Annotated in this window: 76 protein-coding genes, 2 tRNA genes and 2 pseudogenes (1 of these 80 running past the window's edge); 50 read left to right on the forward strand and 30 right to left on the reverse strand. The window is 41.4% G+C overall.

Annotated features, from left to right (window positions below; genetic code table 11):
- Positions 1 to 233: 233 nt before the first annotated feature.
- A complete protein-coding gene (locus tag AB5217_RS14765) occupies positions 234 to 1,094 on the forward strand; it encodes a TonB family protein (RefSeq protein ID WP_368112767.1) in 861 nt (286 codons plus the stop codon).
- A gap of 804 nt (positions 1,095 to 1,898) precedes the next feature.
- Here the strand turns inward: AB5217_RS14765 and AB5217_RS14770 are convergent.
- The gene (locus AB5217_RS14770) at positions 1,899 to 4,379 is read right to left on the reverse strand and encodes a glycoside hydrolase family 31 protein (protein WP_139147455.1); all 2,481 of its coding nucleotides are present in this window, start codon (positions 4,377 to 4,379) and stop codon (positions 1,899 to 1,901) included.
- Between the two features lie 82 nt (positions 4,380 to 4,461).
- Positions 4,462 to 7,053, reverse strand: coding sequence for a helix-turn-helix domain-containing protein (locus AB5217_RS14775; protein WP_032845957.1), 2,592 nt, complete (start codon positions 7,051 to 7,053; stop codon positions 4,462 to 4,464).
- 206 nt (positions 7,054 to 7,259) lie between these two features.
- Here AB5217_RS14775 and AB5217_RS14780 point away from each other — a divergent pair, with 206 nt between their 5' ends.
- From AB5217_RS14780 to AB5217_RS14800, 5 genes are all read left to right on the forward strand, one after another.
- Positions 7,260 to 9,260: a DUF2264 domain-containing protein gene (locus tag AB5217_RS14780; protein WP_032845955.1), complete on the forward strand. Its 2,001-nt coding sequence runs from the start codon at positions 7,260 to 7,262 to the stop codon at positions 9,258 to 9,260.
- Between the two features lie 49 nt (positions 9,261 to 9,309).
- Positions 9,310 to 11,043 (forward strand): BNR repeat-containing protein, encoded by a 1,734-nt coding sequence (locus tag AB5217_RS14785; protein ID WP_032845953.1) that lies wholly within the window; start codon positions 9,310 to 9,312, stop codon positions 11,041 to 11,043.
- 222 nt (positions 11,044 to 11,265) lie between these two features.
- Positions 11,266 to 12,306, forward strand: a complete 1,041-nt coding sequence (locus AB5217_RS14790; RefSeq protein WP_004305062.1) for a glycoside hydrolase family 43 protein — start codon at positions 11,266 to 11,268, stop codon at positions 12,304 to 12,306.
- Between the two features lie 9 nt (positions 12,307 to 12,315).
- Positions 12,316 to 13,611: a BNR repeat-containing protein gene (locus tag AB5217_RS14795; protein WP_032842929.1), complete on the forward strand. Its 1,296-nt coding sequence runs from the start codon at positions 12,316 to 12,318 to the stop codon at positions 13,609 to 13,611.
- Between the two features lie 4 nt (positions 13,612 to 13,615).
- Positions 13,616 to 14,749: a glycoside hydrolase family 88 protein gene (locus AB5217_RS14800; RefSeq protein WP_032842954.1), complete on the forward strand. Its 1,134-nt coding sequence runs from the start codon at positions 13,616 to 13,618 to the stop codon at positions 14,747 to 14,749.
- Positions 14,750 to 14,840: 91 nt separating this feature from the next.
- Here AB5217_RS14800 and AB5217_RS14805 read toward each other — a convergent pair whose 3' ends face one another.
- Genes AB5217_RS14805 through AB5217_RS14820 form a run of 4 tightly spaced genes read right to left on the reverse strand, consistent with a single transcriptional unit; the run spans position 14,841 to position 17,980 of the window.
- A complete protein-coding gene (locus AB5217_RS14805; protein ID WP_032842931.1) occupies positions 14,841 to 15,857 on the reverse strand; it encodes a GNAT family N-acetyltransferase in 1,017 nt (338 codons plus the stop codon).
- A 13-nt stretch (positions 15,858 to 15,870) separates the two neighbouring features.
- Positions 15,871 to 16,788 carry a DUF2156 domain-containing protein gene (locus AB5217_RS14810; RefSeq protein ID WP_032842932.1) on the reverse strand — a complete coding sequence of 306 codons (918 nt, stop codon included), beginning with the start codon at positions 16,786 to 16,788 and terminating at the stop codon, positions 15,871 to 15,873.
- A 56-nt stretch (positions 16,789 to 16,844) separates the two neighbouring features.
- On the reverse strand, positions 16,845 to 17,540 hold the full coding sequence (locus tag AB5217_RS14815; protein WP_004299735.1) for an LrgB family protein: 696 nt from the start codon (positions 17,538 to 17,540) through the stop codon (positions 16,845 to 16,847).
- A complete protein-coding gene (locus tag AB5217_RS14820) occupies positions 17,537 to 17,980 on the reverse strand; it encodes a CidA/LrgA family protein (RefSeq protein ID WP_032842934.1) in 444 nt (147 codons plus the stop codon). The genes AB5217_RS14815 and AB5217_RS14820 overlap by 4 nt, the downstream gene beginning before the upstream one ends.
- Positions 17,981 to 18,176: 196 nt before the next feature.
- Between AB5217_RS14820 and pta the strand changes: the two genes are divergently transcribed.
- The 3 genes from pta to AB5217_RS14835 all read left to right on the forward strand — a co-directional run bounded on the left by pta (position 18,177) and on the right by AB5217_RS14835 (position 21,526).
- The gene (gene pta / locus AB5217_RS14825) at positions 18,177 to 19,196 is read left to right on the forward strand and encodes a phosphate acetyltransferase (RefSeq protein ID WP_004305055.1); all 1,020 of its coding nucleotides are present in this window, start codon (positions 18,177 to 18,179) and stop codon (positions 19,194 to 19,196) included.
- A gap of 39 nt (positions 19,197 to 19,235) precedes the next feature.
- The gene (locus AB5217_RS14830) at positions 19,236 to 20,435 is read left to right on the forward strand and encodes an acetate kinase (protein ID WP_032842936.1); all 1,200 of its coding nucleotides are present in this window, start codon (positions 19,236 to 19,238) and stop codon (positions 20,433 to 20,435) included.
- 101 nt (positions 20,436 to 20,536) lie between these two features.
- Complete coding sequence (locus tag AB5217_RS14835; protein WP_004305053.1) at positions 20,537 to 21,526, forward strand: glycosyltransferase; 990 nt, start codon at positions 20,537 to 20,539, stop codon at positions 21,524 to 21,526.
- Between the two features lie 146 nt (positions 21,527 to 21,672).
- Here AB5217_RS14835 and AB5217_RS14840 read toward each other — a convergent pair whose 3' ends face one another.
- On the reverse strand, positions 21,673 to 23,688 hold the full coding sequence (locus tag AB5217_RS14840; RefSeq protein ID WP_004324571.1) for a family 20 glycosylhydrolase: 2,016 nt from the start codon (positions 23,686 to 23,688) through the stop codon (positions 21,673 to 21,675).
- A gap of 144 nt (positions 23,689 to 23,832) precedes the next feature.
- Here AB5217_RS14840 and radC point away from each other — a divergent pair, with 144 nt between their 5' ends.
- Complete coding sequence (radC, locus tag AB5217_RS14845; RefSeq protein WP_004299741.1) at positions 23,833 to 24,528, forward strand: RadC family protein; 696 nt, start codon at positions 23,833 to 23,835, stop codon at positions 24,526 to 24,528.
- 33 nt (positions 24,529 to 24,561) lie between these two features.
- Here the strand turns inward: radC and AB5217_RS14850 are convergent, their stop codons facing one another.
- Positions 24,562 to 28,497: a response regulator gene (locus AB5217_RS14850; protein WP_004305050.1), complete on the reverse strand. Its 3,936-nt coding sequence runs from the start codon at positions 28,495 to 28,497 to the stop codon at positions 24,562 to 24,564.
- Between the two features lie 257 nt (positions 28,498 to 28,754).
- Here AB5217_RS14850 and AB5217_RS14855 point away from each other — a divergent pair.
- The 8 genes and pseudogenes from AB5217_RS14855 (at position 28,755) to AB5217_RS14890 (ending at position 44,286) form a co-directional block, all read left to right on the forward strand.
- A pseudogene (locus AB5217_RS14855) lies at positions 28,755 to 32,081 on the forward strand (SusC/RagA family TonB-linked outer membrane protein).
- A gap of 10 nt (positions 32,082 to 32,091) precedes the next feature.
- Positions 32,092 to 33,879 (forward strand): RagB/SusD family nutrient uptake outer membrane protein, encoded by a 1,788-nt coding sequence (locus AB5217_RS14860; protein ID WP_004324572.1) that lies wholly within the window; start codon positions 32,092 to 32,094, stop codon positions 33,877 to 33,879.
- A 29-nt stretch (positions 33,880 to 33,908) separates the two neighbouring features.
- A complete protein-coding gene (locus AB5217_RS14865; protein ID WP_004299746.1) occupies positions 33,909 to 35,861 on the forward strand; it encodes a DUF5006 domain-containing protein in 1,953 nt (650 codons plus the stop codon).
- A 47-nt stretch (positions 35,862 to 35,908) separates the two neighbouring features.
- The gene (locus AB5217_RS14870) at positions 35,909 to 38,104 is read left to right on the forward strand and encodes a peptidase M26 (protein ID WP_229115810.1); all 2,196 of its coding nucleotides are present in this window, start codon (positions 35,909 to 35,911) and stop codon (positions 38,102 to 38,104) included.
- A gap of 27 nt (positions 38,105 to 38,131) precedes the next feature.
- The gene (locus tag AB5217_RS14875; RefSeq protein WP_195647161.1) at positions 38,132 to 40,171 is read left to right on the forward strand and encodes a GLUG motif-containing protein; all 2,040 of its coding nucleotides are present in this window, start codon (positions 38,132 to 38,134) and stop codon (positions 40,169 to 40,171) included.
- Between the two features lie 165 nt (positions 40,172 to 40,336).
- Positions 40,337 to 42,976 (forward strand): glycoside hydrolase family 2 protein, encoded by a 2,640-nt coding sequence (locus AB5217_RS14880; protein ID WP_195647162.1) that lies wholly within the window; start codon positions 40,337 to 40,339, stop codon positions 42,974 to 42,976.
- A gap of 161 nt (positions 42,977 to 43,137) precedes the next feature.
- On the forward strand, positions 43,138 to 43,449 hold the full coding sequence (locus tag AB5217_RS14885; protein WP_004299750.1) for an iron-sulfur cluster assembly protein: 312 nt from the start codon (positions 43,138 to 43,140) through the stop codon (positions 43,447 to 43,449).
- A 72-nt stretch (positions 43,450 to 43,521) separates the two neighbouring features.
- Positions 43,522 to 44,286 carry a UDP-2,3-diacylglucosamine diphosphatase gene (locus tag AB5217_RS14890; protein ID WP_004299751.1) on the forward strand — a complete coding sequence of 255 codons (765 nt, stop codon included), beginning with the start codon at positions 43,522 to 43,524 and terminating at the stop codon, positions 44,284 to 44,286.
- 165 nt (positions 44,287 to 44,451) lie between these two features.
- On the opposite strand, the gene AB5217_RS14895 is transcribed toward AB5217_RS14890, so the two are convergent.
- From AB5217_RS14895 to AB5217_RS14925, 7 genes are all read right to left on the reverse strand, one after another.
- The gene (locus AB5217_RS14895) at positions 44,452 to 46,728 is read right to left on the reverse strand and encodes an alpha-amylase family glycosyl hydrolase (protein WP_004305044.1); all 2,277 of its coding nucleotides are present in this window, start codon (positions 46,726 to 46,728) and stop codon (positions 44,452 to 44,454) included.
- Between the two features lie 163 nt (positions 46,729 to 46,891).
- Positions 46,892 to 48,373: a DUF5115 domain-containing protein gene (locus tag AB5217_RS14900; protein ID WP_004305043.1), complete on the reverse strand. Its 1,482-nt coding sequence runs from the start codon at positions 48,371 to 48,373 to the stop codon at positions 46,892 to 46,894.
- A gap of 25 nt (positions 48,374 to 48,398) precedes the next feature.
- Entirely contained in the window at positions 48,399 to 49,571 is a 1,173-nt protein-coding gene (locus tag AB5217_RS14905) for a SusF/SusE family outer membrane protein (RefSeq protein WP_195647163.1), read from the reverse strand.
- Positions 49,572 to 49,606: 35 nt separating this feature from the next.
- A complete protein-coding gene (susD, locus tag AB5217_RS14910; protein WP_195647164.1) occupies positions 49,607 to 51,217 on the reverse strand; it encodes a starch-binding outer membrane lipoprotein SusD in 1,611 nt (536 codons plus the stop codon).
- 29 nt (positions 51,218 to 51,246) lie between these two features.
- Positions 51,247 to 54,294 carry a SusC/RagA family TonB-linked outer membrane protein gene (locus AB5217_RS14915; RefSeq protein ID WP_211480745.1) on the reverse strand — a complete coding sequence of 1,016 codons (3,048 nt, stop codon included), beginning with the start codon at positions 54,292 to 54,294 and terminating at the stop codon, positions 51,247 to 51,249.
- A 105-nt stretch (positions 54,295 to 54,399) separates the two neighbouring features.
- A complete protein-coding gene (locus tag AB5217_RS14920; protein WP_195647167.1) occupies positions 54,400 to 56,616 on the reverse strand; it encodes a glycoside hydrolase family 97 protein in 2,217 nt (738 codons plus the stop codon).
- A gap of 197 nt (positions 56,617 to 56,813) precedes the next feature.
- A complete protein-coding gene (locus tag AB5217_RS14925) occupies positions 56,814 to 58,667 on the reverse strand; it encodes a glycoside hydrolase family 13 protein (protein WP_195647168.1) in 1,854 nt (617 codons plus the stop codon).
- A gap of 244 nt (positions 58,668 to 58,911) precedes the next feature.
- Here AB5217_RS14925 and AB5217_RS14930 point away from each other — a divergent pair, with 244 nt between their 5' ends.
- On the forward strand, positions 58,912 to 60,507 hold the full coding sequence (locus AB5217_RS14930; RefSeq protein WP_004305037.1) for a DUF6377 domain-containing protein: 1,596 nt from the start codon (positions 58,912 to 58,914) through the stop codon (positions 60,505 to 60,507).
- 161 nt (positions 60,508 to 60,668) lie between these two features.
- The gene (locus AB5217_RS14935) at positions 60,669 to 62,069 is read left to right on the forward strand and encodes an alkaline phosphatase (protein ID WP_004299760.1); all 1,401 of its coding nucleotides are present in this window, start codon (positions 60,669 to 60,671) and stop codon (positions 62,067 to 62,069) included.
- Between the two features lie 70 nt (positions 62,070 to 62,139).
- On the opposite strand, the gene efp is transcribed toward AB5217_RS14935, so the two are convergent.
- Positions 62,140 to 62,706: an elongation factor P gene (gene efp / locus AB5217_RS14940; protein ID WP_004299761.1), complete on the reverse strand. Its 567-nt coding sequence runs from the start codon at positions 62,704 to 62,706 to the stop codon at positions 62,140 to 62,142.
- Between the two features lie 192 nt (positions 62,707 to 62,898).
- Here efp and rpmH point away from each other — a divergent pair, with 192 nt between their 5' ends.
- The 7 genes and pseudogenes from rpmH to AB5217_RS14975 all read left to right on the forward strand — a co-directional run bounded on the left by rpmH (position 62,899) and on the right by AB5217_RS14975 (position 68,506).
- The gene (gene rpmH / locus AB5217_RS14945; RefSeq protein WP_004299762.1) at positions 62,899 to 63,057 is read left to right on the forward strand and encodes a 50S ribosomal protein L34; all 159 of its coding nucleotides are present in this window, start codon (positions 62,899 to 62,901) and stop codon (positions 63,055 to 63,057) included.
- Between the two features lie 370 nt (positions 63,058 to 63,427).
- Positions 63,428 to 64,081 (forward strand): PASTA domain-containing protein, encoded by a 654-nt coding sequence (locus AB5217_RS14950; protein WP_008776429.1) that lies wholly within the window; start codon positions 63,428 to 63,430, stop codon positions 64,079 to 64,081.
- Between the two features lie 26 nt (positions 64,082 to 64,107).
- Positions 64,108 to 65,181, forward strand: a complete 1,074-nt coding sequence (locus AB5217_RS14955; RefSeq protein WP_004299766.1) for an RluA family pseudouridine synthase — start codon at positions 64,108 to 64,110, stop codon at positions 65,179 to 65,181.
- Complete coding sequence (locus tag AB5217_RS14960; RefSeq protein ID WP_004299767.1) at positions 65,178 to 66,152, forward strand: D-alanine--D-alanine ligase; 975 nt, start codon at positions 65,178 to 65,180, stop codon at positions 66,150 to 66,152. Before AB5217_RS14955 ends, AB5217_RS14960 begins: the two co-directional genes overlap by 4 nt.
- A gap of 100 nt (positions 66,153 to 66,252) precedes the next feature.
- Entirely contained in the window at positions 66,253 to 67,401 is a 1,149-nt protein-coding gene (locus tag AB5217_RS14965; RefSeq protein ID WP_004299768.1) for a 1-acyl-sn-glycerol-3-phosphate acyltransferase, read from the forward strand.
- On the forward strand, positions 67,398 to 68,099 hold the full coding sequence (locus AB5217_RS14970) for a hypothetical protein (protein ID WP_004299769.1): 702 nt from the start codon (positions 67,398 to 67,400) through the stop codon (positions 68,097 to 68,099). Before AB5217_RS14965 ends, AB5217_RS14970 begins: the two co-directional genes overlap by 4 nt.
- Positions 68,100 to 68,113: 14 nt before the next feature.
- Positions 68,114 to 68,506: pseudogene (locus AB5217_RS14975) on the forward strand (rhodanese-like domain-containing protein).
- Positions 68,507 to 68,539: 33 nt separating this feature from the next.
- Here AB5217_RS14975 and AB5217_RS14980 read toward each other — a convergent pair.
- From AB5217_RS14980 to proB, 5 genes are all read right to left on the reverse strand, one after another.
- Entirely contained in the window at positions 68,540 to 69,496 is a 957-nt protein-coding gene (locus AB5217_RS14980; RefSeq protein WP_032842949.1) for an acetylornithine carbamoyltransferase, read from the reverse strand.
- 71 nt (positions 69,497 to 69,567) lie between these two features.
- Positions 69,568 to 70,824, reverse strand: coding sequence for a glutamate-5-semialdehyde dehydrogenase (locus AB5217_RS14985; RefSeq protein WP_032842952.1), 1,257 nt, complete (start codon positions 70,822 to 70,824; stop codon positions 69,568 to 69,570).
- A 225-nt stretch (positions 70,825 to 71,049) separates the two neighbouring features.
- A complete protein-coding gene (locus AB5217_RS14990; protein ID WP_032842953.1) occupies positions 71,050 to 72,096 on the reverse strand; it encodes a hypothetical protein in 1,047 nt (348 codons plus the stop codon).
- A gap of 34 nt (positions 72,097 to 72,130) precedes the next feature.
- A complete protein-coding gene (locus tag AB5217_RS14995) occupies positions 72,131 to 73,156 on the reverse strand; it encodes a hypothetical protein (RefSeq protein ID WP_004299774.1) in 1,026 nt (341 codons plus the stop codon).
- 470 nt (positions 73,157 to 73,626) lie between these two features.
- Positions 73,627 to 74,709 (reverse strand): glutamate 5-kinase, encoded by a 1,083-nt coding sequence (gene proB, locus AB5217_RS15000; protein ID WP_004305033.1) that lies wholly within the window; start codon positions 74,707 to 74,709, stop codon positions 73,627 to 73,629.
- Positions 74,710 to 74,814: 105 nt separating this feature from the next.
- Between proB and AB5217_RS15005 the strand changes: the two genes are divergently transcribed.
- The gene (locus tag AB5217_RS15005; RefSeq protein ID WP_032844822.1) at positions 74,815 to 75,963 is read left to right on the forward strand and encodes a pyridoxal phosphate-dependent aminotransferase; all 1,149 of its coding nucleotides are present in this window, start codon (positions 74,815 to 74,817) and stop codon (positions 75,961 to 75,963) included.
- Here the strand turns inward: AB5217_RS15005 and AB5217_RS15010 are convergent.
- From AB5217_RS15010 to ribD, 8 genes are all read right to left on the reverse strand, one after another.
- Positions 75,932 to 76,165 carry a DUF2007-related protein gene (locus tag AB5217_RS15010; protein ID WP_004299777.1) on the reverse strand — a complete coding sequence of 78 codons (234 nt, stop codon included), beginning with the start codon at positions 76,163 to 76,165 and terminating at the stop codon, positions 75,932 to 75,934. The two genes, AB5217_RS15005 and AB5217_RS15010, sit on opposite strands and share 32 nt — an antisense overlap.
- Before the next feature lie 76 nt (positions 76,166 to 76,241).
- Positions 76,242 to 77,084, reverse strand: coding sequence for a glutamate racemase (murI, locus tag AB5217_RS15015; protein WP_004310502.1), 843 nt, complete (start codon positions 77,082 to 77,084; stop codon positions 76,242 to 76,244).
- Positions 77,085 to 77,192: 108 nt separating this feature from the next.
- Positions 77,193 to 77,708 (reverse strand): OmpH family outer membrane protein, encoded by a 516-nt coding sequence (locus tag AB5217_RS15020; protein ID WP_004299779.1) that lies wholly within the window; start codon positions 77,706 to 77,708, stop codon positions 77,193 to 77,195.
- Between the two features lie 56 nt (positions 77,709 to 77,764).
- The gene (locus AB5217_RS15025) at positions 77,765 to 78,280 is read right to left on the reverse strand and encodes an OmpH family outer membrane protein (RefSeq protein ID WP_004305030.1); all 516 of its coding nucleotides are present in this window, start codon (positions 78,278 to 78,280) and stop codon (positions 77,765 to 77,767) included.
- Positions 78,281 to 78,303: 23 nt separating this feature from the next.
- On the reverse strand, positions 78,304 to 80,958 hold the full coding sequence (bamA, locus tag AB5217_RS15030; RefSeq protein WP_004324593.1) for an outer membrane protein assembly factor BamA: 2,655 nt from the start codon (positions 80,956 to 80,958) through the stop codon (positions 78,304 to 78,306).
- 30 nt (positions 80,959 to 80,988) lie between these two features.
- Positions 80,989 to 81,723 (reverse strand): isoprenyl transferase, encoded by a 735-nt coding sequence (locus AB5217_RS15035; protein ID WP_004324594.1) that lies wholly within the window; start codon positions 81,721 to 81,723, stop codon positions 80,989 to 80,991.
- A 25-nt stretch (positions 81,724 to 81,748) separates the two neighbouring features.
- Entirely contained in the window at positions 81,749 to 83,407 is a 1,659-nt protein-coding gene (locus AB5217_RS15040; protein ID WP_032842969.1) for a DUF6242 domain-containing protein, read from the reverse strand.
- 142 nt (positions 83,408 to 83,549) lie between these two features.
- Positions 83,550 to 84,605, reverse strand: a complete 1,056-nt coding sequence (ribD, locus tag AB5217_RS15045; protein WP_004324596.1) for a bifunctional diaminohydroxyphosphoribosylaminopyrimidine deaminase/5-amino-6-(5-phosphoribosylamino)uracil reductase RibD — start codon at positions 84,603 to 84,605, stop codon at positions 83,550 to 83,552.
- A gap of 36 nt (positions 84,606 to 84,641) precedes the next feature.
- Here ribD and prmC point away from each other — a divergent pair, with 36 nt between their 5' ends.
- From prmC to AB5217_RS15115, 14 genes are all read left to right on the forward strand, one after another.
- On the forward strand, positions 84,642 to 85,478 hold the full coding sequence (gene prmC / locus AB5217_RS15050; RefSeq protein WP_004324597.1) for a peptide chain release factor N(5)-glutamine methyltransferase: 837 nt from the start codon (positions 84,642 to 84,644) through the stop codon (positions 85,476 to 85,478).
- Positions 85,475 to 85,957, forward strand: coding sequence for a regulatory protein RecX (locus AB5217_RS15055; RefSeq protein WP_004299786.1), 483 nt, complete (start codon positions 85,475 to 85,477; stop codon positions 85,955 to 85,957). The genes prmC and AB5217_RS15055 overlap by 4 nt, the downstream gene beginning before the upstream one ends.
- A 78-nt stretch (positions 85,958 to 86,035) precedes the next feature.
- Entirely contained in the window at positions 86,036 to 86,674 is a 639-nt protein-coding gene (gene pyrE / locus AB5217_RS15060) for an orotate phosphoribosyltransferase (protein ID WP_004299787.1), read from the forward strand.
- 95 nt (positions 86,675 to 86,769) lie between these two features.
- A complete protein-coding gene (locus AB5217_RS15065; RefSeq protein ID WP_004299788.1) occupies positions 86,770 to 87,180 on the forward strand; it encodes an SRPBCC family protein in 411 nt (136 codons plus the stop codon).
- A gap of 10 nt (positions 87,181 to 87,190) precedes the next feature.
- Complete coding sequence (gene argH, locus AB5217_RS15070; protein WP_004324598.1) at positions 87,191 to 88,531, forward strand: argininosuccinate lyase; 1,341 nt, start codon at positions 87,191 to 87,193, stop codon at positions 88,529 to 88,531.
- Positions 88,532 to 88,624: 93 nt separating this feature from the next.
- Positions 88,625 to 88,697: transfer RNA gene (locus AB5217_RS15075), tRNA-Gly, on the forward strand.
- Positions 88,698 to 88,713: 16 nt separating this feature from the next.
- Positions 88,714 to 88,797 (forward strand) — tRNA-Leu (locus AB5217_RS15080).
- A 275-nt stretch (positions 88,798 to 89,072) separates the two neighbouring features.
- On the forward strand, positions 89,073 to 89,615 hold the full coding sequence (locus AB5217_RS15085; protein WP_004324601.1) for an RNA polymerase sigma-70 factor: 543 nt from the start codon (positions 89,073 to 89,075) through the stop codon (positions 89,613 to 89,615).
- A gap of 69 nt (positions 89,616 to 89,684) precedes the next feature.
- A complete protein-coding gene (locus tag AB5217_RS15090) occupies positions 89,685 to 90,671 on the forward strand; it encodes a FecR family protein (protein ID WP_004305023.1) in 987 nt (328 codons plus the stop codon).
- Between the two features lie 161 nt (positions 90,672 to 90,832).
- A complete protein-coding gene (locus tag AB5217_RS15095; RefSeq protein WP_004299792.1) occupies positions 90,833 to 94,156 on the forward strand; it encodes a TonB-dependent receptor in 3,324 nt (1,107 codons plus the stop codon).
- A 15-nt stretch (positions 94,157 to 94,171) separates the two neighbouring features.
- The gene (locus AB5217_RS15100) at positions 94,172 to 95,812 is read left to right on the forward strand and encodes a SusD/RagB family nutrient-binding outer membrane lipoprotein (RefSeq protein WP_004305022.1); all 1,641 of its coding nucleotides are present in this window, start codon (positions 94,172 to 94,174) and stop codon (positions 95,810 to 95,812) included.
- A 33-nt stretch (positions 95,813 to 95,845) separates the two neighbouring features.
- A complete protein-coding gene (locus tag AB5217_RS15105; protein WP_004305021.1) occupies positions 95,846 to 96,967 on the forward strand; it encodes a glycoside hydrolase family 18 in 1,122 nt (373 codons plus the stop codon).
- Positions 96,968 to 96,999: 32 nt separating this feature from the next.
- Positions 97,000 to 98,142, forward strand: a complete 1,143-nt coding sequence (locus AB5217_RS15110) for a DUF1735 and LamG domain-containing protein (protein WP_004305020.1) — start codon at positions 97,000 to 97,002, stop codon at positions 98,140 to 98,142.
- 164 nt (positions 98,143 to 98,306) lie between these two features.
- Complete coding sequence (locus AB5217_RS15115) at positions 98,307 to 98,477, forward strand: fibronectin type III-like domain-contianing protein (protein WP_004299796.1); 171 nt, start codon at positions 98,307 to 98,309, stop codon at positions 98,475 to 98,477.
- A gap of 226 nt (positions 98,478 to 98,703) precedes the next feature.
- Here the strand turns inward: AB5217_RS15115 and AB5217_RS15120 are convergent, their stop codons facing one another.
- Positions 98,704 to 100,971, reverse strand: a complete 2,268-nt coding sequence (locus AB5217_RS15120; RefSeq protein WP_032845425.1) for a heparinase II/III family protein — start codon at positions 100,969 to 100,971, stop codon at positions 98,704 to 98,706.
- 154 nt (positions 100,972 to 101,125) lie between these two features.
- Here AB5217_RS15120 and AB5217_RS15125 point away from each other — a divergent pair, with 154 nt between their 5' ends.
- The 8 genes from AB5217_RS15125 to AB5217_RS15160 form a co-directional block, all read left to right on the forward strand.
- A complete protein-coding gene (locus AB5217_RS15125; protein WP_032845424.1) occupies positions 101,126 to 105,187 on the forward strand; it encodes a two-component regulator propeller domain-containing protein in 4,062 nt (1,353 codons plus the stop codon).
- 163 nt (positions 105,188 to 105,350) lie between these two features.
- Entirely contained in the window at positions 105,351 to 106,664 is a 1,314-nt protein-coding gene (locus AB5217_RS15130) for a hypothetical protein (RefSeq protein WP_229090487.1), read from the forward strand.
- A gap of 1 nt (position 106,665) precedes the next feature.
- Complete coding sequence (locus AB5217_RS15135; RefSeq protein ID WP_371260257.1) at positions 106,666 to 107,181, forward strand: sigma-70 family RNA polymerase sigma factor; 516 nt, start codon at positions 106,666 to 106,668, stop codon at positions 107,179 to 107,181.
- 134 nt (positions 107,182 to 107,315) lie between these two features.
- Positions 107,316 to 110,552 (forward strand): SusC/RagA family TonB-linked outer membrane protein, encoded by a 3,237-nt coding sequence (locus AB5217_RS15140; protein ID WP_004299801.1) that lies wholly within the window; start codon positions 107,316 to 107,318, stop codon positions 110,550 to 110,552.
- 12 nt (positions 110,553 to 110,564) lie between these two features.
- Entirely contained in the window at positions 110,565 to 112,301 is a 1,737-nt protein-coding gene (locus tag AB5217_RS15145; protein ID WP_004299802.1) for a RagB/SusD family nutrient uptake outer membrane protein, read from the forward strand.
- Between the two features lie 27 nt (positions 112,302 to 112,328).
- The gene (locus tag AB5217_RS15150; protein ID WP_004305014.1) at positions 112,329 to 113,726 is read left to right on the forward strand and encodes an Ig-like domain-containing protein; all 1,398 of its coding nucleotides are present in this window, start codon (positions 112,329 to 112,331) and stop codon (positions 113,724 to 113,726) included.
- Positions 113,727 to 113,760: 34 nt separating this feature from the next.
- Complete coding sequence (locus AB5217_RS15155) at positions 113,761 to 115,050, forward strand: alginate lyase family protein (RefSeq protein WP_004305013.1); 1,290 nt, start codon at positions 113,761 to 113,763, stop codon at positions 115,048 to 115,050.
- Positions 115,051 to 115,092: 42 nt separating this feature from the next.
- Positions 115,093 to 115,343: the beginning of an acetylxylan esterase gene (locus AB5217_RS15160; protein WP_080706898.1), read on the forward strand. Its footprint extends 1,003 nt past the window's final position; the window shows 251 of its 1,254 coding nt (coding positions 1–251); it begins with the start codon at positions 115,093 to 115,095; the stop codon falls past the right edge of the window.

Consider the following 115,343-nt stretch of genomic DNA (forward strand, 5'->3'; position numbering starts at 1 on the left):
AGCAGCATAGCCAAAAGAAAATATAGCAGAACTGTAAAATATAAAAGAGGTTGTGCCAACGTTTTGACACAACCTCCACATTTTTATTTGTTATTTACTTGTGGCTTGGTGGCAACAGTATTTATTGTGCAATAAATAACTGCTGTGTATGAGGAAAATAAACGATTTTTTTGTTGCTCTTTTAGCGTAAAGATGTTATCTTCGTTTATTGTTCAACCTTAAAACGGAAAACCATGCATACAAAACTAGTAAGTCTTTTCATAGCGTTGTTTCTGTGTTTGCCATTGTTTGCACAGAAAGAGTCAGTCCCCAGAATAGATAGTGAGGGAGTTTATTTAATTCCCGATGAGATGCCGAAGTTTCCGGGAGGCATGCAAGCCATGATGAAATACTTGGCAACTAACGTAAAATACCCTGTCGAAGCCCAGAAGAAAGGAGTTTCCGGTCGGGTGATTATCCAGTTCGTAGTGATGGAAGATGGAACACCGGGACAGGGAAAGGTAGTGAGAGGAGTTGATCCCCTGTTGGATGAAGAGGCTTTGCGCGTGGTGAAAACAATGCCTAAATGGTCATCCGGAATGGCGGATGGCAAGGCTGTCAAAGTGCGTTTCACTATTCCTGTAATGTTCAGCCTGTCGAAAAAGCAAAATGGCAATACTCCGAATATGAATATTCCTGAACTTACTGTCCCTAGCGGTCAGGAAGTCACTAATAAGAGTCTGGAGGGAGTATGGCAAAGCTGTCTTGTGCAGCCCGGTGCACATGATTTTCGGATTGCATTATTACCGGTCTTAAAAGTAATTTCTGCCGATAAAACATTTATAAACATCATGACACGTGGCAGGGATGCGAAATCGAATGCCATTATATTTTCCCAGGGAGAGTATCGTTTGCCTTCAGACAGCGTGTATGTCGAGATATTGGGAAAATCGTCCGATCCTGTTTTCGTTCCGGGAACAGAGAATGAAATTAGTGTTGAACGTCTCCACGACAATCTGATTAAGTTATCGTTCTCAATGCCCGATAAAGAAAAACGATGGGTGGAGTATTGGTTCCGTGTTCCGTCGCCTGATGTGAAGATAATGGCTGATTGATAATTTCTCTCTGTATAGATTTGCCATTGTTGAAGGAAGAGTACATTCGTTTTAGAAGACTTATTTGAAACGATAGTTCCCGGAAAGTTCCGTTTTGAATCGTTGCGGGATCTTATGGAAATTCAAGAAAATACCCTTCACCTTTCACAATGCCCTATTCATCGGCATTAGCGGGTGAAGGGCAGGCTTTCACTTTCCTTTCACCTTTCTACCCTGGTTTTCACAGATTGTCTAGTCTGCTAAATCTTTTATCTATAGTTGGCAGAAGAAGTGTTAGCAGATAGCTTCCAGACTATTATAGGAAAACTTCTTTTCTATAAGGGATAAACTTCCTTTGTATAGGAACCAAACTTTCTTTGCATCATAAGAAAACTATAAATGCAAGCTTTGATTATATAAATGAAACTTGCATTTTTATAATCAAAGCTTTTGTTTTTATAAACGCAACTTGCAATTATAGATTGCATTTAATGAAAAACAAGTTTACATACTGGTAATAAGAAGTTTACCAGTAATCAAAAGAAAGTTTGTTATTAATGAAAAAGAAGTTAGTTAGTAATGAGTGGGAAACAGGTTAGATATGTTTTTAGAAGTAACAGGTGGAGAAGAATTATACAGGGTTAAGAAAACGGAGGGTGAAAGGCGGATGAAAGAGCAGCCTTCACCCGCTAATGCCGATGAATAAGGCATTGTGAAGGGTGAAGGCTGTGTTTGTAAAATTGGAAAACAGGTGTTAGAGGGAAATTTACCGATTGGTTACTGTTTATTTCCCCAGTGTGAGATGGTGGGAATAAAGTTGAAACTTTATAATTTTAAGTCTACTCTCTTTCCCCTATAAGAAACAGATTGATCGAATGTCGTAGCATCACCGTCACCACAACCTTTTCCCGGTTCTACAATGATAATGTTGAATTTACGATTTTTCAGCATTCCTTTGTAGTTACCTTGCCGGTCGTTAATCGTCAGGGTACAGTCTTTATCATTCCATTTCATGGCAATGGTAGTGTATGCTCCCTTTTCGTAATTGTAGTTGTCGAACTCATCTTCGTAAAGAGTAAATTCAGCGTCGGCGCCCGGATAAATGCGAAGTGTCAGATTATCCCATTTCTTTTCGGTGGAATATTGTACAGCCGGTCCCCAGGGTAGGATAGAACCAGCACGGACATAGACAGGCATGATGTCGATAGGCACTTCACGCTGGATGGTTTGTCCGCCTTTCAGGCTTTTCCCGGTCCAGAAATCAATCCATTGGGCACCTGCGGGTAGATAAACATCTGTCTTTCCTATCTTATTCATATTCTTCTGATAGCCGTTCTGTTTGTCGTCCTGCCATGTATAAAGCGAATCAGTTACGGGGCGGACAAGGAAATTACGGCCAAACATATACTCTGTATCCATCTCGAGTACTTTCTTATCTTTAGGAAAATCCATCATGAGTGGTCGGATGATACTGCCCGCTTTGTTGGTAACTTCCCATGAAGTGCTGTAGAGATAGGGCAAAAGGCGATAGCGCAGGTGAGTATATTTTTCGAGTGCGTCATAAGCCCAGTCTCCTTTCTTGCCGAACTGGTATATTTCCACAGCTACCGGACTGGAATTGTGTGAACGCATGATCGGCTGGAATGCTCCCCACTGATACCAGCGCACGTGCAATTCATGATAAGCGATATTGTGTACATTATTGTTATATTTCCGTGCGAAGAAGCCGCCTAGGTCGGTATTCCAGTATGGTATGCCGCATAGTGAGTAATTTAGTCCTGCCGCCAGTTGTTTCTTCATCACTTCCCAGGTAGAGACTACATCACCGCTCCATGAATGTGACGCATAACGTTGCTGTCCTAGGAAAGACGAACGTGTGAGCAGGAATACCCGCTTGTCGGAAGTGGTAGCACGTTGATGTTCGTATACACCCTTGTTGGACATCAAAGGGAAAGCGTTGTGCACTCTGCGGAATGAACCTAGATAAGTGGGGGTGTCGAAATCTTTGTCCTTGATTTCCAGATGATCCGGCTCGGTAGAGTCGAGCCACCAACCATCCATACCGAGATCGAAGATGTTCTTTTTCATTTCTGCCCAATACATATCGCGTGCTGTCGGATTGAACGGGTCGTAAGGTTTTACTCCGGCTTTGGGAGGCCATGTCTCGAAGTGAAGCAATGCTTTCAGGCTATCCATTTTCTGGTACATCTCTGTCCACGGACCGAACGAGGCCCATACTGAAATCATGATATGTGCATTCTGTTTATGTACATAGTCGATCATTTCTTTCGGACTTTTGATGCGTAGCGTTCCATAATTAGCATTTCTGTCTTCTCCGTTCGGGAGGAATTTCATGTATTCCGGATCACCCATTTTGTTGATATAGCGTGGGTTTTGGAATTTCATCGAGTTCCAGTTTTCGTTGCATCCCCAATATTGCCAGTCTTGGATGATACCGTCCAAAGGTACTTTCAGTTCACGGTACTTATCTACTACTTCGCAGAGTTCGTCCGGACTTTTATAGCGTTCGCGGCATTGCCAGAATCCCAGTGTCCAGAGCGGATAGAGCGGGGCCTGACCGGTCAGCTCGCGCACTCCGGCTATTACACCGTCCGCATTGCCGCCGTAAATGAAATAATAATCAGCGCAATCGCCTACTTCCGAGTCGAACGACATCTCTTGCGGATTGTCGAGGAAAGTAGTAGGAGAGTAATTATCCCAATAAAGGGCATATCCCTTGACGGAATGAATGAATGGAATGCAGATACTCATATTTTGATTGCGGAGAAACAGTTTCTGATTGCGTTGGTTCACTTTACCCGTCTGCTGCTGTCCCAAACCGTAGATTACTTCGTCTTTATCCAGCAAAAAGGCCTGGCGGACATTGAAAGACGGAACACCTGCATCATTGAAAGGAGTGAATTGTGTTCCGTAATCCTTGTCCGTCAACAGACGTTGCCCGGACGAATCGAAAAAATGGATACCACCAGTCTCCGGGTTCACTTCCACTTGGATAAGACGGCTGCTTAATGTCACATTTTTCCCCTTTTCACCGAAAGAAACAGGAGTTGTCTCGGGCGTTTTGACAATGACCAGACTTTCTTTATTGCAAGATTTCTGACTGGGCGTCTTATAAACCCTGACAATGGAGGGTGAATAAAACTCTACGTTGACATCCATCCCCTGTGTGGCACACTTGATGCCTTGTGAGGTACGCTGTACATTTTGTGCTGTACCATTGCCTGCTGCAACCATTGTTGCACATACAAGCAAGAAACCGGCTTTTCTAATAAGATTCATTTTCATGGTTTTTAAGTACTTTATGATGCAGCAAAAGTAGGGCAGAGGCAAGCAAAACGGACAACAATCAGGTTGAAACAAACAGTAATCACGTTGATTTCTTCGCTTTTTCGGCATATTCTGACGGGCGGCATCCATACATTTCCTGAAAACATTTGCTTAAATAACTGGAACTGCTAAAACCTGTGTGTTCCGCAATTTCTGTAATACTTAGCTTGCCCTCTGTTATCAGTTGTGCTGCCCGTTGCAGACGAATGTTACGGATAAAGAGGCTGGGAGACTGATCGAGCATAGTCACCAGTTTGCGGTATAATCCCGTTCGCTCCATACAGAGGTCGCGGCTTAGTTGCTCCACCGAATAGCCATTGACGTGCAGATTCTGTTCCACCAGTTTGATGGCTTGTGCCAGAAATGCAGATTCTTCTGTGTCCTGTTGCTGATGGTCGGGAGACGTTTCTTCTATGTCACAGGTTAGAGAATTATTTTGTTCGATCAGGTTGCGGATACGGAGTAATAGAATCTCTTCTTTATGCTTGCGTTCCATTTCCTTTCTGCTCCAATAGATATACAATCGGCTACCGGTGAAAGCAATCAGTAATAAAATGACTGCATACAGGATATAAGCCGTGGTTGTTTTCCACCACGGTGCATGGATGGTTAATTTTATTGCTGTCACTTTGCCGTTCCACTGAAGAGGATTGTCCGAGGCCATGACTTTGAATGTATAATCTCCCGGTGGTAAATTGGTGTAAACAGCTTGAAGAAGACCTTTCCCTACAGTCGCATTTCCCTGTCTTCCTGCAAATGTACTCATCCATTGCGGGTCGATACCTTCCAGTTGATAACGGTAGTATGTGCGTTCATGATTGATATAATTCAATGCCGAAAATTCGAAAGTCAGGAAGTTTTGGTTATAGTCCAGTTCGATTTCGGTTGCATAAGGAGCAGCCTTGGACAGGATGATGCGGTTGCCATATTCTTTTCCAGTATTCACTTTCTCTCCATACAAGCGTAAGGCTGTGAAAACCGGCGGATCAGGAAGCATCGGATGAATGGAGTCCTTGTCGGGATGGAATATGCTAAAGCCATCAATACCACCCAGATAGAGAGTACCGTCGGAAGAACTGAATACGGCATCTTTTATGTATTCGCCGTCCAAAGCACCGTCCAACTGATTGAACCGGGTGAAACTGATGTTCTTATTCTCCGGATTTATGTGGATGCGTGTGACACCGTTACTGGTCGTTACCCAGATGTCTCGATATTTGTCCTCAATAATGCCCTGGATAAAGTTATTGCTCAATCCGTTTTCACGATAGAAGATACGTGGGGCAGAGTCGTTTTCGCTGGTAAAAAGTTCCAGTCCGTCAGGAGTTCCTGCCCATGTCCATCCGCGTGTGTCGGTATATAATGTATTGTATACTTTATTTTTGAAATGATGGTTCTTGTTGGGGTTCAACCGATTCAGTATTTCAGGAGAGACAGACGGGATAGCTGCTGACTTTAATACATAGGATTTTTGTTCATTAGCTGTCAGTCGATAAATTCGGGAATGAGCTTTCAGATAGATATTTCCATCTTTATCTTCGGCGAAAGATTCAATATTGATTTCTTCTTCCGGGGAGACGGGAAATGCATTGCGACCTATATGAGTCAGTTTATGCATGGACGGGTGATGATATAATAATCCCCGATTGAAAGTTCCGAGCCATAACCCTCCTTGTCGGTCTTGAAAGACAGTGCTGATTTCGGTAGAGACAATCTGTCCGTTTCCGGTTTCCAATAGGGGGATGTATTTTTGTGTTCCTGTGTGGAGGTCAATCATCCAAAACCCGTGAACGCAACTGATATAGGCTTTCTCACCATTAGGGGTAATGATAAGGGTGTTGAGAGTATAGTTCTGTTCGAAGAGTTTTTTCCATGTGCGCTTGTGGCTATTGAAATAGAATAAACCGCCTTTACGCCCGTTGCGTAGTTGATAGAAGCCGTCTGCGCTTTTGACGACGAGAGAAGTATTTTGATATTCAGCCTGTTCGGATGCAGGATAAGCGGCTATGTTGTATACGGTTTTTTGGTCGGCTATGTGGTAACAGGACACTTCGCCTGTGTCATAGAATAAATATAGGGAGGTACTGTCGGCATTCAGGTCCTGCAATTTCCCGGAATACTTGCCGGGCAAGGTTATACGGGTCTTGTTGTTTAATTCCAGTAATTCGTTAGCTATGAGTAGCCAGATGTGTCCTGAATCGTCTACAAAAAGGTCTTCTACGGGGGCTTGTATCTCTCTGTTCTTAAAGTAAGCATCTAAATCAGGAATGTATTCCTCTCTGTACAGGTCAATGCACATCAGTTTGTGAGTATCTTTAATCCATAACAGAGAATCCCCACTCTGGTAAATGTGGTAATGCCCGTTATATTGGTTTAATGGATATACGTATTCCGTGGTGCGGTGAAGATAGCTGAAATGTACACCGTCGTATAGATTTACATTACCGCTGGTGGTGAATACCATTCTTCCGTCGGGCAACTGGAGGATATAACGTATTTGGTTATCACTCAATCCTTGCGACGCATTGATGGTGGTGAACAGGAATTCACCGGCATATATGAACGGTGTCATCCTGAAACAGAAAAATAAGCAGAGCAGAATCCGTATGTTTCTCAAACTATTGGTAGTCATGGCTATGTTTCAAGATTACAAAGATAAAAAAAGTCGGCTTATGAAGCACGACTTTTCTATCTGTTAAAGGCAGTTATTTATCATTCAGCTGATAAAAAGTGGCATCTTGACTTAATTTTGGGCTTTTATGAATGATATTCAGACGAATGTTTGTATATAAAGCTTTACTTTTGCGATGAATCTGACATTATAAACATATCATTACCATGAAAGCAATATTTGCATTATTTTTATTGTTTGCTATTTTATCATTAAAACTCTCTGTGGTCTTTGCGCAGGAAAACATATTCACCGTCTGGCAGCCGGATTATCAGAAAAGCCCTTATACGGGAATGACTCGTCAGCACTGGATACAGGCAGGCGAGTATTTATTAAAAGGTGCATTTAACTATATACATACATTAGACGATCAAATGTATTTTCCGAAACAGCTGGATAAAACATATCCGAGAAATACGGGAGAAATTCCGGTAGCAAAGCTGGAAGGTCTGGCACGGACTCTATTTGTAGCTGCTCCTCTTTTGAAAGATAATCCAGAACTGGAGATGAACGGGATAAAAGTGGCAGACTATTATCGTTATCAACTGATAAATATCTCTAACCCTGAAAGTAGGAGCTATATTCCGCATCGTACGGGAGGTCCCAGTCAGACATTGTTGGAACTGGGCTCTTTGGCAATCTCGATGAAAGCTGCACAGGAAGTGTTATGGAATCCTCTCACTAAGAAACAGAAAGATTCACTGGCTGCTACCATGTTGAGTTATGGAGAGGGACCGACTATTGGTTCCAACTGGATGTTTTTCAATGTCTTTATCTTGAGTTTTCTGAAAGATCAGGGATATGCCGTGAATGAAAGCTATCTGGAGTCGAACCTGCAAAAACTTCTCGCACGCTATCGGGGCGAAGGCTGGTACAATGACGCTCCGGCTTATGACTATTATAGTGCGTGGGCTTATCAGACTTACGGACCTATTTGGGCGGAAATGTTCGGGAAGAAACAATACCCTCAATATGCAAGGCTGTTTATGGAAAATCAGCATGACATGGTTGATAATTATCCATTTCTGTTCAGCCGTGATGGCAGGATGAATATGTGGGGACGGAGTATTTGTTATCGTTTTGCCGTTACTGCTCCTTTGTCTTTGTATGAATATGACAAAAGTGGTAATGTGAATTATGGATGGATGAGAAGGATAGCTTCTTCTACGTTGTTGCAATTTTTAGAACGTCCGGAATTTCTGGAAGATGGTGTTCCGACAATGGGTTTCTACGGACCTTTTGCTCCTGCTGTTCAGATTTATAGTTGCCGGGGTAGTGTTTATTGGTGCGGAAAAGCTTTTCTTAGTTTGTTGTTGCCGGAAAACTCTAACTATTGGTCGGCTACAGAAAATAACGGTCCTTGGGAGAAAGAACTGAAAAAAGGGGAAGTGTATAATAAGTTCCAGCAGGGAACTAATCTATTGATAACCAATTACCCGAATTGTGGCGGATCTGAAATGCGTTCATGGTGTCATGAGACTGTGGCAAAAGATTGGCAGAAATTCCGGAGTACCGAAAATTATAATAAACTGGCTTACCATACAGAGTTCCCCTGGATGGCAGATGGGAAGAATGGGGAGATTTCCATGAATTATGGAACAAGGAATAAAAAAGGGGAATGGGAAGTGTTGCGGTTGTATACGTTCAAAAGTTTCGAAAATGGAATTTATCGTCGTGACGCTGTGCTCGAAACGGATAGCACTGTGAAGTATCAGTTGGCGGATATTCCTCTGCCGGATGGAATTCTGCGGGTAGATAAGGTGACTGTTTCAGAACCGGCGGAGATTTGTTTGGGACATTATTCCCTGCCTCGTCTGGATTCCGATATAAAGGAAACAGGTTGTAAGGTGGGTAAACAGAATATTCCGGTACTCTCTAACGGAAAATATGAATTGGCAATGATACCATTGACAGGTTGGGAGAAAACATATACGGTATATCCGGAGGGAGTGCATCCTGTAAGTGAGAAATGTGCATTAAATATGGTTTCCGATCAGTTATCCGGTGAAAAAATATATGTGACACTTCAATTATGGAAGAAGAATGAGAAAAGAGGTTTTACTTCAAAAGAGCTGACACCGGTGAAATCTGTCCATGTGTCAGAGGATAAGAAACAGGTGACGGTTTGTTTATCAAACGGTGAAATAAAAACTATTTCGTTTGAGTAATGAATCCCATTCAAGTAACTGATATTTAATTAAGAAACATATTGCTATCATGAAAGAGAAGATTGTTTGGATTTTTGTCGTTTTATATCTGTGTAGCTTTCATTTGAATGCCCAAAATGTAGAAAATAATCCTACTGGCGGCGGGTATCAAGTTGCAGCTGAAGGAGCTTGGTGTTGGTTTGCCGATCCGAGAGCCTTGCATTATGAAAACAAGGAGGGAACTATAAATAAGACATATATCGGTTACATCGATATTCATGGTAATATAAAGGCGATGCAGTATGACTTTCAAAAGAAGGAACAGGAAGAAGTATTGATCCGTTCGTATTTTCAGCCGGACGATCATAACAATCCCACTTTTCTTGTATTGCCCGATGAAAGAATCATGATTTTCTATTCAAGACATACGGATGAACCTTGTTTTTATTACAGAGTCTCCCGAATACCGGGGGATATTACTACTTTAGGTGAAGAAAAGAGGATTGAAACAAAAAATAATACGACTTATCCTTCTCCGTTTATTCTGTCGGATGATCCTGAACATATTTATTTATGCTGGCGTGGAATCGGTTGGCATCCGACTATTGCCAAGCTTTCATTACCGGACGACAAAGATGAGGTGGATGTAGTATGGGGACCGTATCAAATCGTACAATCTACCGGCGCCCGTCCGTATGCGAAATACATGTCTAACGGGAAAGATAAGATTTATTTGACTTACACCACGGGACATCCGGATAATGAACTTCCCAACTTCCTTTATTTTAATTATATCGATATCAAAACATTGCAGTTGACTGATGTCAGGGGAACCGTACTTTCTACTATTGCCGACGGCACATTTAAGGTGAACAAGACAGGTGATTATGCGAAACAATACCCGTCTACGGTAGTGGATAATCCTTCTGAACGTGACTGGGTATGGCAAATAGCTTCGGACAGGAACGGAAATCCGGTGATAGCAATGGTACGTATCAGCGATAATAAAGAATCTCATGATTATTACTATGCAAAATGGAACGGACACGAGTGGAAAAAGACTTTTCTTATTAATGCCGGTGGACATTTTCATCAGACGCCGAATTTAGAAAAGTGTTATAGTGCCGGTATGGCTATCGATCCGTCGAATGTTAATGAGGTATATTGCTCATTACCGGTAGAGGGAAAATATGGTAAGGTGTATGAGATTGTAAGATTTATCATGAGTGAAGATGGAGAGGTTATTTCTAAGGAGGCAGTCACAAAAGACTCGCAACTGAATAATGTCCGTCCTTATATGATACCGGCTTCAGAGGGTACCCCATTGCGGCTGACTTGGATGTATGGCAACTATTATGATTGGATTGTCAGTTTACAACATCCACAAGGCTATTCTACAGGAATAGCCTGCGACTTCAAAGGATTCCCCGATAGAAAAAAGAAGAAGATGATAGCGGCATCCGGCAAAGAAATACGATTTGATCCTGAAAAACCTTTTGTGCTGGAACAGACGATTACTCTTGGCGCAGATAATTATCAAGGTTGCTTGTTGCAACTCGGTGATCTGGAATATTATCTAAACGGAGAAACGATGAAACCTGAAATCAGATATAAAGGGAAGGTATATACCAGCACAAATGTATTGGGAACATCGGATTGTTGGAAAACACAGGCTCGTGGAACCGGTGGCAAGTGGTATACTCCGCAGAAATATGGGGAGGTTCGTTTGAGGATGGAATATAAGAAAGGTGTTTTATGTGTATATATAAATGACTTGCTCGATCAGAGAATTGACTTTGATTGAAAGCGAGCGAACTCTTTTATGGAGTGGGCTAATAAGTGGAATCCTCGTTTATATCGTATTATATAATAAATGAGGACTAAGTTCGAAGTACAAATTCTCCATAATATCATACATTTAATAGAGAATGATTGTTTTTAGCCCTTTTTTGACATATAAGTAGACCTTTATATTTTATGTATCATCTATCTTTGTAGACAAGAAATCTTATTTAATATCATGAATATGAATAGACATTGTGGAATAATTAAGTTTATATTATTAGGGGTGGTTTGTATATCATTACTGCCTGTATCAGTGCATGCACAGAAGTATACGGAGTTTATCCCCGGTGAAGTTTGGAAAGATACGGACGGGAATCCGATCAATGCCCATGGTGGTGGACTTTTATATCATAACGGCACTTACTATTGGTATGGCGAATACAAGAAAGGGAAAACCATTTTGCCTGACTGGGCTACGTGGGAGTGTTATCGTACGGATGTGACCGGAGTAGGTTGTTACTCTTCTAAAGACTTGCTGAATTGGAAATTTGAGGGTATTGTACTTCCGGCAGTTAAAGACGATCCGAATCATGACCTGCATCCCTCCAAAGTATTGGAACGTCCGAAAGTGGTTTATAATAAGAAAACGGGCAAATTTGTAATGTGGGCCCATGTGGAAAGTGCTGATTACAGTAAGGCTTGTGCCGGAGTGGCAGTTTCCGATTCTCCTGTCGGTCCGTTCGTTTATCAGGGAAGTTTTCGTCCGAACAATGCGATGAGCCGCGATCAGACTGTTTTTGTGGATGATGATGGACGTGCTTATCAGTTTTATTCTTCAGAAAATAATGAAACGATGTATATCAGCCTTCTGACTGATGATTATCTGAAACCGAGCGGACGTTTTACACGCAATTTCGTAAAAGAATCGAGAGAGGCTCCGGCAGTATTTAAATATAATGGTAAATATTATATGTTGAGTTCCGGTTGTACTGGCTGGGATCCTAATATAGCCGAGATCGCAGTAGCCGATTCTATTATGGGAACATGGAAGACAATCGGAAATCCTTGTACGGGACCGGATGCGGATAAAACGTTTTATGCCCAGAGTACTTATGTCCAGCCTGTTGTCGGAAAGAAGAATGCATATATTGCCATGTTCGACCGTTGGAAGAAGAAGGATTTGGAAGATTCCCGTTATGTATGGCTGCCTGTGTTGGTAAAAGATGGGAAAATAACTATCCCTTGGCATGAAAAATGGAACCTTTCTATCTTTGACAAATAAAAAATAAATATGAAACGGATACTGCTACTACTTTGCGGAATAATGCTCGTTCCCGTTATTGCCTGTTCCCAGCATTTGGTTGAAGTGGGAAAGGGGTATAGCTGTACTTCGGTCAATACGACGGTCTTTCGGAATAATTCGCTGGTTACACACGGTGATGAACAATATATCAGTTATTACGATAACGATGGCTATCTGGTACTTGGAAAGCGGAAACTGGATTCGGAACAATGGACATTACATCGCACCCAATATCAGGGAAATGTGAAGGATGCTCATAATATAATTAGTATGATGATAGATGGAGAAGGATACATGCACGTATCTTTTGACCATCACGGACATCCATTGAATTACTGCCGGAGCATTGCTCCCGGTTCTTTGGAACTGGGGGATAAAATGCCCATGACCGGAGTTGACGAAGGAAATGTCACCTATCCGGAGTTCTATCCTTTATCCGGAGGAGATTTATTGTTTGTTTACCGCTCCGGTTCTTCGGGTCGTGGAAATCTGGTAATGAACCGTTATTCGCTGAAAGAACACAAATGGACTCGTGTGCAGGATATACTGATCGACGGAGAAAATAAACGGAATGCCTATTGGCAGTTATATGTTGATGAGAAAGGGACGATTCATCTTTCATGGGTATGGCGCGAGACCTGGCATGTGGAAACAAACCATGATATTTGTTATGCCCGTTCTTTTGATAATGGGGTAACTTGGTATAAGACGAGTGGAGAACGATATGAACTCCCGATCAAATTGTCCAATGCGGAGTATGCCTGTCGTTTACCTCAAAACTGTGAGTTGATTAATCAGACGAGCATGAGTGCTGATGCAGGAGGAAATCCGTATATAGCTACTTATTGGCGGGAACCCGATAGTGATGTTCCTCAATACCGCATCGTCTGGAATGACGGGAAGATGTGGCATCAACGGCAGATAACCGATCGCCAGACACCTTTTACCTTGAAGGGTGGAGGTACGAAAATGATCCCTATTGCCCGTCCGCGTATTGTGGTAGAAGGTGGAGAAGTCTTTTATATTTTCCGTGACGAAGAACGGGGAAGCCGTGTGTCGATGGCACATGCGACTGATGTGGGTACGAGTAAGTGGACGATAACGGATCTGACGGATTTTTCGGTGGATGCCTGGGAACCCTCTCATGATACGGAACTTTGGAAAAAGCAGCGGAAACTGCATCTCTTTGTACAACACACCCGTCAGGGAAACGGTGAACGCACAGCGGAAATTGAGCCTCAAATGATATATGTATTGGAAACGGATATGGATACAAATAAATAAAGATATGAAGAAACTATATGCAACTCTTTTTTCTGCACTCTTTCTAGGCGGTGCAATCTGTGCAAGTTGTACGGATAAGAAGGATGCTTCTGCTGAAGAAGTGATAAACACTATTCATAAAGTGAATAATTATTGGCAGACGAATCATCCGGAACACGGACGTTCTTTTTGGGATAATGCCGCCTATCACACCGGAAATATGGAAGCTTATTTTTTGATTAAGCAGCCGGAGTATTTGGAATACTCGAAAGCCTGGGCGGAACATAATGAATGGAAAGGGGCAAAATCAGATCATAAGGAAAACTGGAAGTACAGTTACGGTGAAAGTGATGATTATGTGCTTTTCGGTGACTATCAGATTTGTTTTCAGACGTATGCCGATCTCTATAATATGGAACCGGATACACAGAAAATTGCCCGTGCCCGCGAAGTGATGGAATATCAGATGAGTACCCCCAATCATGATTATTGGTGGTGGGCAGATGGCTTATATATGGTCATGCCGGTCATGACAAAGATGTATAACATTACTAAGAATCCGCTCTATTTGGAGAAACTGCATGAATACCTCGCCTATGCTGATAGTATTATGTATGATGAAGAGGCCGGACTTTATTACCGGGATGGAAAATACGTGTATCCTAAACACAAAAGTGTGAACGGCAAAAAGGATTTTTGGGCACGTGGAGACGGCTGGGTATTGGCCGGATTGGCAAAAGTCTTGAAAGAACTTCCTGAAACAGATAAGTATCGTCCGGAATATATAGATCGTTTCCGTACCCTGGCTAAGTCGGTTGCTGCTTGTCAACAGCCGGAAGGTTACTGGACACGCAGTATGCTCGATCCATTGCATGCACCGGGACCGGAAACCAGTGGAACGGCTTTCTTTACCTATGGTTTACAATGGGGAATCAATAACGGTTTTCTGGATGCTGCAGAATATCAGCCGGTGGTTGAAAAAGCATGGAAATATCTCTCAACAGTTGCTTTGCAGCCTGATGGCAAGATTGGTTATGTGCAACCGATTGGTGAGAAAGCGATACCCGGTCAGGTGGTAGACGCAAACTCAACTTCGAATTTTGGAGTAGGTGCGTTTCTATTGGCAGCCTGTGAACGGGTTCGTTATTTGAATAAATAAATACAGGCACGGATTATACGGGTTTCACAGCTCTTAGAGGCATGCCTTAATATAAGTCAACAGCGTAATCCGTGTAATCCGTGCCTAAAATTTAATTCAGCATCAAGCTCATATATGGCTTTAACGGCTGAAGTATTCTATTGGTTAATTCGCTAATATTCATTTGTATATGTGCACCGGGCAGTCGCTCGGTATTATACATACACTTTCCTTTGCACAGGTAATAATAGCCGTTGTTTACAGACAATTGTTTGTCCGATAATTCCAGCTGCATTTCATCTTCAGGAAAAGCCGCGGCATAGATTTGCAGCACTTCTTTGGCATTGATGATACGTGCCATGCCTAGCGGATGTTGAGACTGTTTATCTTCAGGAGGCAGTAGTTGAACCATGCGCTTGCAGCCGGTGTGCTGCCTGATCGCATACAATAAACTATATTCCACATCTTTATCATCAGCGCAAAGCTCATTGATAATGATATGTTTGTCTCCTTTATATATAATGGTTATTCCTTTGATTTCGTTTTCCTGTCTGGCTACAAATAAATAACCTCCACTAATGGCAAGATCGGTCATAATAACCTGAAAGTCTTCCGATGTGTGCTGAATACAGCAAGCCCGTTCGGAAAGTTTCTTATTCAAATAGGAATAGACCTCCTCCTGAAATTCTGAAACAACACTGACCGCTATCTCTTTAGAAGGGATAAACTCGGGCAAAACGATCTCTTTAGTTGAATACTTGAATACCGAAGCATATCCCATACGGGCATAATAATCAAACAACCAGGGTTCTGCCGGTATTAATGTGCTGAAGTGTACTCCATTCCGTAACATCCGGGCGAAAGACTGTGATAAAAGCTCGCGCATGACTCCTTTGCTTCGAAAATCGGGATGCGTACAGGCTCCTGAAATATAGGAGGTCTGTACAGTCTCTCCACCAAAAGTCATCGGATAAGGAAGCATTTGAAGGGCAGAGATTACCTCATCACCACTTTTGATGGCAACGTTCACCTCTGTCTTATAGCGTAGTCTGAAGTACATCTCGACGAATTCTTCACTATCGTCAAAACAGACTTTCCACAATGCTTTTACTTGCTCCTTTATCATCATATTTATAAAGAGTTTACCATTTAACCATATTCATGGGATGCTCTTTGAGACAAGCCATGTATTTTTCCAGAATCGTCACCGGTTGGTAAGACAATTTGGCTTTGCGCAAACCTTCGAGACCTAAATCCTCTTCCCGGTTGATATAGATATATTGTTCGGGAATCCGGTTGGCAAATTCATAATTAATCATGGCATACGCACCTTCAATATTGGTATCCGCTTTCTCTACATGCACGCCGAACGTTTCATGATTGATAGGCATACCGAATGTGAATGCGACGATTTTACTGTTCACATGAAGAATACCTCCCGTCAGTCCGAGTGCATCGAAGTTGTGGAGGGCATAAATCAGGGCGCGACGTTCATTGCCCGTCCCTTCCTGCTGGTCGCAGTGATTCACTTTACACCATTCTGCTTCCAGATCCAGACATTCCTGAATGCGGTCCGGAGTGATCGGTGTATATTCATAATCCGGATAAGTGTTGCGGAACCGGTTGATATGATTTCTTTTCGCTTGGAATTTCTTACCCTTCAGTGTTGAAAGATCACTTCTCAAATAGATATAATCCGCATAGTCGCGGTCTTCTGTAAATGTGAACTGTCCCGGAAGGATAGCTTCGAGATCAGCACGCATATTACTGCACACTCCCAACATACAGAAATGCTGGTTCTCTTTGCGGGCATCTTCTATCAGTTCCCACAATACTGCTTTCAAATCTCCTGTGCCTACGGGCATCATATAAGCGAGTTGTTCTCCCGCCCAGAACTTGAACACCAGAAAGTTGTCGACCACTGCAAATTGGGTATCATATAAGAACCTCCAACTACAAAGATTGGAGAATGAAAGATCGCAATTGCGGCGATCACTTTTCATCGTGAATGAGGTGATTGTGTCTCTGTCTGCTAACGTGACATCTTTAAATGGAATCATAAGATTGCTTTTTGCGTTTAACTCTTTATATAACGGAAAATCAAGAGATTTTGTTTTTACAAAATACCTAATAATCGAAGGATAGTAGGTGTTAGCAGTGCAGTGAATATTCCATTTAGCGTCAGTCCCAGGCTGGCGTATGCTCCATATTTGCTGCTGATATCCATTGCAGTGGAGGTTCCGACGGCATGAGCGGCTGTTCCCATCGAAAGCCCTTGGGCGATCGGACTGCCTACACGCATGATTTTCATTGTCTTAAAGCCACAGATAGCCCCTAATAAACCTACTGCTACAACAACTGCCGCCGTTAGTGACGGAATACCGCCGATAGCTTTGGTTACTTCCATCGCAATCGGGGTCGTAACCGATTTCGGAGCCAGTGACAGGATTACCTCTTGTGAGGCTCCCATGAATTTCGCAATCAGTACTACTGAAATAACTCCGACGATGCAGCCTGCCAGTTGAGACAGTAGAATAGGCAATAACTGCTTTTTTATCATTTCCAGTTGGAGATATAAAGGTACGCCTAAAGCCACAACGGCCGGGCGTAGCCAGAATTCGATCAGATGTCCTCCTTTATTATATGTCTCATAAGAGATATTGGTCATTTTAAGGAAGATGATTAATAGTGCGATGGTCAGCAATATAGGATTTAATAATACCAGTCCTGTTTTCTTCTGAAGTAGTTTGGCAAAGAAGAAAATCCCGAAGGTAATGGCCAGCAGGAAGAAATTATTTTCTAAGAAGCTCATTTGTCTTTATTCGTTAAGTTGATTTTATCTTTAAGGTGTAGTTTCTCCGGCAGATGGAAATCTGACAGATGAAGTTTGCGTGCCAGTTTGATCTGACGTGCCAGCCTGAACTTGCGGACGATTTGGTGCACCCATCCCGTAACGACAAGTACAAGCGCGGTGCTGACAATGGTCGCTGTCACTATCGGCCAGAACTCTGCCGCAATGACGTCAAAGTACAGCATAAGAGCCACACCGGGCGGAACGAAAAAGAATCCTAAGTTGGCAACCAGAAAGTCGGACAATCCCTGTACCCAGTGTAATTTAATCCAACCTAATTTTAAAAAGAGGGTGAGCAGCAGCATACCGATGATGCTGGAGGGGAGCTTGATACCCGTAAGATAAACTATTAATTCACCCAAAGCCAAACAGCCAAATAAAATGGCGCACTGACGTATCATAACTAATAACCTATTGATTTTGTTTGAAAACGCTGCAAAGGTATGAAAAATAGGAGTACAGTGTTAAATATTACAATATTTTAGACTTGGAAGAGAAAAATAGGCGAAATTGTAATGTGGATATTGCAAAATTGAGTACTTTTGCACCGCAAATTACAAATTGTAAGGACGTTTTATAATAATATTCAATATATCTATGCTCAATTTAATCAACCAAATCGTGGCGCGTGCGAAAGCAAATCGCCAACGTATTGTTCTTCCGGAAGGAACTGAAGAACGCACATTGAAAGCTGCCAATATGATTTTGACAGACGAAGTAGCCGATCTAATTTTACTGGGTAAACCGGCAGAAATTAATGAACTTGCTGCAAAATGGGGATTGGGAAACATCGGTAAAGCTACTATCATTGATCCTGAAACTTCTCCGAAACACGAAGAATATGCGCAGTTGTTGTGTGAACTTCGTAAAAAGAAGGGGATGACTATTGAAGAAGCCCGCAAGTTAACGAATGATCCTTTATTCTTTGGTTGTTTAATGATTAAGAGCGGTGATGCTGACGGTCAGTTGGCTGGTGCCCGTAACACTACTGGTAATGTATTGCGTCCTGCTTTGCAGATTATCAAGACTGCGCCGGGAATCACTTGCGTGTCTGGTGCTATGTTGCTTTTGACTCATGCTCCTGAATACGGAAAGAATGGCATTTTGGTCATGGGTGACGTTGCTGTAACTCCGGTTCCGGACGCTAATCAGCTGGCACAGATTGCTATTTGTACTGCGCAGACTGCGAAAGCCGTTGCCGGTATTGAAAATCCGAAAGTAGCTCTGTTGAGCTTTTCAACCAAGGGTTCCGCTAAACACGAAGTAGTGGATAAAGTGGTAGAAGCTACTAAGATTGCAAAAGAGATGGCTCCTACTCTTGATTTGGATGGTGAAATGCAGGCTGACGCTGCTCTTGTACCGGAAGTGGGTGCTAGCAAAGCGCCGGGTTCTCCAGTAGCCGGAGAAGCAAATGTGCTGATCGTTCCAAGTTTGGAAGTTGGTAATATTTCTTATAAATTAGTTCAACGTCTGGGACATGCTGACGCTGTTGGTCCGATTCTTCAGGGTATTGCCTGTCCGGTAAACGACTTGTCTCGTGGTTGTTCTATCGAAGATGTATATCGCATGATTGCTATCACAGCTAATCAGGCCATTGCAGCAAAAGCGAATAAATAAGTATTAGATATAAACTATTAAGTATAAATCGACAACGACATGAAGATTCTGGTATTGAACTGCGGAAGTTCATCTATTAAATATAAATTGTTCGATATGACCACCAAAGAGGTGATTGCACAAGGTGGTATCGAAAAAATCGGTCTGAAAGGATCATTCTTGAAACTTACTTTGCCGAATGGTGAAAAGAAAATATTGGAGAAAGATATTCCTGAACATACAGTAGGAGTAGAGTTTATCCTGAACACGCTGATTAATCCTGAATACGGCGCTATTGAATCTTTGGATGAGATCAATGCAGTAGGTCACCGTATGGTACACGGAGGCGAGCGTTTCAGCGAATCTGTATTGCTGAACAAGGAAGTGCTGGAAGCTTTCGCTGCTTGCAATGACTTGGCTCCGCTTCACAATCCTGCTAACTTGAAAGGGGTAAATGCAGTTTCTGCTATTCTTCCTAACATTCCGCAGGTAGGTGTATTCGATACGGCTTTCCATCAGACAATGCCGGATTATGCTTACATGTATGCTATTCCTCACGAACTGTATGAAAAGTATGGTGTACGTCGTTATGGCTTCCACGGAACTTCTCATCGTTATGTGTCAAAACGTGTATGTGAATTCTTGGGTGTAAATCCGGTAGGACAGAAAATTATCACTTGCCACATTGGTAACGGTGGTTCTATCGCTGCTATCAAAGATGGTAAATGTATGGATACTACTATGGGCTTGACTCCATTGGAAGGCTTGATGATGGGTACTCGTAGCGGTGATATTGATGCCGGTGCAGTAACATTTATCATGGAAAAAGAAGGCTTGAACACAACCGGTGTTTCCAATCTGTTGAACAAGAAGAGCGGTGTACTGGGCATTTCGGGTGTATCAAGCGATATGCGTGAACTCTTGGCTGCTTGTGCGGCTGGCAATGAGAAAGCTATCCTTGCAGAGAAGATGTACTATTACCGTATTAAGAAATATATCGGTGCTTATGCTGCTGCATTGGGCGGTGTGGATATTATCCTGTTTACTGGTGGTGTAGGTGAGAACCAGATGGAATGTCGTCGTGAAGTTTGTAAGGATATGGAATTCATGGGTATCGAACTTGATAACGAAGTAAATGCTAAGGTTCGCGGTGAAGAAGCAATCATTTCTACTCCTGCTTCTAAAGTGAAAGTAGTAGTGATCCCAACAGATGAAGAACTGTTGATCGCATCGGATACAATGGATATCCTGAATAAGTAATAATTTTATTGCTGATATACAAAAAAAAGATGGACTCGATTTCGAGTCCATCTTTTTTTTGTCTTACTTTGCATATCAAATAGTTATATCCCGTTTTTGATATGCGTTACTCCGTCATAATTCCCGTTTATAATCGTCCCGATGAAGTGGATGAATTATTGCAAAGTCTTACTGTACAACACTTTAAGGGTTTTGAGGTTGTTGTTGTTGAAGATGGTTCTTCCATTCCCTGTAAAGGAGTAGTAGACCGGTATGCAGATCGGTTGAATATAAAATATTTCTCTAAACCCAATTCCGGTCCGGGACAAACCCGTAATTACGGAGCAGAACGTAGCGAAGGCGAATACCTTATTATATTGGATTCTGATGTCATCCTTCCCGAAGGCTACTTCGATGCGGTAGAGAAGGAGCTCACCACTTCTCCTGCCGATGCTTTTGGTGGCCCCGACCGTGCACACGATTCTTTCACTGATATTCAGAAGGCAATTAACTATTCCATGACCTCTTTCTTCACGACCGGAGGTATCCGTGGCGGAAAAAAGAAGATGGACAAATTCTATCCCCGTAGTTTTAATATGGGAGTTCGCCGGGCAGTGTACGAGGCTTTGGGAGGTTTTTCAAAGATGCGTTTTGGGGAGGATATTGATTTCAGTATCCGTATCTTTAAGAATGGGTACACTTGTCGTCTTTTTCCTGATGCCTGGGTATATCATAAACGTCGGACTGACTTGAAAAAATTCTTCAAGCAGGTGCATAACTCCGGCATTGCCCGTATTAATCTTTATAAGAAATATCCGGATTCTCTGAAACTGGTGCATTTGCTTCCAGCCGTATTTACATTGGGAGTGGCGCTTCTATTATTAGGAACCCCCTTCTGCCTCTTCAGTTTCACGCCTATCATTCTCTATGCATTACTCGTATGCATTGATTCTACTATTCAGAATAAAAGTCTGTCTATTGGCGTTTATTCCATTGCCGCCGCATTTATACAGCTTATCGGCTATGGTACAGGCTTTTGGCGCGCATGGTGGCAGCGTTGTATCAGAGGGAAGGATGAGTTTGAGGCTTTCCAAAAGAATTTTTATAAGTAATCCATTTTTTATTTGCCTATTACCATTCCTATTTTTGTTTAAAAGGAATGTTGTCTGACACCCGGGTCTCAATACGTCTGACACTCGGGTGTCAGACAAGTTATACTTTCATGGAAAAAAAGTAATGGATGCAATCGAAGAAATTTTTATAGGCTATATCTTTTTTCATTTAGTGGAGTGCAAATCACATTTCTTATTCTTCCCTTAAACCCCAGCAATTTGTCGCCTATCTGTTTCAATGGGAAGATAAGTGTTTCCTGATACCAAATGCTGTCTTTACGCAGGCTTTTCTGATTGTAAACTACACCGATTCGTCCTTCCAAACGTTCTTGTAGCTCTCCGTTTATGTAAAGTGAGGTCCCTTTGGCATCTCCCTCTACACGAACCTTTGTCCATTTTTCCACAGGCAAACGATAGGAATGGAAGATGAATTCATAGCCGTCGCGCGAGAATGCGAATTTACCCGTATTTTGCCAGTTCGCGGTGAAAACAGAATGGGGACCTTTGAATAAGACCGCATCGATATTGGGCTTTGGATCTGCGTAGATTTCAAATTCCACACTATATGGATAACCGATTTCGGGTATAGAGGTAAGAACCGAGTCGTTACCTTGCAGGATAATTTCCTGGCCGGAAAGCGTTAGGTCTTTTCTGTCATCTATGCTGGCCTGTAGATTTACGCCCGGTGCTTCCGGTGTTGTCCTGCACCACGTTTCGAAGGTTTCAAACGGTATGTTTCTTGTGTTTTCTCCTTTCCAAAGTTTCTCGCTCATAACCTGCATGGCAGGAAAGGTGCGTATATGTACATCCTGTTGGCTGATTCCATTTCCGACACGGTCGTTCCATACAGCAAACATGGCTCCTAATAAATTAGTAGACTGCTCTATCATTTCTCCCTCTTGCATCATTCGTGGTGACCAACTCTCATATATCCATTGATGATCCAGAAAGTTATGGTAGTAATTCACGGCTGGTACGATATATAGAAATGCATCGCATGTATTAATCGCTTTGGCTCCTTCCTGCAGTGCGGTTTCTAAGTCTAGCCAGCTATAATTCCATGCATTGACCGTTTTTCCTTTCAGATTTACGGGGGTATTTCCTTTCATGTGTTTCAGACTTCCCCATAATCGCGGATTTTTTCCATATTTGGTGATATACTTCAGATAGTATTCAGTGAAATAGCGGAATTGTTCCGCTTCTTTGAGGTTGTACTCATCAGTGCCGATATGTACGTCCGGTCCGACAAATACCGGGTGATCTCCCGAGAGATATTCGTCAAACAAAGTATCAAGGAAATCATATACCTCTTTTTTATAGAGGTCGAGATGATCCATACCATATTCTTTTTTGTCGGCTGCCAGTATCGGATTGTAATGAGTGAAAGCGAGTGAGTGTGCCGGAACATCAATTTCTGGGATGATATTGATTCCATATCGTGCGGCCATTTGCTGGAAGTTGCGGAATTCTTCTTTGGTGTAGGAACCATCTTTGGATGTGAGTCCCGGAAAACGGTCGCTTTCCAATCTGAAGGCGGCGTATGTTTTGTTCCAGTCATTATCGAAAAACTCAACGAAACCATTATCATTCAGATGTATTTGCAGTTCATTCATTTTATAGAACGAGAGAATTTTTACGTAATCCTGCAAATAGTCCATTGTGAAAAATTTCCTGGCTACGTCAATCATCAGTCCGCGGTGAGCATACTGCGGATAATCCAATGCTTTTCCTTTCATGAGTCCAAAAGGCTGGTTATGGATCATTTGCAACAGTGTGCGAGTTCCCCAGAATACTCCTTTTACGGTGGAGGCTTCGATGGTTACATGGTTGCGTATATCCAGTTCATAGCTTTCTTCTCCCAATGATGAAGGCGATTTTTTCACTGACAGATAGATAGAATGATTTTTCGGTTTTCCGGAGGTTACCTGATAATTCCAGCCGAACATATCTTTTAAGTCTTTTGCCATTATTTCCGCAGTTTCTTTCAACAGGCTTTCTGCTTCCGGAGCGATTATAATCTTTCCTGTTTCCGGTAGTGTCAGTTTGCCTTTTGCCCCATTCCAATGTTGTAAGGAGGGAATCACCTGCGGGATATCCGTTTGAGCGTATACTGTCATTCCTAATAGTAGTAAGATGGATAAGATGCTTATTCTCTTTTTCATATTTATTAGATGTTTATATATTAATCTTGATAGCGCAAAACTACGATATTTGGAAGTAAAGGGATTCTAAAAATAGACTTATAGCTTCCAAAATTCATTTTTTCAGTTATATAGGAGTATCTTTGTGACTTAATTTGATTAATAATGGAAAGTAAACACAAACTATCCATCAACCAGTGGGCACTGGAAGACCGCCCACGGGAAAAAATGATGGAGAAGGGAGCAGCCGCATTGAGTGATGCCGAACTACTCGCTATATTGATTGGCTCCGGAAATACGGAAGAAAGTGCTGTCGAATTGATGAGACGCCTGCTCCTGTCTTGTGATAACAATCTGAATTCATTGGCAAAATGGGAAGTGTGTGACTATTCCTCTTTCAAAGGTATGGGACCCGCAAAGAGCATTACAGTGATGGCAGCCTTGGAATTAGGCAAACGAAGAAAGCTGCAAGAAACCAAAGAGAGACTTCGAATCACTTGCTCAAAAGATATCTATGATATTTTCCAACCGATCATGTGTGACTTGGAACAGGAAGAATTCTGGGTGCTCCTATTGAACCAGGCAACCAAACTAATTGATAAGGTACGTATAAGTACTGGTGGCATAGACGGAACTTATACCGATGTGCGCACCATTCTCCGGGAAGCATTGCTGCAAAGAGCTACACAAATCGCGGTGGTGCATAACCATCCTTCGGGAAATATTCATCCCAGCCAACCGGACAGGAGTTTGACAGAGCATATCCATAAAGCGGCGGAAACGATGAATATCCGTCTGATAGATCACGTCATCGTTTGTGAAGACGGATTTTTCAGCTTTGCAGATGAGGGCCTACTCTAATTAGTAATACTACCTTATTTAAGTGAGAATATCTTATTTATTCTCACTCCTGCATTCATTTTTATACTGCGTGGGCGTCAAGCCTGTGTACTGTTTGAATGCAGTACTGAAATAACGTAAAGTAGTGAAACCTATCTGATCTGATATTTCAGTAAATGTCAGATCGGTGGTTTTTATCAGAGTAATGGCTTGCTCCAACCTGAATTTGTTGATATAGTCATTTGCCCCCATATCGGTGATAGCCTTCAACTTGTTGTAAAGAGATGTTTTACTCATTCCGATCTCTCTGCAGATAAAAGGAATATCTAAAGACGGATTGCTGATATTCTCGGAAATGAGCTTGTTAAACTTTAACAAGAACGTTTCATCCGCCTGGCTGAAAGTACTCTCCAGCGGTTGAGGGAAGTTGCCTATATGTTGATAGTGCTCTTTCGTTTGCTCCCGGTTGTATAGCCGGTTCTGTATAATCTTAACAAGAGTGTCTATCTCAAAAGGTTTTCCCAGATAAGCGTCCGCCCCGATTTTATACCCATACAGTCGGCTCTGTTCATCATTGCGTGCCGTGAGCAGAATCACAGGAATATGACTGATGCCGATATTCTCTTTTACCGCTTTGCACAGTTCGTATCCATTCATAACCGGCATCATCACATCGCTCACTATAATATCCGGAACTTGCTTTTGCGCTATTTCGAAAGCTTCCCGGCCATCATGTGCTATATAAATTGCTTTGAATAAGGACTTCAATTCTTTGGAGAGGAAATCTGTCAGGTTATGATTGTCGTCTACCAATAGCACTGTGTAATTCTGCGTAGAGAAGTCGAGTGTCTCGGGAGCGTTGATCTCATGATCTACGTCCGGTGTAATCAATTCATTGATGTAAGGTTTCGGCTGGCAGATGACTTCGCCCGACTCCAATCCCAAAGGCAAGTCGAAGAAGAAAGTGGCTCCTCCCGCTTCGTTGTTCATGGCTCCGATTTTACCTTTATGCAATTCCACCAGCATCTTGGCGTATGAAAGTCCGACTCCGCTACCGCCAATTTCCTGCTTGCCTTGATAGAAACGGATGAATACCTTCTCCATGTCTTCCTCTTGCATACCTTCTCCCTGATCCAAAACGGAAACACGGACGTATGAGTCATTTTTGCTGGTACGGATAGTGACGGTTGTGTTTTTAGGACTGTGTTTCAGTGCGTTCGTCAATAAGTTTGTGACTACGATTGTACACATACCCTTGTCAAATACCACCTCTTTTATGCTGTCGTCGAGCTGATAATCTATTTGCACTTCCTGGGCAGCTCCCTCGTCCGTAAAATCGGCACCAATCTCCTTTATCCATGAGTTAAATGGATAGGCTTGGAGTTTCAACTTGGTTTCTCCTACTTCCATCTTACGTACGTCCAGCACCATGTTGATAAGATCTTTCATCCGTTGAGCCTGTTTATGTATATTCTTCAACGGTGGATAAATGGCATCTGTAGAAGGAAGTGTCTTTAATATGCGGCTTAGCGGGGCATATATGAGTGTGAGCGGAGTTCGCAGTTCATGGCTGATATTAATCAGAAAACGAACTTTTTCTTCATACACATTCTGCTCGTGTTCTTTCATCATCCATTTCATCTTGTTTTCTTTGCGTCGAAGCAGAACGAAAACAATTTGTACCACAATGCCTATGCAAGCAATGATGCAGAGAGAAACGAACCACCAGCTTCTGTACCAGGGTGGCAGTACGTTTAATGTGAAAAGAAACTGGGGAGTTGTTTCATTTCCTTCCTGTGTGTTACAGCTCACCATGATGGGATAACTTCCCGGAGCAAGAGATGGGATCATCAATTCAGGGTTGTAGCCTTCGGTTTTAAGGTCTCCCATTTGGAAATGATAGACTTTGAGCCGGAGAATGTCCGCACCATAAGTCATGACACGGATCTTAATGTTTTTACTGTTCCAGGGGATGGATATCTTGTCTTGATTGAGCTGATACATCCTGTTCTCTCCGTTTATGGTCAGTTCGGCAAGGCGTATTTCCGGAGAGTCACTACTCTTTTCTATTTGAGTGTCTGCATTGATACATAGTAAGCCTTTTACACCTCCCATATAGATGTTGCCTTTGGGGGAAATGAGACGGGGCTCGGCCAAGTATTCATTGGGGGAAATTCCATCCGCTTCTCCGAACCATACAAAACGTTTGGTATCGGTGAGCCATATAAAGAGTTTCTGTTCAGCTCCTATCCACACTTTTCCTTTATTGTCGCATAACACGGTATTTACTTCATTAAATAAGGTGGTAGGAATTCTTTCGAATTTGCGGGTATCAGGGTGATAGGTGTACAGGCCACGGGTGCCTGCAATCCAGAATACGCCCTTGTCATCCCTGGATACAGCATTGAAGAATCCCTGTGGAGCACTTGCAAATATCTCCACTGTGTCTTTTTTACGATCCAGTCTATATATATTATAAGGATCGTTCAGGTAAATGGCAGTGGAATCATATCCAATGGAACTCAACAAGCCTTTTATTTTCACTTCTTTGGCACAAGGGACAGGAGTGAGTTGCCGGGTGGAAGTATGGTAGCGGTAAGGAGGCGAACTTAATATTAAGATCGAATTGGGAGTATCCCGGTATAAGTTGATTGGCTGTCCGCTATAGCGGATGTGATGCTCTAATGAAGGGCTCATAATAGCGAAAGGACGCTTCTTTCCTGTCTTTTTATCGAATATGAAGATACCTTTGGAAAAGGCAGATACTAACAATTCGTTGGGTGTGAAGCCGGTGATGGAGACCATCTTGTCTCCCCAAGTGTCGGGATAGTGCACAAATGTTTCTGTAGAAGGAATGAATTTATTGATACCTCCTCCGTCCGTAGCGATCCAGAGTTCTTCGGAAGCCGGTTCCTGATATAGTTGTAATACCGTACTTTGACTTAATCCTTTGTTGTGCCCTAACACAACATTAGTGTAAGTTCTCATGGATACTTCACGAATGTTGATAACCCCTTCACGTTTACTTCCCGCCCATATATTTCCGGCAGAGTCGCTATGCAGGCAGAGTATTGTATTTGTGGGAAGGGAATGATTATCTCCGGAGATATGTTCGAGTACGGTAATATTGCCGGTTGTGGGATCGAGGATATTGATACCTCCCCCGTCTGTTCCCATCCATATTTTTTGTTTGAATTCGGTCATGCACAATACGATGTCACTGCTCAAACGGGAGTTTTGAGTGGTATAACTGGCTATCAATTTTCCCTGGGCGGAGAAACACTTGACGCCATTGTTGTAGGTTGACAGCCATATTCTTTGTTGGGAGTCTATGATGATTCCTACGTTGTCGTTCCCGTATTGGAAAGGAAATGGGGTTATCTCGAAATTCTTGAGGTTCATTTGCAGTATTCCCTGTTGCCAGCTTAGACACAATATGGTATCGGGTTTCCACATTTGTATGGATCGTATAATGAACGGCTCGTCGGTCTTGAATTCCCGTATGAGAGAAATCGTGTTGGTGGCATAAGAATATTTATATATCTTGTTGATCCCTCCGAACAGAAGTCCGTCTGCTATTTTGCAGATCGATTTGGCAATGATGGGCTGATTATTTAGTTTGGGGATAAAGAAGTTGTCGTGAATAAGAGAATAACGGGCGATTCCTGTGGTGGTCAGTATCCAGGTTGTCTGCTGATTATCTTCAATAATTTGCAGGATACTGTCGTTAGGCAGGGAATTTTCATTATCAGGTTGTGCGGTGTACTTTTTGAGTTCCGTTCCATCAAATCTGATTAGTCCTGTCGGAGTACCGATCCAGATGAATCCCTTTTGTTCGGTATAGATACAGCTGATGATAGACGGCATTCCGTTTTGGGAACCAATCAGTTTAAAGTCGTAATGGTTACCTATACTTATTGCTGGAAATGTGCCTACGATAAGAAAAGCCAGTAAGCAGAAAAAGTGTTTTATCCAAATACTTTTTTTCATCAGTCAAGATTATTAAGGGGAGATTAGTGAAACAAAAGTATGATTAATTCCGCTAAAACAAAAGAAATATTTCCAAAAACCGCCACAAAGACGTTCAAAAACGGAATATGGATGTTTTTGGAAACATTTTGGCGATTTTATGAACTCGCCATTCTGTCAATCAATCTATTTTTGTGGTGTATTTCAATGCCGGATAGTGTGGGCTATTGGCAAATGGAACTCAAAAAAACTTTTAGTATTAACTTTAATATAATGTTATGAAGAAAATGCAGATTAGGATGCAACTGGTGTGTCTCTTTTCAATGCTTTTACTGTTCTTCCCTGTGGAGCTCTTTGCTCAACAGGGCACTATCACTGGTAAGGTGGTAGACGAACGTGGCGAGTCCGTAATCGGAGCAACCGTTATGGTGAAAGGTTCTACTGATGGTACCATTACCGATTTGGATGGAAACTTTAAAATTAACGGTAAAGTAGGTACAACGATAACTGTCAGCTATGTGGGCTATGCTCCTTTGGAAGTGAAAATCACTAAGCTAACAGGAAATCGGTTCGTGATGAAGGAAGACTCCAAAACTTTGGATGAAGTGGTGGTAGTCGGTATGGGAACACAGAAACGTAATACTATTACAGCGGCTGTAGCTACAGTTAATGCGGATGCAATCGCTACCCGTCCTGTGACGGATGTAACCAGCGCCTTACAAGGTAATGTGGCTGGTTTGAACTTTGCTTCGGATGCTTCTGAAAGCGGTACCGGTGGTGAAGTTGGCGGAGAAATCAAATTTAATATTCGCGGTATCGGTTCTATTAATGGTGGAGAGCCTTATGTATTGGTGGATGGTGTGGAACAGAGCTTGCAGAATGTAAATCCTGCCGATATAGAAAGTATCAGTGTATTGAAAGATGCTTCTGCAGCAGCCGTGTATGGTGCTCGTGCTGCGTATGGTGTGGTGTTAGTAACGACCAAGAGCGGTAAACAGGATAAAGCCCGGGTGACTTATCGCGGTTCTGTGGGTATGAGTGCACCTATCAACATGCCCGAGATGATGAACTCTGTAGAGTTTGCCAATTATAAAAATGCGTACCGTTCGGCAATTGGTGAGTCTCCATACTTCTCACAGGAGACTATTGATTTGATGAATCAGTTTTTGCAGAACCCCTATGGTGAAGGTCTGCCCGGTATTACCGCCAATCAGGAGAATACCGGTTGGCGTGGCGGTGAATCGCAGTATGCCAATACCGACTGGTTTGATTATTTCTATAAAAACAAATCTTTGCGTCATTCACACAATCTAAGTATCTCCGGTGGATCGGACAAAGTGACTTATTATGTCGGTCTGGGTTATACTTACCAGGGTGGTTTGCTGGATCGTGTAGAAGACTCTCTGGATAAATACAACGTGAATACCAAATTTCAGATCAAGCCGAATGACTGGTTGAAGTTTAACTTCAATAACAATATCACGTTGAATCTGATTTCCCGCCCGCTCCCCGATATGTCTATTCTTTATCATCAGATAGCTCGTTCGCAGCCTAATATGGTGACTGAAGTTCCTATTTCCGGGCTTTATAATCTTCCTTCATGGAATGAAGCTTTGTATCTGGACAATGTGGGCTATTCGCAGAACCGCATTTCTGATGCCATGACTTTTGCAGCTACTGTTACGCCTCTGAAAGGCTGGGACATTATCGGAGAGATGAAAGTTCGTTTTGATGTGCAGAATGATGAATTCTTGCAGAAGCAGCCCCGTACCACACGGCCCGACGGAACCATAGAGAATGTTACCGCTCCCCGGCAGGGATATTCTTATCCCGGTATCGAATATTCGAATTCTTTGTGGGGATCAATGACTCGTGGAAATCAATTCAACTATTATTTGTCTCCCAGTGTGTCGTCTTCATATACGAATCAATGGGGTGACCATTTCTTTAAGGCAATGGCCGGTTTCCAGATGGAAGTGCAGCAAAACTCAAGCATGTATGCATATAAAGACGGAGTGATGAGCGATGATACATTCTCTTTTGACAATGCAAACGGAAAAGCCTATAATAGTGAAGCGCGTGACCATTGGGCAACCATGGGATTCTATACCCGTTTGAACTGGAACTACCAGAATGTCTATTTTCTGGAATTTAGCGGACGTTATGATGGTTCGTCACGTTTCGCTTCCGGCAATCGTTGGGGATTTTTCCCTTCTTTCTCTGCCGGTTATGACATTGCCCGTACCGACTACTTCAAGCAATGGAGCTTGCCTGTTTCACAGTTGAAAGTGCGTTTGTCTTACGGACGTTTAGGCAATCAGAATGGAGCCGGACTATATGATTATCTGAACTTCATGACATTGAGACCGGACTATTCAAATGCATGGTTGCTTTCCGGCGTCACTTCGGCTACTCCGGTACGTGGTACAGTCGCTTTAACGCCTTCTATGGTAAGCCCGTATATTACATGGGAAAAAGTGGATAATGCCAACTTAGGTTTCGACCTGACTCTGCTTAACAATCGTTTGACGATTACGGCGGATATTTACCAACGTACGACCAAAGACATGATTGGCCCGGCTGAAGCAATTCCTGATATTGGCGGTATTGCTGTTGACCAACGTGCTAAAGTAAATAATGCAACGCTACGTAACCGTGGATGGGAATTGTCGGTTAACTGGTCTGACCAGCTGAAGAATGGTTTCAGTTATGGAATCGGTTTCAATATCTTTGACTACAAAGCAGTGGTAACCAAATACAATAATCCGGAAGGATTGATTTATAACAACCACACCGGTCTGGTTCGTAACAAAGGTTATTACCAGGGAATGGATTTAGGTGAAATCTGGGGATATGAAGCAAATGATCTGTTTCTCACCAACCAGGAAGTGGATGAATATCTGAGAGGAGTAGACATGTCTTTCTTCAAACCGAATAAGGATTGGCAACGTGGTGATTTGAAATATATCGATTCGAACGGTGATGGTAAAATTGATCCGGGTTCGGGTACATTGAAAGATCACGGTGATTTGAAAATTATCGGTAATACGACTCCTCGTTACTCCTTCGGTCTGAACTTACATGCCGGTTATAAAGGTTTTGAAGTTTCCGCATTGTTCTAGGGAGTCATGAAACGTGATTTCCCGATGGCTGCAAGTACTTATCTGTTTAGCGGTGATTCCAACTTCTTTAAAGAACATTTGGATTATTATAATGTGTACAACCCGGGGGCTTACCTGCCGCGTCTGACAAAACCCGACAGTCCTGAATATAATGCGAACGTAGGTTACAACACTTCACGTTATTTATTGAACGCAGCTTATATGCGACTCAAAAACTTGATGATTTCTTATAACTTCCAGCCTAAACTGGTTAAGAAGATGGGATTGGAGAACTTGAAAGTGTATTTCACTTGTGATAATCTCTTCACGATTGACAATTTGCCGGACGTATTCGATCCTGAAACCTTGAATCAGGTAAATACATGGGCTGGGGGTAGTAACGAAACTGCTCCGGGATTGACTTCCCCAATGAAGCAAAATGGTAACGGAAAGGTATATCCGTTGAATAAAAACTACGTATTTGGTATTGAATTTACCTTTTAAACCATAAGATATGAAAAGAATATATATAATGGCTTTTGTAGCCGCTTCAATATTACCATTTTCATCCTGTTCAGATTTTCTGGATAGAGAACCGATAACCAAGCCGGAAGCCGGTAATTTTCTGACAGGTGCCATACAGGTTGAAAACTATATTAACGGACTATATATGACGTTGCCGTCTTTTAGTAAGTTCGGTTTGGGAGTTCGCAGTGAAGAAAAGAATAGTGACAATATTATTGCAGAAAAGTATGATGCCCGTTTGCATGGACAGAATAACCAGTTTAGCGGAGCTTCCGATTGGCAGACTGGTTATCAGAACCTGCGTAAAGTGAACTATTTTTTCCATAATTATAAAGTACCCGAAGCACAGGAAAACGAAGATGTACTGTCGTTGAAAGGGGAGGCTTACTTTTTACGTGCCTATTGGCATTTCGATTTATTGAAGAAATTCGGTTCTATTCCGGTAATGGATGCTTTTTGGGATGAGAATGCGACAATCGCAGGATTACAGATTCCCGCAAAGACACGTAATGAGGTAGCCCGATTTATTTTGAGTGATTTGGTTGAGGCGAAGAATCTGTTGCATTCGCGCGGTAAATATTCCGGAATTCGTATCAATAAAGAAGCTGCCATGGTTTTGGCAATGAATGTGGCGTTGTATGAAGGAACTTGGGAAAAGTATCACAGCAGCGATGATTTTGCATCTTCCACTAACGAATCAAATTATTTCTTGGGTGAAGTTATTAACTGGGGAAATGAACTGTTCGGTTGTGGCATTGATCTGTATAAAACCGGGCAAAATCCGGGAGATGCTTTTGCGGCATTGTTCAATAGCAAAGATTTGTCAGGAATGGGCGAAGTGCTATTGTGGAGGAAATATTCGAGTGATGAAGGAGTCTTTCATGATGTCAACGGTAATCTGAAGGCAGGTGTTGTCGACTCGGAAGGAGCTGCCGGAATTACTCAAAGCCTGGTGGATAATTATCTGAATGCCGATGGAACATTTATTGATCCGACAAATGAGAAATTTAAGGATTTTAAGGAAACATTTGAAGGCCGTGACCCTAGATTGATTCAAACGGTGATGAATGAAGGTGCCAAATTTGCTTCTGCCATTACTGCGACCCCAATGCATCTGGAAGAATATACGGATGAGAAGAAGAATACTATTAGTCCTCCTAAATTGGCAGGAGATGGAAACACACGTTCTTTGACGGGTTATCACATCCGTTTGGGAATAGATACCACCTTTGTAAGTGGTAATGGTGAGACTGCTTTACCTATTATTCGTTATGCCGAAGGTCTTTTGGCTTATGCAGAAGCTGCTGCTGAACTGGAAATGTGGAGCGATGATATAGCGAATAAGACATTGAAAGCGCTTCGTGAACGTGCAGGAGTGAAATATCTGGCACCGGCAAAGGATGCTAATTTCACCGATTTCGGTTATACATTGACTCCTGTTTTACAGGAAATCCGTCGTGAACGCCGTTCTGAACTTGCTTTGCAAGGTTTCCGGCTGGATGATCTCATGCGTTGGAAAGCCGATAAACTGATTGTTGGAAAGCGTGGTAAAGGTGCTTATGTAGGTGATGAATCTATTTTATTCAAATCTTACAGTCCGGATAATCAGAAAAGAATCAGAGAGCGTCTGACCCTTGATGATAACAAATGGGCGGATCCGATGGCCGGGACTCTGCCAAGCGGATATCAATTCCATGCAGATAGGGATTATCTGTTACCGATCCCTCCTTCAGAATTGGAATTGAACAAAAAGTTGAAACAAAACCCGAAATGGTAATCATTAATAATGATATAATAGGATAGATTATGAAGAAATATTTCTATAGATTATTACCAATTTGCCTGTTTATCCTTGTAATGACAGGCTGTAATGACACCGAGACGGTTATCTCTATCGGAGAAGCCCGGAATCTGGTGGCCGAAATCAGTACTCAAAGTGCTGCTATCGGAGATAATGTGACCTTTACTGTGAAGGTAGATCAGCAAGACAATCAGTTGGCACTCGAAGAAGATATAGACGTTGTTCTGACTTTTGCAGGTAAGAATGTAGAAGGAAAGGATGTCCCTGTATCTGATGTCTTTGAAGGCTTTGCCGGTCATCTTTTTATGAAGAAAGGTGAGAAACAGGGATTTACCGAATTTAAGGTAAAGAACGATCTGGCTAAATATCCTATATCGGGTACTATCACCGCTTATGTCAGAGGATACAAGATCAATGCGGCTGAACGTCCGATTGTGGTATCTGATAAACACTACACCATCTTGTCATTGAAGAACAATTCGGACAATACGGTGAAAGAGTATGGCTCATTTATTCTGGTCGCTACGGTAGGAGCGTCAGCTAAGGAAGATGTAGTCGTTCATATTGATGCGGGTGAAGATGCGGATAAATATGAGAATCTGCCGAGCGAATTGGTGGTGAAAGCCGGGTATAAAACAGCTGAATCTGAACTTATATGGGTGAAAGGAGAGAAAGGACCGAATACTTTCACTTCTGTGTCTATGTCTTTTGCTACCGATTCTGAAATTCATCCGGTATATGGGGACGAGTTGGAAATTAAGGTTACTGATACGGATGCAGGTTTGACTCCGGGCACCGAGTTAACCAATGAGCAATGGGTTTATACAGATCCGGATCAGATATTTGTATCAGCCAGCAATAAAAAGGCTGTAGAAAAATGGGATGAGGTCAGAGCTGCGTCAGCACTATTGATAAAGGAGGGTGATCCGCATCCGAATGAAGCGTTAGCTGCTGAAGGATGGACATTCCTGAATTCTTATGAGTTCCATCCGATTGATGCTTTGACAGAAGGTACCGGACTCCCCAATCAGTATGGTAATCGTCCTCCACGTTTTATGGCGGCACAGAATGTGGCTAACACACAGAAAGTACAAGCGGTTGTAAATGAGAAATATGCAACGATGACTCAAGATGGATATTTGAAAATGTGGTGTGCGTATGATCCGGGAATCAGTGTGACAGGGGAAATTACGGGAACAAGAGATTTTGGAGTTTCCTCCCTCTATGCAAGTAAGTTTGATGGTGTGCCTACGGGTGCTGATTCTTGGGAATCCAGCAATGTACGCATTTTGCCGGGCACTCGTGTGGAAGTTAGAATCCGTGTGCGTGGAAAGAAACACTCTTTCAACTCGGCAGTCTGGTTCCAAGGAAATATCAGAGGTGTGCAATGGTCTACCTATGGTGAGGTTGATCTTCTGGAAAATCCGGCTACCAATGCGAATCCGAATGGCGCTTGGCAGACTTTCCACTGGAATGATATATCCACTTCATCCGGTGATAAGTATAAACCGTCTTCAGGACAGTTGATAATATCGGATATGGATGAATTCGATATCTATTGGATGGAATGGAGAGATAATAACGAGATTGCTTTAGGTATTAATGGTAAAGAGAATGTACGCATGAGGACTGACGGCAGCTATACCGGAATAGCTAATGGAACGGCTTCATGGAACTCGTCTACACATTGGCCGTTTACGGACAAATACAATACGGAAGGGTTACATTTACTATTGACATTTGCCGGATGTAATGAATGGGCGCTTGGTGACGCTGCGGCAGAACAGGCTGCTAAAGATGGTAGTTGGGCAAACGACTTTAAGCATATTTCTTATCAGGAAAGTAAGTCTAGCAATGATACGCCACGTATGGAAATCGACTGGATACGTTTCTATAAGAAGCCAACCTACGACTATTTTGGAAGTGGTACTCCAACGCGTAACAAACCAATGTATTAATGGTTGTTGAAATAAAGATATTTAATCGAACAAACTTTTATATAGTTATGAAAAAGGTTTATCACTTATTGAGCGTTGCACTGCTGGGCGCAATGGCACTAACCTCTTGCGAAGAGGACAAGATAGTGAATGAAAATAACGGTGAAGGGAACGAAACCGACAAGAATCTGACTGATTATTCATTTATAGCTTCTATTAAACAGTCCGCCCCTTTGGGTCGCAGCAATTTGCAGAATGGAGTGTATACATGGAATAAAGGAGATGCTGTTACATTATGGAATCGCAACTTCGGAGCCGGCTATGATTTCTCTATCACCCCGGGGTATAATGACAACCAACCTGACAAATCTGCTGAATTCACAGGAAAAGCTGCTGTAGAAAATGGCCATAAGCTGATTGCGGTATTTCCACGGAAAGAAGCAAAAACATTTAATGACTTGGCTACCTTTTCTATGCCGGAGACATTTACTCAGACTGGAAAAACAGCAGAACTGGCAGCCACTACCTATATGGTTGCCACCGGGGATGTGACTGATAATAAGATTCCTGCATTAACGTTTTCACCATTGACTGCATTGATACAGTTTGGTTTGAAAAACACGTCGGACCGGGAACTGAAGATTCGCTATATTACGCTGGAGAGTGATGATGATGTATTTCCCGCAGAGTTGAAGATCGACGAAGACGGAGTGGTACAGAGTCTTTCAGGTATGCGTAACAAACTGACACTTGACATGAGTGGACAAGCATTGGCGCAGAATGAAACATTAAACGGGTATTTGAATATATTACCTACAACCTATGGTGATACCCGGTTGATGAAAAGTACGACCGAACTGAATATTACAGTAAGCGTTTTGAATAATGAAGTGGAACAGGATATTATCCTGCTGAAAAAAGTAAAAGTCAAAGATTTGGAGGATAACATCGGACTTGATATGGATGCTACTGCCAATCAGTTTGCAGCCGGCAAGCATTATAAAATGGATTTTGAGGTAGATTATCGTTTCAGAATTCCTGATGAGGGCTATATGATCGATGATGATGGAAATATTCATATCTATAATAAGACTGGATTATTCGGATGGAATAAAATTGCGGATGAATACCGTAAGGCAACTGTTACTTTAGAAAAAGAATATATCGATGAACCGGCAGGGGATGGAATAAAAGTGATTGATATGGGTAATGAACTTTGGGAACCTATTAGTGCGTTTGGAGGTGTATTTGAAGGTTATGGTGTTACCATCCGCAATTTGCAAATAGCTAATAAAGGTTTTATTGCTACCAATACGGGAACTATCCGGAATTTGACTTTGGAAAATGTAAGTTTCTCTGCTGATATCACAGAGGGAGCAGGAGCATTGGCTGCCGAAAGTTCAACGAGTGTCATTCAGAATTGTACAGTCAAGGGAGTGACTGCAACCGTTATAAAACCGGTAGTTTTTGGTGGTTTGATCGGTCGAAACTCCGAAGGAAGAATAGAAGGTTGTCAAGTTATCAGTGGAACTATTAACCTTAATTTGAGTGGTGCTGGTAATTCTAATTATGGTGGCTTGGTTGGTGAGCATTTTAATGGAACGGCTCTTATTATAAATTCGTATGTCGGTGCAGATGTAACAATCAAGCATCCTAGTAACTCTAGTGGTGCATCCTGTGTCGGCGGACTTGTTGGCTGGAACAACTCCGGTAAAGTCAAAGGTTGTTACTCATTAGCCAAACTTGAGGTTTCTTGTTCCGGACAAGTAGGAGGACTTATAGGGGCTAATAGTAACGGTACGGTTCTGGCCTGTTATGTAGCCGGTTCAATTAGTGGAACTATCTATAATAATACTGGCGGTTTCATTGCACAGAATACCATTAATAATGCTGATGCTACTGTGACGGCTTGCTACTCGACCACGCAGATAAATGTGACTAATAATGCTGGAAGTAATAAATTGGGAGCTTTCGTCGCTTCGAATTCAACAGGAATCAACCAGTGTTATTTCGTAGGCGAGACGGTGACTAATCCTGTAGGAAGCGGATCTGTAAATGGAATTAGTAAGGTAACAGCGACTCAACTCAAGGATAAGAAACGTCAGATGAATCTGGCAATAGAAGCCAAGGATCCAGAATTTGGTTTTAGCTTTAAAGTGAATGAGGATGCCGGAACTAATATATACTGTCCGTTGATTCTACAGGGGGCTGTGAAAGAACCTGGCTTCAGTGGATCAGATTTTGGAGATGGTGGTGATATTTAAATAACTGATAACAGAAAAAAATAAATCATGAATAAAATCTATTCTTTATTAGGGATCGGGCTGCTAAGTGCAGCCACCCTAAGCTCTTGTAAAGAAGATGTTTTCATTGAAGGTGGGGATGAACTGCAACGGGGAGAATCACAGACTTATGTGGCTGTTGCTTCTATCCGGGGGTATGAAAATACGGACAAAGAATCGTCTACACGTGCCAACGTACAAGATGACGGTAGTTCCTTTATGTGGAATGCCGATGATAAGGTTACACTTTGGAATGGAACAAATGGCTATGATTTCACAACCATAAATTATGATGAGAGTGAACCGTCTGGGAATGTGGAATTTGCAGGGAATGGTAACTTTGAAGAGGGAGCTACTGTTTGGGGAATCTATCCGAAAAAAGATGTTCCGACTTCAGGGAATGTTTTCACTTTTACGTTGGGAGATGCTACGCAAAGTGCCCAAAAAGCAGAGCTGCAGAATACGATGCACATGCTTGCTAAAGGCACGGTGAATGGGACTACCGTCACCAATCTTAAGTTTGAACATTTGACAGCTCTTTATCAGTTTAAATTCACCAATCGAAGACCGGATGCCTATAAAGTGACAAAGGTGGTTGTTTCGGCTGATGCTGCTATTTTCCCAAAAACGTTGACAGTTTCGGGAGAAGAGAAAACGTATGGTGATAAAAGTAATAGTCTGACTTTGTCTATGACAAGTTTGGAAATGGCAAAGAATGAAGTTGCATACGGTTATTTGAGTTTCTTTCCGATAGCAGACATGACAAAGGATACAGAATTAACTTTTACTGCTACGATAGAAAAAGTGGGAGATTCTTCCTCTACGGAAACAATAGAGAAAAAAGGAAAGATCAGTGAACTTTATAATGCCGAATCGGTGGTAGCAGGAGATGAATATAAATATGTGGCTGGAAAGCGATATGGTATATCATTTATGCTGGTGGCAGACTTGGGATATGAGGAGACTGAAGCGGGTAAGTATTTAGTCAAGAAAGAAGACGGGTTGATAAATTTGGCAAGTGAACCGACTGTTATGACGAATGCTGCTACGGTAATTACATTAGATGCTGATCTTGATATGTCGACTAAAGAGGCATGGGTACCGGTTACGGAGTTTAAAGGTATATTGGACGGCAATGGCAAGACTATTTCCGGTCTTACAATTGAAGCAACAGGAAACGATGCCGGTTTGTTTATAACTAATAATGGTATCATTAAAAATTTAACCCTTAAAGATGTAACGGTGAAACAAGTGTCAGGCGCAGCTGGAGCATTTGCAGCAATAAATACCGGAACGATTCAGAATTGCGTCATTGATGGAGGAGCGTTGACTGTCAATGGAACAGATGCTAAGTTGGGGGCTATTACCGGACATAATCAGACTGGTGCGTCAATGATAAAGGATTGTAAGGTAAAAGGTAATGTGGTACTGACTGTTGCCGGTGGTAAAGTAAATGCTGGTGGATTGGCAGGTGTGAACGGATGGTGGTCTAAGGCACAAATACAAGGTTCTTCGATTGACAAGGAGGTATCCTTTGTATATAGAGGTAATGGTGAAGGTGCCATCGGAGGACTTGTGGGTTGGAATGTTCAGGGAACCATAACTGGTTGTTATTCTTTGATGACTATCACTGCATTTACAGCAGTGAATGCCGGTGGTCTGGTGGGAGGAAACGATGGACCTGTAACCGCTTCGTTTGCTGCTGGTGAAATAGTGCCCAAAGCGTCCGGAAATATTGGCGGTTTGGTGAAAAATGGTGGAACTTTGACAGGATGTTATTCAACTTCTGTGTTTTCTGGCACTGCTTCTGTTACCATTTGTGGAATATCAACGGGATCAGTGACAGCAAACGAATGTTATTTTATATCCGACGGAGTTTCGAATCCGGGTGGAAACTTACCAACTTCAACTAAGGTAAGTGATGCTGCTGCCCTGATTGATAAAATTGCATCCATGAATCAAGCGATAGCTGGCTCTGGTTACAAGTATGTTGAAAATACAGGAACCGACAGTGCCAGAGTACCTTTACTCATTCAACCGGATGAATAATAACTGACAGGTATTAGTTTGAATCCCCTTATTTATCCTTGTTTTGTATATGAAGAGGACAAATAGGGGGATTCGTATCTGGAATATACTATCTTTGTGTGTCGAAGACATCTTTGGGTTGATTGCGGCATACAACATGACATTCATTGTAAAATAAAACTTTATATGAGACGAATCTTTGTTAGCTTACTGCTTTTATCTCTGTTTTTTATGGGCTATGCCCATGAGCCGGAATTTTCAACAGCCGGTTTCTTCCGGTTGCCGAATACCGGGCGTGATGTGTATTCGATGAATCCTGCCTGGCGTTTTTATAAAGGAAGTGCGGTGGGTGCCGAAGCAAAAGAATTTGACGACAAAACCTGGCAGGTGGTGTCTTTGCCTAATGGTATCGAGTATCTTCCTACTGAAGCCAGCGGTTGTATCAATTATCAGGGGGAAGTGTGGTATCGTAAACATTTTACTCCATCAGAGGTATTGAAAGGAAAGAAACTGTTTCTCCACTTTGAAGCCATTATGGGTAAAAGTAAGATTTATGTAAACGGTAAATTATTGGCGGAGCACTTTGGAGGTTATCTTCCCGTATCGGTAGATGTGACTGATGCATTGAAGTGGGGAGAGGACAATGTGATTGCGGTGTGGGCTGATAATAGTGACGATCCGACCTATGCGCCTGGAAAACCACAAGATGTGTTAGATTATGCCTACTTGGGAGGTATTTATCGGGATTGCTGGCTGATTGCACATAATTATGTGTTTATCACGGATCCGAATTACGAGAACGAAATAGCAGGAGGCGGACTGTTTATTGCCACAGATCGTGTATCGGAGCAATCGGCAGATATTCTCTTGAAAGCGCATATACGTAATGAAGACAAACAGGGCTTTGCAGGAAAAATTTCCTATTCTTTAGTAGACCGTGCAGGAAAAGAAGTGGCATCGTCAGATGTGAAACTGAATATCCGTAAAGGGACTGCGACAAGTCATAATGGAAAAATGAAAGTGAAGCAGCCGCATTTATGGACTCCTGAATCACCTTATCTGTATAATCTGTGTGTGCATATTTATGATAAGAATGGAAATGTAGTAGACGGTTATCGTCGTCGTGTCGGTATCCGTAGTATCGAATTTAAGGGAAAAGATGGCTTCTGGCTGAATGGAAAACCTTATGGTAAACCTTTGATGGGAGCTAATCGGCATCAGGATTTTGCAGTTGTAGGAAATGCGGTTGCCAATAGTATTCACTGGCGTGACGCCAAGAAACTGAAAGATTTGGGGCTGGAAGTAATCCGTAATGCACATTGTCCGCAAGATCCTGCTTTTATGGATGCTTGTGATGAACTTGGTCTGTTTGTTATCGTGAATACTCCGGGATGGCAATTCTGGAATGACGAACCCATTTTTGCCAAACGGGTTTATAATGATATACGTAATATGGTTCGTCGTGACCGTAACCATCCTTGTGTATGGCTGTGGGAACCGATCTTGAATGAAACATGGTATCCGGAAGATTTTGCCGGGCGTGTGAAAGGGATTGTTGATGAGGAATATCCTTATCCGTCTTGCTATTCCGGTTGTGATGTGCAAGCCAAGGGCTCGCAATATTTTCCGGTACAGTTTGCCCATCCGATGGATCTTTCAAAACGTGATCCTAAAATTACATATTTTACACGCGAGTGGGGAGATAATGTCGATGATTGGAGTTCGCACAATTCTCCAAGTCGCACAGCCCGTAACTGGGGAGAACAGCCTATGCTTATACAGGCTGCTCATTACGCTTCTCCTTATTATAATTACATTTGCTATGATGGTTTGTATAAAGAGTCTCCCTGGCATGTGGGCGGATGCTTGTGGCATTCGTTCGATCATCAGCGGGGATACCATCCGGACCCGTTCTATGGTGGATTGATGGATGTATTCCGTCAGCCTAAGTATTCCTATTATATGTTTAAGGCGCAACGTCCGGCTGTCGTTTCCGAGAGTTTGGCAGAAAGCGGACCGATGGTTTATATTGCTCACGAGATGACACCGTTCTCAAGCAGAGATGTAACGGTGTATTCCAACTGCGATGAAGTTCGTTTGACTGTGAATAAAGATGGGCAAACTTATACCTATAAAAAAGACAAGACACGAAAAGGAATGCCTTCTCCGGTAATAACTTTCCCCGGGATATTTGACTTTATGGTTGATAAGAAGATGACTCGTGAAAAGCATGATGCGGACGTCTATTTCCTGGCAGAGGGACTGATGGATGGCAAGGTGGTGGCTACACATAAAGTAATGCCCGCCCGCCGTGCAGAACAGATTCGTTTGAGAGTAGACAACGAAGGAATCGGACTGCGTGCTGATGGATCTGATTTTGTTACTGTTGTGGCAGAAATCACAGATAAGAATGGAAATGTAAAGCGTTTGAATAATTATTATATCAAGTTCTTTGTAGAAGGAGAGGGACGTATTTTGGGCGGAGCTAATGTATTGGCAAATCCTGCTCCGGTGAAATGGGGCAGTGCTCCCGTATTGATCCAGTCGACCACGACTCCCGGAAAGATTAAGGTAAGAGCCAGTGTTTTGTTTGAGGGATCACAGATGCCCGTAAGCGGTGAACTGGAACTAACATCTTCCGCTCCAATGTATCCATTGATATTTGATAAGAAAGAAGAAGCGTTGCCTAAGCCATCCGAATCGTTCTCCATGGACAAGAAGAGTGATGCTGAACTGGAGTTGGAACGCCGCCGTCGTGAACTGAATGAATTAAAACTGAAAGAAGTGGAGCAACAACAGACAGATTTCGGTGAGAAAGTAGATTAAGACTACTCATTACAACAATTTACTGTTCCGGTGTGTTTTTTAGTAACCGGAGATAGAGAGTAAATGATATATTCTTTAGGCACGGGATACGCATTCCGTGCCTAATTTTTTATGTTTCATTTTTTATCTCTATCTTTGCGATACATAATAAATAAGGACGTATGGAAAAAATTGAAATAGAAGAGAAGATTGTAGCTATGCTAAAGACAGTGTACGATCCGGAGATTCCGGTCAATGTATACGATCTTGGACTGATTTATAAGATTGACGTCTCCGATAGTGGAGAAGCGGCACTCGATATGACGCTGACAGCTCCCAATTGTCCGGCTGCTGATTTTATTATGGAGGATATTCGCCAAAAAGTGGAGTCAGTAGAAGGAGTGAATTCCGCCACCATCAATCTGGTCTTCGAACCTGAATGGGATAAAGACATGATGAGTGAAGAAGCCAAATTGGAATTAGGTTTTCTTTAATCGTTCTATGTCAGGCAGTGCTCTGATTTTATAAGTTGTAATTCGTTATTAGATCTCGTAACTGGTAATTAAATGAAGAACATTTATTTTCTTTCCGATGCACATCTTGGTTCTCGTGCTATTGAGCACGGGCGTACTCAAGAACGGCGTTTGGTGAACTTCCTCGATAGTATAAAGCATAAGGCTTCCGCCATTTATCTACTGGGAGATATGTTCGACTTCTGGTATGAATTCCGGCTGGTAGTTCCTAAGGGGTACACCCGTTTCTTGGGGAAGCTCTCCGAACTAACAGATATGGGTGTAGAGGTGCATTTTTTTATAGGTAATCATGACATCTGGTGTGGAGACTATCTCACCAAAGAGTGTGGTGTCATCATGCATCGCGAACCATTGACTACTGAAATCTACGGAAAGGAGTTTTATCTTGCTCATGGTGACGGCTTGGGTGATCCGGATAAGAAGTTCAAGCTACTTCGTTCGATGTTCCACAGCAAAACTTTGCAAACGATGTTTTCTGCTATTCATCCCCGCTGGAGTGTTGAATTGGGTTTAACATGGGCTAAGCACAGCCGACAAAAACGGGCGGACGGAAAGGAACCGGATTATATGGGAGAAAACAAGGAACACTTGGTACTATATACCAAAGACTACTTGAAAAGCCATCCCAATATCAACTTCTTTATTTACGGACATCGTCACATTGAACTGGATTTGATGTTGAGCGCCACCTCCCGTGTGTTGATTTTGGGAGACTGGATTAACTTCTTTTCTTATGCCGTGTTTGACGGAGAGAATCTCTTTTTGGAAGAGTATATCGAGGGAGAGACACAGGTCTAATTATGTTTCAACAAAATAAAAGGTCAGGCATAATACGGAACAAAATATAAAACAAGGGCACAAAGAAGTAGCAGAAAAATAACCTGCCATCTTTGTGCCTTTGTCGTTAGAGAATCTTCAATGCTTATTAGTTAAATCTTCCTTTCTGCTCAAAACACCCGCTCGTTATTCGGCAAAGTTGGTGTATAAGCGGAACTCGTGTGCAGGAACACTGATCTTTTTTTCTCCCTCCACGGGATTCCCATTTTCCAGATATAGATACCATGTACCTTCAGGAATAGTATAATCGATAGATGCATTGGTGAAATTCGCATACACATGAAGTTGTTTCCCATTCACAGCTTTCAATGTCAGTGTACGTCCATTATCCCAATCATTATAACTGACTTTCCAGGTAAATTGAGAAGAAGCGTTGAATAAATCGGAGTGTGTTGTCCGTAGAGTGATTAGTTTTGTATAAATATCTACCAAGCTTTTACGCTCTGTCTGATATTCCCAAAGGACTGGTTTCTTTCCGGTACGTCCATTTTCGTCTATTGAAATATCATACCCCATTTCGCCGAATTGCCAAAGCATTTTCGGACCTGGAACCGTAAAGAAGAATGCGGCGTTGGATGATAACTGTTTGAGCCGTTCGGACAGGTTGGTTTTTAAGGCTCCATTTCCGTATTCAATCTGTTTATAGGCACACCGCTCTTCGTCATGACTTTCCATATAGCCCACAAATTGATTCGGACGGGTGGTGTCATATAATCCGGAGAAATCACTATTATCTTTCCAGCCCATAGCCGACTGACAATAAGAATGGTTCATATTCCTCCAAAAATGAATTCCTTCTGTGGCTAAAGTTGTTTCTTCATTTGCACAGAAATGTTCCATGGTAACCATTGCATCTTCTTTGACAGCTTTTACGGCTTCGTAGTATTCTTTCAGTACTGATACACGAGCAGGGTCGGTTGCCGCCAAATCATCATCACCTGTTGTCTGTTTCTGTGTGAAACCTTTGGTGAAATCGAAACGGAAACCGTCGATGTGGTAAGTATCTAACAGATATTTCAGGTTGCGTTTGACAAAAGCTTTTGTTTGTTCTGAAGTGTGATTGAAATCATCCGGTGAAAAAACATACTTCTGATGCGGTGTTACAGCGTTCAGCCATGGATTCTTAGTGGAAGGGCGGTTATTAAACGTATCCCAGTACATACGGGCAAACGGATTATCATTGTTCGTATGGTTGTAGACTACATCGAAAATAACGGCGATTCCATTCTGATGGCAGGCGTCAATAAAAGCTTTATATTCATTTTGAGTTCCATACGAGGCATCCAGTGCAAAGTATAGTCCGGTGTTGTATCCCCAACTGTCATTACCTGCAAATTCTTGTACAGGCATCAGTTCGATAGCATCTATTCCCAGTTCTTTTAAGTAAGGCAGCTTTTCCATTGCTCCTGCCAGATTTCCACTGGAAGTAAAATCCCGCAACAAGAGCTCATAGATAACCGGATTTTCTTTATTCTTCATCTCAAATTCTCCGGCACTCCATTGATAGGGTTGTGGGTTTGTGCTTACGACTGATACGTAAGGTGCTTGTGCGCCAGTGGGAAAGTTGGTATCCACTCCCTTTTCCAATGCTTGCTCACAATAAGGATCGCACAAGTAAGTACCGCCATCCGAAGCACTGTACACAAAGTACTGGAACTGTGTTTCACCGGCAGTCAATTCCTCCAGAGTGATCCACCAGCAATGGTTTGTTTCGTCATATTTCATCATGTAGCGACTATCCAGTTTCCAGTTGTTGAAATTACCTGTTACAAATACACAATCTTTATGACCGCCCTGACTGTCCTTATCATATAATACAAGCGTTATCGAAGTGGCCGAATGGATATGAATACCCTCTTTTTCTTCTCCGGATATGGGGAGAGGGGCTTTTTGCGGTTCTTCCCAGATAAATCCGTTTTGACTATCTTCTACTAAAGTTGCGTAATCGTAGGTTTGTTGGCTACCTTCCGCATCACGTACAATCAGGTTAATGGTCTGTAAGGGAGTAGATGGAGCAACAGAATAGAAATGGCGGATAGATGAGGAAAGGGTGATACTCCACACATTGTCCTTTGTCTTTTTCAGTCTGTATTTATTCTGATTATCTCCCCATGTAGGTGCACCTGTCCAGTTTGCTCCTGTTCCGGAGTGTAAGTACAAGTCGTCAGCGTAACCATAGAAGTTACTTCCTTCGGGTGCTTTGAAGGTGATAGTCAGTGGTTCATCCGCTTTAGGAATAGCCGGATCAAAATTAAATCCGTCGTGGAGAACTTGTTCTTCCGGGGCAGGATCAGTTCCGGACGAAGGACGCTCGCCCGGCATCAACGGATCATCATCTGAACAAGCTCCAAAGCTGTTGAGTATCAGCAATAAAAGGAGCCAAATATATTTAAAGTCTTTCATAAGCCTTATTTTAGAATTCTTCTTCCAATGTAGTGGTACTATATTTAGCTTTGAGTGTGTCAGATTTCGATCATATCTCAAATCTCCTCTTTCCCGAAGAGGGAGACTTGAGATATGATCGTAATTGATTCTACTCGTTGTGCTGTTTAAGAGTGTCTGATAGTTATTCGACTTTACCTTTGCCTGTCGTAAAGTTAATATGGACTTTCTGACCGGCTTTTACATTACATTCGTAGCCAAGTTCGCTTAGATTATCCGATACGTTCTTATTCTCACGGTAAACGATAGTACCATCGCCTTCATTAGCCAGATCAAGTGTAAATTCGCTCTTCCACCAGCCTCCGGCATCTACAGCCGTAGTAGAAATACGTGCCATGCCTGTAACGGTTGCTGCCGGTGATATGAAGTCGCTTGTTTTATCGGTCGGAATCCTGAACAAGGTCGTTTCATCGCAATTCCACGAATTGTTAATCACACCTCCCAACAGGTAAACTTCCGGCAAACGGAATGAAATTGTTTTTCCTTCTGTAGTCACTGCGACAATTACCAGATACCATCCGGATTTACCAATGCCAATATTGCCTCCTGAGGATGTTAATTCGGCGAAATCAATTGCTTCCGGAGATAAGATTTCTTCGTCATAACCAAAGTCTCCTTCCCATTTTCTAACCGGAGCAAACTTGATTTGGTCTCCCGCCGTATAATATTGTATACTCCAGAACATTCCGGGAGTCTGTGTGACAGGAACCATTTCAGGAGCTACTGCCCAATCCCACCCAAGACTGTACGGAGATCCATTGATGTACATGTGCTCGGGTAGATCCTCCTTGATTGTGTATGTATAATCTTCTACATTAATCGTAATTTTCATTTTCTTTCCGCCGGCGCAGGTGAGATTATCCGGGTCGGCTCCTTCTTTATCCCTGAAAGCCAATAATCCCGGATCCGGATCTTCTATTACTTTGGAAGCACCCAAGGCTCTTTGCCAGGCATCCGGAGCTTCTATCGCACTTCCCGGGACAATCTTGAAATCAAACTTCTCTTCCGACTCGACGACTACTGAAAAGAGATACTGATTGTCTTTGTCTACTTCGAGCTTTGTGGCTGTCGATTTGTCCATCTGCCAGCTGTTTAGATCACCTACTATATAGTATTCCGTATCCACAGCCGGAGTTGCGACCGGAGTGATGGCAGATTGCATTTCCGGGTATTCAGTCAGTGAAGTTGCTTCACCGTTGGTTGTCATGACTACCGGTGTCAGCTTTAAAGTGACTTCGCGCTCTAAAGATTTTTGTGACTTATACAAACTTGCCACTTTTTGGTCAAGTTCTGTCAACCTGACTTTTATATTCCCATCTTTTACTTTTGACGGTAGATTTAATATCTGCCCTTCGGCAACTAATTCTATATTACAAGCTGTGAGTGAGAAGTTTTCTGCAATCGAAGAAACAGAGGCGATTACCACAGAATCGCCCGGCTGTTCTTCAAGTTTCATACTGGCAACCGGAGTTATATCTACCATTGCAGTTATAGCTTCTTCCTGGGGATTGGACTGGGGATCAGCCCAGTCCTTAAAATCTTCATCGCAAGCGGTGAAAGCTGCCGAAGCAAGCAACAGACACGCCATATATGATAATCTTTTCATGATATTCAGTTATTAAAGTTAACGATTATTGAGTAACGGAACCTGTTTTCTGAACAAAGTTCAGATTTATTTGCTGCCCTGCCTTAACGTTTATCGCATATTCAGGACCTATTTCCGACCAACTGTCAATCACACTTTTGTTTTCACGGAACACGATTTTTCCATTAGGTATAGCGAACTCCGTACGCCACCAGTCTTCTCCCGGAACTTTGACGGACATACGCAATTCTCCGCCTCCGGTGCATACCGGTGAAACAAAGTCTGCATCTGCCGTTGTTGGTGCTTGGAATTTGCCTTTATCGCCGAATGTCCAATCTCCTATAGCATTGCCTATCAGACAAACTTCGCCCGGAGCAATATCCAGCGTAAAGGCATAATCAGTCCCTTTGATGCTTACAGACATGATCACTGTATACCAGCCTGTGACATTAACGCTGATATTTTGTCCGCCAAATCCATCATCCGATCCGGTGAATGCATCCGAGGCTATTGTCAGACGTGGATCGTTGAATCCGATGTATTCTCCTTCTTTAGTACCGAACTTGAACATATCAGTGCCTCCGAAATAGAATAAACCGAAGAACTTGGACATTCCGTTTACTGCTGCCAAAGGCACCCAGTTGCTCCAATTACTACCTGCCATCGAGCCATTGATAAATATACTGGAAGGTAATTCGAGAGGCGGTACAGCTTTATATCCCAATACTTTGGGAAGTTCAATTACATTCGAAAAAGCGATGCCACGACCACTATCGGTCAGTTCCGCTTTCAGGCGTACATAAACGGGTATGGGAGTGGTCGGAAATTCTTCATCGGAGGATGCACTCCACAAGTCTCCCAGTGCCAATGCAAATTCTAAAGCTTTCACTTCCATTTTGGCAGAAGAATGGGTAGTACCCAAAGTTGTATAATTAGCTTCCGTATTTGTCTCTGCATGAGCGTCAACGAAATTTTCTTCCAGTGAAATTTGTACTGAATAAGTGGTTGCCATCGGAATCCCGTAATCCGGTTGTGTACAGGTTAATTCCAATGATTCGGAGTTTTTAAGGTCGTACACGTTGTTGGAAGCAAAAGCTGGCACATTCAGTACGAACGTATCCGGTTCGTTCAACACAGGGTTGCTGTCACGGTCTGCTTCACAGGCGGACAGAGCTAGTAGCCCCATTGTCAATGTAAATAGTTTATATAGGTTTTTCATTGTTTTCAGTCTTTAAAACGTGAATAAAGGTTCTATCAATATCCCGGATTCTGAGTCATATTTGTATTCGTCAGCGTTTCTGTTTTCGGTATCGGATAGAGATTATAGATCGAACTCACACCGTTTCCTTCAAAGGAACCGCCTTTCCAATCCCAGAGGTAGGTGCTTGAGGTGAAATAGCCATAACGGATCAAATCTGTGCGTCTGAATCCTTCCAGATACAATTCGCGGGCACGTTCATCCAGAATATAATCTAATGTCAGGTTATTGGCAGAGGGTATTTCTGTTGCTTTGGCACGGTCTCTGAGGGCTTTGATATCCAACCAAGCATTTTGTTGTGCATTTGCGCCGCCTGCTCTCAAATAGGCTTCCGCGCGAATCAGATAAGCTTCCGCCAAACGGAAGAACGGAATGTCCGTATCAGGAATTTTAGCATCGTGAGCGGGTTGTCCGTCCGAGCGCAGATTACTCCATTTCATAAATGAAAGTCCGTCGGTGAATTTACCTACACTTTCCAGTTCGGCTTTGCGACCGGTTGTATAGAACAAGGCGCGTTCATCTTTTGCAGCAGCCTGCACATCTCTCACATTCTGCCATTTATTATCGGTATATTCGGTGAAAGGAATATCCTCACTGTTTGCGAAGAACTTGTCAACCAGTGCTTTGCGTGTACGGATACATTCCCAAGGGTCATTTGTTCCGCGATTCGGCATGTCGCTCTTTTGCGTTGCAGCAATCAGGAAGTAACTTCCTCCGTAACTCTTTGCTTGTACACCATCCTGACGGATAGAAAGGATGATTTCTTTTTTAGCATCGGGATTTTCATCATTGTCTGCCATAAAAAGTTGTTCGTAATTTCCACACAATCCGTATCCATTGGAGGGATCGAGCACTTTGCCGGCATAGGTGATAGCATCATTCCAACGCGGTTGTCCGGTGTATACTTCGGCATTGAGATACAAACGGGCACGCAGCAACCAGCAAGCAGCTTTGTCGGCACGTCCGAAAGGAGCTTGACGCGGTTCGCTCATATCATTTTCGATGCTTTCCAGTTCGCTTTCAATATAAGCGAACAGTTCGGAGGCCGTCTTTTGAGGAGGATTCTCTTTGGAGAAGTGTTCGGTGAAAGGAGCTTTTCCGAAGGTGTCCATCAGATAATAGTAAAATAAGGAACGGAGAAAACGGGCTTCGGCACGTTGCTGAACGGAGGTAGCATCCTCTTTTCCGGCGATCTGATCCAGGAAGAAATTGCAGAGTGTGATATTATATGCTAAACGATTATATAATATTTCTGTCTGCTGATGAGAGGAGTTCCAACGCATATAAGTTAGTTCGGGGATACCGGCATTTTCTTGCCAGGTCCATATCATCTCATCAGTGCCATATTCATTGTTAGTGAAAAGAGCGCGATAGAAACAGGATTGACCTTCGTCCTTTACTGCGATATCCGGATCTTCGCTCAATTTTTGTCCGGTAAGTCCCAGTGAAGCGTATAGTTTGGTAAAGTACATATCTTGGTCGAAGGTGGCAGTCATCTGAGGATCGATTGGAGATATATCCAGGTCATTGATACAGGAGGTCGTTCCGGTGGTCAGGCTAAGGAACAACGCTGCTGAAACTATTGATTTTATATATTTGAACTTCATAATAGTCTACTTTTTAATAAATTACAATCTTAGAACTGAAGACTTAGCCCGAACAGGATAGTGATCGGATGAGGATAAATGTTCCTGTCAATACCTGCTACTCCGGCATCATTTCCTGAACTGATAACCGATTCAGGATCGAGTCCTGTATACTTGGTGATAACGAAGGGATTCTGTACAGTACCGTAAATACGGCCGTTGATACCTTTATAAGCCTGGGACTTCAGTAAATTTTTGAAGCTATAACCTACTGTTATGTTATCACAACGCAAGAATGAAGCATTCTCAACGAAACGATCGGACAGATAATAGTCTCCCTTTCCTTCAAATCCCAGATTCACGGCAGCTGTCGGGCGGTTGGAATAGTATCCATGATTAAAGATTCCTCCCTTGCCGACACTGGATTTACTGGCCAGTACGTCATTGTACACATAGTTATTCAGGCTGGCACGGAGGGCAAAGCTTAAATCCCAATTTTTATAAGTGAATTTGGAAGTCAGTCCCATCAATACGTCAGCGGCAGGTTTTTTATAGATATATTTGTCCGAAGCGTTGATGACACCATCTCCGTTACGGTCTACGAACATGTTTTCAATCGGTTTTCCATCCTTATCATACACTTGTTGGTAAACGAAGAATGAGTTCATCGGATAACCTACTTTCTGTACCTGGCAGGTTGCACCGCTAATACCAGTAGATACACCTCCGGTTTCTACATAGTAATTAGAATCATCTCCTCCGGTCAGTTTAGTGATTTCATTTTTGTTCCAAGTGATGTTATATCCCAAGTCCCAGACAAAATCTTTGGTTACAATAGGTTTGGCATTGATGGTGAATTCAAGCCCCGTATTTTTTAATGAACCGATGTTGCTGATCAGTTGGGTATTAAAGTTAGTCCCCGCCGCAATCTTTACGGTATTGATTAAATCGTCGGTTTTCCGGTAATAGTAATCCATCGAGCCGGAGATACGTCCGTTCAGGAAAGCAAAGTCGAAACCTGCGTTATAAGTCGTTGTCTCTTCCCATTTCAGGTCTTCGTTATAAGCTTTAGGACGCATAGTGCCATAATAGGTATCCCCGAAAGGATAATAACCTCCGGCTGCGTTGACGCGGTACAGTGCCATATAAGGGAAATCATAATCGTCGCCTAAGTTCTGCTGACCCGTGATACCCCATCCGAGGCGGAGTTTCAGATCTGACAATACTTCTACGTTTTTCAGGAAATTTTCTTCTTTCAGTTTCCATCCCAAAGCAACAGAAGGGAAGCTACTCCAACGGTTGTCTTTAGAGAAACGGGAAGAACCGTCCTGGCGGAAAGTGGCTGTCAGCAAATAACGGCTAAGTAATGTATAATTTACGCGGGCAAAATAAGAAACTAATGTACTGTGATGTCCCCAGGCTGTTTGTGAGCGCAGATTCGGATTGTAGGCTTCGCCTGTTAACGGATTTGTTCCTTGTCCGACTTTATATCCGGTATAGTGGAAATGTTGCTCTTCACCACCCAGTATTACGTCGACATAATGATCCCCGATTTCTTTGGAATATTGTGCATAGGCATTCACCGACAGGTTATATTTGTAGCCGTAGTCAGTCCCGTTCCAACCATAGTAATAAGAGCCCGGGGCATAAGGTGAATTTACATTCTTTTCCTTACCTTCCGAGTAGTCACCGCCTACGTTAGCATGGATATGCAGGTCAGGGAGGAAGTGGAATTTATAGTCTACTTCTACATTGCTGATAAAACTGGTGTTTCTGGAAGTATGTTTCTTTAGTTTCAGTAGGGAAACAGGGTTGGCGGTTGAATTACTTTCCAGTGTAAGCGGCCATTCCGGATCGTTATATGAACTACCGTCACTGGTCGGTTGGTAGAATCCACCGAAGTTTTTGTACATGTCCGAAGAGTCATATACAGGTTGGGTCGGGTCCATGGTCAAAGCTGCGCCGATAGCCCCGTCGTCAGCATAACGTTGGTTGGCCCACATCATTTTAGCATTGATATTGAACTTCAGGTGATCTTTAAAGAAAGAGGGTGTCAGATTGACGGAGGCGGTATAACGCTCGAAATTAGATGTCATCAGGATCCCATTCTGATTGGTGTAACCGAAAGAAACACGATAAGGCATATTTTTCAAACCACCGCTTACAGTCACGTTATGGTCTGTACTAACGGCTGTCTGGAAAATTTCTTTCTGCCAGTCAGTGTTTGCTTCACCGAAGGGGCTTGGAGCATTTCCTTCACCATAAAGTTTGGATACGTATCCTTTGAATTCATTGGCATCCATTACGTCTATTGTCTTTTGCAGTATACCGGCGGAAACGTTACCTTCATAGTTCACCTGTGGTTTGCTGCCTGCTTTCCCTTTCTTTGTAGTGATGATAATCACACCATTAGAAGCACGTGAACCATAGATGGCGGTGGCCGAAGCATCTTTCAAAACAGTGAAAGTTTCGATGTCATTCGGGTTTACCATTGCCAAAGGATTAGTCAAACCTTGCACACCGCTATTATCCATTGCCAGTCCGTCGATAACGATCAACGGATCGTTTTTGGCGTTCAATGATGAACCACCGCGAATACGAATCGTAGCTCCTCCACCCGGAGTACCGCTGGAAATTACATTCACACCGGCTATTTTACCTGTTATCATATCCTGTGCGCTGGTGGTTACTCCTTTGCTGATTTTATCCGGCTTGATGGCAGTAACTGATCCCGTCAAGTCGTTTTTCTTTACTGTTCCGTAACCTACAACGACTATGGCGTCCAATACTTGAGAGTCATCTTCCAGTGTGACCATTACCGAAGGAGCTGCTTTAATTTCTGCTGCTTTGTAACCGACGAATGTAATGGACAGAATAGAATTTTGAGGAACATTCAATGTGAAGTTACCGTCAAAGTCAGTGATGGTACCCGTTGTGGTACCCTTGGCAATGACATTGGCGCCAATCACGGGTTCGCCCATAGCATCTTTCACATGTCCTTTGACTGTGATTTGCTGTGCATAAGCGCCCAATGATAAAAACATCCCTATTAACAAGGGGAGAATCGTTTGAACGATTCTAAATTTAACTTGCTTCATGCATTTAAAAAATTAAAGTTAACAATATAGTAATATTATTTCTCTCTCTTAAAAGTTTCTTTAAAAATACCTATTGAAAACACTTTTTTTAAGACTATCCTTTATTTATAGTCTTTTCAATCCCTTAACCTCTGATTTGTTTTTCACCTCTTTGATACTGATTGCGTATCCACCGCCATTGGCAGCGTGCAGATTCAGTTTGCTTTTATTATTCAAGATACCTTTTTTGATGGTGTATGCCTGCGGGTTATCTTTCCAGTCGGCATCTTTGGCATCTGCGTATACGGTAGCGACGTATTGTTTTCCCGGTTCCAGGAAATCGAACGTTAATTGGGAGTCGTGGCCGTTTTCACCGGCTGTGCAGCCTATGTACCAGTCGTCCGTTCCTTTTGCTTTGCGGGCAATTGTGATGTATTCTCCCGGTTCTGCTTCCAGATAGATTGTTTTGTCCCAGTCGAGAGCGACGTCTTTGATAAACTGGAAAGCATCCATAAAGCGTTCGTAGTTTTCCGGAATATCGGCAGCCATCTGCAAAGGGCTATACATGGTGACATACAATGCCAGTTGGCGTGCAATGGTTGAACGTACCTGGGAGTTGTTTGCCGGATTCATCTGGTTACAGTGAGTCTCGAAGATGCCGGGAGTGTAATCCATCGGACCACCGATCAGGCGTGTGAAAGGCAGAATCGTCGTGTGGTATACTTTATTTCCTCCAAATGATTCATATTCTGTTCCACGTGCGGATTCATTACCGATCAGATTGGGATATGTACGGCAGATACCGGTTGGACGGGTTGCTTCGTGTGCATTGACCATGATTTTATAATCGGCGGCTTTTTTCACGGCATACAGGTAATGATTATTCATCCATTGACCGTAATGATGTTCTCCGCGTGGAATGATATTACCCACATAACCGCTTTTAACCGAGTTATATCCATTGTCTACCATGAATTGGTAAGCTTTATCCAGGTGACGTTCGTAGTTGCGAACAGATGCAGAAGTCTCATGGTGCATCATCATTTTAATTCCTTTGCTTGCAGCATAACGATGGATTTCCTGTACGTCGAAATCAGGATATGCAGTCAGGAAGTCAAATACATAGTCTTTGCTGTTGCCGAACCAGTCTTCCCATCCTTCATTCCAACCTTCTACCAGCACTGCATCAAATCCGTTGGCTGCGGCAAAGTCGATGTAACGTTTCACGTTAGCTGTATTGGCAGAATGTTTGCCGTTCGGTTTGGTTTTGGAGTAGTCTGTAACGCCAAGTTTCACGCTGGTCAGTTCATCTGTATAAGCCCAGGAACCTTTTCCGGTAATCATGTCCCACCATACGCCTATATATTTCACCGGTTTAATCCAGGAGGCGGCGTCTGCAATCTTACAAGGTTCGTTCAGGTTGAGGGTGATGCGGGAGGCGAGAATGTTACGTGCATCATCACTGACGATGATCGTACGCCACGGAGAGTTGCACGGAGTCTGCATGTAACCTTTATCCCCTTTTGCATCCGGTGTCAGCCAGGATTCGAATATCATGTTTTTGTCGTCCAGATTGAGGTGCATACAAGAATAATCAATCAAAGCGGCTTCGTGCAGATTGATGTATAAACCATTATCTGTTTTCATCATCAGTGCCGTCTGTACACCTGTCGGTGAAAATGGGGTTTGAGAAGAATTTGGAGTGATCGCCTGTTGCATCAAACCTCTGATTTCCGATAGACGGGAGATGGTGTAGTCGTACTCTTGAGTGTCGTAATCGCCCGGTATCCAGTATGCGATATGGTTGCCTGCCATGGCAAATTGGGAATGTTCTTCCTTGATAACGAAGTAGTTCAGTGATTTCTGTTGCGGAAATTCATAACGGAATCCCAAACCATCATTGAACAGGCGGAAGCGAACAACGATGGAACGGTCGTTCATTGGCTGAAACAGAATGACTGCCAGTTCGTTATACTGATTGCGGATTTCCTTTTCTTCTCCCCAGACTGGTTGCCAGGTTTCGTCAAAGGTAGTCGTTTGCGCATCTTTCAGCTTGAAGCCATTATAAAGATTGGATTTAGAATCGAGCTTGGTGAGGTCTCTGCGGTCTACCCAGTCAAAGTCGGTTCTGGTATTATCTTCTTTTTTCAATTCCAGTCCGAGAGTGCTCGGCTTAATTACCACCTTGCCTTTGTAAGTCAAGTCGTAGGTTGGTGCGCCTTCTTTGTTAACCTGAAAGGTCAGAACCAGATTGCCATCCGGTGAGGTCAGTTTCTGTTGTGCATTCGCAATGAATGAGATGCAAAGGAATGCGATGATCGAAAAAAACTTTTTCTTTTTCATTCTATTTATGGTATTAAATTGTAAGCTAACCGATATTTCTATTCCTGTTTGTTTCGGATATTGCAAATGTAGCAACCACCTTCACTTTTTTGCTTGATTAGAATAAAAATACAAGTTTGTATAAATGCTAGTATCTTGTTTTATAATTGTTTATCTATCTGATTTCATTGGATAAATATAAGTCGTAGTGAACTTGCTTAGAAGGCTAAAAGGTATATCCCACGGCTTGGAAGTGTTAATTCATTTCTTAATTCAATCTTTTTGTCTGTGAGCAAATCATGAGCAGACGAGGTGGAGAGTATTTCCTGATAAGGATGTAAGTCAATAGTCTGTTCCCGGTCGTTTCCATTCAGAAAGACAACGACTGATTGGTTACCGTATTTGCGTTCATAAACATAAATGCCTTTATTGGGTGCGAAATGTTTTAGTTTGCCTTTGGCGATGACTTCATTTCCTTTTCTCCATTGGAGCAGTTTTTGCATAAAAGAGAAGGCTTCATTTTGTTGCGGAGTACGGTTGGTTGCTTCAAAACAGTTTTTGGCGTCATTCTGCCAACCTCCCGGAAAGTCACATCGGAGTAATCCGTCTCCATTTGCTTTGTCGGCTGCCATCAGGATTTCAGTTCCATAATATATTTGTGGAATTCCACGGGTAGTCAGTAAGAATGTCAAGGCTTGTTTATATCGGTTCAGGTTCTTGGTATCTTCCTCCGAACGGTAGAAACGGGAAGTATCGTGATTATCGAGGAAGGTCAGCAGACTCATTGGATCGGCGTAGACAATATCCTGTGAGAGGTATTCGTAGAGTCTGAAAAGTCCTCCGTTCCATTCGGTGGTTTCTTCGTCGAAAGCTTTATTTATTTCTTCCATCAGTGGGAAATCCATGACAGTAGGAAGATAACTGTTTTTCGGATAAGCAAGTTTACTGTCTTTCTGCCAGTAGGAGATCAGTACATTGCTGCCCAGCCATGTCTCACCGACAATGTTGAATGAAGGATATTCATCATTGACCGCTTTGCACCAATGCGCCATCATTTCAAAGTCGGCGTAAGGATGTGTATCCTGGCGGATTCCGTTGATACCCGCATATTCTATCCACCAGATACTACTCTGTATCAGGTAAGTGGCTACGTGACGGTTTCGTTGGTTGAAGTCCGGCATAGTCAGTGTGAACCAACCGTCAATGGCCAGCTTTTTATCATAATCGGAAGTATGAGGGTCCATTTGGGTGGCAGTTTTGAAACTGGTCTGCATGTAGTTTCCCTCAAAGTTGAACCAATCTTTGGCAGGCATGTCTTTGAATAGATAATTGTTCGAACCGCAATGGTTGAAGATCATGTCCATGACTACCTTTAGCCCTTTAGCATTGGCTTCTTTTACGAGATTGCGAAACTCTTCATTGCTTCCGAGGCGACGGTCTACTTGATAGTAATCGGTGATGGCATATCCATGATAAGAGCCTTCCTTCATGTCATTTTCCTGAATCGGGTTAAGCCATATACTCGTAACTCCGAGGTCTGCAATATAATCCAAATGTTTCTCTATTCCTTTTAAATCACCGCCATGACGGGCGAAAGGTTCGTTGCGGTCTATGTTTGCTTCCAACATTCCGGGAATTATATCATTGGAGGGGTTGCCGTTGGCAAAGCGGTCCGGCATAATGAGATAAAGTACATCACTGGAGTTGAAGCCTTCTACTGCTGAAGCATTCTCTTTGCGCTGTTTAAGTTCGTATGGTATTTTAGTCTGTTTTTTACCTTGTTTCAGGAGAATGTCGAAGTGCTGAGGGATAGCTTTTGAAAGATCTAAATATAAGATCAGATAATTAGGATTTTCCTGTTTCACCACGTCCTGCAGGGTGATGTCATTAGAAGAAATACTTACCTCTGCGGATGATATGCCATCGCCGTATAGAAGTATTTGTAGTTCGGGATTCTTCATTCCTGCCCACCAAAAGGTAGGAGCCACTTTCTTTATATTGGTTGCGGCGAATGCTTGATGATAACCCGATAGAAGTAATAGTAAAATAGCAAATAACAAATTTCGTTTCATGGTAGCTAGATTTTTAACTGTTTGCTCGGAGAACCGATGATGCAAATGTAGGGGGATGCTGTGCACCTTTGTGAGATTAGAATGGAAATATAAACCTGTTATCTGACTATGTTGCTGATAATTAGTTGGATATTCTAATACCTTATGCCGAAAAATACAAGTGAAAATGAAAATAGTTATACCCATATTTTTCGTTTTCATTACTATATTTCTTATATTTGTAACATCTTTAAAAAGGAACCTTATGAAAAATCTAACCCTTTATATGCTATTTCTTCTTTTGCTCTTTCCTTTTTCGTTGTGTGCAATGCATACGGATAATGCGGCTGCTCTTAAAAAGCTGGATGAAGTTATAAGCAAGAAAGAGACTTTCCAGATTCGGAAAGAGAAAGAGATTAATAACTTGAAATTAGAACTTGCCCATTCTACTGATCCTGTTCGAAAATATGAATTATATGCCTCTCTTTTTGGTGCTTATTTGCATTATCAGGCAGACTCGTCCTTATATTATATTAACCGTGAGATGGAAATCCTTCCATTGTTGAACCGCCCGGAATTGGAGTATGAGATCATCATTAATCGTGCTACGGTAATGGGAGTAATGGGAATGTATATAGAAGCCATTGAACAGTTGGAGAGGATTGATCCTAAAAAATTGAATGAGTGGACTCGGTTATCTTATTATCAGACGTATCGTGCCTGCTACGGGTGGTTAGCAGATTATACGACCAATAAGAATGAAAAAGAAAAGTATTTGAAGAAAACCGATTTATATAGAGATTCCATTATTGCTGCGATGCCTCCAGAGGCAAACAAAACGATTGTTTTAGCCGAAAAATGCATAATGAACGGGAAAGCCGATGTCGCTGTGGATATGCTGAACAATGCTTTGAAAGAAATTCAGGATGAACGTCAGAAAGTATATATTTATTATACTCTTTCCGAAGCTTATAGTATGAAGAAAGATATCGAAAAAGAAGTTTACTATCTGATTCTGACTGCCATTGCGGATCTGGAAACTCCGGTGAGGGAGTATGCTTCATTGCAGAAACTCGCGCATCTGATGTATGAATCAGGAGATATTGACCGTGCCTACAAATACTTGAGTTGCTCGATGGAAGATGCTGTGGCGTGTAATGCCCGTTTGCGGTTTATTGAGGTGACGGAGTTTTTTCCGATTATCGACAAGGCGTATAAATTAAAAGAAGAAAAAGAACGTGCCGTTTCCCGCGCTATGTTGATTAGTGTCAGTTTGTTGTCTTTGTTTCTTCTGATTGCTATTTTCTATCTATATCGTTGGATGAAGAAGTTGTCTGTTATGCGGCGGAATCTTAGTCTGGCTAACAAACAAATGTCTGCGGTCAACGCGGAACTGGAGCAAACCGGAAAAATAAAAGAAGTCTATATCGCCCGCTATCTGGACAGATGTGTCAACTATCTCGACAAACTGGAAACTTATCGTCGTTCATTGGCAAAATTGGCAATGGCATCGCGTATCGAAGATTTGTTTAAAGCTATCAAGTCCGAACAGTTTATCCGGGATGAGCGGGATGAATTCTATAATGAGTTCGACAGGTCTTTTCTGAAACTTTTCCCGAACTTTATTTCAGCTTTCAATAATTTGCTGGTAGAAGAAGGAAGAGTGTATCCTAAATCCGATGAACTTCTGACAACAGAACTTCGTATCTTTGCCCTTATCCGTCTGGGAGTAGTAGACAGTAACAAGATTGCTCATTTTCTCGGTTATTCTTTGGCAACTATCTATAATTATCGTAGCCGGATGCGTAATAAAGCTGCCGGAGATAAAGATATGTTCGAGCAGAATGTAATGAACCTATAATGTTATTCACAGATAGCAATATGTTATTACTTCGTAATATACGAGCCAATAATGCTTGTGTATAAAGCAAATATCTACTTTTAGTGTTCAATAATCCACTGTGCATCTCTCTTTTTTTTCTACCTTTGTAGACAACTAATCTAAAATAAATATACTAGAAAATGAAAAAGTTAGTCTACACACTGTTCTTTGTCCTTATCTCCGTTGTAGCCAACGGGCAGGCAAAGTACGTATTCTATTTCATCGGAGATGGAATGGGAGTCAATCAAGTAAATGGTACGGAGATGTATCAGGCGGAAATTCAAAATGGTCGTATTGGAGTCGAGCCTTTGTTATTTACTCAATTTCCGGTTGCTACCGTAGCAACCACTTTCTCTGCTAAAAATTCAGTAACAGACTCTGCAGCTGCAGGTACTGCATTGGCAACAGGAAAGAAAACTTATAATGGCGCTATTTCTGTAGGAGAAGATAAAAATGCTATTCAGACTGTCGCAGAAAAAGCAAAGAAAGCAGGAAAAAAGGTGGGCGTAACGACTTCTGTCAGTGTGGATCATGCTACTCCTGCCGCATTTTATGCACATCAACCCGATCGTAATATGAATTATGAAATTGCTCTTGATTTGCCGAAAGCCAATTTCGATTTTTATGCAGGCGGTGGTTTCTTGAAACCTACCACCACTTATGACAAGAAAGAAGCTCCGAGCATTTTCCCTATTTTTGAAGAGGCAGGATATACAGTAGCACGTGGTTACAATGACTATAAGGCAAAAGCTGCAAAAGCAGAAAAGATGATCTTGATTCAGGAAGAGGGAGCCAATCCTTCTTGTCTGCCTTATGCTATTGACCGCAAAGAGAATGATTTGACATTAGCACAAATTACGGAAAGTGCTATTGACTTTCTTACTAAAGGCAATAATAAAGGCTTTTTCCTGATGGTAGAAGGAGGTAAAATAGACTGGGCATGCCACGCTAATGACGCCGCTACTGTGTTCAACGAAGTGAAAGACATGGATAATGCCATCAAAGTAGCTTATGAATTCTATAAGAAACATCCGAAAGAAACGCTGATTGTGATTACCGCAGACCATGAAACAGGTGGTATCGTGCTCGGTACGGGAAAATATGCGTTGAACCTGAAAGCATTGCAATATCAGAAACATTCTGCTGACGGACTTTCACAACGTATCAGTGAATTGAGAAAATCAAAAGGCAATAAAGTCACTTGGGAGGACATGAAAACATTCCTCGGCGAAGAAATGGGCTTCTGGAAACAATTCCCTCTTTCTTGGGAACAGGAAAAGACGTTGCGTGATGAATTTGAGAAATCATTCGTGAAGAATAAAGTCGTATTTGCTGAAAGTATGTACTCTAAGAGCGAACCGATGGCTGCACGTGCAAAGGAAGTGATGGATGAAATCGCTATGATAGGTTGGGTAAGTGGCGGGCACTCTGCCGGTTATGTTCCTGTATTTGCTATTGGTGCAGGTTCTCAACTGTTTGGTGAGAAGATTGACAATACAGAAATTCCTAAAAGAATTGCGAAAGCTGCAGGATATAAATAATAGAACTGTATGAATATAAAAATAGCCGGAAGTCCTTGGACTCCCGGCTATTTTTATATGTTTTTGCAAATTATGCTTTCACACGTCCTACGTAAGAACCGTCACGAGTATCGATTTCGATTGTTTCACCCTCGCTGATGAACAAAGGAACACGTACTGTTGCACCTGATTCCACAGTTGCAGGTTTCAGTGTGTTAGTAGCTGTATCACCTTTCATGCCCGGTTCTGTATAAGTCACCTTCATCTGAACCTTGATCGGCATGTCTGCATAAAGTACAGTTTCAGTAGAAGCATCAGAAACAACTTCCAATACTGAACCTTCGAGCAGGAAGTCAACACCATTAATCAGATCGTGAGCGATAGGATGTTGGTCGAATGTTTCCTGGTTCATAAAGATATAATCTTCTCCTTCTTTATACAAAAATTGGTATGGACGACGTTCTACACGTACATCTTCCAACTTTTCACCGATGTTGAAACGGCGTTCGAGAACGTATCCGCTAACTACATCTTTCAGTTTAGTACGCATAAAAGTGTTACCTTTACCTGGTTTTACATGCAGGAATTCTACACAGAAATAGAGCTTTCCGTCCATACGGATACAAGTTCCGTTTTTGATGTCTTGAGCATTAATCATACTGCTATTTTTCTTAATCTATTATTGTTATTTAATTGTTTTCGCAGGAATTCGACTGCAAAAGTAATCTAAATCGGTAAAAAACACAAAAACTTTTGAGCAAAAATGAGTTATCTCTTGGTTAATTTAAAAAAAGTGCCTATTTTTGCAGCCCGATTACGTAGAATAATAACATAAAAACAAGATACAGTAATGAAAAGAACATTTCAACCCTCTAACAGAAAGAGAAAGAACAAACACGGTTTCCGTGAGAGAATGGCATCGGCTAATGGTCGTAGAGTATTAGCTGCTCGTCGTGCGAAAGGCAGAAAGAAACTGACTGTTTCTGATGAGTACAACGGACAAAAGTGATAATCACTTGTCATCAGGAAACCAAAAAGGCGGAGAATTTAATCTTCGCCTTTTTGGTTTCTCTGTTTTTCAAGAGGATAGTATGTTAAAAAGCGGTATTGTTTGCTCTTATTTATGACTTTTTGCTTTTCTTTGTGAGATTAAATAAAACTCATAAACGAACATACGCGATGGTAGAGTATATCCGGGACATGAAACCCCGTATCATTATAATAAGGTTGTTGAAATCTATAGGAGTGGGGATTATAGTTGCAGCAATTCTGGCGATGATAAGCGTCTTTGCATAATAGGTAGGGACATTTTTCATCGCCTACTTTTTAAAAGTTCAACTATTTTGTCGTATCTTTGGCGCATATTAACAGCAATGCGTATGACTATTAAAGAATTCTTTTCTTTTAAAACCAATAAATATTTCTGGGTGAATATTATCGCCATGATTGTGGTGATGGTAGTGATGATATTTGGTGTGTTGAAATGGCTTGATATACATACACATCATGGTGAAAGCGTGGTAGTTCCCGATGTGAAAGGAATGACAGTGGAAGAAGCTACGAAGATGTTCCGGAATCACGGTTTGGTATATGTGATTTCCGATACCAAATATGTCAAAGATAAAGCAGCGGGTATCATTCTTGAACTGAAACCGGGAGCCGGTGAAAAAGTGAAGGAAGGACGTACAGTATACCTGACAGTCAATACCCTGGATGTCCCTTTACGTGCCATTCCCGATGTGGCGGACAACAGCTCGCTCCGCCAGGCACAGGCCAAGTTACTGAATGCCGGTTTTAAACTGAATCAGATTCAATTGGTAAATGGTGAGAAAGACTGGGTGTACGGCGTGAAGTATCAGGGACGTCAGTTGGCTGCCGGAGAAAAGATTCCTTTGGGAGCTTCTTTGACATTGATGGTGGGAGACGGCTCCGGTGATATGTCGGAAGAAGAGGACTCGGTTGATGTTTCCGTGGATACGGAGAAACCGGTTACGTCGGAATCATCACCTGCTCAAGATGATAGTTGGTTTTAATAGATAAATAACAGAAACGGACTCGCATGATAGAGGAAGAACTTCCGGATGAACTGGAGAATGATTTGGATGATATAGAACCTGTCGGTGACGAATCCCAGCTTTACGAACACTTCCGCGTGGTTGTAGACAAGGGACAGGCGATGGTCAGAGTCGACAAATATCTGTTCGAACGTATTGTCAATGCTTCGCGCAACCGTATTCAGAAGGCTGCCGAAGACGGATTCGTTATGGCCAATGGCAAACCGGTGAAGAGTAGCTACAAAGTGAAACCGCTGGATGTCATTACGGTGATGATGGACCGTCCCCGTTATGAAAATGAAATTATTCCTGAAAATATTCCCCTTACTATCGTTTATGAAGACCCTTATCTGATGGTTGTGAATAAACCGGCGGGATTGGTCGTGCATCCGGGACACGGAAACTATCACGGCACGCTGGTCAATGCGCTGGCCTGGCACATGAAGGATATACCGGATTATGATGCCAATGACCCGCACGTGGGACTTGTTCATCGCATTGATAAAGATACTTCAGGCTTACTGGTGATTGCCAAGACACCGGATGCCAAAACAAATCTGGGAATTCAATTTTTTAATAAGACTACCAAACGCAAATATCGTGCTTTGGTGTGGGGTGTTATGGAACAGGATGAAGGAACGATTGTCGGTAATATTGCCCGTAATCCGAGAGACCGGATGCAAATGGCGGTGATGTCCGATCCGACAGTGGGCAAACATGCCGTTACACACTACCGCGTACTGGAAAGACTGGGATACGTAACCCTTGTGGAATGTATACTTGAGACAGGACGTACTCATCAGATTCGTGTCCACATGAAACATATCGGTCATGTGTTGTTCAATGACGAACGCTATGGCGGTCATGAGATACTGAAAGGAACCCATTTTAGTAAATACAAACAGTTTGTAAATAATTGCTTTGACACTTGTCCCCGACAGGCTTTGCATGCTATGACATTGGGGTTTGTGCATCCCGTCACAGGTGAAGAGATGTATTTTACTTCCGAACTTCCGGATGACATGACCCGGCTTATCGAGAAGTGGAGAGGCTATATAAGTAATAGAGAATTAGAATGAAACGCAACATCGCTATCGTAGCAGGAGGAGATACCTCTGAAATCGTAGTTTCCCTGCGTAGCGCACAGGGTATTTATTCCTTTATTGATAAGGAAAAGTATAATTTGTATATCGTGGAGATGGAAGGCCGTCGCTGGGAAGTACAATTACCGGACGGAAACAAAGTGCCGGTGGATAGAAACGACTTTAGTTTTACGAACGGAACGGAGAAGGTTGTGTTCGACTTTGCTTATATCACCATCCACGGTACGCCGGGTGAGGATGGCAGGCTGCAAGGCTATTTTGATATGATGCGTATTCCGTATTCCTGTTGTGGAGTGTTGGCGGCTGCCATTACTTATGACAAGTTTACCTGCAATCAATATCTGAAGGCTTTTGGAGTGCGCATTGCCGAATCATTGTTGTTGCGCCAAGGACAATCGGTTTCTGACGAGGAAGTAGTGGAAAAGATTGGCCTGCCTTGTTTTATCAAGCCTAGTCTGGGAGGTTCGAGTTTCGGAGTTACGAAAGTGAAGACAAAAGAACAAATACAACCGGCCATTGTTAAAGCTTTCGGAGAAGCGGAAGAGGTGATTGTTGAAGCGTTTATGGACGGAACGGAACTGACTTGCGGCTGTTATAAGACAAAAGAGAAGTCGGTCATCTTTCCACCTACGGAAGTAGTGACGCACAATGAGTTCTTTGATTATGATGCTAAATATAATGGACAGGTAGATGAAATCACTCCTGCGCGTATCTCGGATGAATTGACCAAACGCGTACAGATGCTGACTTCAGCTATCTATGATATATTAGGTTGTTCCGGCATTATCCGTGTAGATTACATTATAACTGCCGGTGAAAAACTGAATCTTCTCGAAGTAAATACTACTCCGGGAATGACTACTACCAGTTTTATTCCCCAGCAAGTGCGTGCAGCCGGACTGGATATAAAGGATGTGATGACTGATATTATTGAAAACAAGTTTTAAGTATTAAGTATCAAGTATAAAGTATTAACCATGCGGTTTGTACGCAGTCTAATACTTTATACTTATTACTTAATACTTGAGCACATAATACTTGAGACTTATGGATCTGACAGAGTTTAATGAAATTCGTCCTTACAATGATGAGGAACTTCCTCAAATCTTTGAGGAACTGATTGCCGATCCGGCTTTTCAGAAAGCTGCTACCGGTGCTATACCGAACGTTCCATTTGAACTTCTGGCGCAAAAAATGCGTGCCTGTAAGACTAAGCTTGATTTTCAGGAGGCATTTTGTTATGGCATTTTGTGGAAGATAGCGGCAGATCATACTGCCGGACTGACACTGGATCATACCGCCATACCGGATAAAAGTAAAGCTTATACGTATATATCGAATCATAGAGATATTATTCTTGATTCGGGCTTTCTCTCTATTTTGTTGATTGACCAGGGAATGGATACGGTAGAAATTGCGATTGGCGACAATTTGCTTATTTATCCTTGGATTAAGAAACTGGTGCGTGTCAATAAATCATTTATTGTACAGCGGGCGTTGACCATGCGGCAAATGTTGGAATCTTCAGCGCGTATGTCCCGTTATATGCATTACACCATTTCAGAGAAGAATCAGTCTATTTGGATTGCGCAGCGTGAAGGACGTGCAAAAGATTCGAATGACCGTACACAAGACAGTGTATTGAAAATGTTGGCAATGGGCGGTGAAGGCGATTTGATAGACCGCCTGATGGAAATGAATATTGCTCCGCTTGCTATTTCATACGAATATGATCCGTGTGATTTTCTGAAAGCGCAAGAGTTTCAGCTGAAGAGAGACATCGAAGGATATAAAAAGACGACACAGGACGATTTGATTAATATGCAGACAGGTCTTTTCGGATATAAAGGCAGGGTACATTTTCAGGTTGCTCCTTGTTTGAATGATGACTTGCAAGGCTTGGACCGTTCGTTGCCGAAACCGGATTTGTTTGCCCGAATTTCTGCTTGTCTTGATCGCCGCATCCATCGTAATTACCGGATATATCCGGGAAATTATGTGGCGTATGATTGGCTGAATGGCACAACGGAATTCGTGTCCAATTACACGGAAGAAGAGAAACAGCAGTTTATGAACTATATTGAACAACAATTGGCAAAGATCAAGATTCCGAATAAGGATGAAGACTTTTTGCGTGAGAAGTTGTTATTAATGTATTCCAATCCGTTAGTTAATTATTTAGCAGCTTGCCGATGAAAAGAAGAAAATTACATGTTGTTTGGTTGTGGGGATTGCTTTTCCTGATGACTGCCTGTGGAGATGATGACTATTATTATCCTTCGGTGAAACTGGAATTTGTGACTGTAGAGGCCGGAGAAGACGGTCGTATACAAACGCTTATTCCTGATAAGGGAGAAGTCTTGACTGTTTCGGAAGACCGTACGGGTTCTACTATCTCTCCAAACACTTCCAGACGTGTAATGAGTAACTATGAGGTGCTTTCCGGTGAGAACACTGCTACTATATATTCTTTGCAATCGCTCATAACGCCGGTACCTAAACCGGAAGATGATCCGATTTACAAGGACGGTATAAAGCTAGATCCGGTAGAGATGGTCAGTATCTGGCTTGGAAGGGATTATCTGAATATGATTTTGAATCTCAAGGTCAGTACGGGCAAGGGACATGTTTTCGGTATAGTGGAAGATGTGTCCGAACTTAAAACAAATGGCATTGTGAATATGTTGTTATACCATGATGCGAACAGTGATGGAGAATACTATAATCGGCGTGCTTACATTTCTGTTCCTTTGGCGCAATATATAGATGAAGAGAATCCGGGTCGGACGATAAAGGTAAAGTTTAAATATTATACGTACGATAAGGATGGTTCTCCGATAGAATCTGATAAGTACTGTGATCCTGGGTTTGACTATACTCCGGGACAGAATTGAATAATGGAGTGTATATGTTTAAATTGAATCAATTAATCGTGGGAATATTTTTATTTCTCTCTTCCCTTTTCTCTTGTCAGCAGAAAGGGGATTTTCAATCAATGAATGTAGAGGAGTTTGATTCTCTTATTTAGAATGAGGATATACAACGTCTGGATGTTCGTACACTTGCGGAATATTCGGAGGGGCATATCACGAAGACGATTAACATCAATGTGATGGATGACTCTTTTGCTTCAATGGCTGATTCTTTGTTGCAAAAAGACAAACCGGTGGCTGTATATTGTCGCAGTGGAAAACGAAGCAAGAAGGCTGCGGCAATTTTGAGCGAGAAGGGATATAAAGTCTTTGAGCTTGATAAGGGATTTAATTCCTGGCAGGAAGCAGGTAAAGAAATAGAGAAATAAAGTGCTGATTTATCAGCACTTTATTTTTTGGGGTTATTTCAGTCCTTCCAATAACCTTTTCAGAACGACAGTTGCCGAGATTTCACGGTTGGCAGCTTCCGGAATCACAATAGATTGCGGACTTTCAATGACATCGTCTGTCACAATCATATTTCTACGAACCGGAAGACAATGCATGAAATAAGCATTGTTGGTAACTGCCATTTGGCGGTCGCTGACAGTCCAATCACGATCTTTGCTTAATATCTGTCCATAGTTGTCGCCAGAATAAGCGGCCCAGTTCTTGGCATATATGAAGTCGGCTCCTTCGAAAGCCTTCATCTGGTCATATTCTACTTTTGCATTACCTACAAATTGCGGATCAAGCTCATAACCTTCGGGATGAGTGATGACAAATTCGTAATCCGTTGCATTCATCCATTCAGCAAAGGAATTAGGAACAGCCTGTGGCAATGGACGTGGATGAGGAGCCCAGGTCATAACTACTTTGGGACGTACTGTTTTCTTGTATTCCTCGATGGTAATCAGGTCGGCAAAGCTCTGCAATGGGTGGCGTGTTGCCGCTTCCATCGAAAAGACAGGACGTCCGGAGTATTGGATGAATTGATTGATAATAGTTTCCTGATAGTCAAAGTCACGGTCTTCAAAACGGGCAAAAGAGCGTACTCCAATGATATCACAATAGCATCCCATAACCGGAATGGCTTCTAATATATGTTCCGGTTTATCACCATCCATAATTACGCCACGTTCAGTTTCCAATTTCCATGCACCTTGATTGATATCCAGTACCATTACATTCATTCCCAAATTGATAGCAGCTTTCTGTGTGCTGAGGCGGGTACGTAAACTAGAGTTGAAGAAGATCATCATTAAAGTCTTGTTTCGTCCCAGTTCTACATATTTGAAGTGCTCTTTTTTAATTTCGAATGCTTCTGCAAGGGCTGATTTTAAATCGCCAATGTCCTGTACACAAGTAAATTTCTTCATATCATTTATTTTTTAATTTTTAATTAGCTTCGCTCAAAACCTTGTTTGATTTTTAACATATAGGTATAGTCTCAATTTCTTCTCGTTTGTCCATCTCCTTCAATGACCCATTTGTAAGAAGTGATTTCCTCCAGTCCCATCGGACCGCGTGCGTGTAGCTTTTGCGTGCTGATTCCGATTTCGGCTCCTAATCCGAATTGTGCCCCGTCAGTGAAAGCGGTAGACACATTGGTGTATACGCAAGCTGCGTCCACGATTCTGGTGAATAAAGCTGCACGTTCCCCGTTCTCGGTAACAATACACTCGCTATGTTTAGAACTGTTTTCCCGAATATGTCCTAAGGCATCTTCGAAGCTCTTTACAGTCTTGACAGCCATTTTATAATCCAGAAACTCCGTGCCGAAGCTTTCTGCTTTTGCATGTTCCAGGAGCTCGGCAGGATAGCGGCCTTCCAATGCCTGGTAAGCTTGCGGATCAGCATAAATAATGACATGGCTGTCTTTTAGTTTCTCGCAAATCAGAGGGAGGTCGGCCAGTCTCTTCTCATGTATAATGGTGCAGTCCAATGCATTACATACGCTAACTCTACGTGTCTTTGCATTATGAATAATGTCTGCTCCCTTGTTTGTATCCCCAAATTCATCGAAGTAAGTGTGACAGATACCTGCTCCTGTTTCAATGACAGGAATCCTTGCATTCTCGCGTACGAAATGAATAAGACTGCTGCTGCCTCTGGGGATAATCAAGTCTACGTAGCCCACAGCATTCAGTAACGCTGCCGTAGCCTCTCTATCAGCCGGAAGTAATTCTACAATGTGTGGATTGATTTTGAACTTCTTCAATACTTTGTGAATCACACTGATGATGGCCCGGTTGGAACAATCGGCGTCACTTCCTCCTTTCAATATGCAGGCATTTCCGCTCTTCAGACAAAGGGAGAAAACATCAAAGCTAACATTAGGGCGCGCTTCATAAATGATTCCTATGACTCCGAAAGGAACGCTGACTTTCGTCAACTTCATTCCATTGGGACGAACACTCTCTTTCAGCACTTTACCCAAAGGAGAGGGGAGTGTTGCTACATTGCGTGTATCTGCGGCAATACCTTTCAAACGTTCTTCCGTCAGTTTCAACCGATCGTACTTCGGATCATTTTTGTCCATCCGTGCGAGGTCTTTTTCGTTCTCTGAAAGAATGAAAGGTGTTTCTGCAATTGCTGCGTCAGCTACTGCATTTAAAATCTGATTGATGACATTATCATTCAGCAGGGCTAATTCCCGACTTGCTACTTGTACAGCGGCAAAGGTCTCGTTTAAATTTGTAGTCATTTGCTCCTTTTTTGCATTAAATGGAAAGATAAACTATGCAAATATAGTGAATGATGTGAATAAAACTTGTTGAAAATAGAAATAAATGTGCTCTTTACTTATTCACTGGGGTTTTTACAAGATTAATACTAAAAAAATACGAGACTCAATTCTGAATCTCGTATTTTTCATTTATGCACTATATTGGTATAGTGCTTGTTATTCGAACTCCTATTTGGCATTATCTCATTGCCATGGAATGTCTTGTTCAATATCTTCTCCCATTTCTCCTGATTCGACTTCAATTCCTATGTCACTAGGTGTTCCTATATGTTCGATATTGGTTAGTGCGATAGAATGGGTATAGTTTCTCTTGAATGTGATACTGCTACTGATGATTGTCTTTTCTTCTGCTCCTGGAGTCTCTTCCCAAAATACTGCCACTTTTACATTCTCTGTTAAATGTTGATTATCACCAGTAGGTATATTGGCAGTGAGATTTCTCATGCTGACCATTTTTAATTCAGATTCAACAGTCTTATGAATATCTGCATTAGCATTCAAATAGATGCTTGGTGCGTCTTCAAGTTTTATTCTAAGACGTCCTTTCTCTAAACCTGTTTGTTTGAATTTTACTCCGAAAAAACGGCGATAGAGCATGATGTGATTTTGCATGCCATCTGTCACTTCCACTTTATCGTTTAATCCATGATAACGTTCGATGAACGGGCGGTTGCAGGCGTCTTGTGATCCGTTTCTCGTTTGTATTCTCGGGTTTTCAATATTGTATAAGAATTTGATTCCATCTGCTTGTTCGGCAGTCAGGAATTTGTTCAGGCATTCCCCTTTGATTTTTCCGCTACGTTCCAAATCGAAAGGGGCTCCGAAGAAGCCTTTTTCGTCTTTTATGATTGAGTCCTTTGCATTTGCAATCATAGAGCAAGAGATGCGGTAAGTGTATCCATCAATAACTTTTATTTTTAGGTTATTGGGATCTTTCGCCTTGTCTAACTGGAAAATACCATAAGCGTATGGTTTTGAAGATGGATTCTGTCCCTCTTTGGGTGTCATGGTAATGGCGATTCCCACTAATGTTTCACTTTCATTAATTTTGGTTGGAGTTGTAGCGCGTGCCATGGGCAGTTCGGTTGAGAGGTAGTCTCCGTCCAGTTGTAAGTTAAGTTCGGAATACGTAGTAGGAGGTGCCTGATACAGATCTTTCTCCTTAATACATGATTGTAGAGTAAAAGCTGTGAATAGACAGCCTGCGATCATAAGATGTTTGATTTTCATATGAATCTTTTTTAGTAGTTGTTGAGTATGATAATTATTTCCCTATTTCTTGTTCTGATTCTTCCATTTCTGCTTCTTCACCAAAAGAGATAGTAGCATCCCCTATATGCTCATCTATCTTGACTATTTTGACTATGTTCTTTTTGTTTCTTTTCATTTTAATACTTTGATTGGTATATAGAGAATACCATTTCTCTTCATTGGCCGGGCGGTAGGAAATAGTGAAAGCGATTGTTTCTTCTTCCTTAAGTTTGGCCGTATAATAGTCGGATATATCGTACATAGAGATAATTCGTTCCTCCGTCCGGGATGTTCCATCTTTGGAATATAGTAGATAAAATGGAGCAACGTCCGCTGCTTTAATTTTGATGGAGTCACCCGGTGCAAGTTCGTCTGTAACGAATTGTATAGAATAATAAGCACGTTTCAATGTCATTGAAACGGAGGTATTCATATTGGGATTTGAAAAGTCCAATTGCTCACTGCCGAAAAAGCGTTTGACGGTAGGGTGAGTACTAGTACTATCGCATTTTATATGCATTTCTCCTTTGTAAATATGTTGGTGAAATGCCCCATTGATATTCAGGGGATTGATTGAAATCTTTAAATCGTTGTTGACTAACCCGTTCACCTCTTTCTGCAGAGTAGATGAAAAAGGAAGTCCATAAAGTATGCTGTCACTTTGTATTGTATAATATGGGCGGTCTTTATATCCCAGGAAGCTGCAGTCAAAGCGATACACATATCCTTCGATTAACCCGATTTCTACTCGATATGGATTATCGAAAAGGCCTGAAGCATAGGGCTGAAAAGAAGTCAGGCCTTTTCCTTTCCAAAAAACATTAACTGCATATATTCCGTCAGCCACCGTGGAGGTGGAACGGCTTAAAGGTTGTTCGGCTACTTCAAGAAAAGGAGCTATATTTAAACTGACATTAAACTCTCTGCCGACAGGAAATGACGGTGTACTGTTTACTTCAGGTTCATTCTTACTGCTCTCACAAGATATAATTGAGAATGTTAAAAATATGAGTATAAGGTTCCAATGTTTTAGTAGCATGGGGATTATATTGTTTGTTTAGAGGGCAAATATACTGCTATTAATAGTTTTTTGCAAATAAAGTCCCTGTATTTATGTTGCAGATGTCTATCTATAATACATTATATAACTGAAAATAAAAGCGCTTATCTTCACTAAAGAAGCTAATATTCTACCTGAATAAGAGCTTCATTTGGGTGCAGAAATGAGGTAAACTCATACAATTATAATTCAAAAAAACTTCCGTAAACATTCTCAACTATACTTATCCCTATGAGAAAAAATACTCATAGGGATGAGAAGAAATACTCATTACAATGAGAACTTTTTCTCATTGCAGTGAGAATATCCCCTTGCTAGAATAGGATGAAACAGTTTATTACCGTGCAGTCATGAACAAGATTCACCTCTGTGTACTCTGTGGTGAAAACCGTACAGAAACAAGCTAATTTTAGTCTAAAATCGGATAAAACAGAAATTCTTATTATTAATTATTCAATGTATAGATAGTCATAATGTACTACTGGTTTCTTTCCATGCTTGCCAATCGCTTCTTGTGCCTGTTTGGAGTCACAGTTCACTTTTCCAACGCCAACCTGGTTTCCTTGAAAGTCCATGATACGTACAATGTCATCTTTCTCAAATTCACCTTCAATATGAGTGATTCCAATCGGGAGGATACTGACAGCTTTTTCAGAGTTTAGAACTTCTGTCGCACATTCGTTGATGTGAATTTCCCCTTTGGCAAAACCTTCGCTATGGGCAATCCACTTTTTGACGCTGGATACCGGTTCGTTTGATGGTATAAAACGTGTACAAAGAGTTTCTTCAGGATGCTGTAATAAATCTACCAGAATATTATCCCGCTTCCCGTTGGCAATAATCACTGTAATTCCTTCATCAGCAACTTTGCGGGCAATATTGGTTTTCGTCAACATCCCCCCCCGTCCGAAACTGGACTTAGTTGTCTGAATATAGTTGGATAAGTCTTTGCCGTGACCGATCTCCCGGATAACAGAAGAGTTTGGATCGGAAGGAGAACCATTGTAAATCCCATCAATATTACTTAGGATAATGAGTGCCTGCGTATCCATCATCGAAGCGATGAGTCCGGACAATTCATCATTATCGGTGAACATCAGCTCACTGACGGAAATCGTATCGTTTTCGTTGACAATAGGAATGACATTGTTTTCAAGCATTACCGTCATGCAATTTTTCTGATTCAGATAATGGCGGCGAGTTCCAAAACTTTCCTTCGTTGTCAGTACCTGGCCGACAGGTATATTGTGCTCACGGAAAAGTTCGTAGTAACGGTTGATTAGTTTGGCCTGACCCACAGCAGAAAATAATTGGCGCTGATCTACACTATCGAGTTTTTTCTGCGGATGCACTTCACTGCGTCCGGAAGCAACAGCTCCCGAAGAAATCAAAATGATTTCTACCCCGGACTTATGTAATTCCGCTATCTGGTCAACAAGTGCCGACATACGGGTAACGTCCAGCGTTCCGTCGCGGCGTGTCAATACATTGCTTCCTACTTTTACTGCGATTCGTGTAAATTCCTGTTTCATCCTTACTAACGATTTGAAAGCACAAATATAGAGCTTTTTGCCGATATGCTACCTAAACAGGCTAAAAAGAATTATCTTTGCAGCCAGATAGAGAAAAGATAAACAATGAAACATACAAATCCACAAGTAGAACAGATGACCTCCTTCATCGTAATGGATGTGTTGGAGAGGGCAAACGAATTACAGAAACAAGGTGTTGATATTATTCATTTGGAAGTTGGTGAACCCGATTTTGATGTACCGTCTTGTGTGTCGGAAGCAGCAAAAGCGGCTTATGATCGTCATCTTACTCACTATACACATTCTTTGGGGGACCCGGAACTCCGGCGGGAAATTGCTGCTTTTTATCTACGGGAATATGGAGTGACGGTAGATCCGGATTGCATTGTGGTGACTTCCGGCTCTTCTCCATCCATTCTTCTTGCGTTGATGTTGCTCTGTAATACGGATAGTGAAGTGATTCTTTCCAATCCGGGATACGCTTGTTACCGTAATTTTGTGTTGGCTACCCAGGCTAAACCCGTTTTGGTTCCTTTGTCTAAAGAATATCTGCAATACGACATAGAAGCTATTCGTAAATGTGTGAATCCACATACAGCGGCTATCTTTATTAATTCTCCGATGAATCCGACCGGAATGTTGCTGGATGAAAAATTCTTGAGAGAAGTGGCAGCACTGGGAGTTCCTGTTATTTCGGATGAGATTTATCATGGACTTGTCTATGAAGGACGTGCGCACAGCATTCTTGAATATACCGATCAGGCTTTTGTCTTGAACGGATTTTCTAAACGTTTTGCGATGACAGGTCTTCGGCTGGGTTATTTGATTGCACCTAAATCTTGTATGCGTTCTTTGCAGAAGTTGCAGCAAAATCTATTTATTTGTGCGTCCAGCGTTGCCCAACAGGCTGGGATTGCTGCATTGCGGCAGGCTGATTCGGATGTGGAACGGATGAAACAGATTTATGATGAGCGTCGCCGGTACATGATTACTCGTCTTCGGGAAATGGGGTTTGAGATTAAAGTAGAACCTCAAGGAGCATTTTACATTTTTGCCAACGCACGCAAATTTACTACCGACTCTTATCGCTTTGCATTCGATGTACTCGAACATGCGCATGTCGGCATTACTCCCGGGGTGGACTTTGGTACGGGAGGTGAAAGATATGTACGCTTCTCCTATGCAAACTCATTGGAGAATATCAAAGAAGGACTGGACCGTATCAATCGCTACCTTTCTCGTCTCGGCTTCTGATTAGCTCGGTGGCTGCTTCGTATTCTTCCTCTGTCACGAGGACGGATACGGAAGGAGCGATATAGGGTGCTAATGTCCCCATAATTCCATCTTTGATTACACAACGGATATTATTGCTTTCTAATAACCCTTTAATGATCTCGGCTTCCCAGGGGGATCCGGAGAATACTTCTATTGCCTTGCTATAATCTTCTTCTTTCATGATCTTACTTATTAGGGGTTGTTATCTACAAATATAACAAAAAAGAGAGAGAAATGGTTATTTATTTTCTTAAAAATTATTCGAGTGTGATATGTTTTACGCTAATCTGCTGTTTCAGGAAAGTAGAGGCCGATTCTGAAAACTTTTCTTCCGCTTCGGTCGTGTAAAACTGGCAGTTGCCATTCTTGGTACATTTGGCATCCATTTCGGGATGTCTTTTCAGATAGTCTTTCAGGCTTTCTGCAACATACTCTCCTTGTGCAATTACACTGATATGATCCGGGATGTATTGCCGGATTTTAGGTAGGAGTATAGGGAAATGGGTACATCCGAGGATGACAGTATCTATTTGAGGATCCTTTGACAGTAATTGGTCGATGTACTTCCGGATAAAATAGTCTGCTCCTTCGTCTTGTGATTCGTTATTCTCAACTAAGGATACCCACATCGGACATGCTGTCCCGCTAACCTGAATTTCAGGAAATAGTTTATGTATTTCTAATGGATACGATTCGGATTTGATGGTGCCTGCTGTTGCCAGTACGCCGATATGCTGATTCTTGCTAATCTCTCCAACACATTCTACAGTGGGGCGGATGACTCCGAGCACACGGCGGGCAGGATCGATTTGGGGTAAATCATTCATCTGAATGCTGCGCAAGGCTTTGGCGGAAGCAGTATTGCAAGCTAATATAACCAGATGGCATCCCATATCAAACAGTTTGTTGACGGCTTGCCGGGTAAATTCGTATACGACTTCGAAAGAACGTGTCCCATAGGGGGCACGTGCATTATCTCCCAAATAGATATAATCATATTCCGGTAATACTTCTCTAATCTTGTCTAAGATGGTCAGACCTCCGTATCCGGAGTCGAATACTCCGATAGGTCCGGGCGTATGGGATAGATGTTGCTTCATGACACACTTGATTTATATACGCAAATGTACACCAAAAAAAGGGAAAGAGAAAGAAGATGATCCTTCTTTCTCTTTCCCTTTTGGTATTTCTTTATTCTTGGTCAGCTCTTATTTGATACCAAGATTTGCTTTTACCTTGCTAGTCAAGTTGATGCTCTGTGATTCGTTTACATAAGGAATCGAAGTTCTTGCCAGGTCGAAGATATAGATCACACCTTCAGCAGCACCTACTGCTTTGATAGCATTGTCCAACTTCTGGTAGATAGGAGCCATTGCATCATTTTGAGCTTTCTGCATTTGTTGTTGAGCATCCTGTTGGAATTGCTCTTGTCTCTGCATCATATCTTGCAACTCTTTCTGTCTTCTTTCAGCGATGTTAGGAGGAAGAGAATCCTTAGCGATAGCTTGTTGGAATTCCTGATATTTCTTGTTGAATTCTTCCTGCGTTCTCTGTAGTTCGGCAGTAAGTTGTTTTTCTAAAGTCTGAATATCATTTTGAGCTTTGGTGAATTCCGGCATCACAGTGATGATTTCCTGTGCATTAATGTGGCCGAATTTCAGGTTCTGTGCAAATACACCCATTGGGAGTGCAAGCAACATTACAAGTGCAATTTTTTTTAGCATAGTTCTATAATTTATTTGAATGATTTTTAGTTATTTCCAGCTGCAAATGTATGAAATTAATTTGAATATCCTAATTTTCTTAGGATTTCATCACTAATATCTATGCGTGGATTTGCAAATATTATACCTGTAGCAGAGGCTCTGTCAATTACCATATCATATCCATGTTGCTGTGATATAGCTTTCACTGCTTCATAAATATCATCCTGAATCGGAGTAATCAACTTGTCTCTCATCTTGGCTAATTCGCCTTCCGGACCGAAGTAGTTACGCTTCAGCTCGGCTGCTTCTTTTTCCTTCGCTACGATTGCATCTTCTGTCTTTGTTTTTTGTGCGGCAGAAAAAGTGGAAGATTTTGCCTGGTAATCCTGGAACATCTTCTGTGCTTCTTTAGCCAGAGCTTCTACTTCACTCTGGTATTTCTTCGTAGCTTCTTGCATTTGCTCGTTAGCGCTTTGAGCTGCCGGAATATTCTTCATAATATATTCCGTATCGATCAGTGCAAATTTCTGTGCATTTGCTGCCATGCTGACAGCAAATAGCATCATGATTAATAGAACAGACTTTCTCATAACGTTTAGTTTTTGATGATACATTAGAATTCTTGTCCTAAGATAAAGTGGAACTGGCTTCCTCCATATTGTTTAGAACCAAATACTTTGTCGAAACCGTAACCCCAGTCAATACCCATCATACCAATCATCGGAAGGAAGATACGAACACCGACACCGGCAGAACGTTTCAACTCGAATGGATTGAATTTCTTGATATCATGCCATGCGTTACCTGCTTCAAGGAAACCTAACACATAAATGTTAGTACTTGTTTCCAGCATCAACGGATATCTCAATTCGATACCGAGACGTGCATAGGCATAACCTTCAGAACCGTATGGTGTTAATGAGCTGTTTTCGTAACCACGCAAAGCGATACTTTCAGTTGCATAAGTTGAATAACCGGTCATACCGTCACCACCTACGTCGAATGTACCGAACGGAGATTTCTTGTATTGGTTATAGTGACCTAACAGACCGAATTCCGTACGTGTCATTAATACCAGACATTTAGGATGAGCAACCGGATCCATCAGCGGAGTATATGTTTTGCCTTTGAATTTCCATTTGTGGTATTCTATCCATTTATGAAGTTTATTCATGTTGTCCTGGGTAATGCTACCTGTTTCAGGGTTGCTGTAATATCCCTTATAGTCTTTACCGTCCATCAACGAGTAAGGCGGTGTGAACTGAACTGACAGTGAGAAATCTGAACCCGAACGAGGGAAGATTGGGTTGTCAATAGAGTTACGAGCCAAAGTCAATGAAATGCTAAGGTCATTACATTTACCGTTGGTGACCGGGAAGTATTGCCAGTCGCTCAAGTTATAACGTTGGTAAGCTAATTCTGCAGAAAGAGTGAAATAGTCATCCGGCCATTTCAGACGTTTACCCCAACCTACGGAAAGTCCCCACATCTTGATAGATTTATCAGGGTCATAATAGTTTTCGTAGTTGTTATAGTTACCATAGTTGTACATACCATAACCACCGTAGCCACTATACATACTGTTGTAGTAGTTGTTGAAGTAGCTGGAGTTGTAGTAACGGCTACTGATATCTGTCTGTACAGAGAAGAATGCCGATACAGAGAATGAATTCGGACGTTTACCGCCAAACCATGGATCGAAGAATGAAATACTGTATGATTGGTAGTATTTAGCGTTCGTCTGTCCGCTGATAGTCAATGTCTGACCATCACCTTGAGGAAGTATACCACGGTAGTTTTCACCCGGGTGCAACAAGTTGGCTACAGAGAAGTTGGTAAACTTCAAGCTCAACTTACCGATAATACCCGTCTGTCCCCAACCTGCAGAGAATTCCACCTGGTCGTTAGCTTTGGAAGTCAAAGGCAAACCTATGTCAACAGTTCCGTTCATCGGATCCGGTTGAATATCTGGTTGCAGTTTTTCCGGGTCAAAGTGTCCCATCTGCTGAATTTCACGCAAAGAACGCATCAAGTCTTCTTTGCTGAACAATTGTCCCGGACGAATACGAAGTTCACGGCGAACGACGTTTTCATACAAACGGTCATTACCACTGATCTTGATCTTATTGATAGTAGCCTGACGGCCTTCATAGATTCTCATTTCGAGGTCGATAGAGTCGCCAACGATATTTACTTCTACCGGGTCAAGGTTATAGAACAGGTAACCGTTGTTGTAGTATAAGTTACCGATAGCGTCATCATCTGTAGAAACACGTTCGTTCAATAACTTCTGGTTGTATACGTCACCTTTCTTCATGCGGAGCAGGAAGTTCAACTGTTCTGACGGATAGAGAGTGTTACCTACCCATGTAACGTTACGCAGATAATATTTTTGTCCCTCGTCTATATTCAAATAAACGTTTACAGTCTTTTCGTCATACTGTGAAACGCTGTCTTTTACAATCATTGCATCACGGTATCCCAACTCATTATATTTGTCGATAATCAGTTGCTTGTCTGCCTCGAAGTTCTCTGGCACGAATTTCTTGGTGCGGAACAGGTTACGAAGTTTACCTTTCTCATTGGTTTTCTTCATAACTTTCTTCAGCTTGGAAGTCTTGATTGCATGATTACCAACGATTTGGATTTCGTGTACTTTGATTTTTTCTTTCTTGTCGATATCAATGTCGACGATCACCTGATTTTCGCTGGATGGATCGTCTTTCTGCGAGATGATTACTTCTGCATTTTTGAATCCCTTATCGTCGAAGTAACGTTTGATTAATGTCTTGGCACGGTCTACGGTATTCGGAGTAATCTGCATACCTTTTACCATTCCCAGCTTGCTTTCAAGATCGGTACGTTCCGACTTCTTCACACCATGATAGCGTACATCTGCGATACGTGGGCGTTGTGTCAGACTGATTTTTAACCAGATTTTGTCACCTTCAATTTTCTCGGCTGTGATTTGTACATTTGAGAACAAGCCATGACGCCAATAACGTTTGATTGCTCCAGTAATTTCGTCACCCGGCACAGTAATTGTCTGTCCTACCGATAGTCCGGATAGTCCAATCAATACATAGTCTTCATAATTCTTTACGCCTTCGACTTTAATATCTGCTATCTCATACTTTTTGGGTGTTCCGGAGTATAAGATGACAGGTTTCGAGTCTTCATCAGTGTTAGCATTTTGCGCAAAGCCTGTTGTCGCAAAGCTGCACAGGCAGACAAACGTTATGAATATAAAGGAAATACGATAATGCATTTATGTTATAATTTGATGTTTCGAGTTATATTAGCTGATCTGTTCACTGGTTTTGCCGAATCGGCGTTCCCTTTGTTGATATTCCCAAATGGCTTTGTAGAATTCTTCTTTGTCGAAGTCCGGCCAGAAGGTATCACAAAAATAAAGCTCCGAATAAGCGCATTGCCATAGGAGGTAATTGCTTAGCCGGATTTCTCCTCCCGTTCGGATCAGTAAATCCGGATCGGGCATAAAATTAGTATCCAGATGAGATGAGATACACTCATCGGTTATTTGTTCGGGAGATATTTCTCCCGTTTTTACTTGCGTCGCTATTTGCCGTACTGCTTCAGTTATTTCCCAACGGGATGAGTAACTAAGAGCTAGTACCATATACATTCCACTATTCTTGGATGTGCGTTTTATACATGATGTCAAACTTTTCTGAACTTCAACAGGCAACTTCTTGAAATCACCGATTACGTTGAAGCGAATATTGTTCTTCATCAGTGTCTCTTCTTCAATAGATTCTAGCAATAGATTCATCAAAGCCGCTATCTCGTCTTGCGGCCGATTCCAGTTCTCGGTTGAGAAGGTATAAAGTGTCAGGTACTTAATCCCCAGTCTGGCAGCATCTTCAGTAATCTTCTGTACCGTTTCTGCGCCAGCACGGTGACCGTAAGTACGTTCTTCCCCTCGTTGTTTTGCCCATCGTCCGTTCCCATCCATAATGATGGCTACGTGTTGTGGTATCCGAGTTTTGTCTATTTGTTCTATATAGGACATCTTCTTATTTTAAACGTATACGTTTTTATTTCCCGGCATGTTCCGGATCTTTATCAAACCATAGCTGATTCAAGCGACCACGCCATACTTCTGAATTATGACTATATGGGCGTTTTACTGTGGTAGTAGCTCGTGAGCTGTCTTCTTTTTCTACTTCTTCATCAAAGCTAACATTGTCGTCTTTGCCGAATATGAATACTAAATAATTATTGGCTCTGTTCTGGGCATCTTTTTCTGTGTCCACTACCATGGAAAAGTTCTTTCTGCCTCTAAATTCGGGGAACTTAATAGGATCATATCCAGTGTTCTCTTTAGACCAATTTTGATGAGGGAATGAGAACTTTTTATTAGCTTTTTCCCATTCACGTCCTGACGGTGAAGTATAGAATGCTTCAAATCCGTCTCCAAATAGATAAAATTGAGAATTATAATGAATAATAATAGGGTTTTTTAGTTCCGGGCAATATCTATAGGTTGAACCGGCAGGGAGATCTCCCCATCCGCTTACTATAATATTTTCTTTAATAGGGGTATCATTGTCGTCCAAAACTGGCTCTCTGTTCTCATTCAATTTGTTGACCTCTCGAGATTCTTCAGAATACATCCATGCGACAGCTATCGCAATGTCAGTGCCATCATTTGAAAGAGTGGTAGATTTTTCCGCTTCACCAATTAATAGCACACCTTGAGTTCCATTCCTATTCTCATAATTGGTATATGAGGTGATTTTACTTGGAAATTTTTTTCTGGTTTCTCCATCAAGATATTTTTTGTTGTTGTCATATAGAGCGTATTCCTCATTTACTCCATCAGTACTGGTTGTGAAAATATACTTATTATCATTAACTTTTTTGATATAACTAATCCTTGTATTCTTTTCAGAGTCAAAATTCTCTTTGATAGGCGCTAAGAACAGTTCAATATTGGTTAAAGAAGTTAGCGCACTCCAATTAATACCATCTTCTGATGTATAGGCGTATACAGTATTGTTATTATCTTTAAACGTTGCATACAACATATCTTTGAATTCGATGATAGAGGTGGGTAATGTTTTTATAGAATTCTCTATTCCTACTATCGAATTAGGAGACCAATTGTTTAAACCACTAAGTGTGTTCTTATATACTTTAAGTCCTGATGCCGTTTCTGTATATGTTAAGACATTAGACCCTAAAATAATGGATCTTTGAAGACCAATTATATTATTGTCACCAGCTCCTTCTATATACTCCCATCTCAACGAATCCGGATCATGCTGATGTACATTTACCTTAATAGTATATTCCTTAGTTTGATTAGGAGATATTCCCGCTAAGGCTTCTGTCGACCATACCTTTATCTTAAGTGGATTCCGAAGATCGATCGAATCATTGATGTTTAAGACGGAATCGTTTCCGCTTTTGTCCTTCATTGTAACGACGCCTGATGCCGTTGTTAATGTTTTGATTAAAATCTTGTCAATGATGGTATCGGCATGAACAGGAAGAGAGTCTTCGTTATAAATTTCACGTGATAATTGATCAATAGTGAATTTATAACTCCCAAGGCCTGCTGTGTCAAGTGCAAACGCATGGATAGTTGCATCCGGACTATATTCGATGTTATTATCGTCATCAAGACATGACGTTATAACAAATGACACCATGAAAAAACTCGCTATGAATGATAAAAACTTTATTCTCATTTGAAAGATTGTGTTTATTTACAAGTTGCAAAAATAGAAACATTTTTTCCGATAATGAACATTACAGGTAAGTTTTATATAAAATTATAGATAATAACACTGTTTTTATCGACGTAAAACCCCCTGAATAGAACTATTTTAGCTATATCCGATGAACATAATGCCAAAATTGTCTTTCGAAGTGTTCTTCTATCGAGTAACTAAAATTATCGTTCATTTGGGGTGCTTGAACACCGGAATGTAGTCTGCTGGGGCACTTCTCGATATACGCCTCATCCCATAGCTCGTCATTAATGAACGATTGCAGCAATTGGCTGCCTCCTTCTACCAATAAGGATTGTATTTTCCGTTGATACAGTACTTCCATAATCTGCTCCAGTGGGTTATGATTGAAGTCGATGGAGATATATGTGATGTTGGTTCTTGCTGGCTGTTTCTTTTCAGTAAAAACTAATGTTGGTACATTCCCATCGAATATTTGTAAATCATTCGGAAGAGATAATGTGCGGTCTAATACGACACGTATTGGATTATGTCCATACCAGTTGCGTACCGTTAGCGACGGATTATCCAATAAAGCTGTTCGCCTGCCTACCATAATAGCATCGGCCTCCGCTCTTTTTTTATGTACTAGCATTGAAGTGAGAGGAGAGGAGAGTATCAAAGGCATTCCACTTGTACGTTCTATATCAATAAACCGATCGGCTGACTCTGCCCATTTTAATGTAATATAAGGCCGATGAAGTGTATTGAAAGTAATAAAACGACGAATCAGTGATTGACATTCTTCCTCTAATATGCCGACTGTAACTTCTCGTCCGGCATCCCGTAGTTTTTGAATCCCCCGTCCGGCTACTTCAGAAAAGGGGTCCTGGCATCCGATAACAATGCGTGGAATCTGTTTCTCTATAATCAGATCCGCACAAGGAGGTGTTTTCCCGTAGTGGGAGCAAGGTTCCAGACTGACATAAATCGTAGAATGTTTCAATAAAGACTCATCTTTGACAGAACGGATTGCATTGACTTCCGCATGTGCCTCTCCGCAGCGAATGTGATAACCTTCGCCGATAATACGTCCGTGACATACGATAACAGCCCCTACCATCGGGTTGGGAGACACATTGCATAACCCGTTCTTTGCAAGCTCAATGCAACGCCTCATGTATTTTTCTTCTTCCATTTTGGTGCTCTTCGCCATATTATTCTTACTTTTGCACTCCGAAATTGTGAAAATATGAATCGTATCACCGCTTACATTCGCCAGTCTTTGCAGGAAATCTATCCACCGGAGGAGGTAAAAGCCCTTTCGATGCTGATTTGTTGCGACATGTTAGGCTTAGATGCGCTCGATATTTACATGGGCAAAGATATAATTTTATCCGAATGCAAACAGCGTGAATTAGAAAACATTATATTCCGTTTACAGAAAAATGAACCTATACAGTACATTCGCGGTTTTGCAGAGTTTTGTGGAAGGAATTTTAAGGTTGCTTCCGGCGTATTAATCCCTCGACCGGAGACCGCGGAACTCGTGGAATTAATAGTAAAGGAGAATCCGAATGCCCGTCATCTGTTAGACATAGGTACGGGAACCGGATGTATTGCGATCTCTCTGGATAAAGAACTTCCGGATATAGAAGTAGAAGCTTGGGATATTTCGGAAGAAGCGTTAGCTATTGCCCGTAAAAACAATGAAGATTTGGAAGCCGGGGTGAGATTTCTGCAAAGAGATGTATTGTCCGATGACTGGGAAAAGGTGCCGTCTTTTGATGTGATCGTCAGTAATCCGCCTTATGTGACCGAAACGGAAAAGAACGAAATGGACGCCAATGTCCTTGATTGGGAACCGGGACTGGCCCTGTTCGTTCCTGACGAGGACCCTTTACGGTTTTATAATCGTATAGCCCGTCTGGGAAGTGAATTACTCTTGCCGGGTGGGAAACTTTATTTTGAAATCAACCAGGCCTATGGCCGGGAAACAGCACACATACTTGAAATGAACCAATATCGTGATGCTCGTGTTATAAAAGACATATTTGGAAAAGATAGAATAGTTACAGCTAACCGATGAGTGCACAATTAACTGATGAAGAGGCTTTAAATCGCGTAGCCTCTTACTGCTCCACTGCCGAGCATTGCCGGGCAGAAATAAATGAGAAGTTACAACGTTGGGGAATTGCCTATGATACCATTGCGCGTATTCTTGACCGACTGGAATCAGAGAAGTTCATTGATGATGAACGTTTCTGCAGGGCTTTTGTGAATGACAAGTTCCGCTTTGCCAAGTGGGGGAAAATGAAAATAGCCCAGGGGCTTTACATGAAGAAGATCCCTTCTGATGTGGCATGGCGTTATCTGAATGAAATTGATGAAGAAGAATACCTTTCTATTCTGCGTGACCTGCTGGCTTCCAAACGGAAAAGTATTCATGCGGCAGACGATTATGAATTGAATGGAAAGCTGATGCGATTTGCCATGAGTCGTGGATTTGAACTGAAAGATATTAAGCGTTGTATCGACATTCCCGATGAAGAGGAACAAATTGACTGAAAAAATAAACGGATTCTTCTTTTTATTCTCGTTCAATTTCTGTACTTTTGCGGCAAATAATTAATAGTTAGTTTAGTTATGAAAAACTTAGAGAGACTATTTGCGGAGAAACTGTTGAAGATTAAAGCTATTAAACTTCAACCCGCTAACCCTTTTACATGGGCTTCTGGATGGAAATCCCCCTTTTACTGTGACAACCGTAAAACTCTGTCCTATCCTTCTCTTCGTAATTTTGTGAAGATTGAAATTACACGTCTGATATTAGAACGATTCGGACAGGTGGATGCGATTGCTGGTGTGGCTACAGGCGCTATTCCGCAGGGAGCTTTGGTGGCTGATGCATTGAATTTGCCGTTCGTGTATGTTCGTTCTACCCCCAAAGATCATGGATTAGAAAACCTGATTGAAGGTGAACTTCGTCCGGGTATGAAAGTCGTAGTCGTAGAGGACTTGATTTCTACTGGTGGTAGTAGTTTGAAGGCTGTTGAAGCAATTCGTCGCGATGGTTGTGAAGTGATCGGTATGGTTGCAGCGTATACATACGGATTCCCGGTAGCTGAAGAGGCGTTCAAAAATGCGAAGGTGACTTTGGTAACGTTGACCAATTATGAAGCCGTGCTTGATGTTGCTCTTCGTACAGGTTATATCGAAGAAGAAGACATACAGACATTGAACGAATGGCGTAAAGACCCTGCTCATTGGGATGCTGGAAAATAAGATTCATTTTTTGATCAAACATATTTGGTAAAAAGAACTGTTCGGGCAATATTTGGCCGGATTGTTCTTTTTTTGTTTTATACTAATAGAAAATTATGAGTAATTTTGAGAGTAGTGTCAAGGTAATACCTTACAGCCAGGAGCGCGTATATAATAAACTTTCAGATTTAAGTAATCTGGAAGCAGTCAAAGACCGTTTGCCAAAAGATAAGGTGCAGGATTTGAGTTTTGATTCGGACACGTTGAGTTTTAGTGTCTCTCCTATCGGAAAGTTGACTTTGCAAATTGTAGAGCGTGATCCTTGTAAATGTATAAAGTTGGCAACAACTAACTCTCCTCTTCCTTTTAATATGTGGATTCAATTGGTTGAAACTGCAGAAGAAGAGTGCAAAGTGAAGGTAACTATCGGAATGGATCTTAATCCATTTATGAAAGCAATGGTACAGAAACCTCTCCAGGAAGGTTTGGAGAAGATGGTTGATATGCTGGCAGTTATTGGATATTAAACTTTTTTTTATGGCACAGAAACTTTGGGAGAAGTCCGTACAGGTAAATAAGGATATCGAACGTTTCACGGTAGGTCGTGATCGTGAGATGGATCTTTATTTGGCCAAGCATGATGTGCTTGGTTCTATGGCTCATATTACGATGCTTGAAAGCATTGGGTTGTTGACAAAAGAAGAACTGGACCAGTTGCTGGTGGAATTGAAGAGTATTTATGCCTCGGCCGAAAAAGGCGAATTTGTGATAGAAGACGGGGTGGAAGATGTACATTCACAGGTAGAATTGATGTTGACCCGTCGTTTGGGAGATATCGGAAAGAAAATACATAGTGGCCGTTCCAGAAATGATCAGGTTCTGTTGGACTTGAAACTTTTTACCCGTACGCAAATAAAAGAGGTTGCCGAAGCGGTAGAACAACTATTTCATGTCTTGATCCGTCAGAGCGAACGGTATAAAAACGTTTTGATGCCGGGATATACACACCTGCAGATTGCAATGCCTTCTTCTTTTGGATTGTGGTTTGGTGCCTACGCCGAGAGTCTTATGGACGATATGCTGTTTTTGCAGGCAGCATTTAAAATGTGCAATCGTAATCCATTAGGTTCAGCAGCCGGATATGGTTCGTCTTTTCCTTTGAACCGTACCATGACGACTGACTTATTGGGTTTTGATTCAATGAATTACAATGTTGTATATGCTCAAATGGGGCGTGGAAAGATGGAACGCAATGTTGCTTTTGCATTGGCTACGATTGCCGGGACGATTTCCAAATTAGCTTTTGACGCCTGTATGTTTAACAGTCAAAACTTCGGTTTCGTCAAGTTGCCTGATGACTGTACCACGGGGTCCAGCATTATGCCTCATAAGAAGAATCCCGATGTCTTTGAACTGACACGTGCTAAATGTAATAAACTGCAATCGCTTCCCCAACAGATCATGATGATTGCGAATAATTTGCCTTCTGGCTATTTCCGTGATTTACAGATTATAAAAGAAGTTTTCCTGCCTGCTTTTCAGGAATTGAAAGACTGTTTGCAGATGACAACTTACATCATGAATGAAATAAAGGTCAACGAGCATATCCTTGACGATGATAAATACCTCCTTATTTTTAGCGTGGAAGAAGTGAATCGTTTGGCACGTGAAGGTATGCCTTTCCGTGATGCATATAAGAAGGTTGGTTTGGATATTGAAGCAGGTAAATTCTCGCATACTAAAGAAGTACATCATACACATGAAGGTAGCATTGGTAACCTTTGTAATGCAGAAATCTCTGCACTGATGCAGCAAGTAATCGATGGATTCAACTTTTGTGGAATGGAGAGAGCGGAGAAAGCACTGCTTGGAAGATAAAATAGACTTTCGGAGGATAGTTTTTTTAACTTTCCTCCGAAAAGATTTGGCAGAAACAAGTAAACTACTTATCTTTGCACCCGTTGAAAAAACGCGGAAATAGCTCAGTTGGTAGAGCATAACCTTGCCAAGGTTAGGGTCGCGAGTTCGAGTCTCGTTTTCCGCTCTTTCTTTGAAAGGATGCTCGAATGGTGGAATGGTAGACACGAAGGACTTAAAATCCTTTGGCCATTGCGGCTGTGCGGGTTCAAGTCCCGCTTCGAGTACGAGTATTCTTTATAGGCTTTATGAATCATTGATTCATGAAGCCTTTTTTATTTTTATGGGTGTGTAATATACATTTGTTTTGTTTGAGGGAGCTTTGTAGTAATGGCTACTTGAAAAAAAATCAAAAAACAGTAATAATATTTTTTTATTGTATTATTAATCTTTTATTTTGCTTTCAGATTATAAGTTTATAATGAATTATTATATTACCGCTTCTTTAACCTTATACATGGTACATTTAATTTAACCGTTAACGCTGAAAAATACTAGAGAGATGGAAAATAACGACAAGCAGATTGAATTAAAGTTTCAGAGGTTTTTTACTGTGAATTTTCCGAAAGTAAAGAACTTTGCTCAAATGCTGCTTAAATCTGAAAGTGATGCAGAAGATGTGGCTCAAGATGTTTTCTGTAAGCTTTGGATGCAGCCGGAGTTATGGCTGGATAATGATAAAGAACTAGATAATTACATTTTCATAATGACTAGAAATATAGTTCTGAACATCTTTAAACATCAACAGGTAGAGCAAGAATATCAGACGGAGGTTATAGAAAAAACTTTTCTTTATGAATTGACAGAAAAGGAAGAGATATTGAATAGTGTGTATTATAAGGAGATGCTCTTAATTATTCAGTTGACACTAGAGAAGATGCCGAAGCGTCGTCGGTTGATATTCGAACTAAGTCGTTTCAGGGGATTAAGTCATAAAGAAATAGCTGATAAACTCGATGTTTCTATTCGAACAATAGAGCATCAGGTTTATTTGGCATTGATCGAATTAAAGAAGGTACTCCTCTTTTTTATTTTTTTTCTCTGATATTTTTAAGTAGTATGTATGTAGTAGTTGTATTTAGTGTATAAAGCCCAAAAAGAAAGAAAAAGATTCATGAAAGATTATATTCAACAACTCATAGAATTGTTCGGCCATAATAACTATTCAGCCGATACGCATAAGAAAGTGCAACAGTGGTTGGCTGATGAGGAGCATGTTGATGAAAAGAGTGAGGCTCTTCGTGAGCTTTGGAAACAAGCAGGAGAACAGAAAGTGCCTGATGGCATGCAACAATCAATACAACGAATGCGGCAGAATCTGGGAATGCAGTCTATCACTTCACGTAGAAATTACCAGTTGCTTATATGGAGAGCTGCAGCTATTTTATTGTTAGCAGTCTCATCTGTTTCTATTTATTTGATGTTGGAAAAGGAACGGCCGGAAAAAGATTTAGTTGAATGCTATATACCGACAGCGGAAATTCGTGAACTTACATTACCGGATGGTACATATGTCATGTTGAATTCGAAGAGTATACTACTATATCCGGAAAAATTTACAGGAGAGACTAGAAGTGTATATTTGATTGGTGAGGCCAACTTTAAAGTGAAACCGGATAAGAAGCATCCTTTCATTGTAAAGGCCAATGATTATCAAGTTACTGCTTTAGGTACTGAATTTAATGTAAATGCTTATCCGGAAAATAGCGAACTGATGGCTACTTTGCTGGAAGGTAGTGTGAAAGTTGAATTCAATAACTTGCTGTCCAATATTATTTTAAAGCCTAATGAACAGTTGGTATATGACAAACATACGAAAGCGCACAACCTGCGGATGCCGGAGATAGATGATGTGACGGCATGGCAACGTGGGGAATTGGTTTTTAGTAATATGTATCTGGAGGATATTTTTACAAGTCTTGAACGCAAATTTCCTTATGCTTTTGTATATAGCCTTCATAGCTTGAAAAAGAATACATATAGTTTCCGCTTCTCCAAACAGGCGAATCTGGAGGAAGTTATGAAGATTATATCGCAAGTTGTTGGAAATGTAAACTATGTTATCAAGGGAAATAAGTGTTATGTAACTAGTAAAGAATGAATATATTGTAGAACCTTTTAAATTTAATACGTAATGCAAAAAAATACCCGGAAGGAATGGCCGTTCCTCCCGGATATGAAATCAATCTCTTTTAATATTAGCGTAATATTGACGCTATTCTGAATGATCCTAGAATAATAACCAATTAACTAATACTAAAGATGCTACAAATCTACGAAAAAATAGCAGAAAAAATAGCTCATAAGCGGGTCTTTCTCACTTTTTTAAGTCTTATTCTTATACAGACTTTCGCTTTGGCTCAAAATGATAGTAAAATAACTATCCAACAAAAGAATATTACTGTCATTGATGCCTTAAAGACTGTGGAAAAACAGTCTAAAATGTCTATAAATTATAGTGATTCCGAATTGACAGGAAAAGTAATAGCCCAGTTAAATTTGCAGAACGCATCCCTCGAAACCGCACTTGATACCATCTTAAAAGGGACGGGCTTTTCATTCCAAATACAAGGTAACTACATTATAATAGCTGAAAAGAAGCCTGTAGTTGCACAAATCCTTAAAAATATCAAAGGAAAGGTTACTGATGAGAGCGGTGAACCGTTGATTGGAGTAAATATATCTGTGGATGGTAGTTCTACAGGTACGATTACCGATTTCGATGGTAACTTTACGATCAAGGCAGCAGAGAAATCTATTCTCAAAGTATCTTATATCGGATATGCTGCACAGATAATTCCTGTTTCCAAGAAAGATTTCTATCCGGTTGTAATGAAGCAGGATACAGAAGTGCTCGATGAAGTTGTTGTAACGGCATTGGGTATCAAACGTGCAGAAAAGGCGTTGTCTTACAATGTACAACAAGTCAAGGGAGATGCACTGACTACGGTAAAAGATGCTAACTTCGTAAACTCGCTGAACGGTAAGATAGCCGGAGTGAGTATTAACAAAAGTGCTAGTGGAGTTGGTGGTGCGACACGTGTTGTAATGCGTGGTGCAAAATCTATCGAAGGTGATAACAATGCTTTGTATGTGGTGGACGGTATTCCTTTGTTCAATACCAATATGGGAAATACCGACAGTGGTATTATGGGTGAAGGTAAGGCCGGAACAGAAGGAATCGCCGACTTCAATCCCGAAGATATTGAAAGTCTTTCTGTTTTGAGTGGTCCTTCGGCTGCTGCGTTGTATGGTAGTAGTGCCGCTAACGGTGTAATTTTGATTACCACTAAAAAAGGAAAAGAAGGAAAACTTTCAGTGCAGTTCTCTTCTTCTTCAGAGTTCAGCAAAGCTTATATGACTCCTGAGTTTCAAAATACGTATGGTAACAAAAAAGATATGTATGAAAGCTGGGGTGAGAAACTGTTGACTCCTACAAGTTATGATCCTAAGAAGGATTTCTTTAATACCGGAACAAACTTTATTAATTCGGTTACGTTGACCACCGGTACGAAATCGAATCAGACTTTTGCTTCTGTTTCTTCTACCAATTCCAAAGGTATTGTGCCTAATAATGAATATGAACGTTTGAATTTCACAATCCGTAATACGGCAACTTTCCTTAATGATAAATTACAACTCGATTTAGGTGCGTCGTATGTGAAACAGAAAGACAAGAATATGGTATCGCAAGGACAATATTGGAATCCGGTGATGGCCGCCTATTTGTTCCCTCGTGGTGAAGACTTTGATGGAATTAAGTCATTCGAACATTTCGATGAAAGTCGCCAACTTCCGGTTCAGTATTGGCCGGTGGCAGATCCGGTATATGCTTCACAGAACCCTTACTGGACTGCTTATCGCAATGTAGCTACGAATGAAAAGAGTCGTTATATGTTCAACGTAGGGTTGACTTATAATATTACCGATTGGTTGAATGCGACAGCCCGTTTCAGAATGGATGACACACATGTATTGTTTGAACGCAAGATTTACGCTTCATCCGACGATAAATTTGCGGAAGGAAAGAAAGGACTGTATGGATACAATAACTATGAAGACCGTCAGGAATATGCCGACTTTATGTTGAACGTAAACAAACATATAGCTGATTTCAGTATTTCTGCCAATGCGGGTTGGAACTATTCTAACTATTGGGCATTGGAGAGAGGATACAAAGGGACATTATTGGGAGTGCCCAATAAATTTGCGGCTTCTAATATCGATCCGGCTAATGGTCGTATCTCAGAAAAGGGTGGTGATAGTCGTGTACGTAATCATGCTGTTTTTGCCAATTTGGAACTTGGTTGGAAGAGTATGCTTTATTTGACGCTGACCGGACGTAATGACTGGAATTCACGTTTGGTGAATACCGATGAAGAATCTTTCTTCTATCCCTCAATCGGTCTGTCCGGGATTATTTCCGAGATGGTCAAATTGCCCGAATTTATCTCTTACCTGAAAGTTCGCGGTTCGTATACGGAAGTCGGTGCGCCTGTATCCCGTTCGGGACTGACTCCGGGTACGGTAACTACCCCTATTGTGGGTGGTGCATTAGATCCTACCGGTATCTATCCGTTTACTGATTTCAAGGCAGAACGTACAAAGTCATACGAATTTGGATTAAGTCTGAAGTTGTGGAATAAATTAAGTGCGGAGGTAACCTACTATCATTCTAATACATACAATCAGACTTTCTTGGGTGATCTTCCGGAATTTACCGGATACAAGCAGATTTATTTGCAGGCCGGTAATGTGGAAAATCGTGGTTGGGAGGCTTCATTAAGCTATTCCGATCAGTTTAAGTTCGGATTAGGAATCTCTTCAACATTGACATTCTCTCGTAATATAAACGAGATTAAGGAGATGGTTGAAAACTATCATACGGATTTGATGGATGAACCGATTAATATTCCGGAGGTTTTGAAGGATGGTGGTCGTGTCATCTTGAAAGAAGGCGGAAGTATCCACGATATTTATGCCAACACCTTCTTGAAGAAAGACCACTTGGGATATGTTGAGGTAAAGAGCGACGGAACCTTTGGAATGGAAAAGGGGGAACCCGTTTATTTGGGAAAAACTTCTCCTGATTTCAATATGGGATGGAGTAATATGTTGACATACAAAGGCTTTGGGCTCGGATTCCAGATCAACGGACGTTTTGGAGGCGTGGTGACCTCTTCTACAGAGGCATTGCTTGATCGTTTCGGTGTATCCAAACGTTCGGCTGAGGCTCGTGAAGCGGGAGGCGTATTGTTGAAGGGACAAGGTCTGGTAGATGCGAAGTCTTATTATCAGATGACAGGTACGGGAAATTATGAAACTTCCGGTTACTATGTATACAGTGCCACCAATATTCGTTTGCAAGAACTTACCTTTAGCTATACTATGCCTAATAAGTGGTTTGGTAACGTGTTGAAAGATGTTACAGTTTCGTTTATAGCCAACAATCCTTGGATGTTGTATTGCGAAGCTCCGTTCGATCCGGAACTGACTCCTTCCACTAGTACTTACGGACAAGGTAATGATTATTTTATGCAACCGAGTGTTCGTAGCTTTGGCTTCGGTATTAAATTTAAATTATAATACACCTTCTTTATTATGAGAAAAATGAATCATTTTAAACTATTAGCGGTGATATGCGCAATGACGCTATTTGCCTCATGCAATTTTGAAGAAATCAATACCAACCAATTTGAGATGAGCGACGGAGAAGGTGCGATGGATGGTTTTGAAGTCGGAGGGCTGATTACAGCTATGCAACGGACAGTGATTCCCGTAGGCACACAGGCTGATGATACAGATGTTATCAATGAGTATCAAATAGCTTATCATCTATCGGCCGATAATTGGAGTGGATTTTTTGGCGAGAACAACAGTAACGGTTGGAACGCAGGTAGTAACAATACTACTTATTATTTGTTGGACAATTGGATAAAAGCGACCTATACACAGTCTTATACCAATGCTCTTGATCCTTGGAAGAAATTGAAAATAGCGTCCGAGAAAAATGGTACGCCCGAAGTCTTTGCTTTGGCTCAAATTCTGAAGATTTCCGCTTGGCACAAGACACTTGAAAGTTTCGGTCCGATGCCTTATTCTCATGCGGCGGACGCTACAATGAACATTCCGTTCGATTCGGAGAAAGAGGTGTATACGGCGATGTTTGAAGAATTGACCGCAGCCATTGAAGAATTAACAGAAAAGGCGGAAAATGGGGTGAATGTAATGGGCGCTTATGATGCGGTATATGCCGGAGATGCTACCAAATGGGTGAAATACGGCAATTCGCTGATGCTTCGTTTGGCTATGCGTGTCCGCTTCGCTGATGCGGAACTGGCGAAAAAGTTTGCTACTCAAGCAGTAAATCATTCTATCGGCGTGATGACGGCTAAGGATGATGCGGCTCAAATGAGTCAAGGAGCAGGTATGACTTTTCGCAACAACATTGAATGGCTGGCAGGCAACTATAATGAAGCTCGTATGGGTTCTTCTATCTTTTCTTATCTGATGGGATATGAAGACCCGCGTTTGAACGTTTATTTTTTGCCGATGGATGGTAATGCCTCTTATGGTGTTGAGGCTTTCAACGGAAAAACATATCAAGCGGTGCCGGCAGGGCATGCCAATGCGCAGAATGATATCTATAAATCTTGCTCAAAGCCCAATATTCAAAGTGGAACTCCTACATATTGGCTGCGTGCATCGGAAGTTTATTTTTTGCGTGCGGAAGCAGCTTTAGTGTGGGAAGGTTTCGGCAGTGCGGATTCATGGTATAAACAGGGCATTGATATGTCTTTTCAGGAGAATGGTGTGACCGAACCTGTAGACGATTATATGAATTCCAATTTGTCACCTCGGGCATATGTTCTTTCCCATTATCAGTATGGGCAAACACTTTCTGCTCCGTGTGAGACTACTGTCAAGTTTGAAGGGACAACTGAGCAGAAGTTGGAAAAAATTATGATTCAGAAGTGGATTGCTTTGTTTCCTAACGGACAGGAAGCGTGGACGGAATGGAGAAGAACCGGTTATCCGAAGTTGAATGTCATTAAGACTTTGAAAGGAGCAGTGCAAGGCGCAACTCTTGAGGGCGGTATTCGCCGTATGATTTATCCCACCAGTTTTTCTCAGACTAACGAGGGAAAGGCTATTTATGAAGCAGCCTTGAAGTTGTTCAATAACGGTGCAGGTGGCGAAGATAAGTCTTCTACCCGTTTGTGGTGGGATTGTAAGAGATAACCTACATGTATCATTTTAATACAGATGAAGAATATGAAATCATTAAGAAAATTGTTATATATTATTCCATTGACAGGCATGATGGTAACTTCTTGCATGGATGTGGAGAATATTGAGATAGACCATATAGGCGGGTATGCCACAATGAACAATGCGGAGAGTGAGGCATATTATGCCAATCTGCGCGCCTATAAGGCGACTGCTTGGAATTACAATCGTCCCGTAGCTTTCGGATGGTATTCCAATTGGGCGCCTGCTGGAGCTTATCGAAGAGGATATCTCTCTGCTATGCCCGATAGTATGGATTTTGTTTCTATGTGGAGTGGCGCTCCAGGACGTTATGAAATCACTCCGGAGCAGAAGGCAGATAAAGAGTTTGTGCAAAAGGTGAAAGGAACGAAACTGTTGCAGGTAAGTCTGCTTTCTTATCTTGGTAAGGGTGCGACACCAAATTCGGTATACCTCGAAGTGGAAAAACAAGCGGAGGAAGAAGGCTGGTCGGCGGCTCAATTGGAAACGGCGAAGAAACAAGCCCGTTGGAAATATTGGGGATTTGAAGGTCAGTTTGAAAGTGAAAACCATTATGCATGTCTGGCGAAGTTTGCCAAAGCTCTGTGTGATTCTTTGTATGCAAACGAATGGGACGGTTATGATGTAGACTGGGAAATCGGTAGTGGTGTGTTTGATATGGATGGCACATTGAGTCAGAATAAGCATTTGATTCATTTGGTTAAAGAGATGAACAATTACATTGGTCCGAAAAGCGATCCGGAAGGTAAAGGACATAAAATGATCTGTATTGATGGAAATATTTATGGGCTTACCCATGAATTGGATGAGTATGTCGATTATTGGATTATACAAAGTTATGGTAGTTCCAATCCCGGTTTTGATGGTTATGGCGTTGATCCTAAAAAAATAATCTGCACAGAGAACTTTGAAAAGTATGCCACTAATGGAGGTCAATTGCTGAAGCAGGCTGCTGCTATGCCGCAAGAAGGTTATAAAGGTGGAGTAGGAGCTTATCGCTTCGATAATGATTATGACAATACGCCAAATTATAAATGGATGCGTCAGGCTATTCAAATCAATCAGCGGGTTTTCAATGAATGGAAAGCGAAACAAAACGAAGCGGAAAATAAACCGCAGAAATAAGTGGACTTATAAAATTCTAAAACAGTAAAAAGATGATGAATAAACATATATTCTATTATTTGATGGTAGGTAGTATGGCGTTATTGTTGGGCGCTTGCAACGACAGCATGAATGACCTGCTGGAGCCTAAGGTTTATTTCGAAAGCAAGGAATATAATTTCTCGGTGGAAGATGAAATGGATGTAATGACATTTGATCTGGTTTCAAGACTCTCGTCAGCAACTTCCTCTCAGGTAGACGTATCATATAGTGTAGCCGAACCAAGTGTAGTAGACGAATACAATGCAAAGTATGGCACAAATTATGAGATGCTTGATGTTTCGCAGGTAAAGCTAAGCAGTACGACATCTTCTATTTCGAGTGGAAAATTGTATGCGGATAATGTAGAAGTCGAACTTTCCGGGTTAGAAGCCTTGAAAGCCGGGAACTCATATGTTTTGCCTATGCGGGTGCATTCGTCTTCGGTGTCGACTCTTTCCGGAACAAACATTGCATATTTCTTTTTCTCCAAACCGTTGAAAATTACCAAAGCTGGTAATTTCAGTAATCACTATATTTCTGTGAAGTTCCCTGTCGGTACTTTCTTCTCGTCATTCACTTACGAAGCATTGATTAATGTGGATTATTTCCTCGATAATAATACGATTATGGGAACCGAAGGTGTGATGATTCTCCGTATCGGTGATGCAGGAGGAGGAATTACTCCTAAAGATTATTTGGAAGTGGCCGGAGGACAGAACTACCGTGTAACGAAACCGTTGTTAACAAATCGTTGGTATCATGTAGCGTTGACTTATGATCAACCGACAGGAAAAACAGGTATTTATGTAAATGGTGAGAAATGGGCTGGTTCAGATTGGGGTATTGACGGTTTTGATCCGAATTCGGACATGGGTTTTTATATTGGTAGAATCTATGGTTTTAAATGGGGTGAACGTCCATTCCATGGTAAAATGAGTGAAGTCCGTGTTTGGAGTGTAGCCCGTACGGAAAATCAACTTAAGCAGAATATGCTGGGTGTTGACCCTGCTTCAGAAGGCTTGGCACTTTATTATAAACTAGACGGATCAGAGACTCAGGAAGGTGGAGTTATCAAAGATGCCACAGGGCGTATAAACGGTACTACAAATGGAATTACTATTAAGACGTTGGATGCTCCGATAGCTATCAATTAATGGAACACACAAATTTGTGAGAGTTTTTGCTCTTTGCATTTTTGAATATGAGTGAAAGCCTGCTTACTGAAAAGATAATATTCTTTTGGTAAGCAGGTTTCTTTTATTTATGTTTGTTTTATGAAGAAGTTACTATTTATCCTGTTTATATCTTTTCCATCTAAATGTTTTTGAAGCGTGGTGAAGAACGGGAAGTGAAGTTTATTTTGTCCGAAGAGGATTTCTCGCTTGTCGATCGGAATTTAAAGAGGATTGTGGAGCCGGGAACTTTTCAGATAATGATTGGTGCTGCTTCCGATGACATAAGATTACAGACGAAAGTAGCTATAAAATAGGAGATGCCATCTTTGACTGTTTGATATGTTTTCTAAATACATTCAGTGTGTCGGAAATTCCGACACACTGAATGTATTTGTAGCTTGCACCTATTTTTATTGTCAAACAGTTAGTATAACATTCAAATAAATGAATATCAATGCTCTCTTGATAATAACCTCTGATAATAGGCTGATAATGAAATATAGTCTCGATGCTATCATTTCACTCCACTTGGTTCGCGCTTTATAATTCGATTTTTAGATTTGAATGATCATAGACTATGGGAATACTTTCCCCATTAACAGACACAGATACCGGGCATTGTAAACTTCTGATATAGGCTTTGACTTTGGTGGAGCCATCAATCCATAGCTGCATGCGTCTATTTTCTTCTTTCTGAATAATAAATAGTTTTGCCAGCGAGGAGAAATAAGAGGTAGTTCCTCTTTTTAATGAACTGCCATAACCAATAAAATACTCTTTAGCATCTGCCGGAGCGCTCTTTTCCGGATATGTAACTATAAACATATAAGCATCTGTAGACCAGCCATCGGCTTCAATCCATGAATTGCTATGCATTAATCGTCCGTCTGCTAACTGATTAATATAAATATCTGTAATCTTACCCTTATTGCGGATGCGTAAACCAATCCAGTTTTTACCTTCACGTTTCTCAATCTCAGGAAGCTCTTTTTCATCGGGAGTCTCTTTTAAAATAATAGCAGTCACACCTTTCACTCTATTGACTTCGTCAGGCAAGTGAAAAGAATAATAACTATCTTTACTTTTCAAATCTTCAGTCGGTACTTCTATTACTTCCCAATACAAATCGTCCGGATAATCATGCACAAAATTAGATCGTGCCAACGTGCGAGGATATAATGGACGGACTATTACTGAAGAATTTCCATTTGTAATGTTTAGATCTGTCCCTTTTTTCTCAGTTATTCCTCCCGGATGCCACAACCATTCAAAATGACCGGTTTCATAGGTTTTTAAATCATCAATGATATAGATGACGTTGTCTATCCACAAAAAGTGACGGAAGTTGCGGCTAAACTGGTCCGAATAAGGACCTGTACCATTTGCCAACACATATTTTATATTTCCGGCATCCAACAGATAATGCAGATATCCTCTTAAGGTAGAACCATAATATTGCTGTTCTCGTCTTTGCCCTTTGCCATTGAATAATACGACATTATGTGCCTCGCTTTGAAAGAAGTAGTTGCGGTATTCGGGATTCGCATACCAACATCGTCCTCCATCTTTGATAATATCCTCTCCTTTATGAAAGACTATGAATGAATTGGCATCGGCATGAGAATGATTCCAGGTATATCCGGACTTGACGGCTAACATTGTGGCATCTTTCTCCCAAGAGTTGCGCATGGTTGCCCAACCGAAGTCTTTGAATAATTGTGATTTCTTTAGTTTAGGAACCTTGGGTGCTTTACTCAAATTGGGAGTATAGAGAAATCCTATCGGGCGGTCGATAAAATATCCATCACGGTGTTGCCCTTGCTCTATCTGATTCATATACCAAAGCATATCATCATTTTGAATCCCCATTGCATATAATAACATCAGACTACTTTCGGCAGCCGTGTTTTTATGACTGTCCCCGAAGTTTATATTATAAAGCATACCTGTACGTGGATAACAGATATGTACAAAAAAATCTGATAACTTCTCCAGTTGGGGTATCTCTATTGCTTTATCTTCCTTGTGAGTATTCATCCAAGCTAAGCGGAATAATAAAGCCTCTTGAATCCCGTAGTTTGCATAGTTCAGACATTCATACATTCCACCGGCCTCATCAAAGGTCTTTGGCTTTTGATGAAGCACATCTCCTGCAAACTCAAACCATTCGGGAAGGACTTCGTTGATAATCTTTACAGCATCTCTTGCTTCTTCCAATTCATTCTGTAAGCTTAGTGCAAGTAGACCACCCATACACGTACAAGAAGTCCACCAGTTGTGCCCCATTGAGTTTAGTGAATGAATACGTGTTGGCTCCAAGATCCAGTCACCTAATAGCGGGTCCATTGCCAGACGTTTTAATCCGTGAGCTATTTTTCTTCTTTCAGATTGAGAAAGTTCTTGATAGATGGCGTCATAAGCTATTGCTGCATAAAAAGCTTTATGTGCAATCTCAAGGTCGGCGTTCCAGGCTGGGGTACGAGCCATCATTTCTTGATTGCCCCAAGTTTCGTCCTCAGTGACATCCAGCAAAATCTCTTTTATTTTATCAGCATACTTCTTTTCATCCGTCATTAGAAATGAGAGTGCTAAATAGTCTATCTTATTCAATTGAGTTTTCTGCAATAGGTTATCGGCAGTTTTCCTGATTGAATTCCAAGCTTCAGACATTCGTGTATCCTGTCTGACACTTATTTTTGCCTGCTCAATTCGTTGAGGGGTATAAAGTAAGGCTGGATGCTTTATTTTTTCTGCATGGATAAAAAGTAAATATAAAGCTGCTGAAAGACATAAAAGAATTCGTTTCATATTACATTTTGCATAAATTGGTTCCTTATTTAAATGAAATACGAATGAAACGTCTATCTCGCTTAATCATTTGTGTTTTTTCGAAAATTATAATGTATACCCTTGTTGTATTGATGTTTAATCTCTATTTTTGTCTGGCAAATTAGGCTGGCTTATGAAAAATACAAAGCGTACAAGCATTATCACACTCGTTCTCCTGCTAAGCATTTTTAAGGTATACTCACAATATATGTTTCGGCATTGGGATGTGGTTGATGGGATGTCGGATAATCAAATACGATATTTTACAATGGCACCGGATGGTCGTATGGTCATTCGAACAGCTTCTATTTTAAACATCTACAATGGTGCTACATTCGAACATTTTTATCACGATAGGCGGAAAATCTATAAATGGGATTTCAACCGGAATCAAATATTTAAAGATTATCACGATGCTTACGGACGGATATGGATGAAATCTCCGGGATATTTGTTATTATTCGATTTGAATACCAATCAGTTTATTTATGATATTGATTCCGAATTACGCCGGATGGGAGTAAGTGGAAAATTGAAGAATTTGTTTATTGATGAGAGCAAGAACTATTGGTTTCTTACCGAAGATAATACATTCTATTTTTTTGATATATCCGCAGGAGAATTACAGATAATCGAAAAGGGGAACAGTGACTTTACATATCGGCACGGTATTCCGTACGAGTTAGCTCAATATAAGAATACTTATTATATCGTATATTCGAGCGGGCTGATTCGTCGTTGGGACAAAACCTTGCGAGATTACACCGGGCAGGATACTTTTTTTGTAGGACGTATCTCTGAAGCTACAGACCGGTTAAAAATACAATCTACCTCCGATGGGAATCTATGGCTGATGTATAATCAGGCTGTTTGCTATCGTGATAAAACTGATAAAGGTTGGCAAGAGATAAGCACCATTAAAGGTATGTCCAACTTCTTTACCTGTATGGATTTGGACAAGCAAGGAAACGCATGGGTCGGTTCTTCGTGGTCTGGATTGCGGAAAATTGAAAACTCTACACATAGAATTGAAACAATGCCCGGATTGAAATTAGGTGACGGCAGTGTGTTAAGTAATGACATACAGTGCATCTTTGCCGATAATAATGACGGAATTTGGGTAGGCACTTTGTGGCAAGGTATCTGTTACTATAATCCGAGTATGTATAAGTTCAAGCTAATTCAGACTGTTCAGAATAAAACAATGATTACCAACGAATCGGTGCGTTGTTTGTTGGAAGACGAAGACGGAACGATACTCATTGGTACTACTGCATACGGATTGATGCGTTACTCTCCTTCTACGGGAGAAGTCAGCAGGGCATTCAAAGATATTCTGTCCGGTGATCTTTGTCTGACTCTTTATAGAGACAGTAAAAAGAGATTGTGGGTTGGAACGTATTTGAATGGATTTTGCTGCATAGATGGAAAAAATGTGAGATATTACAATAAACAATTAGTTAATACAGAGTTATTCCCGGAGCAGAATATCTCCCGAGCTGTTTATGAAGATCCGGATGGGCGTTACTGGGTCAGTGTCAGTAATGAAGGAGTAGGTGAGCTAGACACCTCAACGGGAAAAATACGATTGTTGCGGGATAAACATCCGAAAATTAGCTTTCATAAACGCGATTATGGTTTTTATCCTGTCAGCAATTCTACTTTTGCGGTGTTTGGGGAAAATGGTATTTACTACTATGATACTCATAAAGATAAAATCTTTGTTCCTGAAATAGACGATCCGGATAATCCTAAATTTATGGGGCCTCAGGTAAGCTATAATTGTGTGTACAAAGATAGCCATTCGCTAGAATGGTTTGGGACGGATATTGGAATTCGTGTATGGGACGAACAAAAGAAGAAAGCTCATACGATAACTACAGAAACCGGATTGGCTAACAATTCTATATCGTCAATCATTGAGGATGATAGCGGTATTTATTGGGTATCAACGGTAAGTGGTATCTCACGGATTGAATTAAAAGAGACTTCTGAAGGATATGATTTTCTCATAGTCAACTTCAGTTCAGAAGACGGATTGCAGGGAGGAAAGTTCTATGAGAATTCATCGTTAAAAACCCGTGATGGAGAACTGTATTTTGGCGGTCATCATGGCATTAATTCGTTTCAACCTCAAAAGATTTATTATAATCATGTCCACAATAAACCTATATTCACTGCATTCCGTCTGTTCAATTCTCCTGTTAAGGAACACACTGAATATAAAGGGCGTGTTATTCTTGAATATCCGATAAATAATACTCGTGAGATTCATTTGAAGTATAATGAGAACTTTGTTACTTTCGAATTTGCCGGGCTTAACTATGTGAATACTTTGCAAACCTACTATAGGTATAAACTCGAGAATTTTGATCCGGACTGGAATGAAATAAAGACCAATGGCCTGGGAGTGGCTACCTATACCGGTTTACATCCGGGGAAATATAAATTGGTGGTATACACAGCCAATAACGACAGAAGTTGGGGAGAACAGGCCGCTGAAATGACTATTGTCGTTTCTCCACCTTTTTGGGCAACTGTTCCTGCTTACATATTTTACATATTGATTGCAGGCGGAGTCATCTATTTGTTTTTTAAAGCTTATAGGAAGAAAAAACTTAAAAAGCAGTTCGAACAAGAAGCCTTGAAACGTGAACAGCAGAAAGAAGAGCTTAATCAGATGAAGTTCCGCTTTTTCACCAATATCAGTCACGAATTCCGTACTCCGCTTACTTTGATAATGACGCCTTTAGGTATCCTTATTCAACAAGCGGAGAATCCAATGAAGGACAAATTGAAGTCAATCTATAACCATGCCGGTAATTTGTTGGAGTTGATTAATCAACTGCTTGATTTTCGGAAACTGGAGATGGGAGGTGAAAGTCTGAAATTACATCAGGCTGACATCGTAGAGTTTGTGCGGTACATTGGTTCAGGGTTTAAAGAACTGGCGGCAAATCGATCTATAAAATTTTCGATAGAGAGCGAATGTCCTGGCATGAATATCTGGTTTGATGATACGAAAATGCAACGGATTCTGAATAATATTTATTCCAATGCATTTAAATTCACTCCTGATGGAGGACTTATCTCAACGATTGTAGCGACGGAGAAAAAGGACGAAAGGATATTCGTAAGAATTGAAATATCCGATACGGGATGTGGAATCAGTGAAAAAGACCTGAATGTGATATTTGACCGCTTTTATCAGTCAGAGCCAATTCCTGGTGTGACAGGTTCCGGTATTGGTTTGCATATGGTCAAAGAATATGTCTCTTTGCATAACGGAAAGATAGAAGTGCATAGCAAAATAGGAGTAGGAACAACCTTTTTGATATATATTCCCTCCGACTTGAAAGGAGACGACAGTGAACCCAAAGCTCCGGCTATGTTTTCTGATGTGGAAGAAAAGGTGGTACATTCGGACAGGAAAACTATTTTGATAGTGGAAGACAATGTAGAATTCCGTCGTTTTTTGGTGGAACAATTGACAGGTCAATTTAATATTCTGGAGGCTGGAGACGGAGCCGAAGGCGAAGAAGTTGCCATACATAAGTCGCCGGACCTGATAATATCCGATATGATGATGCCGAAAGTGGATGGTCTGGAAATGTGTGTCCGGATTAAAAACAATATTCAGACCTCACATATTCCGATTATCTTGCTCACGGCACGTATTTCAGACGAAGCTCGGATAGAAAGTTATAAAGCTGGTGCTGATTCTTATATATCGAAACCTTTCAATTATGACATATTACTGACGCGTATTAATATGCTTTTAGAACAGCAGGAAAAGCGTAAGGAAATATTTCATAAAGAAATAGAAATCTCTCCTCAGAATATCACTATTACTTCTTTAGATGAAGAATTTGTGGAGAAAGCCTTACGGTTGGTGGAAGAGAATATGGAAAATCCGGAGTTCTCGGTTAATAACTTGTGTGATGACTTGGGGATGAGTCGTAGTCAGCTATACCGTAAATTTGAGTCCATTACCGGATTGACACCGAATGATTTTATTCGTTCTGTCCGATTGAAACGAGCTGCCCAGTTGCTTCGGGGCAGTTCATATAATATTTCGGAGATTTCGGACAGGGTCGGATTCAATTCCATTAAATATTTCAATAAATACTTTAAAGAAGAGTTCGGATTCACTCCGACGCAATATCGTTCGAATGGTAGTGGAGAGACTAAATAAAAAGTCTCTCCATTCCCATTTATATACTGAAAATGCCCTAAAAAGGGTATAATGAGACAAACTAACCTAATAATCGGGACAAATTATCTCAATGGTGTCGATTGGATTCGTCTATTTTTGCAGTGTGATTAAAAATAACTATGAACTGCAAAATGATGGAACCATGAAGAATATTCTATCTAAAAGAACATTTATTGTATTACCACTATTTCTTTTTTCACTTCATCCGCTTTGGGGACAGAAAAGTAACTTTAAAAATGACATTTGTATTCCGGGCAAACTGTATATGCTTTCGGATATAAGGAATGATGTTTTTGTCGAAGCACTAATTAAAAGATGGAGACCTTACAATGACTTTGTGAGATTTTCGGGTGACTGCGTTTATTCGAGAAAACTGAATCGTGTAGCTTCTGTCGATACTCCTGTGGATGGATCGAATATGAAAATCGAATTGGTCAATTCGGATGAGTTTGAAACAATAAAAGAAAAAGCAATCTCTATATGCGTAGGGAAAAAAGGAATAGGAACTCAGGAAGTTACTGTTCAGATACTGGGGGACAGTTTTGTCAACGGAGCTTTTTTCAGGGACGCGTTGCTGTCGAAGAATTATATTCCCGGTATAAAACTGGTCGGACTAAGGAATATAAAGAATGAAGAAGGACAATATGATGAAGGGCGGGGTGGATGGACAGTGAAGAAATACTTCGAGATTCCTAAAGGAGAGATGACATCATATCATGGATATATGCAACCTGTGGGTGAATATAGATATTGGGGGAGTTGTGAGTTTTGGAAAAACTGTTATAAGGTGATTAATGGTGAACTGACAGATACTGAAATAGTCTATAACTGTGGGAGATACGATCAATGCATAACTAAATTCGATAAGGAGACAGGTTATTTGGCAGCTCCGAAGAAAAACGATTTAATGTATGATAATGCACGTGGAAGCTACATGGTTTATACAGGAAAGAAGTGGAAGAATGTTGAGGTTGATGAGAGAAAATGGGCTTTCAATTATAGAAAATATCTGGATATGTGGAATCTTGATGCACCTAAGTTCTTTGCACAGATGTTGGGGCTCAATGATTATCGCGACAGTTTGACAGCCGATTATCGGGAATGGAATAAAAAGATTGCCGAGATGAAAGAGTCATATTACAAAGCTGTGCCCGATGGTAAATTTATAATTCTGATCCCGTGTACAACCTGTGGTTCGCTCAACAATATCAGAGGAGATTTTACGTTACGGCAGAATGCATCCATGTGGCAACTGCGAAAAAATATCATTGATACATTTGATGGTAGGGAAAGTGAAGGATACTATGTCGTTGACATAGGCATTACCATTGATAATGAAAAAGGGTACAACCGGAATCGTGACGGAATACAGACCGGAAATCCCCATCCATATCCTAATTATCCGACAATGGGAATTCCTCTTGCTGCCTTTATTCAATATTATAGAGAACTTTAAAATAACAATGATGGCTAATACTTTTGATGATATCATAACTTGCTCTTATAAAGAGTATCACCAGATAATTCTCAATTACATAACCTATCGCATCACTCATCGTTGTGAGGCAGAAGATTTGGCTCAAGATGTATTTGTACGTTTATTGGATTATAAACAAATGCTTCGTCCGGATACTGTAAAGTATTTCTTGTTTACCATTGCCCGTAACATCGTAACCGATTATTTACGCAGATACTACAAAAAACAAGAAGTGAATAATTATATCTATGATATGATCCCTTCTTTTACTAATGAAACAGAAGAGAAGATTATTGCCGATGACTTGTGTAAGACAGAACAACGGATACTTGCTGTCTTTCCTGTACAACGGCGTACGGTGTATGCGTTGAGCCGTTATGAAGAAAAAGATACGGAAGAGATAGCCAATATGTTGAATCTTAGTCAGCGTACGGTAGATTATCATTTATTTTTAGGACGTCGTGACATGCGCCGATATATGAAGAATTGCATTTAATATGAACTGAATCAATAAATAGAAGTGAAGCCAATGAAGAAAAAAAGCAGAAAAAGTAAAATGACGGGATGTCTGCACATCTTGCCGAGTCTTGAGAATAAAAATAATAATGTAAAAACCTCAGATTTAATTTCATGAAACTCCGAAAGAAAATGCTATGTATGGTAAAGCAGGTGAAGAAGATAACAATCTTTGCTTGTTTGGTGTGTGTGGTGTATCCCGTTGCTGGGATACAAGCGGCTGTCGGTGAACAGCAGTCGGTAGCACAAACCCTGAAGAAAATTAAAGGAAAAGTGATTGACGTGTTAGGTGAGCCGCTTATCGGCGTCAATGTGAGTGTAGTCGGACAAACGGGTGGTACGATTACCGACATTGATGGTAACTATTCGCTAGATGTTCCTGCGGGTGCTAAATTGAAATTTAGTTATATCGGTTACGAAGACCAAATAATTGATGCAGGTGTAAAAGCGGTACTAAATGTGACAATGAAGGAGAGTACTGAAGTGCTCGAAGAAGTGGTAGTTGTAGGATATGGCGCACAGAAGAAAGAAACACTAACAGGTGCGGTGACCGTAGTTAGTGACAAGATGTTAAAGGATAAGGGAGCTCTCTCTAATCCTGCACAGGCTTTGCAAGGACAAGTGCCGGGAGTCATTATAACCCGTAACTCGGCTGCTCCGGGAGATGAGAGCTGGAATATGAAATTACGCGGTTCATTCTCGAAGAATAATTCAGCTCCGTTGGTGATTATTGATGGTGTGGAGTCTGACGATTTTTCCCAATTAAATCCGGGTGATATAGAGTCCATCAATTTCCTTAAAGACGCTTCTGCAGCTATCTATGGTAGTAAAGCTGCCGGAGGTGTTGTTCTGGTACAGACTAAAAAGGCCAAAGAAGGTAAGGTAAAGGTGGAATATAGTGGTTCGGTAACTGCTAAATTCGTAGGGTTGCAGCCTACACTGATGACATTGGATGAGTGGTGTGATGCTATGGAACAAGCTCGTTTGAATGATAACAAAAAGCTGGCAGACGATCAATGGCTGCAATACGTAGCTTTGGCTCGTCAGAATAAGGGACATTATATTAATGTGGAGCAGTCGGGTAATCCTTTCCCGGATTCTTTCCAAGGTTTATACGACTTCGTCTTTTTTGATACCGATTGGCAAGATATCATGTGGGGGACAGCAGCTTCCACTTCACATGAACTGAGCGTATCGGGTGGTAACGAAAGGTCTGTCTTCCGTCTTTCCGGACGATATATGTATGATGATAGTAATTTGAAATGGGGTAACAATAAGAATCAACGTTATAATTTTCGTTTGAGTAATACATTCCATCTTACAAAGAACTTTGATCTTGAGTCTATCATTTTCTATTATCGTCAGGATCAAGTGTCACCGACGCAAATTGGAGAAGCTTTGACAGCCGGAACGCAACAACCGGGTTTTCCTTCTTCCACGATGGATGGGAAACCTTATGCGTGGGGTAACTGGGCTACGCCCAACTGGCGTTGTGAATTGGGAGGAGACAACAAACTCAACACTTCCGGTATCAATATCAGTGAGACATTTAAATATCGTTTTGACGAGCATTTTGATGCAGTAGCCACTTTGGGGTATAACACCTCTACTGCCATTCGGGACGTGAAAAACCAAACAGTAGATTATTATGACTACACTGGTACAAAACGGGAAACGCGTGTGGAACCCAGGCAAGAGGATACTTATTATATTAAAACAACTGCACGAACCAATCTGTATACGTTAAATTTCTATTTGAACTGGAAGCGGACATTCGGTAGTCATAACCTCGGAATGATGCTTGGTACGCAATATAGCATGAAAGAATATGATTATACTGCAACTAAGGCTTTGAATATTTTACCTTCACTGAATATTATCAACGGAATAGGAGAGATAACATTACGCAACACAAAGAATGAAGGACCTTCCAGATATCAGGAAGCATTGCTTTCTTATTTTGCACGTTTGAACTATAACTATAAATCCAAATACTTGCTTGAAGGAAATTTCCGTTATGACGGTTCTTCTAAATTTCAGCCGGAGAATCGTTGGGCTTTCTTTGGAGGTGTATCCGGAGGATGGCGTATCAGTGAAGAAGAGTTTGTGAAAGGGCTGGGTGTTTTCGATGATTTGAAACTACGTCTTTCTTATGGTACAGTGGGTAATCAGGGAGGTATTGATCGATACGATGGTGTGCAGCTATACGATTTCAAACAGAATGGAGGTGCATTAGTGGGGAGTGGTTTACTTTCCTATGTGGATACAAACGGTAAGCTGTTGAGTACAGACCGTACATGGGAAGTCATCAAGAACTACAATATCGGTTTGGATTTCGGTTTCCTGGATAATCGACTGACAGGTACTGCCGAACTTTTTTGGAAGAAGTGTAACAATATGTTGATTGATGTCACCTATCCTGGAACATTGGGGGATAAAGCTCCTACCGCTAATAGAGGTAGTTTTAAGGCAAACGGTTGGGAAGGCACGATTAACTGGTCGGATAAAATAGGAGAAATTTCCTATCATCTGGGGGGGACTTTCACCTATACCACTAACAAATTGGTAGATAATGGGGGTGACGCTGTGATTAAATCCGGTGTAGTTTCAAATCGTGAAGGCTATCCGTTGAATTCCGTGTTCGGTTTGAAATATTGCGGTAAGATACAAACGCAAGATCAGTTGGATAAATATATTAATCAATATGCCAATGGCAATAACAATATTGCTATGCCTGGTAACTTGCGTTTGGGAGATAATATGTATGAAGATGTCAATAAAGATGGTAAATTGACAGAAGCTGACTATGTATATTTGGGAACTGACGATCCGAAGGTGTCTTTCTCTTTTAATGCCGGATTATCGTGGAAAGGCTTCGATGTCTCGGTTATTTTCCAAGGAGCCGGTAAACGCACAGTATGGCGTGGTGGCGAAAATAATCAAAAGGGAAAGAATGACAATTGGCGGATACCGATGATGTCTTGGTATAATAATTCAACGAATCAGTCGGTTGGTAATGTATGGTCGGCAGAAACGCCGAACGCCCATTATCCCACTTACACACATCAGACACAGATCAATCTGTATAACTATATTTGTTCTTCCTGGTCAGTGGAAGATGGTGCTTATCTTCGTCTGAAGAATGTTACGTTAGGCTACACGTTTCCGGCAAATGTGCTTTCGAAGACTAAATTCATAAGCTATGCCCGTATTTATGTATCGGGAGCTGATTTGTGGGAGAATAGTAAAATCAAGGATGGATGGGATCCGGAAGCGTCGCGCAAAGTAGAGACATTTGGCCGCTATCCTTTTACGAGAAACCTGACGGTAGGATTAAACTTGACCTTTTAAATATTAAATAGTATGAGATTAAATAAAATAAAAAATCTGTTTGTCGTTTTAACCTTGGGACTGTCCACACACTCTTGCCTTGATCTCGAGCCGCAAGAACAGTTGGCGGAAACGAACTACTGGAACACACCGGATGACTATCTGCTATTTGCCAATCAATTCTATGGCTGGACACGTCACTTTTCAGGAGCAATGGAATATAAGTCGACAAAACCGGTACATTCTGATTATACTTCAGATCTGTTTACCAATAAAGATGAACGTAATTTATTTAGCAATGGAAGCAATGCTGTACAGCCTGCGGATGCTAACTATACCAGCAATTACTCGCACATCCGCCGTACGAATCTGTTATTGAAAAATGCAGAGTCATATGCCACTCCGAGTGACATAGCCCAGTATGTGGGTGAAGCAAAATTCTTTCGTGCTTATTCTTATTTCGATTTATTGCAACTATATGGCAATGCTATTTTGGTGAAGGAACCTATGGAGGTAACTGATGCGCGAATGTATGTCAAGCAGAATGATCGTAGTGAAGTGGCTGATTTCATCATTAAAGATTTGAAAGAAGCCGTTCCTCTGTTACCGAAGTTCTCCGAAATACAAGAGTATGGGCGCATAAGTCGGGAAGGATGTCAGGCATTCTTGTCACGAGTGGCGTTGTACGAAGGTACCTGGCAAAAAAGTCGTGGTAACGTAGAACGTGGAAAAGAACTGCTGGATATTGCGGCGAAAGCTGCCAAAGACGTGATCGATAGCAAAACATTCAGTTTGTTCAAACCGGAAGCATTGGGTGACAGTGCACAGAAATATATGTTCATCTTGGAGGATGCGAAGTCTAATCCTGCCGGATTACAGAAAAGTGCTAATAAAGAATATATATTTGCTCGGCGCTTTGATGAAATATTGGCACCTATCAACTGGAATATTACACAAAGTTCATTATATAATGCAATATGGATTAGTCGTAAATTCGCCAATATGTATCTTTGTCAAAATGGACTTCCCATCACTTATGGAGGAAAAACAAACCCTCAATTCAAAGGGTATATGAAAATAGATGATGAATTTCAGGATCGTGACAATCGTATGCGTTATACAATGATGCGTCCTCACGATAACTTTTGGAACAATCAGAAACCACGTACTTCTTGGGATGGAAAGGATAAGAACCCATATATATCTAATTTTGTGCCGAAGACGGGGACCGGATATCACAATCAGAAATGGGCAACAGAGCGTAAGGTGGAAGATAAAAAAGAAGGTTATGATTTTCCTATAATCCGTTATGCTGAAGTTTTGTTGAATTATGCAGAGGCAGTGTATGAACGGGACGACAAGATCTCGAATACTGACCTGAATATTTCCTTGAATTTGGTGCGTCTCCGTGTTAATCCGGCTATGACTCCATTGACTAATGAACTGATTACCCAAAATGCGGGTATGGATATGCGGACAGAAATCCGCCGTGAGCGTACCATTGAACTATTCAATGAAGGCTTCCGCTTAGATGACCTGAAACGTTGGAAGACAGCAGAAACAGAAATGCCGATGGATATTGTAGGAATTCAGTGGAAAGGTACGGAGTATGAAAAAGTGTGGGCGAATTGTCCTTATGAGACCAATGCTGAAGGTTGTATCATTATTGAAAAGGGGCGTAAATGGGAAGAAAAGAACTATCTGTTCCCGTTGCCGAGTGACCAGTTGCAGTTGAATCCTAATTTGCAACAGAATCCCGGATGGGAATAATAATAAAAACAAATAATTGTAAGTGACATGAAAAACAGATATTCATTGTTTAAGAAAGGATATTGGGAGGCTGGTGTATTACTTGGCTTATGTCTGTTAATAGCTTCCTGCGGAGAGAAGGAATTTACTACTGACATGCCCGAGAACAAGTTGATTACAGCTATTTCATTGGAAGTGAGTAGTGAACTGCCTGTGCAGTTGGGAACAGATACAACTATTGTCTATCATATTACTCCCGAAAATGCGGATCATACAGAGTTGAAGTGGACGACTACTAACGAATTGGTAGCTACAGTATCACAAGATGGAACGATTTCTGCTAAATCGTTGGGAAAAACGATGATTACCGTAACTCCATCGGTAGGATTTGGAACAGCATCCACTGTACGGACTATCGAGGTAACAGTGATTCCGGAAGTAATCAAGACTACCGGGATTCAGTTTACAAACGTTGAGGAAGGAGTTTACGAAACTGATAAATTACAGTTGAAATATGATATATTGCCTGCTGACCATACTTATTCTTATTTGACTTGGGCAAGTAGCAATGAAAATATTGCGACGGTAGATAAGAATGGAGTAGTGACGGGGATAAAAGCCGGAGATGTGACTATCTATGCATATACGCACGATGGCAGTAATGTAAGAGGAGAATATTCATTGAAAGTGATGAAATATGAACCTGCGACGAATGTTGAGATTGTTCCTCATACGGATGTTCTCTACTGGAAACAGCAACTTGATTTAGACTTTACGCTAACACCGGAAGTAGCTACTGTAAGTTCTGTGGAATGGACATCAAGCGATGAGAAGGTATTGACTGTGGAAGGAGGAAAAGTGAAAGCCATGGGCTTCGGAGCAGCCACTGTTACTGCCACTTGTATAGAGACTGGCAATAAATCGACTATCGACTTGACTGTAGCCTCAGGTTTTTATGTATGGGATGCCACAACAGACTTTGAGGGATGGGCTATCAATAGTAATATTGGCTCTATGGAGCGTAAAGACGGAAAACTGGTTATGACCGTGACTGCTGATAATAATAAGCGCGTGTATATGCAAAGAGTCTATAGTACGGTAGCTAATCAGATGGATATGAATTTTAAAGATTATCCGGTGATTGCCATGAAATGCACAGATATACCATCGGGTGCACAATATACTCTTAATCTTGCTAACTTGGGAAATACCATAAATATCGCACCGGCTATGAAAGTTGAGAAATTGTCAGATGGTACACAACTGGTTTATTATGACGCATCTTCCTTAGCACAGTTTACCAATACAGAAGGGGTCGTTCCGATTAGAGCCTTTATGTTCAAGATATTAAAAGTCGATATTCCTTCATTCTCGGCAGACTGGATACGTACATTTAAGAGTGTAGAAGAAATGATGACGTTTTCAGAGGTTGAGGCTGGGAAATAATATGGACTTATATTCACCTTATAGTTAAATGATTATGAAGATAGATTATATAAAGAATCAGATAAAGGTAGCAGGCATGGTGATTGCCTGCACCTCACTATGCTCGTGTAACAGTGAAATAGAAGATGGGACGACCGATATAGATAGTTGGCCGTTGCCTCGCATAGAAGTGACCTACCCTACGGAATTTGAACACCCGGGAGTTGTTTTTACTGTAGAAGACATCGAGCGTTTTCGTAAGATTGCTACCCAACAGATACAACCACAATATGCGGGTTATGAATTATTGAGCGCGGATAAACTCTCTCAAAGTACATATATAATGAATGGTCCTTATGATGAAATTTATGCCGGTGAAGATGCTTCTCATCCGAACATCATGAATCAATTTGGAAACGATTTTGCGGCAGCTTGTCAGAATGCCATTATGTTTGCTGCTACACAACAAAAAGGCTATGCTGATAAGTCAATGGAGATAATACGTGGCTATTCCGCCAGCCTTAAAAAGCCTGTCTATAGTGCGAGACAAGCCGGTTTGGATCATGTATTGATGGTGGGTAACTTATGCATAAAACTAGTTTATGCTGTTGAGCTTATGCGATATCTTGATGGTTCCGGGATGACGAATGAGGACTTTCAGGGAGCATGTGATATGTTTAAGCGGTGTTTTATTCCCGTATTAGATGATTTCTTCTCTATCACAGAGCCTAAGAATAAGGCAGTCGGTAACTTTGGCGCATCTGCCATTAACTGTTACATGGCCATGGCGATTGTATTGGATGATATGGAAATGTATAAGAAAGCTATAGATATTTATCTTTACGGATATGAAAATGGTTCTATACGTTATTATATAGATGGAGAAACTGGACAATGTCAGGAAAGTGGTCGTGACCAAACACATGCACAGTTGGGATTAGGTATGATGTCCATGCTTTGTGAGACGGCCTGGAAACAAGGTACTGATCTCTACGGTGTGTTAGACAACCGCTTGCTGAAAGGCTATGAATATACAGCTAAATATAATTTAGGGTATGATGTGCCATTCAAGTATATGCCGGAACTCACCGGGAAGTATAATTGGTATGAAATAGACGAAGTAGACAAGAAAGAGGTAGCCAGTGGTCAGAGACCTGAATCAAGACGTGGTAAATTTGCTCCTGTCTATGAGCGGGTGTACAATCATTATGCGACACGTTTAGGATTGGGAATGCCTTATGTGAAAGAAGTCTTAGAAACAAAGGTTCGTCCTGAAAACGCCGGTACTGATATTGCTCATTTGGGGTATGGGACTTTTCTGTATTGTAGCGAAGGTTTTGAATAGTAGTTTATGAAAAGACTGTTTTTTATATTCATTTCTTTCTGCATGGCGGCGGCTCTGTCCGCCCAATTGCAGGAAAGAATGGTTAAAGTGAATGTTGTACCTGATCATGTCGATTGGAAGTACGAACTGGGTGAGAAGGTGAAATTCAACGTTGTGGTGACAAAGAATCGTGTACCTCAAGAAAATGTGACTGTATGGTATGAAGTTGCTCAGGATATGATGCATCCGTTACTCAAAGATACCATTGTCTTGGAAAATGGTGTGCTGACATTGGATGCCGGAACCATGAAAAC

This window comes from Bacteroides sp. MSSM.1001136sp1_RTP21357st2_D2_RTP21359_211015, from assembly GCF_040913205.1.
Taxonomy (GTDB): Bacteria; Bacteroidota; Bacteroidia; order Bacteroidales; family Bacteroidaceae; genus Bacteroides; species Bacteroides ovatus.

Coding starts and splice junctions, on each gene's coding strand:
- AB5217_RS14765 (WP_368112767.1), top strand. CDS start 234: ATGCATACAAAACTAGTAAGTCTTTTCATAGCGTTGTTTCTGTGTTTG.
- AB5217_RS14770 (WP_139147455.1), bottom strand. CDS start 4,379: ATGAAAATGAATCTTATTAGAAAAGCCGGTTTCTTGCTTGTATGTGCA.
- AB5217_RS14775 (WP_032845957.1), bottom strand. CDS start 7,053: ATGACTACCAATAGTTTGAGAAACATACGGATTCTGCTCTGCTTATTT.
- AB5217_RS14780 (WP_032845955.1), top strand. CDS start 7,260: ATGAAAGCAATATTTGCATTATTTTTATTGTTTGCTATTTTATCATTA.
- AB5217_RS14785 (WP_032845953.1), top strand. CDS start 9,310: ATGAAAGAGAAGATTGTTTGGATTTTTGTCGTTTTATATCTGTGTAGC.
- AB5217_RS14790 (WP_004305062.1), top strand. CDS start 11,266: ATGAATAGACATTGTGGAATAATTAAGTTTATATTATTAGGGGTGGTT.
- AB5217_RS14795 (WP_032842929.1), top strand. CDS start 12,316: ATGAAACGGATACTGCTACTACTTTGCGGAATAATGCTCGTTCCCGTT.
- AB5217_RS14800 (WP_032842954.1), top strand. CDS start 13,616: ATGAAGAAACTATATGCAACTCTTTTTTCTGCACTCTTTCTAGGCGGT.
- AB5217_RS14805 (WP_032842931.1), bottom strand. CDS start 15,857: ATGATGATAAAGGAGCAAGTAAAAGCATTGTGGAAAGTCTGTTTTGAC.
- AB5217_RS14810 (WP_032842932.1), bottom strand. CDS start 16,788: ATGATTCCATTTAAAGATGTCACGTTAGCAGACAGAGACACAATCACC.
- AB5217_RS14815 (WP_004299735.1), bottom strand. CDS start 17,540: ATGAGCTTCTTAGAAAATAATTTCTTCCTGCTGGCCATTACCTTCGGG.
- AB5217_RS14820 (WP_032842934.1), bottom strand. CDS start 17,980: ATGATACGTCAGTGCGCCATTTTATTTGGCTGTTTGGCTTTGGGTGAA.
- pta (WP_004305055.1), top strand. CDS start 18,177: ATGCTCAATTTAATCAACCAAATCGTGGCGCGTGCGAAAGCAAATCGC.
- AB5217_RS14830 (WP_032842936.1), top strand. CDS start 19,236: ATGAAGATTCTGGTATTGAACTGCGGAAGTTCATCTATTAAATATAAA.
- AB5217_RS14835 (WP_004305053.1), top strand. CDS start 20,537: ATGCGTTACTCCGTCATAATTCCCGTTTATAATCGTCCCGATGAAGTG.
- AB5217_RS14840 (WP_004324571.1), bottom strand. CDS start 23,688: ATGAAAAAGAGAATAAGCATCTTATCCATCTTACTACTATTAGGAATG.
- radC (WP_004299741.1), top strand. CDS start 23,833: ATGGAAAGTAAACACAAACTATCCATCAACCAGTGGGCACTGGAAGAC.
- AB5217_RS14850 (WP_004305050.1), bottom strand. CDS start 28,497: ATGAAAAAAAGTATTTGGATAAAACACTTTTTCTGCTTACTGGCTTTT.
- AB5217_RS14860 (WP_004324572.1), top strand. CDS start 32,092: ATGAAAAGAATATATATAATGGCTTTTGTAGCCGCTTCAATATTACCA.
- AB5217_RS14865 (WP_004299746.1), top strand. CDS start 33,909: ATGAAGAAATATTTCTATAGATTATTACCAATTTGCCTGTTTATCCTT.
- AB5217_RS14870 (WP_229115810.1), top strand. CDS start 35,909: ATGAAAAAGGTTTATCACTTATTGAGCGTTGCACTGCTGGGCGCAATG.
- AB5217_RS14875 (WP_195647161.1), top strand. CDS start 38,132: ATGAATAAAATCTATTCTTTATTAGGGATCGGGCTGCTAAGTGCAGCC.
- AB5217_RS14880 (WP_195647162.1), top strand. CDS start 40,337: ATGAGACGAATCTTTGTTAGCTTACTGCTTTTATCTCTGTTTTTTATG.
- AB5217_RS14885 (WP_004299750.1), top strand. CDS start 43,138: ATGGAAAAAATTGAAATAGAAGAGAAGATTGTAGCTATGCTAAAGACA.
- AB5217_RS14890 (WP_004299751.1), top strand. CDS start 43,522: ATGAAGAACATTTATTTTCTTTCCGATGCACATCTTGGTTCTCGTGCT.
- AB5217_RS14895 (WP_004305044.1), bottom strand. CDS start 46,728: ATGAAAGACTTTAAATATATTTGGCTCCTTTTATTGCTGATACTCAAC.
- AB5217_RS14900 (WP_004305043.1), bottom strand. CDS start 48,373: ATGAAAAGATTATCATATATGGCGTGTCTGTTGCTTGCTTCGGCAGCT.
- AB5217_RS14905 (WP_195647163.1), bottom strand. CDS start 49,571: ATGAAAAACCTATATAAACTATTTACATTGACAATGGGGCTACTAGCT.
- susD (WP_195647164.1), bottom strand. CDS start 51,217: ATGAAGTTCAAATATATAAAATCAATAGTTTCAGCAGCGTTGTTCCTT.
- AB5217_RS14915 (WP_211480745.1), bottom strand. CDS start 54,294: ATGAAGCAAGTTAAATTTAGAATCGTTCAAACGATTCTCCCCTTGTTA.
- AB5217_RS14920 (WP_195647167.1), bottom strand. CDS start 56,616: ATGAAAAAGAAAAAGTTTTTTTCGATCATCGCATTCCTTTGCATCTCA.
- AB5217_RS14925 (WP_195647168.1), bottom strand. CDS start 58,667: ATGAAACGAAATTTGTTATTTGCTATTTTACTATTACTTCTATCGGGT.
- AB5217_RS14930 (WP_004305037.1), top strand. CDS start 58,912: ATGAAAAATCTAACCCTTTATATGCTATTTCTTCTTTTGCTCTTTCCT.
- AB5217_RS14935 (WP_004299760.1), top strand. CDS start 60,669: ATGAAAAAGTTAGTCTACACACTGTTCTTTGTCCTTATCTCCGTTGTA.
- efp (WP_004299761.1), bottom strand. CDS start 62,706: ATGATTAATGCTCAAGACATCAAAAACGGAACTTGTATCCGTATGGAC.
- rpmH (WP_004299762.1), top strand. CDS start 62,899: ATGAAAAGAACATTTCAACCCTCTAACAGAAAGAGAAAGAACAAACAC.
- AB5217_RS14950 (WP_008776429.1), top strand. CDS start 63,428: ATGACTATTAAAGAATTCTTTTCTTTTAAAACCAATAAATATTTCTGG.
- AB5217_RS14955 (WP_004299766.1), top strand. CDS start 64,108: ATGATAGAGGAAGAACTTCCGGATGAACTGGAGAATGATTTGGATGAT.
- AB5217_RS14960 (WP_004299767.1), top strand. CDS start 65,178: ATGAAACGCAACATCGCTATCGTAGCAGGAGGAGATACCTCTGAAATC.
- AB5217_RS14965 (WP_004299768.1), top strand. CDS start 66,253: ATGGATCTGACAGAGTTTAATGAAATTCGTCCTTACAATGATGAGGAA.
- AB5217_RS14970 (WP_004299769.1), top strand. CDS start 67,398: ATGAAAAGAAGAAAATTACATGTTGTTTGGTTGTGGGGATTGCTTTTC.
- AB5217_RS14980 (WP_032842949.1), bottom strand. CDS start 69,496: ATGAAGAAATTTACTTGTGTACAGGACATTGGCGATTTAAAATCAGCC.
- AB5217_RS14985 (WP_032842952.1), bottom strand. CDS start 70,824: ATGACTACAAATTTAAACGAGACCTTTGCCGCTGTACAAGTAGCAAGT.
- AB5217_RS14990 (WP_032842953.1), bottom strand. CDS start 72,096: ATGAAAATCAAACATCTTATGATCGCAGGCTGTCTATTCACAGCTTTT.
- AB5217_RS14995 (WP_004299774.1), bottom strand. CDS start 73,156: ATGCTACTAAAACATTGGAACCTTATACTCATATTTTTAACATTCTCA.
- proB (WP_004305033.1), bottom strand. CDS start 74,709: ATGAAACAGGAATTTACACGAATCGCAGTAAAAGTAGGAAGCAATGTA.
- AB5217_RS15005 (WP_032844822.1), top strand. CDS start 74,815: ATGAAACATACAAATCCACAAGTAGAACAGATGACCTCCTTCATCGTA.
- AB5217_RS15010 (WP_004299777.1), bottom strand. CDS start 76,165: ATGAAAGAAGAAGATTATAGCAAGGCAATAGAAGTATTCTCCGGATCC.
- murI (WP_004310502.1), bottom strand. CDS start 77,084: ATGAAGCAACATCTATCCCATACGCCCGGACCTATCGGAGTATTCGAC.
- AB5217_RS15020 (WP_004299779.1), bottom strand. CDS start 77,708: ATGCTAAAAAAAATTGCACTTGTAATGTTGCTTGCACTCCCAATGGGT.
- AB5217_RS15025 (WP_004305030.1), bottom strand. CDS start 78,280: ATGAGAAAGTCTGTTCTATTAATCATGATGCTATTTGCTGTCAGCATG.
- bamA (WP_004324593.1), bottom strand. CDS start 80,958: ATGCATTATCGTATTTCCTTTATATTCATAACGTTTGTCTGCCTGTGC.
- AB5217_RS15035 (WP_004324594.1), bottom strand. CDS start 81,723: ATGTCCTATATAGAACAAATAGACAAAACTCGGATACCACAACACGTA.
- AB5217_RS15040 (WP_032842969.1), bottom strand. CDS start 83,407: ATGAGAATAAAGTTTTTATCATTCATAGCGAGTTTTTTCATGGTGTCA.
- ribD (WP_004324596.1), bottom strand. CDS start 84,605: ATGGCGAAGAGCACCAAAATGGAAGAAGAAAAATACATGAGGCGTTGC.
- prmC (WP_004324597.1), top strand. CDS start 84,642: ATGAATCGTATCACCGCTTACATTCGCCAGTCTTTGCAGGAAATCTAT.
- AB5217_RS15055 (WP_004299786.1), top strand. CDS start 85,475: ATGAGTGCACAATTAACTGATGAAGAGGCTTTAAATCGCGTAGCCTCT.
- pyrE (WP_004299787.1), top strand. CDS start 86,036: ATGAAAAACTTAGAGAGACTATTTGCGGAGAAACTGTTGAAGATTAAA.
- AB5217_RS15065 (WP_004299788.1), top strand. CDS start 86,770: ATGAGTAATTTTGAGAGTAGTGTCAAGGTAATACCTTACAGCCAGGAG.
- argH (WP_004324598.1), top strand. CDS start 87,191: ATGGCACAGAAACTTTGGGAGAAGTCCGTACAGGTAAATAAGGATATC.
- AB5217_RS15085 (WP_004324601.1), top strand. CDS start 89,073: ATGGAAAATAACGACAAGCAGATTGAATTAAAGTTTCAGAGGTTTTTT.
- AB5217_RS15090 (WP_004305023.1), top strand. CDS start 89,685: ATGAAAGATTATATTCAACAACTCATAGAATTGTTCGGCCATAATAAC.
- AB5217_RS15095 (WP_004299792.1), top strand. CDS start 90,833: ATGCTACAAATCTACGAAAAAATAGCAGAAAAAATAGCTCATAAGCGG.
- AB5217_RS15100 (WP_004305022.1), top strand. CDS start 94,172: ATGAGAAAAATGAATCATTTTAAACTATTAGCGGTGATATGCGCAATG.
- AB5217_RS15105 (WP_004305021.1), top strand. CDS start 95,846: ATGAAATCATTAAGAAAATTGTTATATATTATTCCATTGACAGGCATG.
- AB5217_RS15110 (WP_004305020.1), top strand. CDS start 97,000: ATGATGAATAAACATATATTCTATTATTTGATGGTAGGTAGTATGGCG.
- AB5217_RS15115 (WP_004299796.1), top strand. CDS start 98,307: ATGTTTTTGAAGCGTGGTGAAGAACGGGAAGTGAAGTTTATTTTGTCC.
- AB5217_RS15120 (WP_032845425.1), bottom strand. CDS start 100,971: ATGAAACGAATTCTTTTATGTCTTTCAGCAGCTTTATATTTACTTTTT.
- AB5217_RS15125 (WP_032845424.1), top strand. CDS start 101,126: ATGAAAAATACAAAGCGTACAAGCATTATCACACTCGTTCTCCTGCTA.
- AB5217_RS15130 (WP_229090487.1), top strand. CDS start 105,351: ATGAAGAATATTCTATCTAAAAGAACATTTATTGTATTACCACTATTT.
- AB5217_RS15140 (WP_004299801.1), top strand. CDS start 107,316: ATGAAACTCCGAAAGAAAATGCTATGTATGGTAAAGCAGGTGAAGAAG.
- AB5217_RS15145 (WP_004299802.1), top strand. CDS start 110,565: ATGAGATTAAATAAAATAAAAAATCTGTTTGTCGTTTTAACCTTGGGA.
- AB5217_RS15150 (WP_004305014.1), top strand. CDS start 112,329: ATGAAAAACAGATATTCATTGTTTAAGAAAGGATATTGGGAGGCTGGT.
- AB5217_RS15155 (WP_004305013.1), top strand. CDS start 113,761: ATGAAGATAGATTATATAAAGAATCAGATAAAGGTAGCAGGCATGGTG.